Below are 115343 nucleotides of genomic sequence, written 5' to 3' on the forward strand. Positions count from 1 at the left end.
ATTTTTATAGTCAACGAAAAAAAGAAGGCGCATCGGGTATTACGACACACCTTCTTCTATATTATCAAACCTTTTTTCCGATTATTAAAGAGCGCCGACTTCTTTCAACGCTTCGTTTGTTTTGTGAACGGCTGCTGCACTCTTGGCGAAGAGTTCTTTTTCTTCAGCTGTCAATTCCAGTTCAACGATCTTTTCGATACCGTTCTTACCCAGGATAACAGGAACGCCGATGCAAAGATCAGATTCTCCGTATTCACCTTCCAGGTAAACGGAACAAGGAATCATCTTCTTCTGGTTGTGGATGATAGACTCGACAACATAAGCTCCTGCTGCACCCGGTGCATACCATGCGGAAGTACCTAACAGCTTAGTCAGTGTAGCACCGCCGACCATAGTGGAAGCGACAACTTCCTGCAGTTTTTCAGCGCTCAACAACTTACTTACGGGAATACCTTTGTAAGTAGCCAGACGAGCCAACGGGATCATAGTCGTGTCACCGTGACCGCCGATTACCATACCTTCGACTTCGTTAGCATTGCAACCTAAAGCCTGAGACAAGAAATATTTGAAACGGGAGCTATCCAGAGCACCGCCCATACCGATGATACGGTTTTTCGGCAGACCCAGAGACTTCAATGACAGGTAAGTCATTGTATCCATCGGGTTGGAGATCACTACCAGGATTGCGTTCGGAGAATATTTCAGGATGTTCTGAGCAACACTCTTAACGATACCAGCGTTAACACCGATCAGTTCTTCGCGAGTCATACCTGGTTTACGAGGAATACCTGAAGTGATGACAACAACGTCTGAGTTAGCTGTTTTTTCGTAGTCGTTTGTGCAACCTGTAACTGTAGTATCGAAACCCAGCAGTTGAGCAGTCTGCATCATATCCATTGCTTTACCTTCGGAAACACCTTCCTTAACGTCAAGCATTACAACTTCGTCTGCCACTTCATTGAAGGCAAGAACATTTGCGCAAGTAGCACCTACATTACCGGCGCCAACAACTGTTACTTTAGACATAATAATAAGTTTTTATGTTTTACTTATATAATAATACTTCTATCTCTCTTAAAAGCGAGACAAAGGTACAACCTATTACGAAATAAAGAAATATTTCCGTATATATTTTACGCCTTCCTCAGTTAAATTTATGAATTATGATTTATCATTTATCATCGATGCATAAGTCATAAATCATAATTCATACCTCTTCTCACTCTACATAAAGTACCAGCCCTTTCAGATATTCCCCTTCCGGATGGTAAATGTTGACCGGATGGTCGGCGGGTTGTGTCAGTTGGTGCAGGATGCGGACACTGCGCCCGGACTGGGCGGCAGCACTGAATACGGCCAGACGGAAGTTTTCCTTGCTTACCACCTGCGAGCAGGAGAAGGTGAACAGGATACCTCCTGGCTTGATCTTTTCGAAAGCGATGGCGTTCAGTTTGCGGTAACCTTGCAAGGCATTGCGCAATACGTTTTTATGTTTGGCGAAAGCTGGTGGATCCAGGATGATGAGATCGTAGTTGCTTCCCATCTTTTCGAGATATTTGAAAGCGTCTTCCGCATAAGCTTCGTGGCGCGGATCGCCTGGAAAGTTCAATTCCACGTTCCTGTTGGTCAGCGAGATCGCTTTGGCAGAGCTGTCGACCGAGTGAACGACCTTGGCTCCTCCCCGCATGGCGTAGAACGAGAAGCCGCCAGTGTAGCAGAACATGTTCAGTACGGAGCGTCCTTTGGCATAGCGTTCCAGCAACGACCGGTTTTCGCGCTGATCGACAAAGAAACCTGTCTTTTGCCCCTTTTGCCAGTCGACACAGAATTTCAGGCCGTTCTCAAGAGCGATGTCCTCCACTTCACCACCGTACAGGTAGCCGTCTTCGCTGCCTAAGTTGGCCTTGTAAGGCAAAGTCGCTTCCGATTTGTAATATATGTTCTGTAAAGAATCTCCCAACACGGCTTTCAGGGCTTCGGCAATCTGATGGCGTGCATAGTGCATGCCGACAGAATGCGCCTGCATGACGGCGGTGTGGGCATACATGTCGATGACTAGTCCCGGAAGATTATCTCCTTCTCCATGCACCAATCGATATGTATTGTTGTTCTCCACTCCGGCAAGTTCCAGTGTCTGGCGCAGTGTGTAAGCGATACGGATGCGTTCTTCCCAGAAAGCGGCATCTATCGTGACTGGCTTGAAAGATAAGATGCGTACGGCGATACTGCCTATCTGATAATGTCCGATACCTAAAAAGCGTCCGTTCGTACCATAAACTTCTACCAAGTCGCCTTCTTCCGGTTCACCTTCGATTGTTTGGATAGCACCGGAGAATACCCACGGGTGGAAACGTAGCAACGATTCCTCTTTTTTCGGTTTGAGAAATACTTTACACTCCTTCATTTATATCTGTTTCAATTGATTGTATATTTTCAGGCAGGCCCATGCGTCAAGGGCTGCATATTTTTTCTGTGCGTCGCTGAGGACGTCGGCTTCCCAGTTGCTCAGACGCTGTCCTTTCGAGATCTTCTTGTTGAAGAGGATGGCGTATATCTTTTGCAGGCTGGCGTCTTCGATGCCGAACTGCCCGACATAATTCTGCAAGTCCAGGAAGTTGGCGGGTTGTATGTCCGTGCGTTTCCGCATCGCCCCGAAATCGTCGCGCAGTGAAAGGCCTATCTTCAGCACCTTTTCATTCGCCAGAAATTCTTCCAATGCTTCCGGAATACCGATCCGGTTCAGGCGGAACAGAAAACAGGCTTCGTCGGTCGATATTTGCATAAGCGATATTTTGTAACGTTGTCCTTTCTTGAAGCTCGGACGGGTTTCCGTGTCGAACCCGACGGACTGGAATTCGGAGAGGTAGCCGACTGCTTTCTCAACATCCCTCAATGTGTCGATCACAATGATCCTTCCGGTAAATTCTTCTAAGGGAAGCTCGGATATTGCCTCTTTTGTTATCGAATGTGTGTATTGTTGTGTCATTCTTCTTTGTCGGTTTCTAAAAGTTCTTCATCGCTGTATCGCACGGCGTGGAGTGCTTTTAATGCGTTTAATAATTGTTGTCCCCAGAATTCGCAGAAGTTTTTACGACACAATACGATTGCCTCGAGCATAACTTCTTCATTGCCTTGACGGAACAGAGAGATGAAATTACCCGTATCTTGGTAAACATCGGCCAGATTCTCCGAGATAAAGGCGGCGATCGGCGTGTCGCTGTATTGCATATCCGGATGGAACGTTTCGAGATAGGAGTCTTTTTCTCCGAGCAGTCCGGCGATCCGGTTGCGGACCGATTCGTACATGTCTTCCGTGACGGTCAATTCCGGTTCTGCATCTTCGTCTTCTTCCGCTTCGGGTAGAAGGGTGGCTTTCAGATACAGCAAGGGCAAGATCTTGACTGCCTTATCCAGAAAGTCGAAAAGACCGGTATTGCCGGCGTTCTCGACAAACGTACAAAATTCCAGTGCAACTGTTACGAATTCCAGCGTATTGCGTTCGTATATCGGGTTGTTCTCTTTTTCCATGCTAATTATCTTAGTAGATACCTTGCGTTTATAATCTGCAAAAGTAGCAATTTTTTCTTTGTAAAGCTAATATAGGATACCGCACCCAAATGTTTTGCCGGAATTTTGAGATTGGAGCCTAAGGGAAATGCGAATGTCGTAGGGAACTTGAAATTTTCTATGTACATTTGCGTGTTGTAAATTTAATTGTGTAATGGCTAAAAAGACGACTGCAAAACAAAATACGAATAACGGGGAAAGTAAATTTAAAGGGATTCGGAACTTTTTTACCAGCGAGCGGACCCGTTTTATTACCGGATTGGTTATTTCCATTGTTACCATATATGTAGGTCTGGCATTGATTTCGTTTTTCTTTACGGGAGGGGCGGATCAGAGCAAGATCGAGAATATCCCGTTGTCGGACCTGGTGATCAATCGTGGATCAGTAGAGAACTGGACGGGGGTGCGCGGGGCTTTTCTTGCCGATTTGCTGATGAACCGGTGGTTTGGGATTTCTTCTTTCCTGATCCTGTTTTTCCTCGGTTCAGTCGGAGCGAAGCTAATGAACCTGAGCCGGGTATCGTTGTTGAAACGTTTCCTGTTTAGTGCGGCCATGCTGATATGGGGATCGTTGTTCTTTGCTTTTATCTTTATCCGCGGATATGAAGATACGTTTATTTATTTGGGGGGACAGCACGGATATTATTTGTCGGAGGTGATGATGAATAATATCGGGATACCGGGAACGGTCCTGCTGCTGGTCGGCTTGTTCCTGATTGTTGCGATCTTCACCAGTAAACGGACGATCCCGTTCCTGCAAAATGTCTTCTCTTTCGGATGGCTAAAGAACCGTTTGAAACGGGATAAGAGTGAAACGACGGAAGTGCCGGAAGAGGAAGAAGATGTGGAAGGGGAAGCAGAGGTTTATGCCCCTGTTGAAAAAACAGTGGCTGCACCTCAGCCTGTTGCATATCGTGAGACAGTAGAAGAAAACATCGGGCCGGACGAGTATGTTTTCGATACGGAAACCGAGATGCGGAAAGCCGAAGTGGAAACGGAAGTCCCGCAAAAGGATGATTTTGAATTTGAAGTAGCCCGTGGGGATGATCCGGTTGTCGAGGCCGGCAATGGCAATAACACGATTTTCGAAGTGGAAGTGCCCGAAGAAGAGGAGGAATTCGATCAGTCTCAATTGGGTAAATATGATCCACGCCTGGACTTGTCCCGTTATATGTTCCCGACGCTCGACCTGTTGAAATTTTATGATTCGGGCAATGTCGAGGTAAACCGCGAAGAATTGGAAGAGAACCAGCAGATGATCAAGCGGACGTTGGAGGACTTCGGTATCAATATCGCTTCTATCAAGGCGACAGTCGGACCGACGGTTACGCTCTATGAGATCATCCCGGAAGCAGGTGTGCGTATTTCCAAGATTAAGAATCTGGAAGATGACATTGCTTTGAGCCTTTCAGCCTTGCAGATCCGTATTATCGCACCGATGCCGGGTAAAGGAACGATCGGAATCGAGGTTCCGAACAATAAGCCGCAGACTGTTTCGATGCAGTCGGTGGTCGCTTCGCGTAAATTCCAGGAATGTACGTATGATTTGCCGGTGGCGATCGGAAGGACGATTGTCAACGAAGTGTTTATGTTCGACTTGTGCAAGACTCCCCACCTGTTGGTGGCTGGTGCGACCGGACAAGGTAAATCGGTCGGCTTGAATGCGATTATCACCTCTTTGCTGTATAAGAAGCATCCGGCCGAATTGAAGTTCGTGATGGTCGATCCCAAGCAGGTGGAATTTAGCATTTATTCGAAGATCGAACGCCATTATCTGGCGAAATTGCCGAATGCCGACAAACCGATCGTGACGGAGCCGGGGGATGCGGTGGCGACTTTGAACTCTTTGGTGATCGAGATGGAAAATCGTTATAAATTATTGGTGGAGGCTTCGGCGCGTAATATAAAGGAATATAATGAAAAATTCATTTCCCGCCGTCTGAATCCGGAGAAAGGACATCGGTTTCTGCCTTATATCGTTGCAATCGTTGATGAGTTTGCCGACTTGATTGCGACTTCTGGCAAAGAGATCGAGTTGCCGATCTCGCGTATTGCGGCTAAGGCTCGTGCGGTTGGTATCCATATGATCCTGGCAACCCAGCGCCCGGATACGAAAGTGATTACAGGGACGATCAAGAGTAACTTCCCGAGCCGTATTGCGTTTAAGGTGATGTCTCAGATTGACTCCCGTACGATTTTGGATACCCCGGGGGCTAACCGTTTGATCGGTAAGGGAGATATGCTGGTTCTGATTACCGGAAGCAGCGAGCCGACGCGTGTTCAGTGTGCGTTTGTCGATACGCCGGAAGTGGAAGATATCGTGAATTATGTCGGTGCGCAGATGGCTTATCCGACTGCTTATTTGTTGCCTGAATATATAGGTGAAGGCGGTGAATCTTCTTCGGCCGGGACGGTGGATCTGTCGGATCGAGACCCGTTGTTCGATGAAGCAGCCCGTCTGATTGTGATCCAGCAGCAGGGTTCGACTTCGCTTATCCAGCGAAAGTTTGCAATCGGTTACAACCGTGCAGGTCGCTTGATGGATCAATTGGAAGCGGCGGGTATTGTCGGTCCTTTCGAGGGTAGTAAAGCCCGTCAGGTCTTGATTCAGGACGAATACAGCCTGGAGCAGTTGTTGAATTCGTTGAAATGATTTATGAGTTATGGGGATGGGCTGTTGGTTTATCTATATTGACATGTTTTGAGTGCTATAAGCCCTTTTTGAGATCTGCTAATGATTGGGAGTTTAAATCATAAATAAAAAACGACATGAAAAGAGATAATAAAATAAAAGTTTGCCGCATTTTGGCTGTTGTTTTCCTGTGTTTTTGGACTATATCCGGTGTGAGGGTATTGGCACAGAACGCTACGTCCATTTTGGATAAGGCTGCTTCTGCTTATGAAGATTCTAACGGCTTGACTGCTTACTTTACGATGCAGACACGTTCGGATGTGCAGAAAGTGTCGGAAAGCTTTGATGGTACGGTCGATATTAAAGGTGATAAATTCGTACTGAAGACTCCTGATATGATCACTTGGTTTGATGGAACGACACAATGGTCGTTTGTCGAGCGTAATGAGGAAGTCAATGTTTCCACCCCGACCGGCGAGGAGTTGCAGGCTACGAATCCGACCCTGTTGCTCCGTTCCTATGAAAAAGGATTTACCGCTAAATATAAGGGCGAGAGCACGTCTCCGAGCGGCAAAGCTGCTCATGATATCGAGCTGGTTCCTAAAAAGAAAAGCGATATCGTACGGGTGGAGCTCCAGATAGAGAAGTTTTCCGGTCTTCCGGCTTCGATCGCCGTTTTTTCAAAGAATGGGATCAGCAGTACGATCCGTATCAGCAAAATGAAAACGGGAGTAAACCAACCGGATAGCTATTTTGTTTTTAACGAAAAAGACTATCCTGATGCTGAAATAATAGATTTGAGGTGATTTATGAATTATGATTTTATTATCGACGCATAAATCATAATCCATAAATTATCAATCATAACTCATAAATCATAAAACGATGAATACAACTCAGAATGAAAAAGTTCGTTGCCTGATTATCGGTTCAGGCCCTGCCGGTTATACTGCGGCTATCTATGCTTCACGTGCAAATCTGTCCCCTGTCCTCTACGAAGGCATTCAGCCGGGCGGACAGCTTACGACTACTACCGAAGTAGAGAATTTTCCCGGTTATCCCGAAGGCGTTACCGGTACGGAACTGATGGAAGACTTGCGGAAGCAGGCTGCCCGTTTCGGTGCTGATATCCGCGTTGGCATTGCGACTGAGACAGATTTGTCTGCTGCTCCCTATAAAGTGACGATTGACGGTGAAAAAGTGATTGAGACGGAAACGCTGATCATCTCGACCGGTGCGACTGCCAAATATTTAGGATTGCCGGATGAGCAGAAATATGCCGGAATGGGTGTTTCGGCTTGTGCGACTTGCGACGGTTTTTTCTATCGTAAGAAAGTGGTGGCTGTTGTAGGTGGTGGTGATACGGCTTGTGAAGAAGCACTTTATCTGTCCAGCTTGGCAAAACAAGTGTATCTGATTGTCCGCAAACCGTATTTGCGTGCATCCAAAGTCATGCAAGAACGTGTCCTGAACACTCCGAATATCACGGTCTTGTTCGAGCATAACACGATCGGTCTTTTCGGTGAAGACGGTGTCGAAGGTGCACATCTGGTAAAACGGATGGGTGAACCGGACGAAGAAAAGGTGGATATAGCAATTGACGGTTTCTTCTTGGCTATCGGTCATACTCCGAATTCCAAGATATTCAAACCCTGGGTCGAAACAGACGAGGTTGGCTATATTAAGACGGTTCCGGGTACGCCGAAGACAAGAGTGCCGGGGGTATTTGCTGCCGGAGACGTGGCTGATCCACATTATCGCCAAGCCATTACGGCTGCAGGTAGCGGTTGTGCGGCTGCAATCGAGGCGGAGCGCTATTTGTCGGAGATTGGAAAATAATTTCATTGAACTTATTCTCTCGTTATGAAACACTTGAAACTCTCTCTTCTTTTTCTTTTGTGTGTACTGATGGCGGTTCCCGTGTCGGCTAAAAGAAAGACAAAGGTGATCGCTCATCGCGGTTATTGGAAAACGGAAGGGTCCGCCCAAAACTCTATTCGTTCGTTGGAGCGGGCGAATGAGATCAAAGTATACGGTTCCGAGTTTGACGTACACCTGACAGCTGATAATGTCCCGGTTGTGTACCATGACCGTAAAATAGAAGGAAAGGATATCCAGACGGCCTCCTATGCGGAGCTGAAAGACCTGAAACTTTCGAACGGCGAAACGCTTCCGACGTTGGAACAGTATTTGGACAGGGCGAAGAAGCTGAAAAAGACCAAGCTGATTTTCGAATTGAAATCCCATGCGACTCCCCTGCGGGATCGGGAAGCGGCAAAGATTGTAGTCGACATGGTGAACGGTAAGAAATTGACGAAACGCACCGAATATATCGCTTTCAGTTTGGAAGCCGCAAAGGAGCTTCACCGTCTGTCCCCGAAGACTCCGGTCTACTACCTGAACGGCGACTTGTCTCCGAAACAGTTGAAAGAACTCGGTTTTGCCGGTCTCGACTATAATTATAAGGTGATGCAGAAACATCCGGAATGGTTTGCCGAAGCAAAAGATCTGAAACTGAAAATCAATGTCTGGACGGTCAATGATCCTCAGGTGATGGAAGAGATGATCGAGAAGCGTGTGGACTTTCTGACTACCGACTATCCCGAAGAAGCGCAAAAAGCAGTACATTTGTACCGCTGAATAAATGTGTGAAATGAGAAAATATTGCCTGTCGTTATTGCTCTTGTTACTGACATTGGTTTCGAATGCAGTCGAACCTCCCAAGCGTGAGATTCGGGGAGTGTGGCTGACAACTGTTTATGGTCTGGACTGGCCACGTAAGCCGGCAACGACGGAGACGGGGCGAAAGGCGCAACAACGCGATGTCTGTGACATTCTGGACCGTTTGCAGGATGCGAATTTCAATACTGTTTTTTTGCAGGTCCGTATGCGTGGCGATGTCATCTGGCGTTCGGCTATTGAACCGGCAAGCAAAATTTTCTCTGGAAAATATGGAATGATGCCGGGATATGATCCGCTGGCTTTCGTGGTCGACGAATGCCACAAACGGGGGATGGAATGCCATGCTTGGTTTGTAACTTTCCCGCTAGGCACGGACAAGAGTGTGATAGAACAGGGAAAGCTCTCGGTTGTCAGGCGTCAGCCGAAACTCTGCAAGCGTCATAACGGCGAATGGTATTTAGACCCCGGCGTTCCTGGAACTTCCGACTATGTGTTGTCTTTAGTGAAGGAGTTGGTGAACGGATACGATATCGACGGCATCCATTTCGATTATATCCGCTATCCGGAACAGGCAAAATCTTTCCCGGATAAAAACTTGTATAATAAATATGGTAAGAAACGCCCGCTGGCAGAATGGCGCCGGGAGAATATCAATAAGATGGTTTACCGCATTTATGACTGGGTGAAATCGGTAAAGCCTTGGATACAGGTCAGCAGTTCGCCGCTCGGCAAGTATAACCGCATCGAACGTGTTCCGAACGCCGGATGGACGGCTTATGAAAGTGTCTTCCAGGATCCGAAAATGTGGATGCAGAACGGGAAGCAGGATATGATCGTCCCGATGATGTATTACCTGCATGATAACTTTTTCCCGTTTGTTGACAATTGGGTAGATAACCGCAACGGACGCCTTGTGGTTCCCGGATTGGGCGCGTACCGGATGTTGAAAGAAGAGGCAGACTGGACCGTCAACGATATAACGGATCAGATCGACTACAGCCGTTATTACGGAGGGGCCGGCTGTACATTCTTCCGTTGTGCGAATATCCTCGACAATACGAAAGGGATATACGATGAGTTGAAGGATAAATATTATAAATATCCGGCACAACTTCCTCCTTTGTCCTGGTTGGACGATACGGTTCCTGCAGCCCCGGAAGAGATACGGGTGGAAAAGGAAGAGGATGAGTTGAAGCTCTCCTGGCAGAAACCGGATTCGGTAAAGGACGTGTTGACTTATACCGTCTATTATTCGCTGACGGATTCGATCAATCCGACATCCGCCCGGAATATCCTGATGACAGGAATCCGGGATACTTCCATCTATCTGCCTGTCGATACGACTTCGGAGCGGGGATATATATTTTCCGTTTCATCTTCCACTCGCTATCATATAGAAAGCGTGCTATCGAAAGAAACCTATTATTATCTTTCTAAATATCCTAAATAATATTAACGGTTTGGAAGGAAACCCTGGAATACTCCGGTGGACAATGGAGCTGGTTGCCCTTGCTAAAAAAGTAAGGGGCAAGTATATTTTGACATATCGCTTTATAGCATATTTAGGTATGGGTTACATAATTTGTGAAATCTGTGTCTAAAAATTGATACCGATTCCGATTATTTGCCAGAATACAGTATCTTTGTGCGTTTTCAAGAAAAATAATTTATCCGGAATGCAGCGTTTCGGATAATTTGAACATCATAATAAATGTATGGTCCTGGAAAGGGCATGAAGGCACACACTAAATGACGGAGAAACAACTGATAGAGGGTTGTAGGAATGGGGAAAGGCTGGCTCAGAAGGAGCTATACGAAACGTATTCCCGTAAAATGATGGGAGTTTGTCTGCGTTATGTTAGCGACAGGGAAACTGCCCGTGATTTGCTACAGGATGGTTTTGTGAAAGTCTTCACCAGTATGGATTCTTATTCGGGACTTGGGTCGTTTGAGGGGTGGATGCGAAAGATCTTTGTCAATTGTGCGTTGGAGTATTTGCGCAAATCGGATGTTTTGCGTGAAGCAGTCGATCTGGATAATACGGTGGAGTTGGTTCATCCAGATAGTTCTGCTATATCCGATATGTCGGCAGTCGAGTTGATGAAACTTGTGCAGGAGCTTCCTGCTGGTTTTCGTACAGTGTTTAATCTGTTTGCAATAGAAGGTTATTCACATAAGGAGATTAGCGAGATGATGAATATAACGGAGAGTACATCCCGGTCGCAGTTCACGCGTGCCAAACAATTATTGCAACGCAGGATTCATGAATTGTATTGAGTAATAAAGAAATGAAGGATAAGGAAAGAGATATATTTGACGATTTGTTCCGTTCGAAGTTACAAGACTTTGAAGCGGATACGATGCCGGGTGATTGGGAGGCAATAGCTGACCGTTTGCCGGTTAAAAAATCTGTCCCTTTCCGGCGGACTTTACGCTATTGGGGGGCTGCTGCTGTTATTTCTTTATTGGTTGTAACAGGAGGAGTCTATGTTTTTAACCGCGACCGGGAACATCTGCCTGTAGCCGAAACGATACAGAAAGAAACCGAGGCTGTTGAAAACAGGCTGACTGAACGATCCGAATCGGTGACACCAGCAGTCGTCGCTTCCAAGCCGGTTGACCGGATAGCAAAACGTGCTGTTGCGCAAGTTACGGCCGTAACTACGTCCCGGTCGGATATAACTGTAGACGAAGTTGTCCTTTCGCCAGAAGAAGATTGTGATACTGTTGTAGTGATTTCTTCTAAAATATCCGAAGCGTCCGAAGCGATAGCGGTGACCGAGACGGCAACGCTGACCGGAACACACTTTTTATTTGCGGATGCAGCGCCTGTGAAAACAGAAGAAAAGAAAGTACGGGCGAAAAGATGGAGTTTCGGAATGGGAGGTGGTAGCGTGAGTGCTGGAACATCTAATTCATTAAATGCCTATGCTTTGAAGAATACGTTGATGACGGATCAGGAACTGTTGCAATTGAATTCCCCGTATTTCAATAGTCAATCTCCGAAAACAAATATTCGCCATAAGACACCAGTTTCGATCGGATTAGGTGTCAGTTATTCTCTAAATGACCGTTTTTCCCTCCAGTCTGGTTTAAATTATACATTCCTTTCTTCCGAATGGGAGACCGGAGCTATATATCATGGTGAGACGAAACAGAAGTTACATTTTATTGGAATTCCTCTTTCTTTGTCCTATAAAATAGCAGAATGGAAGCGTATTCAATTTTATGCAGCGGCGGGGGCCATGACCGAGATTAATGTTGCTGGTAAGTTGAATGCCAAAATATTTGTGGAAAACAATGAAATCCGTCACGAGAAGAAGCATATCCGTATGAAAGAATGGATGTGGTCTGTGAATGCCCGGGCCGGTGCCAGCTATCCGTTGCTCCGTTTCTTAAGTGTTTATGCGGAGGTGGGAGCCGGTTATTATTTCGATAACGGAAGCGATATTGAGACGATCCGTTCCGAGAAACCGTTTAATGTGAATTTGCAGGCGGGTTTCCGTTTCGGTTTTTGAGTAAGAACTAATAAATAATAAACAATATAAAATTAAAGAACAGTAAAAATGAAGAAACTTAAAGTTTTAGGGTTAGCAGCAATCGCTGCGGGTATGTTTTCGTTAACCTCTTGTTTGGACGGCGGCGGTAATACACAGCAGCTTTCAAGTTATGCTATAGTCGATTATTCTTCTACGATGAGAACTCTGATTTATCCATTGGGCTATTATCCGTTGTATGTTGCTACAATTGCAAATGATCCGACTTATAGTGCTGGAGATTGTGTGTTGGCTAATTTTACGGTCGATTTTGATTCGGCGGATAATGCGAATGCCAGTACAAATGGTTTTTATGTGGCGACAGGAGCTGCTTCTTCTCCATTAGCAAAATATGATTTGAGTTATTCTCCTTTGGACTCAATGGCATTAGATAATGAATTGCTTTTGTCTGGTTCCGAAAGTGCATTGTTATTTTCTAATAATTATAAGAGAATCGTTGTTATTCCTACTTTTACATCTGTGTTGACGGATCAGAAGAACACATATATAATGTCGATGGATTCTAATCAAGAACCTGAAACTGTTGATGGAACGGACCGTGTTTATACGTTGTGCTTACGTGCTCAAAAGCGGGAAGAAGGGAAAGCACCAACCATTAGCAATGCTATGGACCCGATCGCTGTTGAAGGAGGTACATTATATTCTATGTTGAAAGGAAAAGAATCGGCAGCAGGGAAGAAGATTGTAAGTTATCGTGTGAAGTATCCTTTGACATTCAACGCAGATTCGACAAAGATAGCGACTTGGGGGTATTCTAAAATTTCTCAATTCTCGATTGAGGAAGCTACAAATTAATATTCCATATCTTGCGCTTGACGCAGGATCGCATTAAAATCGGCCGTATAAACATTAGATCGATAAGGCTAGTTTTTTGTGATCTTGAGTCAAGCATGGAAACAAGGGGATTTAATGCACCTCCATAGTTTTTGGCAATGCTTTTATCATAATAATATCCCAATATTTATTGAATGTCCCTAAGATGTGTGGCTGCCGATTCCATATATGCTAATAATGCCAACAGAAAGTTCGGTTCCAGCATATTTACATCACTGATTATCAGTGACCATTCATTTTAATCGGTACAACCACAGTTTTGACAAATGCACAGAATGTAGGGACAAATGCAAACCGCTGTATTTCATAGCTTTGCATATACGTGTTGTACCGCCTCTTTTCAGCCTTTTTGTGGAATGTCCGCTATCAGATACAAGGTGTTGAGTGATAGGGCATTTCCGTAGGTGTGTTACAGAACGCTTGTTGAATACAAAGGTAGTGGTTTTCTTGGGATTTCTGTGGTTTGCGTGGACTTTTTCTTCCAAAGAGGTTGATTTACAGTAGAAAAACGGTTATAGAGCCAGAAAACTTTTGTAGATATACACTCGATTCGCTTGAAAAAGTGTAGAGAAATGGGTTATATTCGTTTGAAAAAGTGTAATGAAGTTGAATTATTCGCTTGAAAAAATGTAATTGCTTCCGTTTGCCCACAATGGAAAATGTTTGTATGTCCCAACAGAAACACTTATATGCTTGTAACAACTATTATATCCTATCGGGTATAATTCTGCTTATTGTATCAATATTATACCCGAAATGGTATAATTAATATATTTGACAGAACTCCATAATGTCGAGCATCTAATATTGGATACATAGTTTGAACACCAACAGATTAAAGTCTCATGAATATCACCGGAAACAATTATTGTCTTAGTTTCGGGAAAAGATAGTGAGAATATGCCGTTATGGTTCATCTTATGTTCCTGTTAATAGTGTTTATAGATAGAATTAATCCTTACCATACCCCTCCTTCTCTTTCCATATCTTGATTTCTTTATCAAAATCCGAAAGAAACTCCTTGTCTTGTATAAAGCGAAATTTATCATATTCAGCGTATGCCTTTTCTTTCGCTTGTTCGGCAGAAATGGTGCCAGCCTCATTGTATTTGTCATACTCATATAGAGTCAGGAAATCATCCAATTGCTTTTTCCAATCTGCCATTGTGGAGATGATTTGCCGTTCGGCACGAAGTTCGGCCAAATCAAGGAATGCGGTTGATAGACGATTGAAAGCTGAGACTTCTTTGTCGGACAAGTAATTCTGGGCGATAATTGTATCCGACTTTTGGACTCTGCCGTCAGGAGCGTTTTTCCACGTGGTAAGTCCCATGTGGGGCTTTTGGGCATCTGCTCTTGAATAGATGATTTCGGTTGCCGTTTGATGGGAAGTAGCCCAATACATCATATCTTGCACCCTCTTGAAGAATTGTAGGGTGGTCTCAGCCTTAGGATCATAATCGGCACTACATTCGGCATAGACATCGGTGATTTTCTGATAATACCGACGTTCTGAAACTCGTATTTCTCGGATACGTTCTAATAGGTCGTCAAAATAATCTTTGCCAAAATGTTTGCCCTGTTTCAAGCGTTCATCATCCAATACAAATCCTTTTATGATCATTTCTTTTAGAACCGATGTAGCCCACATCCGGAATTGGCCCGCTTGATAACTGCCCACACGAAACCCAACAGCAATAACCGCATCCAAATTGTAGAACAATGTATCATCGTTCTTGCCATCAAGTTCAGTTGTTCGAATTTTTCGAATAACTGAACTCTCCTCCAATTCTCCGCTTTTGAATATCTCTTTCAGATGGTTATTGATCGTATTCGTTTCAACACCAAACAAATCGGCCATTCGCTTTTGCGACATCCAAAATGTTTCATTATTGAAGATGACCTCTATACGGCTTTCTCCTTGTTTCGTCTTGTATAGCAATATGTTGGAAGATAGACTGTTGTCTATTAATTCAGGAGTTGATATTTCTTGTTTGAAATATTCTTTTGCTATCTGTACTTGTGGCTTCTTACTATCGGCATTTTCAGCAATCATCAAACAAGCGATTCGTGATAGATGTATATTCTCCACCTTACGAAAGGAGCCGGAATTTAGTTTGACCATCTCAAACGTAGCATTAAAATGCTCGGTAGTGTTACAACCTTTCTTATTGGCTATGGCGATAGCTTTGTTTAGAGTACGATTGAATTTTTGGTATGTGCCATAGCCTAATGCGGTGCACAACTCACGAGAAGTCCAATACTCTAAACCTTTATTATCTTGCTTTTTAATCCGTTCAAAGTCGGGTTGAATAGAGGGTATATTGTTCTCGTCTATCATTATTTCATGTTATTGGAGTTATACACCGCCAATCCTTTAATCGTCAACATGTATTTCTGACGAGGATGACGGGGCTTGTCTGGGTAGAGCATAGAAACAAATCCCTCTTTTATGGCTGGATTGAGAGAGTATTCCATGAAATTTTCACGGTTCTTTAAACCTACGGCTGCCATCATCTCTTTGACTGATAATCTATTGTTTGCAAGTACCTCTATTAAACGGTTGATATTTTCATTATCTATCTGTAATGGATTATCTAAGCTTGTCGGGGTACTTGTCGGGGTACTTGTCGGGGTGGAGATACCCATGTCTTCGGGGGCATTAACCACCATGAAACGATTCCTCAATTCATTGTTTTCTCCTATCAATAGATTTCGGAAGAATCGTTCTAAATACACAGGCTCTCTTTTGATGCCTTTTTGTATGTTTTGATAATTGGCTCTAACCAAAGCATTACGGAAATACCAAGAATGATTGGCAAAAAGGTCGTTCTCGACATTGAATCCCATCGAGCGTAAATACTGGATGGTGAACACTGCTGTTGTTCGGGTATTGCCTTCTCCAAACGGATGAATCTGCCACAACCCGGATACGAATTGGGTAATATGAGTGACAATTTGGTCTATATATAATCCTGTATAATCAAACGCCTTTTCTTGTTCAAGATCATACTCTATGGCTCTGCGAATGTCGGGAGCAGATACATAAAATACCGTATCGCCACGAAGCACCCATTCTTTTTTGGTGATATTGTAATCTCTGATTTGTCCGGCAAACTTGAATACTCCATCAAATATACGCCGATGAATGGCGGTCAATCCGGCTACGGTAAAAGCAAATGAACGCTCATTCAATAGTTTGGTTATATTGGCAGAAACTTTATCCGCTTCTTCTGTTTCGTTATCCTTTTCAGTACGAATGTCTTTTGAATCGTAGTAACTCTTGATAAGTTGTTGTACTTCATCAATGGTTATGTCTCCCTCAATATGCTTGCGAGCAGTTTCAATAAGATAATCCGAGGGCTTCAAGCCATCTACCGCTTGAAGTCCTATTGCCGTTTGCCAAGCATAGCCTCTTTCACGCTTTTGCGGTTCGCCTTGCTGGATGTATTCATCGAAATTGACCATCGTAATATCATTTCGCATGTTTTCGTATAGCAGATACTATGCTTTCTGTATTCCAATGAACAATTTCGTCGGCTCTATCATTTACAATAGCAGAAATTCGCTCTTGTCCTCTTGGGATTACCCCAATAATTGGAACTCCTTTTTCTATAGCTTTGTCAAGCTCCCATTTCATCCAATCACTATATGAAGCATAGATTCCAGCGATACCTAAAACAATATCCGAAGCCGCTATTCTTTCTGAGATTCGCTGTCTTATGTAATATGTATTCATTGAATTTATAGAATCTGTTGGTGGAAATTCTGTAAATTCAACATTAAAGTACCCTCTTGATTCGAGAAGGTTTCTTAACGATTTTAAGTCATTTACATGTGACCAAGAATGACTAATGAAAATTTTATATGTTTTAGCCATGTTTTTATTTCTTTAAAATTGATTTTGTTTTCTCGAAACTATCTATTTGCCATTGTAAGGGTTGCTGGTCGTGAAATAGTCTCTCATACTTTTCAGCTTCAGCATGGTTGCCTAATGCAAGATAGGCATTAGATAAAGAAGCATATTTCCAAAGCAACTCTTCGGCTTCTGGGTCTTCAAGAGATTTCAGAATTATATCAATAATCTCAGCATATGTGAGTTTGGCTTCAACTATAGAATGTGTCTTTAGTTCTTCTGATATCTCATGCAATGATTTTATATACATACAAGTTGCATAGTTTTCACCTGTATAATAATCTTTATATTGATTCCATCCTTTTTTATATGAATCTATGGCTGAGTTAAGATAACTTTTATCGGATGTTATTTCCCATAATCTTTTATTTATTGCTCCTAAAATTCCAAGAGTTTCTGTATCTGTTTGGTTTCCTATTTTCGCCATTATTAGCATAGCATCGGTCAACGCTCTTTGTGTAGATGGTACTTCACTTTTGTAACGGCACAACGCTCGTTGTTGAATATAGTATTTTTCATTTTCTGTTTTAGAACACAATTTCTCCCACAATTGTTCTGCTTTAACAAAATCACCTTTTGCCATATTATCTTTCGCCATCTCAGTCAAAGCATAAATAGAATCTTCATTATTTTTCAATTCTCCAATGATACTGGAGATTTCTTCTTCTGAAATTTCCGGTTTTTTTATTTGATGAATGTAAGAATAAAGTGGGCTATCCGTTTTAGGCTCATTGATGACACTTTGAATTAAAGTTCGAAGCTGCGGAATACATTTCTTTGCTTCTGCTTCTGAAATTTCATTTCCTAAATGTTTGTAACTTATTATTCTATCGTGTCCAATATCAAACGGTATTTTCCCTTCATCTTCTTTAATGATTATTGTAGAATATGGACGTAATGCATGACGTACTCCTAATTCGTATATTGCATTAGGGTTAAAAGTTGATATGTCTGCAATAACAATGTCAGCGTAATATAAGAGTGCATACATACTTCTATCAATTATTCCAGATTCTACAATCTCGTCAGCGCGTATGCATTTGCATCCAGCGGATTCTACGGCAGGACGGATTATTTTTTTATACGTAGCATCTAAATCAATAGTACGGTTAGTATCTGGATCCTTTTTCTTGCCGAATCCCATTACTATAAAACATAAATTCCTTTCCATTATTTATAAATTCATTTAGGTCTAACAATTACTTCACTTGCTATAGGATGATTACGCTTATTGAATGCTTGTTCAATATAAGCGTTAGGATTACATTTGAAGTCATCCCATTTAACTAAGATGCAAAATCGATCATCTTCATCATATGCACATTTTCCGTGATTATTTAAGTAATAATTTTTACTAAATTCTTTAATAGTAGTCGCATCGTTAATAGCTACAGTATTATGACTTTTACCACAGATAGAGCATATATGTTGTCCTTTGTATATTGAATCATACATTGAAGGTAATACAACTCCTAAAATTCCGTTTCGAGTATTACCTTCGCTATTATACAATGACGCTTGTAGCTCTCTCTTTATAAATTTCTGTTCTTTCCACCCCAAAGTCTCTGCACTCTGTGCCCCAATCAAGAAGATTGTAACCGTTGAATCAGACAAATAATCTTCTCTGATTTTTCGCATAATATAGTCTTCGTCTTCAGAATTAATAGGGGTATTTAGCGACTTGTCTATCATGTCAACTTTTTCATTGGCACTCCATTTTTGTATTTCTCGTTTATACCAACTATCTTCTGTTTTAAAAGAAATATAACATTTATGTCCCATATGCTTATGTTTTTGCGTACAAAAATACAAAAAAGACCCGAATTATCGAATATAATTCACTACATTTGCACTATAAAATCATATTAAAGAATGAAACTGAATAGAATAAAGACTGTTTTATCCGAAAAAGGTATTTCTCAAACGTGGTTAGCTAAACAGCTCAACAAGAGTTTTAGTATGGTCAATGCCTATGCCTGTAATAGAATTCAGCCTAATTTGGAAACCTTGCAACAGATTGCGGAGATATTACAAGTTGATTTGAAAGATTTGATAACCGATAAAAAGGAAAGGTTACAATAGTATTTAATTAGGTTGGGAGGATCGGAGACCTTTTGCAGTTTATTGCAGATGTATCTATGAACTTCCGATAATATACAATATTAAGAACATGACTCCTGAAGAAAAAGCAAGAATAAAGATAGACCAGTGGTTTACTGATGCAGGTTGGGAAGTTGTCAATAGGGATGCTTATGAACCTACTTGTACGGCTGTAGCTATAAGAGAAGGTTTATTGAAAGGAAATCTTGAAGCAGATTATTTCCTTTTTATTAATGGGAAAGCAGTGGGCGTGCTTGAGGCTAAACGTGAAGAAACGGATGCTTTTGCTTCAAAAGTATGCGAGCAAGCGGCCTTATACGCAAGAAGTGTTCCGAATATCTATCAGACATACCAAAAGCCATTGCCTTTTATCTTTACCTCGAATGGCAAGGAACTATATTTCTGCGATTTTCGTGAACCGGATTCTTATTTCAAGCCGATAATGGCTATCCCTACGCCACATGAATTGGTTAAGAAACTGGGGATTGAGGATACATTTGCCGGACTTCCAACATTGAAAAAGAAAGGGCTTCGTGATTGTCAATATGAAGCGGTAACAGAACTTGAAAAGAGTTTCCGTGCTGGGCAAAATCGAGCGTTGATGGTTCTTGCCACCGGTGCGGGTAAAACATATACGGCTTGTCTTGCTGCCTACCGAATGCTTTCTTATACACCCATGCGTAGAGTGTTGTTTCTTGTTGACCGAAATAATCTTGGAAAACAAGCCGAGGGAGAATTCGGAACTTTTCGTCTGACAGAGAACGGGGATGCTTTCAATACTATCTTTACGGTCAATCGTCTTCGCTCGTCTTCTATCCCTTCTGATAGCAATGTCGTTATTTCTACAATACAACGTCTATTCTCATTCTTGAAAGGAGAAACTATTGAGGATAACGATAACGATGATGAGAACGAACCAGCAGAGGAGGTAACCTTGCCTCCTAATCCCAACTTACCGCACGATTACTTTGATATGATTATCATAGACGAGTGCCATCGCTCCATTTATGGGAACTGGCGCAAGGTGTTGGAGTATTTCGATACGGCTCGACTTGTCGGTTTGACAGCAACCCCGATTGAAGAGACAAAGAAATTCTTTAACTATAATATCATTGTCAATTATACCTTAGAAAAGAGTATCGTTGATGGTGTGAATGTGGATTGTAGGGTGTATCGAATAAAAACGCAAGTTACGGAAACTGGGGGAGCTATATTAGAGGGTGAGAGAGTAAAGGAAGAAACGAGATATACGGGTGAGGTTAAGACTGTGAGAAACAAGGAAACCAAAACCTACACCAATAAAGAACTTAATCGGAGTGTCATTAATCCGGCACAGATAAAGTTAATCCTTTCAACCTATTGGGATGTGGTTTATACAGAATTGTTTAATGACCCGCAACGTGAGCCGAATATGGACTATTTACCTAAAACCTTGATATTTGCTCTCAATGAAGCTCACGCCACAAATATCGTACAGATAGCTAAAGAGGTGTTCGGACGGACTGACGACCGCTTTGTTCAGAAAATCACTTATTCAGCAGGCGATAGTAACGAACTGATACGCCAATTCCGTAATGACAAGGATTTCCGTATTGCTGTCACCTGTACGTTGGTTGCCACCGGAACAGATGTAAAGCCACTGGAAGTGGTAATGTTCATGCGTGATGTGGAGTCATTGCCTTTGTATATTCAGATGAAAGGGCGTGGAGTGCGTACTATTGGTGATGAGCAACTTCGCAATGTTACCCCGAACGCATTCAGCAAGGATTGTTTTTATTTGGTTGATGCGGTAGGCGTGACAGAACATGCGCAAACAGTGGCACCTATAGACGACGGTCCTACAACAAAGACAATTACGTTGAAGGAGCTGTTAGAACGTATTAGTCATGGCTATATTCCTGATGAATACCTTAAACGGCTTGCGGCAACGCTTGCACGAATATACAATAAAGCGGATGATTCGCAACGGAAAGAGTTTGTCCGTCTGTCTCATGATGACATGAAGGAGCTTTCTGCCAGAATATACGATGCACTGGAGAAAGGCATTCTTCCACAGTTTGTAAGCACTGATGAGCCTAACAATGAACGTAAGGGGCTAGTCGCTCCGCTTGCCAATCATGCGGATGCCCGGAAATACCTTCTGATACTTGCAGCCGGATTCGTCAATACATTGATGCCGGGTGAAGATACGCTTATCTCCAAAGGGTTTTCCATTGAGGAAGCAAAAAATACGACAGAGGCTTTTGAAGATTTTTGTAAAAAATACTATGACGAAATAGAGGCACTGCGCATCATTTACAACAATGAGGGAGAGCCTATAACCTATTCGATGCTAAAGGATTTGGAGAACAGACTCAAAATGGCAAACAATCATTTTACATCCAAACAACTCTGGAACTCTTATGCCATAGTTAATCCTAAAGTAGTAAGGCGTTCCACTACCAAAGAAGAAAGCGATGCATTGACCAATATCATACAACTTGTACGCTTTGCTTTCCACCAAATCGAACGATTGGATAGTGTAGTTACTACCTCTAAACAGTTTTTCAATCTTTGGTTAGGACAAAACCAGCGTGAAATAACAGACAAACAGCGAGAGGTTATCAGTTGTATTGTGGATTATATTGCTTCTAATGGAGCTTGTACGGTCAGGGATATTCGTGAAGATGATGCTACCCATGCAGCCCAAATGATTAGAGCGTTTGGTAATATGCAGAAGGCAGACGAGGCACTTCATTCACTTTACACATTTGTAGTTTTAAGAAAAGCAGCATAAAGAAATGGCAACAAATAATACAACAGAGCAATCGCTCACCAAAAAAGTATGGAATCTGGCAACCACTCTTGCCGGACAAGGCATTGGATTCACTGATTATATTACCCAACTGACCTATCTTTTATTCTTGAAGATGGATGTCGAAAATGTAGAAATGTTTGGAGAAGAGTCGGCTATTCCAACTGGTTATCAGTGGGCAGATTTGATAGCACTTGATGGTCTGGATTTGGTAAAACAATATGAAGAGACCCTTAAATTGCTTAGCGAGCAGGATAATCTGATAGGTACAATTTATACGAAGGCACAAAACAAGATAGACAAACCTGTTTATCTAAAAAAAGTTATCACCATGATTGATGAGGAGCAATGGCTCATTATGGACGGTGATGTGAAAGGTGCTATCTACGAAAGTATTCTTGAAAAGAATGGGCAAGACAAGAAAAGCGGTGCAGGACAGTATTTTACTCCTCGTCCACTTATTCAGGCAATGGTAGATTGTATCAATCCGCAAATGGGTGAAACGGTTTGTGACCCGGCTTGTGGAACGGGTGGATTCTTGCTTACAGCTTACGATTATATGAAAGGTCAGTCAGCAAGTAAAGAAAAACGTGATTTCTTGCGTGACAAAGCTTTGCATGGTGTGGATAATACGCCTTTAGTGGTGACGCTCGCTTCCATGAATCTTTATTTGCATGGTATCGGTACAGACCGTAGTCCGATTGTTTGTGAGAATTCTTTGGAAAAAGAACCGTCAACTCTTGTTGATGTGATACTTGCCAATCCTCCTTTTGGAACTCGTCCGGCTGGTTCTGTGGACATCAACCGCCCGGATTTCTATGTAGAAACCAAGAATAACCAGTTAAACTTTCTCCAGCACATGATGCTTATGCTCAAAACCGGAGGACGTGCTGCTGTGGTGCTTCCCGACAATGTCCTTTTTGAGGCAGGGGCAGGTGAAACTATTCGCAAACGCTTATTGCAAGATTTCAATCTACATACTATCTTGCGCTTGCCTACAGGTATTTTCTATGCGCAAGGCGTAAAAGCCAACGTGTTGTTTTTCAGCAAAGGACACCCAACCAAAGAAATATGGTTTTACGATTACCGTACAGACATAAAGCATACGCTTGCCACCAACAAACTGGAACGGCATCATTTGGATGATTTTGTTTCTTGCTACAATAATCGAGTAGAGACCTACGATGCCGAGAATAATCCGCAAGGTCGTTGGCGTAAATACCCTGTAGATGAAATTATTGCCAGAGACAAAACAAGTCTTGACATTACTTGGATAAAACAAGGTGGTGAGGTGGACGACCGTTCATTGGCAGAACTGATGGCAGACATCAAGGATAAGAGCCAGACCATCAGTAGAGCGGTGACTGAACTTGAAAAACTGCTTGCAAATATTGAAGAAAATTGAGCTATGCGAAAAGATATTAGCACAAATGATAAAGATATAAACGATCTGTTCTTAAAGGTTGTTGACCTTGTCACGCAGGCAAGGGAACGTGTGGCAACAGCCGTCAATATTGCTGAGGTCTATACTAAGTTCCATATTGGACAATATATAGTAGAATATGAGCAAAAGGGAGAGACAAGAGCCGAATACGGAAAGGCTGTACTGAAAGAACTCTCTAAACGTCTGACTGATAGGCTGGGAGATGGATGGTCGTATTCAACGCTTAAGAATATACGGCAGTTTTATATTGTCTTTTCTAAAGGGCTAACCAGTGGTTGTCCAAAGTCGAGCCAAAAGGCTAACCAGTGGTTAGCCGATTATCCGAAGGCAGAGGAACATCTTTCTGAAACGACATTCGCTCTCTCATGGTCTCATTATCTTATACTGATGAGGGTGGAAAATCCGGATGCCCGCAGCTTCTATGAAATAGAATGTACCCAACAACAATGGTCTAAAAGGCAACTCAGCCGTCAAGTAGGAAGCTGTCTTTATGAGAGATTGGCTTTGAGTCGTAACAAAGATGAAGTAATGCGGTTGGCGAAAGAAGGACAAACTATTGGGAAACCATCGGACATCATCAAGAATCCCATCACATTAGAGTTTCTTGGTCTAAAACCCGATGCAGTTTACTCAGAGTCTAAATTGGAGAATGCCATTATCAACAAGATGCAGCAATTCCTATTAGAACTTGGCAAAGGGTTCCTCTTTGAAGCAAGGCAGAAAAGGTTCACATTTGATGAGCAACATTTCTTTGTTGACTTGGTGTTTTACAATCGTTTGTTACAATGCTATGTGCTTATAGATTTGAAAATAGACAAACTTACTCACCAAGACCTTGGACAGATGCAGATGTATGTCAACTATTACGACCGCTATGTCAAACAAGACTTTGAAAAGCCGACAATTGGCATTCTGTTGTGCCGGGAGAAGAACGATGCACTTGTGGAACTCACCTTGCCTAAAGATACTAACATCTATGCTTCTGCTTATCAACTCTATCTCCCCAACAAGGCTTTATTGCAAGCCAAGGTGAAGGAATGGATTGAAGAGTTTGAAGAAAATGAGGAATTAAAGAAACTGGAAGAAAATGAATAGTAATTGTGCAGTTTTTGGCTGCACAATTACAAACAGATATACAACAATGGATACAAAAGCGTTACGTCAAAAGATACTCGACCTTGCGATACATGGAAAACTTGTACCGCAAGACCCTAACGATGAACCTGCATCAGTTCTGCTCGAACGAATCAAGGCTGAAAAAGAACGACTGATAAAAGAAGGAAAAATCAAGCGGAGCAAGAAGTCTGCAAAGACTTCTGATACGCCCCATTATGAGAACGTGCCGTTTGAAGTGCCGAGTTCATGGGTGTGGTGCAGGTTAGATGATATTGTTAGTTTTCAAGGTGGTTATGCCTATAAAAGTAATACATATGTTAATCAATCTGATTGGCAAGTTATAAGAATTGGGAATGTCAAGAATGACAATCTGATACTTGATATACAGCCCGTGTTTGTTGAAGATGTAATCGGTAAGACAACAGAAAAATACTTGTTGAAAAAGGACGATATTCTATTCACGATGACAGGGACAAAAGGGAAACGAGATTACTTCTACACGGCAAAAGTCCCATCAATTAAAAAGAATTTACTTCTGAATCAACGTGTTGGTTGTCTTAGATGTTTTTCTTCAGAAATCAATATAGATTTCTTATGTCTTGTATTGAAAGGAGAATATGTGTTAGATGCGATATTTTCCACAGAAACAGGAAATGTTAGTCAAGGTAACATTGGTTCAGAAAGTACCTTGAATTTGAATATTGCCATACCTCCCCTTACAGAACAACATCGTATTGTAGTAGAAATAGAGAAATGGTTTGCTTTAATTGACCAAATAGAACAAGGTAAATCAGATTTGCAAAGCACTATCAAGCAAACAAAAAGCAAAATTCTTGACCTTGCCATTCACGGCAAACTCGTACCGCAAGATCCGAATGATGAACCGGCAAGCGAACTTTTGAAGCGTATAAATCCCAATTTTACACCTTGTGATAACGGGCATTATCCCGCAGGATGGCAACAAACAATTTTAGGGGAACTTTTTAATCATAATACAGGTAAAGCCCTTAATTCAGTCAACAGGGACGGTGTAATGAAAGATTATTTGACTACTTCAAATGTGTATTGGAATAAGTTTGATTTTACAGTGATAAAGCAAATGTCTTTCAAAGAGAGTGAATTAGATAAATGCACTGTAACAAAGGGGGATTTACTTGTGTGTGAAGGCGGCGATATTGGACGCTCTGCAATTTGGAACTATGATTACGATATTTGCATTCAAAATCACATTCATAGACTTCGTCCAAAGATTGATTTATGTGTACCATTTTACTACTATACATTGGCGTATTTAAAAGAGAACAATTTGATAGGAGGGAAAGGTATAGGATTACTTGGACTATCTTCTAATGCTTTGCATAAAATTGAAATACCACTACCTCCTCTTGCCGAGCAACAACGCATTGTTCAAAAGATAAAAAAACTATTCTCTGTTCTTGATAATATTCAAAAAGCCTTAGAAGTGTAAATCAATACACTTCTAAGGGCTAATGCGGCTTTACCAGTTTACGACCTTATCCACAATCTTCTGCTGTTCGCTAGCAGTTCTACGAAGATAGATTCGAGTGGTTTCTATACTCTCATGCCCCATAAGGTCGGCTAGTAGAGCAAGGTCATTAAAGCGGTCGAGGAAGTTTTTAGCAAAACGATGACGGAATGAATGAGGATAAACTACTTCCTTGTTCATTCCGTATTTTTCGGCAAAATGCTTGAGTTGGGAAGCAATTCCACGAGTAGTAATGCGCTGCCCGAAACGGTTCAGGAAGATATAGCCAGATGTCAGGCCTTGATTCTTCAACCATTTATCGGCTTCTGTTCGTAGGTTCTTTGGGATGTATAGCCGTCGAATCTTTCCACCTTTACTATACAGGTCGAGATAACCCACCTTGATATGTTCCGCTTTAATGTGGAGCAATTCACTAACACGTGCGCCTGTAGCAGCCATAAACCACACGATAAAATACCATTCATCGTAACCATCGGCTTTAAGTTGGGCTTTGAGAAATTTGTAATCGGCATCGCTGATTACATTTTCCAAAAAGTTCTTTTGCTGTACTTTTACGAACTTCACTTTTAGTTTCTCCTGTTTTATAAACTCTAGGAACTTGTTGATTCCTTGTAAGCGCAGGTTCACTGTCTGCGGTTTGAAGTTCTCCACCAAATACCCCTTGTATGCCAAAAGATTTTTCTTGTTCACTTCTCCATAATGATTGAGGAAATACTGCACCGTCCACACATAAGAGGAGACTGTGTTTTTGGCCAAATTACTCTTTGCCAATTGATTTTTGAATTTTGTTACCATACTACATTGAATTAGAATGAATATGGTAATAATATAAAGGTACGTATCGGGCATTATACGAACTTACCGAAAGGATGGGCTATATGCAAGTTATCTGATTTGTGTAGAATTGAGAATGGCTTTGCTTTCAGCAGCAATGATTATAAGTCACAAGGAATACCATTAGTTCGTATATCGAATATCACTCATAATACTATAGATATAACTGACTGTGTTTATGTTGAGGGCATTACGGACAATAAATTTAAGATTTCGAAAGGAGATTTGCTGATTGCCATGTCTGGAGCAACAACAGGAAAAATGGGAGTATATTTGTTTGATGAAATAGCATACCTAAATCAACGTGTAGGAAATATCAAAATCTTAAACAAGTCCTCATTGTTTCCCGATTATCGAAATATTTATATGCAATCGAAAGTTGATGAAATACTAAAAATTGCATATGGAGGAGCACAGCCTAATATCAGTGCTTCTGTTATTGGTAATTTTGATTTTCCCTTACCACCATATAAAGAACAGATACGAATTGTAGAGACTGTTCAAAGAATTTTTGACCAATTAGATACTATCACGGAGAGCCTATAAACTCTCCGTGATCAAATCCAGTTGTTTAAACGCAATATTTATTGCCATTACAATCCTTTGTTGTTCCTTGTAAGATGGAATAGGAACTTCTATTGCTTTGAATAATTTCTTATTCAAGTGGGGAATGGCAGAACCAACCTTGCTTTCTCGCAAGACTTTCCTATGCAAGTTGATAATTTGTAGTACATATTCTTCGTTCATATTTTCGTTGATAAGTAACTGTTTGAAAGTACTACCTTGATAACCGTCAATCGGAGTCCTAAATACCTCACCAGAGTTCTCGCCATCTACTAAAATCAAAAGTGAATTTGCAGTAACATACTTTCCAGAAGTCAAAGTCTTGGCATCACGCTCACCTCGCAAATATTTGACATCAAGATTTGTTCGTTCTATGCCATTTTGCTTATCACCATCAACCAAAGAGCATAGTACTTGCATCGGTGCAACAGTCCATCCTTCGGGCAACTGCGTATAATGCCCGTTATCACAAGGTGTAAAGCCGGGATTTATACGTTTCAAGAGTTCAATGGCTGGTTCATCATTCGGATCTTGCGATACGAGTTTTCCATGAATGGCAAGGTCAAGAATTTTGTTTTTGGTTTGCTTGATAATGTTTTGCAAATCATTTTTCCCATTCTCGATAATATCAATTAACGAGAACCATCTTTCTATTTCAGCTACAATACGCTGTTGCTCTAGAAATGGAGGTAAAGGGATATAGGTCTTTACTATTATTTCTTTTGAAATGTTCGGTTGGGCTCCGCCACCACCTTTTGCGATGAATGCTGTTCTTTGAGACAAAAGGAAATAAAACAAAAACATTGGGTCGATAGCATCGTATTCAATACAAGCACAACATGCTTGGTTTGTTGTTGCCGGGAATGTAAGAATACCCAGTTTGCCAATCGTCGCTCCATACATTGCAATTAAAACACTTCCTACAGGATTTAATTTTGCAGAAGAATTCACGACTGCTTCTTCTGTAATAAATTCAGGAATATGAGTAATATATCCATCGTTTAAGTCTCCAGTTTTAAGCCAAGGTATATTCCCACCATAATATGATTTATTTGAACGGCTAGGTGTTCCGCCTGATTGCCAAGTACCGATAACTCCCAAAGTTGTCCACATCCATCCCTCCGGCACTTCAAACGGCACGTTCTCATAATGGGGCGTATCGGAAAGAGAAAAGGAGAGGAAAAATCCCCTCCTTAACTTAAAGACCATGTATCAGATATTTAAATCTTTCAGTGCTAGTGCATAATTGGGACAAAAACCGTCCATTATACACTTTAAACCAAGTGTCTGATAGTACTTGTGGTCATCATCTTCGGTACATAGGTATTTGTAACCATAGCGTGGCATGTACTCCTTGAAGAACCGAGCCAAGTCTTTCAGGCTTTCTTCTTGGTTCTTTTTGAAATTACTGCGCACAATGATGATAGACCAGTCGGGAAAGTTGCCTCTTCCACAGCTATACTCCCAGAAGCGGATATAGCAGTCTAAATCACGTTCACGAATGTCCACACAAAAGCCGTTGGCATGGGACATCACGCTACAGCTTTCTCTGTAGCCAAATTTCTCACACAAGTAGAGATTGAAATCAAGAATTAAATCTTTTTGTACCATAAATAATTGGGTTTTAAAAATTAATAAATAGAGAATTATAAATGAAAGCCTCGCTTACGCTTAGCCTTTTTCTTTTTCATTAGGCGATTGAACTCTGCTTCTTCTGCGGCAGTGGCATCGTAGGATGAGCTACCGTTTAGCAAACCGAGACTGATGCCAAAGCTATCATCGGAATGGGAAACGCTTTGCTGTACCTCTTCTTTTTGTTGTTTGGATTCCTGTTTGGCAGACTCCAACAAAGATGCACAAGCATTCTCTTCCAGTCGGTTGTCGATATTCAAGTAGCTGAACTCTCGACCTACTTTTGAGCCGGAGAAAGAAAAGCCGTTATGTTCAAACTTGACACCTTGTATTTCCCGTGTAGTCCGGCTGACTTTGAATTTCATATCAATCTCCCGGTCGGCAAGCGCATCTTTCAAATTATCCCAACTATGAGCTGTGGGCAGTTCTTCTTTCAATGCCTTGTATATCTCGTGCTTTGCCTTATCGTATGGGCGCAAGCGTTCCTCTTTGATATGGTCTTTACCATTGGCAAAGTGCAAGCGATATTTGGCGGTCAACATTTTGCAAACTTTCTCATTCCTGCGAAAATCATTCTTGTCGCTAATCGTCTTGCCATCATTGTCCACTCGGTTGAAAACGATATGGCAATGCGGATGCTCACGGTCGATATGCCGGGCAATGATGTATTGCGTATTTTCGATGCCCATCAGTTTCATATAGTCGTGGGCGATTTGCAACATCAACGCATCATCAGACTTCAAGCATTCGCCATCTTCAGGAGAGAAGTTGAGCGAGGTGTGTCCGACAATATTCTTTACCTTGTCGTTGAGCAACGCCTGTAATTCAAATTGCTCCGCCATCTGTTCGGGTGAGCCATTCACTCCGACAGCTTCCAGCAATTTGGATTTCTCCTCTTTGAGGACATAGCGGACACAGCCACTGAACGATGTCCCTTTGGTCTGCTTACCTATCATCTTTCAGTTGCTTTATGAGTTGGTTAATACGCTGCGCCATCTCCTCGCATCTTTCGGCAACAGCAAAGAATCCGTAGGTGTTTGCCTGCTTCGCCAATTGGTTAAGATTGGTGCTTTCACCTATCAACTGACGGATGATGTGGATATGCTCTTTCGTGATTCGTTCACGTACTGTTCCGCTCTCAATGAGCGAACGGATGACTGCGCTTTGGGTCTGCTTGCTCCGTCTGCAAAGCGCACCGAGCCATGCGAATTGGTCGTATGACAGACGGAGAGTTATCGTATATTTCTTTTCCATTTGGAATTGCTTTTAGTGAATAATTTGTGACCATCGGGAGCTGCCTCCTCAGACTTTTTGAGGAGCAAGTGGTCGGGAAATGTAATACACCGACATTAACTTGCTACAGTAAAAAAGTCTCGATTCCTCTTCCGGTATTCAAAGTCTGAATCCTCGTTTCTTAGGCTGTGAAACTTTCGGCAGCGGAGTGTCTTTTTGTATGCTGATGAGCTTCAGATCGAATATATCTATCAGTGTTTTCAAGACTGGATTTCTCTTTATCATCTGTTGCAGGATAGCTTCGTCGGGCTTCACTTTGAGCAGATAATCGGCTATGTCGTACCCCTCTTTTCGCTCGTTTTCGGTGGCATTGGTTTCCATATAATCGAACATTCGTACCTCAATCCCGTAGCTTTTCATCAGACCGATTTTGCTCTGCCAATAGTCGGTCGCCCCCAAATCGGGGAATAACACAACGCTTCTTCCTACCAGAACGGATAGGCTGTTGGCATTGAAGCAACCGTTCTTTCCACCTGATGCTATCCATAGAAACTGCGGCAGATAGTAGGAAGCAATGAGTGCCGTTTTCTCGCTTTCGACCAGTGCGACAGGACGGCTTTTGTCTTCAGGAAGCAGATGCTCACCGAAGAAGCATTGCTTCAAATTGTAATCACCTTTGTGTAATACGGAGTGCACCCACGTAACATGATTGTATGGTTCTTTTATCCGCTTACCTGTTTCGGAATTGTAAAGCATTATCTTACCTGTACGGATTTTATTCTGATTGTCCGTTTGCCAGAATACGGTTGCACCGTCCCAATACTTGGAAGTACCAACCTTGTATCTTTTCATGAGTTCCAATGTCTCCGTCTCTCCGAACTGAGCCGATAGAAATTGAAACAACTTGTTTGCAGAATAGCCACGCAATGATTGGTTGACTATATCCAAATCAATGTAGGAAGTAGCTATTGGTTGTGCTTCCTTAATAGGGGCATAGTTCCTGAAACTATTCTCCTTCTCCGCAAACTTTTCTTTCTCAGACGGGTTCTGCTCAAAGTAATCACGAGGCGTGAAGTGATAACCGCATTTCTGCTCATGGTCACAACGCCCCACGTACTCAGGGAACTGGATTTGCTTCTCCGTATCAATGTACTTGGAAAAACATCTTTGGTGGTGGCAGTTCGGGCAAGTGTGTCGAGTGCTGACACCTTTGTAGGGTTCTAATATGAATCTATGTGTACTCATTGTATGTTTCTTTTTGGGTGTGTCACTTTTGTCGTTATTGTCGTTTTCGCTGGAAAAGTGTCAAAACCGACAAAAATGTCACGGGTTAATCTTTGAATATTCTCCATGCTTCTCTTTGCGGAACAATGTCCCGATGTTGTCATTGAGAAAGCGTTGAAATGTGCGCTCCTTCATTCCATTTTGCTCGGCTATCTGTATAGCTTGGGCAGTTGTAAAGGATGGAGGAAGTAGATTGACTATCGCCTGTTGTTGGCTGTTGAGCATGTTCTCATTGAGTATATTTTGAACGCTCAATGCGGATTCCTTGAAATACTCCGTCAGTTTAATGGCTCGTTCTACCGTCAACAGGTCGATATATGTTTTACCACACTCTCCGCAGGTCCATCGCGCTAATTGGATAATCAGGCAGAAACGGATGATGTATATCTCCAGCTTGCAATAGATACTCACAATGGTGTCATTTGTCTCTTGGTCGCACAATTCTGAGAAGTGGTGCTGCCATTCGTAAAGCCGTCTCTTGGCATCCTCCGTGAAAAGAAGAATCTGCGGTTCTATCTCTCCAAACTCATTGAGGGCATACTCTTGTTGTATCAGTTTGTCAATAATGGCATTCCATTCTTGTTCGATGTTCTCCGGTAGTTCCTTGTCATTCCAACGAGCCTTCTGTTGCAGATTGGGCATCACAAACAGAATGCGGTCGATGAATCCGTTACTGGAACGTTCACCTTTAGCCAACTCACTGAGAATCTTCTTTTGAATAGTACCAATAACTGAGATATACGGTCGCTTGATGAAGATGGAACTCTTGGCATTTTTGCGGTCGGATATAGTGGTCTTGGCACTGAACACCGACAGCCAGAACTGTTCTTCCGAACCGTTGTTATAACGGTTGAAGTTCTTGAACCAAGCGGATAACTCGTCAGCCCACAAGCATAAACCACGTTTGTTTTGCGCATGGATAAGGCTCAAACCTTCAGGCGTTACATCCGAAATTAAGAAGCGTTTACGAACTGGCTCCTGAGGAAATTGTTCTTCACCGCTTTCCGCTCGTTCTTTGCGGCTCATACTCATCAGTTCATCATACTTGGCAAGAGCCTTTTCAAAGACTTGATTCTGCTGATAGTCGTAATCAAGAAACGGTTTCATCGCAAAGCTGAGCGGATGACTTTTGTTTGCTCCCGGTCTTCCTATCAATGCCATATACAGGATAGGGCTTTCTATCCAGCCTTGCTTGATTTGGGCAAGATGCGTGTTACCGATGCCAACTGCAATCGCTGCAAAAATTGCAGAGGCAATGTAGTCAGTCGGGTAGTTATGGCATTCGTGAACCTCACTGATGATGCGTTGGATTTTTGTCGGGAATATGCTGACAGGAAAATCAGTGCCAGCCAATCGCATACTTAAATCAACCGCTTCGTCAATGATGGATGCCGGATTAATAGAGGATGTATCCATAGTTCTACTCATTAAAACTTCATGGATGATTTGGACTTATGACGGACACCGCCTTGCATATTTGCCAGCATCTCCTCGTAAGTCTGTTCTGCACTCTTTCTACGCCCGTTCTCAATCCAAGAAAGAAGTTCGTCTTCATAGAAATAGAGTTTCTTACCTTTCTTATAGGCAGGAAGCAGTCCTTTGCGTACCAATGTATAAATGGTAGGCTTGGCTTTTCGGATGATACGGCAAGCATCCTCTATTTCTACCAACACATGTTTGTCAGATGGCTGTGGCTGGAGTTCCGCTACCATCTTTTTCAACTCGATGACCTGTTCGGTCAGATAACCTACCGCTTCGGGCAGCTTATCAAATGTTACTGTTTCTTTTTGCATACGCCAATCGTTTTTAATTGTTCGACGGCAAAGGAAACAGGTGTTTCAATGGTGGAATCATTCACCAAAATATAACTGATGAATAACTTTTTGATGGTAATAAGTGATGATTACGAGTAATTTAAGTACCTTTGTGTCATGAAATACCAGTGGTTATTGAAGCTATAAAACAAATTTGTCGTTTATGATACCGCAATTTGAAGAAATACGGATACAGGCATTGAAAGAATTAAGTGCCGGGATAGTTATGAGAGCTAAAGATTTACGCATTCCTTTGGCTAAGCATTTTGGATTGACCGATGAGGAAATGAATGCTTGGTATCCTTCTGGTAATGGCGAAATATTCTTAGACCGTATTTCGTGGGCTTTATCGTATCTTTTTATTGCAGGTCTTGTAGAAAAGCCCCAAAGAGGTGATTATAAAATCAGCGAAAAGGGACTGTCTATGCTTTCTTCATGCACGGAGAAACAAATAAATGAGTTCATCAAAGTAACAGTGAATGCGAAAACTCCGAAGAAAAGTTCTAAAAATAAGGATGCTAACAACACTTCTTCCCATTTGGGAAATGATGATGAACGTACACCGGAAGAAGAATTAGCTGATTCTTATGATAGGATAAAGCAGAATGTGCAATCTCAAATTCTGACAACTATATTAAGTAAAAAGCCACAAGAATTTGAACGGTTAGTTGTGAAATTACTTCAAGCAATGGGGTATGGTGGCGAGGTCAAAAACTCAGGTGTTGTAACGAAACTATCTAATGATGGTGGTATAGATGGTATCATTAAAGAAGATATTTTAGGATTTAATCATATATCCATACAGGCAAAGCGATATGCTTTAGATAATAATGTTCAGCGTCATGAGGTTCAGAGCTTTGTAGGAGCTGTTGCAGGAACACCATCCAAGAAAGGTGTATTCATCACCACCTCTGATTATTCTAAAGGTGCGATGGAATATGTGGAAAGCCTTAACGGTTCACCAACTATTATCCTGATAAATGGTCAGCAATTAACAGAATATATTTATGACTATGGCTTGGGATTGCAAACAGAGAAAGTCCTTAAAGTCATGAAAATGGATATGGACTACTGGGATGCAATGGACAATGCCTAATGGTATTGCGTTATGCAATTTTTCTATCTAATTTAATCTTGCATTCTGATTCTGTATGCGACATTTTACGTTCAATAGTAGATATTTCCGAATCACGGAGGGTATGGGTAAATACCCTCTTTATAAAAGTGGCGGTCTGTAAGCGTGGCTTACTGAATGCCTTGCCGATATTCCATCCAAAGTGCATGATGTCAATGGTCTTTAACTGAGAATCGACCTTTATTGGTTCAACTTTAGGCAGAGTATCTAACAAGTAATATTCTGCCACATATCCACACAAGCGATTAAGTGCCGTTTCATCAAGATAGGAAACCAAAGTTTGTTTTGTGTATGCGATAACCTTATTGAGTTTTTCTTGTGAGGCACGTTCTTTCTCTGCCATAGCGTTTGCACGAAGAGTCTCGTATTCTGATGGCTGGTCGGATTCTTCGATAGATGTGTTGTTGGTAGAAGGCGTGGTTTCCTCCTTTGGAAGTTCTGCCACATCTTCGTTGGGTTCGTAATATGATAGAGTAGAAACTTCTTCTGTTATGTCAGATGTAGTTTCGATTTCAATTTCGGGTTCAGGTTCAGAAATGATAGGTTTTGAATTTATAGAACTTCCGGCAAGTTCCGAGTTTGCTGCTGGAGCTTCTACGACTACAGCCTTGTTGCGATAGCATTCAAATCTCATAAAGCACTTCTCTATTGTAGGTGAAAGGAGTTGTCTGAATACCATTTGCAGATTGAGATAGATAGCTCCCATGATAATGGAGCTTACCACTAAAATGAGGTAGCTGCTGAACTCATCCCAACCATAGTGTAGCACGGTCTGGCGGGCTAAAACACCAATGATTGCGATTGTACCAAAAACAATCAGATGCAATGTTATATGTTCTATCTTTTTCTGCTCCATAGTGGTATGTATTAATCGTTTGTGTGCAAATATATAGGATTAATTTTTGAAAAAATCCATAGTTTTGCCTGTTAATGGGCTTTTGACGATATATTTCATCACTTTTCACCACGTTACACTCTTAATAATAAGCGCATTGCAAATTTCTTGTTTTTGGATGAAAATAGTTGGGTAAATAGGCTTGTGTATCTTAAAAACAAAAATTATCTGCATCATTTAATGTAAACAATGCAGATAATCAATAGGGTATAGAGATATTGCTTATTAGCAATACAATGTATGGTTTGTATCCTTGTTGAAATATAACAAGAGGTTGTAATCTTGTTTACGAGCGACTTTGTTTATTAGCTATTTCCTAAATGCTGCGGAATGCCCGGTGTCTATCTGATAGGATAGGGCTATAACCATATCGAGATTATACACATCGGCATTGTTCCCATTCTCCAATTTGATGTACTTACAAACTTCGTGGCTCCTCAAAACATTAGCTTTCAGGATTCTCTTAATTGCTGCATGGATAGTCCAAGCAGTTGTATAAAACAAGTCTGCAAGCTCCCAAGCGGTCATCCATATTTCACCATCGGAAATATGGATGCTTTGTTCGTTGTTTGTTATGATTCCTCGTTTCATAGTTATATCTATTTGAGTGATATTTTATTGGCTGTTTCTCGTTTCTTGGAATTGACCAAATCGGCATAAATCTGAGTTGTGGACACATTCTTATGCGTTAGCATCTTTGATACCGTGTAAATATCTGTACCTAAGGATATTTGTATGACGGCGTAGCTGTGCCTGAAGCAATGGAAGCTTATCGGTTTCGTTATTCCTGCTTTTTTGAGCCAGCTTTTCAGCGGATAATTAATCATGCTCCGTTTCAAATCCTTGAATACTTTGCCTGTTCCGGGTGTTCCGCATAGTTCGTAGGCTTCGTAACTGATGGGGAGTGTCGCTTCCGTTTGTGTTTTCTGTGTCCTGATGCGCAAGCAATAACCTTGGTCGGGAGCGATAGTGAAATCTTCCCATTGCAGATTGAGAATGTCACTGATACGTAAGCCTGTCAGACAAGCGAATAGAGAAGCAGCTTTCAGAACAGGAATGTCGCAAGGTGTGGCAGCGAGTTGCTTCACTTCGTCCAGCGTCAGATACTCTTTCTTCACATCTTGTGGCTCTATTTTATCAAGATAGTCATTGATGTTTTCTCGAAACCATTTGTCTCGATAGGCAATCTTTAACAATCCTCTGAATGTAGAGTAGTAGCCGGATGCCGAATTGAGGGAAATGTGGCGGTTGCTGTGTTTGAGTTGCTTGGCGTTCAGCAAGTACTCACGGAACTTCTTGCATAAATCCACATTCACATCGCCAAAGGTACATTGTCCCTTGACGAAGTTGTAGAAATGCTGATAGACAAACTGCCATTTCTGGTCTTTATTCCGGCACATTTTCTTGAAGTAGGCGAGGAAGTCGGCTTTCTGTTTGGTCTTATCCAAGAAGCCAAACTCTTCATTGATGAGCGATTGTACCCGGATGCAGCGGATAGCCTCTGCCTTGTTCAACATATCGTTGTTGAACTCCCGTTCCATTTCGTTCTTCGGATGGGCATAGATGTAGATGCCGAGGTATTCCCTGCGGCTCATCTGCATCGTTTCGGGGTTACGGACTGCCGGATAATAATCCAGATACAAGGAGATGCGATTATTCCGAATCGCTCTCTGACGAACTGTTACTTTTGTACATGTGTGTGACATACTGTTTGATATTTAGAATTTTACATTTGTTTGGTGCAAAGGAATAAGGTGATTCAATGGTGGGTATATTCACCAAGAAATAACTTATTCAATCTTTGGGGCTGCAAGCAACTTATCTAATTCGGGCTTGGAGATAAACGTGTATTTGCCTTTCTTGACCTTGGGGATATTATGGTACTTCGCATAGTGATAGAGTTGGTCACGAGTGAGGTTGAACTTCTCCATCGCTTCGGCTACCGTATAATATTGCGGTTCTTCTGGTATGGCAATTCCCTTGGCTATATCTACGTGCTTCTTGGAATAGTACACCATGATGCCCTCTTTCTTCTTGGGGATGGCATTCTTGGAAACGAAACAATAGATGGCAGATAGGGTCATGCCGAACTTCTCCTGCATTTCTTGGGAGCTGTACCATTCGGTAATGTCTGGATTCGGGGCTTTCTTGGCAAAGTAAGCGTCAATATGTTTCTTGCTCCAGTAGGTCTTACCACGATTGAAAGTTCGGGGGATGTTGTTCTTCTTGGCTACCACAAATATCCATGACTCGTTTACATGATATTTCTCTTTGACTTCTGCGGTGGTGTAGAAGTCGGTGATAGGGGCTTTCTCAATGGGTACTCTCTTTTTGTATTCCGCTGCATTTTCAAACAGAAGCTCTATATCTTTTCTTCTGACTAATGTCTTACCTTTGAATTGAACTACTTTTATGATGTTATCTGCCATATAGCGATAAATACTGGCTCGACTAATCCTTAAGAGTTTTGCTGCTTCAGGTGGGGTATAGAATTCCTTGTCCTCAATAGATGGTTTTTCCGTCTTTATTGAGAACTCTTTTTGATAAGTCGCTATACGCTCTTGCCTAATCCGTTCTTTATAGGCTGCATTGTTGCACCTATGAGAACAATAGTTCGTAGTCGTTTTGCGAGCTATGAAAATTTGCCCACACCATTTGCATTTCTTCTTGATTTCGATGTTGCTGCTCATTCTTTTCTCCGTTTATTTCTCCAATTTTGTTTCAGTGCGTCTCACCACGTCTCACTGTGTCTCAAATCTCTACTACCTTGCTGGTGAGAAACAAGGCTTTAACAAGCGAGCAACAAATGCGGTACAAAAATGAGCTGAATAAGCCCTATAAACGATAACTATCGCTTATAAGGCTAAAAAGAAAGGCGCTCAAAATGAACGCCTTGATAATCGTTGATGATATATGCTAATCGTTGGTAATCACCACTTACTTGCCGACGCAAAACCTCTCAAATATATTCCCTAATACCTGGTCTGTAGTGACTTCTCCGACGATATCTGAGAGGTGGAAGATACATTCTCTTAAGTCTTGGGAGATGAAATCTCCGGAAAGATTGGCGGATAAACCTTCCTGGACACGGTGGATGGATTCGAGGGCGTGGGTTAGGGCTTCGTAATGACGGATATTAGTGACGATGACGTCGTTTGAGGACAAAGAGGGAATATGAGCAGCTTGGATCAGAAGATCCTGCAACTTGTCGATATGCTCTCTTTTCTTAGCCGAGATGAAGATCGATTGTACGTTTTCGGGAAGGTCGGTCGGTTTAAACTGGCGATCGGTGAGCAGGTCGGCTTTGTTGAAAACGAGGATCAGCTGTTTACCTTCCGAGCGAGGTAGTATCTTTTCGGATAATTGGGCGATCTGCAAAGAAGCATCGGCTGCATCTATCATCCAAAGGACAATGTCTGCTTGGTCAAGCTTCTGGAAAGTCCGTTCGATACCGATACTTTCGATCGCATCGTGCGTTTCGCGGATGCCGGCGGTGTCGATGAAACGGAAAGTGATCCCTCCGATGTTGATCGTGTCTTCGATGACGTCACGGGTTGTACCGTGGATGTCGCTGACAATCGCTTTGTCTTCATTCAGCAGGACGTTCAGTAGAGTCGATTTTCCGGCATTTGTCTCACCTATGATCGCTACAGGAATGCCATTCTTGATCGCGTTTCCTACACTGAAAGAGTTGGCCAGACGCGATATGACTGTTTCGATATGGGCCGCCAATGTGCTGAGTTCGCTACGGTCGGCGAACTCCAACTCCTCGTGGTCGCTGAAATCCAGTTCCAGTTCCATCAAAGAAGTGATATGCAAAAGTTGTTCGCGCAAGTTCTTTAATTCATGGCTGAAACCACCGCGCATCTGGTTTAATGCCAAGCGGTGTTGACCGGCTGAGGTCGAGGCGATCAAGTCAGCGACCGCCTCGGCTTGGCTCAGGTCCATCTTGCCGTTCATGAAAGCACGTTGCGTATATTCGCCGGGGAGGGCGGAGCGGCAACCTCTTTCAATCAAAAGTTGCATGATTTGTTGCTGGATGTAGACGGAACCGTGGCAGGTAATTTCTACTGTGTCTTCGCCGGTAAAAGAATGAGGTGCGCGGAAAAGGGCGATCAGCACCTCGTCTATGAGCTCTTCACCACGCCTGATACTACCGTAACGCAGTGTATAGGCTTTCTGTGACAGCAGGCCTTTTCCTGCTGTACGCGGTACGAATATCGTGTTGCAGATTGCGATTGCTTCCGGTCCGGAGATGCGGATGACGGCAATCCCCCCGGCTCCGGGGGCAGTTGATACGGCGCAGATAGTATCTTCCATTAGTCTATACAGTTATTAATTCATATTTCTGTGTTCCAAGACCAATCTTTTCAGCATGTTCCAGTCCTGCTTGCCAGTTCGTGTCGGGGTGCATGAGGTGGAATTTGTCGCAACCTTCCAGATGTTCGTGATGCGGAGCGTCTGAAAGGCGGTTACCAGTCTCCTGGATCGGGGCCTTGATCACCATATCGGCACAAGCCTTGTCTAATGCGACCGGATCAAAAGAAGCGGCGATGCCCAGATCTGGCACAATCGCTGCATCATTGTGGTTCCAACAATCACATTCAGGTGAGACATTCATGATAAAGCTGATGTGGAAATTCGGCTTGCCGGACAAGACAGCTTTGGTATATTCGGCGATCTTGTAGTTTAAACGTTCAGACGTGTCGCCTTCACCCATGACGGCTCCGTCGTATTGGCAAAGAGCTACGCACTGGCCACAACCGACACATTTTCCGTAGTCGATTTCTGCTTTATGGGAAGCGTTCAAATGAATGGCATCGTGGCGGCAATGCTTGACGCATATATTGCAACCCTTGCAACTTTCGATGTCGATTCTGGGCTGTGATGCCGAGTGAAGTTCAAGTTTTCCACCTACGCTGGCGCATCCCATGCCGAGGTTCTTCAAAGCGCCGCCGAATCCGGTCTGCTCGTGTCCTTTGAAGTGGTTCATAGAAATAATGATATCTGCATCGGCAATAGCGGAACCGATTTTGGGAGCTTTACAATATTCACCGTCGATTTCGATTTCACGGTATTCGGTCCCTTTCAGGCCGTCGGCGATAATCACGTCGCATTTGGCGGAAATGGGGTTGAAACCGTTTTCCATTGCACTTTCCAAATGGTCTACTGCATTGGCGCGACGGCCTGAGTACAAGGTGTTGCAATCTGTCAGGAAAGGCTTCGCCCCTAAGTTGCGAAGCAACGTGGCCATCCGGGCTGCATAGTTTGGCCGGATAAAGGCCAGGTTACCAGGTTCGCCGAAGTGGATCTTGATCGCTACAAACTGATTCTGGAAATCAATGTTTGCTATGCCCGCACGTTTTACGAGACGTTCCATCTTGTCCAACAAGTTACTGGACGGGGTCGTACGGAGATTGGTAAAGTAAACTTTAGACGTTTCCATTTGTTTATTGGTTTTTATAGGGACAAAGGTACGAAAAAAACTATTCTTCCTGTAAGTTGTTGGTTTTGTAGATTGGCTTTTATATATTATTTTTGTGTCAAATCAGTTATACTATGGACATGTTTTGGTTAAACCATGAGCAGTTACTTAAAGGCGTAAATCTGGGTTTCCAGCGTTACTTATCCCGACAGGTCAAGTGGGACAGGAGGCTGATCGGTATCTTTGGAGCGAAAGGGGTGGGAAAAACAACGCTTTTGTTGCAGCGTATCAAATTGGCTTATGGCGATTCTCATGAAGCCCTGTATTTGCCTCTCGATAATATATGGTTTCAGGAACGGTGCATGTTGTCCGAAACGGTCAGGCAATTTTATGAAGAGGGGGGCAGGCATCTTTTTCTAGATAATGTCCATCGATATGGTAGCTGGGTACAGGCGATAGAGTGTTTACACGACGATTATCCTGATATGAAGATAGTGTTTGCTGCACCTTTGCTGGTTGAAGGAGAGAAGACGGAGATGCCTTTTGACGGGAAAGGCGATTGGTATACGTTGCATACCATGTCGTTCCGTGAATATTTGTCCTATGAAGGTGCGCTAGATCTCAAACCGGTCCCATTGGACGAACTTTTGCTTAACCATGCGGAAGTGACGCAACAGGTGATGGATGAAGTAAACATAGTCCCCATTTTCCGGAATTATCTGGAACATGGTTGCTATCCTTTTTATTGGGAAGATCCGGATGCCTTCAACTTCCGTTTGCAGGATTTGGTGCGAGATTCGATCGATGTGGACCTTCCCGCCATTCGACAGATGAATAATGCCATGTTCCGGAAGATGAAACAATTGCTGATTCAACTTGCCCAAGAAGCTCCGGAATTTCCCCGCATGCAGGCTTTGACATCCAAATATGAGGCGGATAATACACATATACACCGGTTATTGGGTTATATAAAAGAGATAGGGGTGCTCCGCATTCTACAAGTCAGAAAAGAAGACGGCACACTGGCCCGTTCGTATCGCTCTTTCCTGGCGAACACGAATCTGATGGCAAGTCTTTTCCGGGAGATGGAGCGGGTTTACGTGGGTGAGACGTTTTTCGTCGATCAGATGTCTAATTGCGGGACTGTGGAGCTTTTGCATAATGGAGATTATCGTGTGAATGAAAAGTACACGTTCATGATCGGTGATCCGTTGATGGATTATGAGCGTATCAAGAATGTGGAAAATGCGTTTGCCGCTATACACGGACAGCCTAAAAGTGTAGGAAACAAAATACCTGTCTGGGCACTCGGTCTTTGTTATTGATTGATTTTGTCATCAACTAAATATGTAAGCTATGTTGGAAAATATGAAAAACAGACGGACGATCCGTAAATATACGACTCAGGACATTCCGGATGCTTTGTTGAATGAATTGCTGGAGGTTGCTGCCCGTGCATCCAATACGGGGAATATGCAACTGTATAGTGTGGTCATTACCCGCGATAAGGCAAATAAGGAAAAGTTGGCTCCTGCCCATTTCAATCAGCCGATGATTACGGCGGCTCCGGTCGTGCTCACCTTCTGTGCCGATGCTAACCGTTTTGTAAAATGGGCGGAGCTGCGCGATGCAGTGGCCGGTTTCGATAATTTCCAGACTTTTATCGCTTCGACTATCGATGCGATGCTGTTTGCCCAAAGTTTCTGTACGGCAGCAGAGGAAAAAGGATTGGGAATCTGCTATTTGGGAACGACGGCTTATAACGCAGATAAGATTATCGATGCCTTGTCGCTTCCACGCTTGGTTGTCCCTATCGTGACAGTCACGGTCGGCTATCCCGACGGAATGCCTGAACAGGTGGAACGCTTGCCACTCGGAGCGGTGGTTCACCAGGAGGTTTATACGGATTATACGTCAGCTTCTATCGATGCCTTATACCACGATAAGGAAGAGTTGGAAGTAAATAAACAATTTGTACGGGAGAATGATAAGAAAACATTGGCCCAGGTATTTACGGATGTACGTTATACGAAGGCCAACAATGAATATTTCTCCGACGTATTACTGAAAGTCTTGAAAGGGCAAGGCTTTTTGTAACCCTATGCGTTGTGGTTGCTAACCCTATGCTTTAACCTGCGTAACCCATAGGGTTAGCAACTATAATGCATAGCTTTCTTTTAGATCCGGTCCAATACCGTTTCGATCAGGCCGGTCATGGAACCTTTGTATTCGGTATTCATGTCTTGGGCCACCCGACCGGCAATAATGCAGCACACGGTCATGGCACGATGTCCCATCAAGGCGGACAGTCCGGCGAGAGACGAACTTTCCATTTCGAAGTTGGTAATCCGGCTATCGTTGAACTCGAAAGCTTCTATTTTACGGTTCAGTTCCGGATCGGCGAGCGGCAAGCGGAGCTTGCGGCCTTGCGGACCGTAGAAGCCGTTGGCTGCAATCGTCACTCCCCGGATAATATCGTCTTGTGTGATCTGCTTGACCAGGGATGGATCGGCGGAAACGACATAGGGCTGGATGCCGCTTAGCTTCCATTTCAATTGTCTCATCAGTTCTGATTCGAAAGCCTTGTCGCGCACTTTCTCGGAGCCGGCATAAAAATACAGAACTCCGTCGAACCCGATTGATTTTCCTGCTGCCACATAGGTCCCGACAGGAACAAACGGTTGCAATCCTCCTGAAGTGCCGACACGTACCATTGTCAGTTGCCGAAATATCGGTTTGATGGTACGAGAAGCAAAGTCGATGTTTGCCAAAGCGTCCAGTTCATTCAGGACGATGTCGATATTGTCGGTTCCGATGCCGTGTGAAAGTGTTGTGATGCGCTTCCCTTTGTAAGTGCCGGTGATGGTATGGAATTCACGGCTCGACACTTCACATTCTTTCGTATCGAAGTAGGAAGCGACGGTGTTTACGCGATCGGGGTCGCCGACCATGATGATCTTGTCGGCGAGCTGTTCCGGTTTCAGATGCAGGTGAAAGCAACTGCCATCGGGATTAATGATAAGTTCGGAAGGTGCGATCATTTGATTTCAGGTTTATGATTTTAGGTTTATGATTTCAGATTTATGATTTATGTGTTGATGATAAATCATAAATCTGAAATCATAAATCCTTGTTAGTCTTTTAATGGTTTCGAAGGTGCATTTGACGGTTTGGCGATTGCCTCACGCATGCTGGTATCTGCTTCGATATTCTTCATCTTATAATAGTCCATGATACCCAAATTGCCATTACGGAAAGCTTCAGCCATGGCCTTGGGAACTTCGGCTTCGGCTTCGATAACCTTCGCACGGGCTTCCTGTGCTTTGGCTTTCATCTCCTGTTCGACGGCAACGGCCATGGCACGGCGTTCTTCAGCTTTTGCTTGGGCGATATTCTTGTCGGCTTGAGCCTGGTCCATTTGCAGATAAGCTCCGATGTTCTTGCCTATGTCGATATCAGCGATGTCGATGGACAAGATTTCAAATGCAGTCCCTGCATCCAGACCTTTACGGAGAACCAGCTTGGAGATGGAATCCGGATTTTCCAGCACGCTTTTATGATTTTCAGACGAACCGATAGAGGATACGATGCCTTCGCCGACACGGGCCAGAATCGTTTCTTCGCCGGCACCTCCGACTAATTGCTTGATGTTGGCACGAACCGTCACACGTGCTTTGGCGATCAGCTGGATACCGTCTTTGGCAACGGCTGTAACGGGAGGTGTGTCGATGACTTTCGGGTTGACCGACATTTGCACGGCTTCAAATACATCACGTCCTGCCAGGTCGATAGCGGTTGCCATCTGGAAAGGGAGGTCAATATTCGCTTTCGATGCGGAAACGAGGGCATGGACAACCTTTTCGACATGTCCGCCTGCCAGGTAGTGTGCTTCCAATTCGTCACGGGTCAGCGTTTTCAGACCTGCTTTGTGGGCTTCGATCATGGCGCGGGTGATGACATAAGGCGGCACGTTACGGATACGCATCAGGAAGAGCTGTATCAGCGAGATGTTGACACCTGAAACTTTTGCCGAGATCCACAGAAGGAACGGCACATAATAAAAGAAAATTACCAGCAGCAATATCGCTGCTCCCAAAAGGGCGAGAGGTACAAAGGTCATTTCCATGTGAGTAGAATTATGATTTATGAATTATGATTTATTTTTCAATTTTTAATTTTCACGATTACATTGTAGCCATCGACGCGTATTACCTCGACCGGCGTGTTTTCATCAATCAGCTCGTCCATCGATTTGGCTTCTACGGTGATCCCGTTAATGCGGGCCTTCCCGATTGGGGCGAGGCGTGAAAGTGTCAACCCTTCGTCGCCCGGCACGATTCCCAAGTCGCGGCTGGATACCAGCTTGGAATCGATGTCGGTTTTCAAAGCCACCCGGTTGAAGGATTTGGAACGCAACAACCAGATGAAAGAGGCCGCGAACACAAGCGATGATACCGCCAATGTTACATTGCCGATCGGCGTACTGACCGAATAGGCATAGAACAGGCCGCCGGCAGCAAAAAGGAATCCTCCGACACCGGCAACTGTGATACCCGGTAACATAAATATTTCCAGCAGGATAAGCACAATGGCTACAACCATTAGGAAGGCGATAATAAGCATTTCGAATATCATAGAGCCTTGTTTTATCGTTTGTTTTTCAGATAATTGATTTCGGCATTACGAGCTTTCTTCTCCAACTCGCCGGGCTGTTCCAACAAGGCGTTCAGTTGCTCTTCTGCTTGCAGGATGGTTGGCTTCAGTTGCTCTTTGCGGGCCTTGTTGCCTTCGGCGTAAGAGACGCGCAGGCCGTCGAGTTTTTCATTCAGCTCTTTGATCTGTTTGTTCAAGGCAACCACCTTTTCGTAGTAGCCCTTAGCTTCGGGGCTATTGATGTCATCCAGTTTGTAATAGACAATATTATTACCGATGATAAATTCAAAATCCTTTTCGATCTTTTTCTCTCCATAAGGTATTTCTGTGTGCGACAGACGAATCAGGTCGGCATAGTCGGAACTTTCTTTCCAGGAATCTCGGATAGCAGTGATCGCTGCACGGGCGCGTTTCACTTCTATGTCTTCGCTCTCCACCCGTTTATGCTCTGGATTCGGGATGAAGAGATAGACACAGGCTTTTCCTTCCGGCTGGAAACGATCGGATACAAACCATCCCAATCCTTTCACTTCATCGAAGACCATCATATAATCATTGTAGGGCGAATTGAACGGCATGCCCAACTGCTCTGGAGCCAGATAAGTGTCGGAATTGATGTTGTAGCGGGTGACGAAGAGGTCATAACCGCCAATCGAACCGTTCCCTTTGGAAGAATAATAGATCGTGGCGCCATCGGAAAGGACGAACGGGTAGTTGTCATCGTCATTGCTGTTGATGTTCATCGGTAATTGTTTCTCGTCCCCCCATTCGTCCATAAGCATGGACTGGGTAAAAAGGCAATAACGGTCGCCGTCTGTCGAATGAGCATAGTAAATCTTGTCGCCTTTCTGGTTCTTGTAGACGGTCGAGCTCACTGGCTCGTTTGTCTGGAAAAAATCTTTGTAGGAATCAAGTGTGCCGCTTTCTTCGCTTAGGATATAGGCGGAAAGGAAATCGTCTTTGTCCACGACCAAGCTATCTATGATCTGAACATCTTCCACCTTTTCCATCATGCGTTGTGCATTGTTTGCCAAGTCGAGCTTGGTTTCGAACGATTGCGGATCCTGCTTTTTCTTTGCCAGCAGGTTGATATATTCTTCCAGCATTTCTCCGGCTTCGTCGAAACGATAGGTCTTGTAGTAGACTTCGGACATATAACGGTATGCTTCTTGTACTTTGCGTTTGACAGCTACTTTCAAATGCTTTTCCGCACCGGTCAGATCACCGGTCTCGTAGCAGCAGACACCATACCAATGATTATAGGAGGAATTGCTTGGCGCTTGTTTGACCAGCTTTTCAAAGGCAGGTTTGGCTTCCGCGTACTTACCTTCATTGTATAATTTTTTTGCTTCAGCCAGACTTTGTGCGTGCAGCCCGCCGCAGAGTAACGTGATTCCTATTGTGTAAAACAGTTTATTAGATAACCAATTCATTGATTTATGATTTATGATTTTGATTTTAGATTTATAATCCATAAATCTAAAATCATTACTTTTGTGTCCGATTACAAAAATAGGAATTAAAATCAAGAATCAAAACCCTTATTTTTTTATTCTTAATTTTTAATTCTTAATTAATAAAGTATGGCAAAGTTGACAGAAGAGGAACTCCTGTTTCGTAAAGTAGAAGAGAAAGTCAAGAAGGCGATATTCGAATATGGTCTGATTGTGGATGGTGACCGTATATTGATCGGATTGTCGGGGGGAAAAGATTCGTTGGCGTTGGTGGACTTGCTCGGACGCCGTTCCAAGATATTCCGGCCTCGGTTCGAGGTGATCGTGACGCATATCGTGATGTCAAATATCCCTTATCGTTCGGATATTGACTACCTGAAAAGCCGGGCAGATGAGCACGGCCTTTCCTTTTTCGTGCATGAGACGAGCTTCGACGCTTCGACCGATACCCGCAAGTCTCCTTGTTTCCTTTGTTCTTGGACGCGGCGGAAAGCCTTGTTCGATATTGCAAAGAGGCATGGTTGCAACAAGATTGCCCTCGGGCATCATCAGGACGATATTCTCGAAACCCTTCTGATGAACATGATCCACCAGGGAGCGATCGGAACGATGCCACCGCGCCTAAAGATGGATAAGTTCGATATGGAGATTATCCGCCCCATGTGTCTGGTGGAGGAGAAAGATTTGACCCGGATTGCTGTGTGGAGAGGATATCGGAAACAGATCAAGAATTGCCCGTACGAATCCGGCTCCAGCCGTTCGGATATGAAGGAGGTACTGTCGCGTCTAGAGGCGATCAACCCTGAGGCGCGCTATAGCCTTTGGAGCAGTATGTCGAATATTCAGGAGGACTATCTTCCTAAAATCATAAATCATAAATCATAAATCATCTCATGCAAGGATTTTATACTATTCTGTTATTGGTCGCATCCAATATCTTTATGACGTGTGCTTGGTACGGACATTTGAAGATGAAGCAGCAGTTCAGTTGGTTCGAGCATCTGCCGTTGATCGGTGTTGTCTTGTTCAGCTGGTTTTTAGCGTTTTTTGAATATTGTTTTCAAGTCCCGGCAAACCGGATGGGTTTCCGTGATAATGGCGGGCCTTTTAACCTGATCCAATTGAAGGTGATCCAGGAGGTGATTACGCTGGTTGTCTTTGTCGGTTTTAGTTCGATTGCCTTCAAAGGCGAATCGTTTAAGTGGAACCATGCGCTGGCTTTCCTGTTTCTGGTGGCGGCAGTTTATCTTGTGTTTAAGAAATAAGATTTTAGTATCACTTCAAATCAGGACGAGACAGTGATAGAGAAGTTTGGGATTAGTGATAGGGTAAAAAACGTCCTGTGTCACAAGCGGGTGTTGAGGGTGGCGTCTAAATAGCACAGTATCGCCTCCTTTTCATCCGGATGGAACCATCGGATGTCGGTATCCCGTTTGAACCAGGTCATTTGTTTGCGAGCGTAAACACGAGAGTTGCGTTTTATCTTTTCAATGGCGAAATCTAATGTCCATTCGCCATCCAGGTATTTGAACAGCTCTTTGTAGCCGACAGTGTTGAGGGAGTTCAATTTGCGGAAAGGATAAACGCGGCGTGCTTCTTCCAGCATGCCGTCGGCCATCATTTGGTCTACGCGGCGGTTGATGCGATCGTAAAGTTCTTCACGGTCGCGGGTAAGTCCTATCTGGATGATCCGGAACGGCCGTTCTTTTCGGGTGTTGGTACGGAAGGAGGAATAGGGTTTGCCGGTCATGCGGCAGATTTCAACGGCATGGATTACGCGTTTGTAGTTGTTTCTATCTACTTCATTATAATGTATAGGGTCTGTTTCCTTTAACTCGGCAAGGATAGGGGAGAGACCCTCTTCTTCAAATTGCTTGTAGATGGCGGTTCGGATTTCGGGGGTGACGGTGGGGATATCGTCGATCCCTTTTGTGACGGCATCGATATACATCATGCTACCACCTGTCATAACGACAGTCGGATGTGTCTGGTGGAGTTCCCTGAGCAGAGACATCACATCTTCCTCGAAACTGCTTGCGCTGTAATAATCGGTGAGTGACAATGTGCCGACCATATAATGGCGTACACGTGCCATCTGTTCAACCGTAGGGGCGGCTGTGCCTATCGGAAGGTCTTTGTAAAGCTGACGGGAGTCGGAAGAAATGATCGGAGAACCGAAATGCTCTGCTACACGCAGACTCAGTTCTGTCTTGCCGACTCCTGTCGGCCCCAATAATATGACAAGAGAGTTCATTAATCAAAAGCGCTCGTCGTCGTATGGGTTATCCATCGGTCCGTCGCCGAGCCCGTCGAAACCTTCTTTATCGAGTTCGTCGATATCGTATTCGGAATCGCCGTAGAAATCTTCACCTATTTCGGTGTTACCTGTTTTGGCGTCCATTTCGTCGAACGACATGATCTGAACAGGTGCTTCGCCGATAGATTTGCTGCATACGGCTTTGTCCAGATCTTTGCCTGGGATGATTTCACGGAGTTCCATGAAGAAAGCGCGTTCAGTCATATAATCGAAGACAAAAAGCAACTTCTGGTGTTCGTCTTCCAGAAGCTCTTCCAGACGTGTATCTTCCATTATATAATTGTCTACTTCGGAAGAAGTATCCATTTCAACCAATGTGATTTCCGTATTCTTGCTCCAGTCATCATCACAGATGAAGAAAGAACACATCTGGTCTTTTGTATACCCTACAGAATCCATAATGGCATTGTACAAATCCAGAAATGTTGCTTCTGAGTCGATCTTGATCTCACGTTTGAAGTCGTCAACTTCATCTGATAGAATTAAAAATCTAAATACCATAGTCGTTATTAGTTTTTTGTTGGTTCAAAAGTAGTAAAAAAAACAATGTGGCAATAAAATAATGTGCCAATATACCCCATAAAATTCATTCTTTCATTGGTACATTGGCACATTTTCAAATTGGCATATTATTTATTCATCGATCGAACCTCTGACGATACCGCGCTGGGATGATTTGATGAAGTTCAGAATCAGATCCCGTTCTTCACTAGGTTCGTATTCGGTTTCGATGGCTTTCAGGGCTTCCGTATTGTTGAGGCCGCGTGTATAAAGCGTACGGTAGATATCTTGGATCAAGAATACTTGGCTGTTGGTAAATCCGCGACGGCGTAATCCTACGATATTGATACCACAGTACACGATCGGATCACGTCCGATCAGGGTATAAGGAGGAATATCTTTGCCGATCCGGGAACCGCCTTGTATCATGACGTGCTTGGATATACGGGAGAACTGGTGAACCAGGCTACCACCGCTAACGATGGCGAAGTCGTCGATCTCTACTTCTCCGGCTATCTGTGAAGCATTGCCGATAATGATATTATCTTTCAGCAAGCAATCATGGGCAATATGGGAATAGGCCATAATCAGGCAATTGTTGCCGACAACGGTTTTGCCTTTGGAGGCTGTTCCGCGATTGACGGTCACGCATTCGCGGAGAATGGTGTTGTTTCCGATTTCGGCAGTTGTAATTTCTCCTTTAAATTTCAGGTCTTGAGGGATACCGGCAATAACGGCTCCGGGAAATACCTGGCAATTATTGCCGATCCGGGCACCGTCTAAAATAGTCGCGTGCGAATAGATACGACAGTTGTCACCGATCACGACATCTTTTTCGATTACGGCGAAAGGGTCGACTGTTGTATTCTGACCGATTTTAGCTTCGGGATGAACGACTGCTAAAGGGGATATGTTCATAATGATTTATGATTTATTATTTATGATTTCGGATGTATGGTTTATCGTATCATGTCGTTACCATAAGTCATACATCTGAAATCATAAATCATTGATTTATTTATTCTTTACGATTTGTGCCATAAATTCGGCTTCGCTAACGAGCTTATCGCCTACGAATACATATCCTTTCATGGTTGAAATACCACGACGGATGGAAGCCAGCAACTCCAAACGGAGGATCAGCGTATCGCCCGGAACGACTTTTTGGCGGAACTTAACGCCGTCGATCTTCATGAAATAAGTGGAATAGCGTTCCGGTTCGTCTACCGAATTCAGAACGAGCAATCCACCGGTCTGGGCCATCGCTTCAACTTGCAGTACACCCGGCATAACCGGTTCCTGGGGAAAATGACCTGTAAAGAAAGGTTCGTTGCTCGTGATGTTTTTCACACCCACGATATAGTTGCCGCCGATTTCGATGATCTTGTCAACCAACAGGAACGGATAACGATGCGGGAGCAGTTCGCGGATACGGTTGATATCCATAACCGGAGTGCTGTTCGGATCATAGACGGGAGCCTGAACTTCGTTCTGTTTGATGTCCTTGCGGATCATGCGTGCCAACTGGTTGTTGATCTTATGTCCCGGACGGGTAGCGATTACGCGACCCCGGATCGGTTTGCCGATCAATGCCAGGTCACCGATCACATCGATCAGCTTGTGGCGTGCCGGCTCGTTGTCGAATACCAGCGGTTTATTGTTGATGTAGCCCAGGTCTTGTACGTCCTTATGCGGGATAGACAGCTTGTCGGCAAGATTGTCGAGCACCTCCTGCGATACTTTCTGGTCATAGATGACGATCGCATTGTCGAGGTCACCACCTTTGATCAGGTTATTCTGCAACAGCATCTCTACTTCGCGAACAAACACGAATGTGCGGGAAGCAGCCAATTCTGTCGGGAATTCACTCAGGTCGTTCAGCGTGGCGAACTGGTTGGAAAGCACAGACGAATTGAAGGAAATCAAAACATTGACGCTAAACTTGTCGTCCGGCAGGATAATGAGGGAAGAACCAGTTTCTTCATCCTTGACTTCGATCTTATGCTTTACGATATAGTAATCTTTCGGTGCGTTTTGTTCCACGACACCGGCTTTCTGAATCTCTTCACTGAAAAAACGGGAACTGCCGTCGAGAATCGGAAATTCGGGTGCATTCACCTCTATCAGGCAGTTATCTATTTCGTAGGCATATAAAGCTGCCATCGCATGTTCAATGGTGCTTACTTGGATTCCGTTTTTGGAAAGTACGGTTCCTCTCTGGGTCCCGGCTACGTTTTCAGCAACGGCATCGATTACAGGTTCTCCTTCCAGGTCAACACGTTTGATTTTGTATCCATGATTTTCGGGTGCAGGGTGGAAAGTAATCTGGATATCCAAGCCTGTATGCAACCCTTTTCCTTGCATAGAGAAACTCGTGGCAAGCGTCTTCTGTTTCTGCATACGATCTATATGATTTATGATTTATAATTTATGATTTGTTCATTGGCCATTGCGCGCATTGTCAATAGCCAATTTAAGTCGTTCTATCTCACGTTGCATCTGTCCCATCTGGCGGTACATATCCGGCAGGCGGTTGAAGATTGCGCTGGAACGCATAAACGCCTTTGCGTTGATAGCCGGAGCACCTAACAGGGTTGCCGGTTCTTTTACATCGCTGATCACGCCGCATTGTGCACCGAATACCACATGGTCCGCCACATGGATATGTCCGGATAACCCGGCTTGGCCTCCGAACATGCAATGGCTGCCGATCTTTACGGAACCCGCAATGCCCACCTGGGCTGCCATGACCGTGTTTTCGCCGACTTCCACGTTGTGAGCAATTTGTACCAGATTGTCCAGTTTGACACCCCGACGGATGATGGTCGAGTCCATAACGGCACGGTCTATCGTGGTATTGGCCCCGATTTCGACATCGTCTTCCAGTACGACATTACCCAACTGGGGGATCTTCTTGTAGTTATCGCCTTCTGGAGCGAAACCGAAACCATCCGACCCGATCACGCTCCCGGCATGCAGAATGCAGTTGTTGCCGATTACGCAGCCGTTGTAGATGGTCGCGTGCGGATAGACCGTACAGTTATCGCCAATGGTCACATGGTCGCCGATATAAGCGTGCGGATAAATGCGGCTGTTCTTGCCGATCTTCACGTCTTCGCCGATGTAGGCGAAGTTGCCGACATAACATCCTTCGCCGACCGTTGCCGAACCGGCGATGAACGCCGTAGCGTCTATACCCGCTTTTTTGACATTGGCCTGTTCCGCCATATTCAACAGTATGGCGAGCGAAGCATAAGCATTGGCAACCTTGACCAATGTGGCTTTTACCGGTTCGGCGGGAGTGAAATCATTGTTTACTAAAACAATGCTTGCTTCAGTTTGGTAGATAAAATGTTCATATTTGGGGTTTGCCAGAAAGGTCAATGTTCCCGGTTTACCTTCTTCTATCTTTGAGAAGTTGTTGACTTTCACTTCAGGATCGCCTTCGACGGTTCCACCTAAAACGCTCGCTATTTGTTGGGCTGAAAACTCCATTACTTAATCTTATTATATGTATTTCAAATGCAACTGCCCGGACTTGCTTCAAGGCAGTTTGCAAAAATGGTGAAAATTATTGGGATAGCCTATGCTTTACAGGGAATAATTCCTTTATCATGCAGATATCCTGCCATTTCGCGTTGTACGGCTTGGGCTGCTTCACGCGCTGCGTTGGCAAAATTCTCCGTTTTGTCTGCATATATGATAGCACGGGAAGAGTTTACCAGTAATCCGCACTGGTCGTTCATGCCGTACTGAGCCACTTCGGCGAGGCTTCCGCCCTGTGCGCCTACGCCCGGAACCAGCAGGAAGTGGTTGGGAGCGTGTTTGCGGATATCCAGGAACATTTTTCCCTGGGTAGCGCCTACCACATACATCATCTGTTCGTCCGTAGCCCAATCCTGCGACTTTTTCAATACCTTTTCGAACAGCCGTTCGCCGTTGGCATCTTCCGTCAACTGGAAATCGTGCGAGCCTTTGTTGGAGGTCAGTGCCAGCAGGATCACCCAGGCTTCCTGATAGATCAGGAACGGTTTCACGCTGTCTTCACCCATATACGGAGCGACCGTTACGGCATCCACCTTGATATGGTCAAAGAAAGAACGTGCATACATTTCGGAAGTGTTTCCGATGTCACCGCGCTTTGCATCTGCAATGATAAACTGGTCGGGATAGTTTTCACGCAAGTAAGCGACAGTCTTTTCGAACGACAGCATCCCTTTTACGCCTAAACTTTCATAGAAGGCCAGGTTCGGTTTATAAGCCACGCAGTAATCGGCTGTCGCGTCGATAATCGCTTTGTTGAATGCGAAGATCGGATCTTCTTCTGACAATAGATGCTGCGGGATCTTCTTTATATCTGTATCGAGCCCCACGCAAAGGAAGGACTGCTTCTTCTTGATGTTTTCGAATAATTGCTGCTTGTTCATGTTGTTACGTGTAAAAAATTAGTCTAAAAATGATGTTATAGTTCAGACTCTTTCAGTCGTTCAGCGTTCTCGGCCACGATCAGTTGATCGAGGCATCCTTGTATATCCCCATCCATAAAGGCTGAAAGATTATAAATCGTGTAGTTGATGCGATGGTCGGTGATGCGTCCCTGCGGATAATTGTAGGTACGGATCTTCGCCGAGCGGTCGCCGGTGGAAACCATCGTCTTACGTTTGTTAGCAATGTCATCCAGATATTTCTGGTGTTCCTTGTCATATATAAACGAACGCAGGCGCGTGAGGGCGCGTTCCTTGTTCTTCGGCTGGTCGCGCGTTTCGGTACATTCGATCAGGATTTCTTCGCTTACGCCTGTATTCGGGTTCTTCCAGACATAGCGCAGGCGGACGCCTGACTCGACCTTGTTTACGTTCTGCCCTCCGGCTCCACCCGAACGGAACGTGTCCCATTTGATTTCGCCTTCGTTGATTTCCACGTCAAATTCGTCTGCTTCGGGGAGGACGGCAACGGTTGCTGCCGATGTATGCACGCGTCCTTGTGTTTCGGTAGCCGGCACGCGTTGTACGCGATGTACCCCCGATTCGTATTTAAGGGTCCCGTACACCTTTTCTCCGCTCACGGTAAAGATGATTTCCTTGAAACCGCCGGCCGCTCCCTCGCTACAACTGGACAAGGCCACTTTCCAACCCTTCATCTCGCAATACTTCACGTACATGCGATACAGGTCTCCGGCAAAGAGTGCGGCTTCGTCGCCACCCGTTCCGCCACGTATTTCGACAATGGCATTCTTGTCGTCCTGCGGGTCGGCGGGCACGAGGAGGAGCTTGATTTCCTCTTCCAATTCCGGAATGCGCGCTTCGCAGGCAGCCGCTTCTTCGCGGGCTATTTCTCTCATCTCCGGATCGGTTTCGGCCATCATCAGGCGGGCCTCTTCCAAGCCGTTGAGACATTGCATATATTCCTTGCAGGCTTTTATGATTTCGTTCAGCTCTTTATATTCTTTCGTGAGCTTGACGTATCTTTTCTGGTCAGCGATGACGTTCGGGTCCGTGATGAGCGTCGATACCTCTTCGAAGCGCGATACCAATCCGTCCAGTTTCTCTAATAGCGTGTTATTCTCAGCCATATATGAACTCACCGAACTCGCTTTTAATAATCAGTTCCTTCTTGTCGCTTTCTTCTACACGGCCGACAACTTGTGCGTCGATATTGAATGATTTGCTGATGGCAATCACTTCTTCCGCATGCTCAGGAGAAAGGTAGACTTCCAGGCGATGTCCCATATTGAACACTTTGTACATCTCGTCCCAGGCCGTACCGCTCTGTTCCTTGATCGTCTTGAACAGTGGGGGAACGGGGAACATATTGTCCTTGACCACACGGCAATTGTTTCCGATGAAGTGCATTACCTTGGTCTGTGCGCCGCCTGAGCAGTGTACCATACCATGGATATTTGGGCGCAAGGCATCCAATAGTTTTTTGACTACCGGCGCATAGGTCCGCGTGGGAGAAAGCACCAGCTTGCCTGCGTTCAGCGGCGATCCCTCTACAGGGTCGGTCAGCTTCAAGCCACCGCTGTAAACCAGTTCGTCGGGGACAGCCTTGTCGAAGCTTTCCGGGTATTTTTCTGCCAGGTATTTGGCAAAAACGTCGTGGCGCGCACTGGTCAGCCCGTTGCTTCCCATGCCTCCGTTATATTCTTTCTCGTAAGTGGCCTGTCCGAAAGAAGCCAGCCCGACGATCACGTCGCCCGGACGGATGTTCGCATTGTCGATCACGTCGGCACGTTTCATGCGGCAGGTAACCGTGCTGTCGACGATGATGGTACGGACCAGGTCGCCTACATCGGCCGTTTCGCCGCCTGTAGCATAGCATCCGACTCCCATTTCGCGAAGTTCTGCCAGCAGTTCGTCAGTCCCGTTGATGATGGCGGAGATCACTTCACCCGGAATCAGCAGCTTGTTGCGTCCGATGGTGGAGGAAACCAATATGTTGTCTACGGCGCCCACGCACAGCAGGTCGTCGATATTCATTATCAAAGCATCTTGCGCTATACCTTTCCATACGGACAAGTCTCCGGTTTCTTTCCAGTACATATAAGCCAAAGATGACTTGGTTCCGGCTCCGTCGGCATGCATGATGTTGCAATATTCAGGATCGCCTCCCAGAATGTCGGGAATGATCTTACAGAATGCTTGGGGAAAGATTCCCTTGTCGATGTTCTTTATTGCGTTGTGAACATCTTCTTTCGAAGCGGATACACCGCGTAGATTATAACGTTGGTCACTCATTGTTTTTGTGAATTTGTCTGCAAAGATACTATTTTTTGTCTTACTTATCTAAGTTTTAGCACATCTCCTTCTTCCGGAATGTAATCTTTGTGCTTTTTATTCATCTTATATAAGCTCTTGATCTGTATTCCGTATTTCTGTGCGATGCTGTGCATGGATTCGCCTACCTGTACGACATGGTCATAATTCGGCTTGTCTGCTTTCTTCTTTTTCTTTTCCAGGTAAACGATGTCATTTTTCTGTAACGGAAAATCTTCCGGCACCTCGTTGTATTTCTTCAGGTCTTTTACCCGGAAGCCGAGACTGGCGGCTATGTCGTCGAAGCTGTCTTTGCCGTTGGAATAGACATACAGCAGGCCGTTTGTACGGTAGACTGTATAGCGGGAGATGTGTGCCGGTTGCTTGTCTGACTTTTTACGGCCTTTTGCCGTGTCATACCGGTACAGGTCATAATCTTCGATCAGCTTGATCAGCCGGTTGGCGTAGGCTCGGTCTGTTGCGTATCCGCATTTTTGCAAACCTCTTGCCCAACCTTTATAGTCGGTTATTTTCAGTTTGAACAGAGAGGCATAACGGGGACGGTCGACCAGAAAACGGGCGTGGTCTTCGTAAGACTGTTCCGGATTCTTATATTTGCGGAAACATTCTCCGCGCAGGTCATCGTCGTGATAGACACGCCCACCCCTCCAGTCGGAATGACATTTGATGCCGAAGTGGTTGTTCGATTTGCGTGCCAGCTCGCTTCGCCCGGCTCCCGACTCCAATAACCCTTGTGCAAGCGTGATACTTGCAGGGATACGGTACTTTTTTTGATGCTGGATCGCTAAACTGCTGTATTGTTTGATATACTTTTCGTATGCCGGCACTTTCCGTTGGCTGGCTCCGAGTGCCGTTCCGGTAACGGACAGCACCAACAACAGGGAAAGGATTCGTAATGTTAATCGCATGACTGATTCGTTGTATGTAATTATATTTAACGGCAAAGATAATTAATTTGTTTTACATCATTGTCATAGTCTTGTGGCGGGGGTGGGGTGGGAGGCCGCATTATAATTGGGCAGATATGGATCATAAATGATGATTGGTCACCATGCTATTTATAAATAAGGATTATGCGGATTTCCGATTCGGCTTCACCTGTCTTTGAAATCTTTTGATTGTTATGGGGTACAAGGGTGAAGGTAAACATCCGGACTGCCTTCACCTCAGGATTTTGCCTTCACCATTATCTCGTCCTGATTTAGGTTGACCATGTCGCTCTGATTCGTTTCCACTACTATATATTTAAATGAAAGATAGGAGTTTACAGCTATTACTACCGCTCTTTAACCTTTCGCCCTTGGTCGAAAAGGCTTTTGACATTGGTCGAAAGTGTTTTTGACCAAGGGCGAAAGCCTTTTCGACTAAAGGCAAAAGGTTAATGAATGGGCTGTTTGACAATAGAAACATGGCTATTGTTTATCACGAATGTATTTGGGCTTTCTCTATATTTTCTTTATTTTTGCTTGTATCATTTAGAGTGTTATTTCATGAAAGAAATCAAGTTGGAGACAAAAATCCGGATTTATTCTCTTGCCGAACTACCGGAAGAAGAGTCGCGGTTAATGGAGGCGGCCATAAAAGCGACGGGACAATCGTATGCCCCTTATTCGAAGTTTCATGTCGGAGCGGCAGCTTTGCTGGAGGACGGCACGATCATAACCGGCAGTAATCAGGAGAATGCCGCTTACCCTTCCGGTCTGTGTGCGGAGCGGGTGGCGTTGTTTCATGCCGGCCATCAATATCCGGATATGCCTGTTGTCGCTCTTGCCATTGCAGCCGCCACGAATGGCCGGCAGGTCGAGAGCATTTCCCCTTGCGGTGCATGCCGCCAGGTTTTGTTGGAGGCGGAACAACGCTATGGCAAGCCGATGAAGGTCTTGTTGTGCGGTACGAAAGAGGTCGTGGTGGCGGAGAGTGCCGAATCACTGTTGCCGCTTTGTTTTGGGGCGAAAGATCTGAAATAAAAAAGAAGAGCGCTATCGTAAACAACGGGCGCTCTTCCTTTTTTATATTCGGTTATTGTTTGTCCGGGATCAGATTCCTAACGAAGCCTTTATCGCTTCGATCTTTTCTGCTCCTGCTTTTTCGGCAGCCGGCAGTTCGTCGAGGCTCTTTACTTTGGAATGGACTTCGCAATAGAACTTGATCTTCGGCTCCGTGCCGGAAGGACGGATAGATACTTTCGTTCCGTCTTCTGTGAAATATTGGAGGACGTTGGAGGTTGTCGGCATATCCAATGTCAGTGTTTCGTTTTCAACATAGTCTTTACCTTTCAGGGAAGCGTAGTCGTAGAATAACGTAACTTTGGAACCGGCGATTTCCTGCAACGGGTTTTCACGGAAGTGTTTCATCATCGCTTCAATCTCTTCAGCGCCGCTCTTGCCTTTCTTTACAACGGAGATTCCTTTTTCTTTAGAGAAACCATACTGAACGTAGATGTTCTGTAATAACTGGTACATCGTGATACCCTGGTCTTTCGCCCAGGCTGCGATTTCAGCCAGAATGGCACAAGCAGAAACGGCATCTTTGTCGCGAACGAAATCTTCGCATAGGAAGCCGTAGCTTTCTTCACCGCCACCGATATAGTTCTTCTTTCCTTCGTTCTTCTTCATGACATCGGCGATCCATTTGAAGCCGGTGTAAACGTCATACACTTCGACACCGTTCTTCTCGGCGATCGTACGGATCAGTTCGGTCGTAACGATTGTCTTGACAATATATTCCTTGCCGTTGATCTTACCGAGTTCTTTCCAGCGGGTGATGAGATAGTAGACGAACATCAAAGCGGTCTGGTTACCGTTCAGCAATACCCATTCGCCTTCGTTGTTCTTAACGGCTGCACCTACTCGGTCTGCATCCGGGTCGGAAGCCAATACCAGCTCGGCGTCTGTTTCCTTGGCCTTTTCAACTGCCAGAGCCAAAGCCGCCGGTTCTTCCGGGTTGGGAGAAACAACGGTAGGGAAGTCGCCGCTTACTACGTCCTGTTCGGGTACATGGATGATATTCGTGAAACCGAATGCTTTCAATGTCGGCGGGATAACCGTCACGCCTGTTCCGTGGATCGGCGTGTAGACGATCTTCATGTCATGGTGACGTGCGATGGATTCCGGTGACAAAGAAATCTTTGTCAGGTCGTTGATATATTGTTCATCGATTTCCTTGCCGATGATTTCGATCAGTTCCTTGTTGCCTTTGAACTTGATTTCGCTGGCATTACGGATTTTGTTGACTTCGGCAATCGTATTCTTGTCATGCGGAGCGATCATCTGGGCACCATCGTCCCAATACGCCTTGTACCCGTTATATTCTTTCGGGTTGTGCGAAGCGGTCAGGATAATACCGCTCTGGCATCCCAACTTGCGGATGGTATATGACATTTCAGGGGTCGGGCGAAGGTCTTCGAACAGATACACCTTGATGCCGTTTGCAGAGAAAATGTCGGCAGAGATTTCAGCAAATTTGCGGCTGTTGTTACGGCAGTCATGGCCGATGACAACTTTGATCTGGTCCAGATCGGCAAATTCCTTTTTCAGATAGTTGGATAAGCCTTGTGTGGCTGCTCCTACCGTGTAGATGTTCATACGGTTTGAACCTACTCCCATGATGCCTCTCAAACCGCCTGTGCCGAATTCCAGGTCTTTGTAGAATGATTCGATCAGTTCCGTCGGATCTTCGTTGTCTAATAGAGCCTGCACCTGTGCACGTGTTTCAGCGTCATAACTTTTAGTAAGCCAGCTTTGCGCCTTGCTTCTTACCATTTCTAACAGTTCCTTGTTTTCCATGACCTATATGTCTTGCTTTTAATTTAAAGAAATCCTGATTTTGAAATTAACAAAGGTACAAATAAATTGATAATTTCCAAGATTCAGGCTTTTTATTTACCAGACAAAAGAATACTTGTATTCCGACCGGTTTCCGGCTGCATCCGTAACGGTTAGTTTGAGGGTGTGTTTCCCTTTTTTGAGCCGTTCTTTATCGAACTTGTAGGTAATGACCGATTTGCTGTTCATTTCGAACAGGACGTACTGCCCGTCTATTTCTCCCCGGTAGGTTTGTACGCCGCTCAGGTTATCGGACAGGCGGAAAACGAATGCCTGCTTGCTGATCCATGTGTTGGCGCCCAACGGGGTGATCGTCGGTGCTTTGAGATCTTGCCCGACCGTATAATTGCCAAGTTCTTTGATCGTGCCGTCGATCCAGCCGTTCCGGTAAGTGCCGCCGATCCAGGATCGACGTCCTTTCTGAGTGCGGATGATACCATATTGCTGCTTGTTTTCCAGCGTGTCGACTCGTAAACGCAAGGACAGCCGGGCCGAGCTGTGAAGCGGAACGGGGCGGTTATGCAGGATGTGCGTGTCTGCCAATGCCGTGCTGTCTTCTTTTACCGAATAACGGAAATAAAGATCGTCGTACAGGTTTCCTTTCGGGATCGTCATCCGGATACCTTTTGCTCCGAACCGGTTGTCGGCCATCCAATGAAACAGCTCTGTACCTTCGGTCTCGATCTCCGGAATCTCCTGTTCTTTCCCTTCTATCCAAACGGAGAGGCGAGTTGTGTTGCCGAATGCATCGGCGAGCGTATACGTGAGATGATACGTTTTCTCTTCTTCTATATGGATGATTCCCCGGTTGATGCTTTCGTTAAAACGGAGGCGGTTACCTGGTTCTACAAAGCTGCGCATATAAAAGGAGCGACGCTCTTTCCATTCCTCATAATCGACATAGCTGTTCAAGTAACGGGTCTCGTCGAAAGCAAAGCGGTCTAGGTTGCTATGGTAGATGATCTGGCTGTCTTGGCGGAGGGTAATATCCTTCACTCCGTAGATATTTGTCGTATTATCCATATAATCGTAGGCTTTGACCGCCAGCCCGATTTCTCCCCAAGCTTCGATCTTACCGGTGATGGTTTGTTTGCCGTTTTTGGCCGTGACCGGTTTTAGCTCCAGTTTACGGCTGCTGCCGTTGACCACTCCTTTGCCTGGTTGCGGGCAGACCAGGATTCCCTGTATTTTCGGTGCGCGGGTGTCGGTTATCTTCTCTTTGAAATATTCGATAGGATCGAGTACCTCTTCACTTTCCGTGTCGCGTACTTCGAAGTGGAGATGCGGGCCTCCCGAACTTCCGGTGTTTCCGCTATAGGCGACAATTTCTCCTTTTTTGACCGGGAGTTGGTCCGGGTCGAGGAACAAGTTCACGTTGAAGCTTTCCTGTTCGTATTGCTGTGTCTTGATATATCGGGCGATGGAAGGGGCGAATCGTTGCAAATGACCGTAGACGGTTGTCGTTCCGTCCGGATGTGTCAGGTATAAACCGTTTCCGTATCCCCACGGACTGACGGATATACGTGATACGTATCCGTCCTGTACGGCGTGGATGGGCTTCCCTTCAACTCCTTGTGTCTTAAAATCTATTCCGGAATGGAAATGATTGTTGCGCAACTCCCCGAAGTTACCGCTCAACAAGATCGGGAAATCGAATGGCTGGCGGAGTTGTTGGGCGCTTATTGTCTGTATGAAAAAAAACAGTATGGCGATATATAGTTTGTACATATTCTATCTGTATTTAAAAAAACAAAAGTAATCATTTATTTCAATAGTAGAAAGTCGACGATCAAAGGGAGATGGTCGCTGTAGCCACCTTCGTATTTGAAGCCATAGTAGGTGCGGAAAGGGCGTTCGCCACGCCAGGTTTTATCTTTTATGAGCAGGAATGACGGTGAAAAGATGCGGGCGCTTCCTGGGATGAGCTGCATCTGGGAGGTGGTGTCGGTGAGAGAGGACGACAGGATGATTTGATCTAACTGGCTCCATTCCCCTTGATATTTATGACTTCCAGGAGGAACTGACCGGTTCTTGGCAAACAGGTTGTATAGAAGGAGAGATGGATAAGCATTCGTCCGAGGTTTCATAGGCATGGAACCTGAACCGGACAGGCATGGAACCTGAACCGGATGGGCATCCAGTATTTCCCGGATGCTCGTGTCGTCCGGCGTATCATTAAAATCTCCCATAATCAGGATGTGTGGGGCAGGACGGAGGTTGTGGATCGAGTCGCATAATGTACGCAGGGTACGTGCGGCATCCAAACGGTCCGGTTCGCTTTCTTTTTCTCCTCCGTAACGGGAGGGAAAATGGCAGACAAAGACATCGATCCGGTCTCCGGTCATTACATCTCCCCATACATGCAGGATATTACGGGTGTGTTTATGCTGCTTGCGGGTAAAACGGACTGGATGTTCCGTGTGTCCCTGATAGCGAAACTTGTCCCGCTGGTAAAGAAATGCTACATTAATCCCTCGCGTGTCTTGTCCGTGTGTCATGCAATAACGGTAATGCTGCCGACGGAGCGGAGTGTAGTTCAGAAGCCGGACAAGGACGGAATCGTTTTCGACTTCACAAAGTCCGATCAAAGCCGGAGTGCTCCATTCTCCTGCTGCTGTGATGACTTTTGCCAGTTGTTGTAGTTTATGGTAAAACCGTCCGGACGTCCAGTGGCGGTTGCCGGAGGGGAGGAAATCATTGTCCGCCGTAAGCGGATCGTCTTTCGTGTCGAACAGGTTCTCGACGTTGTAGCTCATCACGCGGAAGTCTGTTTGCCCTTGTGAAGGCAAAGAAAACAATGTCAGGATAAAAAACGTCATAGTTAAGGTTCTGGCCATATCGTTTTATTTTGTTTCATCTTCTTTCGGTACGAATTCGTAGGCTCCGATATCGGGACCGTCGTTTGTCAGGCGGTTTATGCCGTAGCGGTCCACCGGATATTGCTGCGTGACGAAGATATCGGCTTTCCCAACTCCTAAGGTCGTCAGCGAATCCGGACGGAAATCAAAACGGTATTTGTTTTTTTCGCCGCCTTTTAACCTGTAGGACGGACTGGTATTGGTGAACAATACCTCTTTGAAGTGGTCATTGTTGCTGCCATTCGTTTTGATTACGCAATGGTTGAACAGGTATTCGAATGATGCCGCACCATCGACGGATAGATTGAGTTCTCCTTTATATGCTTCTTTGCCAGCATCGAAACTGCCGTCGATGATGCAGTTGTCGAATGTCGCTTTGAGCGGATAAGCCTCTTCATTCGCATTGTTTGCCATCGTGAGGCAAGGCGTGGTCCGTTTTTCCAATGTCATGAAATTGGCAAGCGTACAATGGACGAAACAGTAGTTCCCGCCAATCAGAACCACGACACCTCCTCCGGCATTGGTCAATTCCGTGTTGGTCACTTCAATCTTGCAATTGCGTGCAGAGAATAGGTGCTCTCCCATATTCGTGATTTGGGAATTGCTTAGTTTCAGTTTGGATTCGTCCGGTGACGACTTTTCGAATGTCAGTCCTGTTTTTCCGTTTCGCACGATGACATTGTCCATAATGTTATGGTAGCTTTCCGGACGGAAGAAAATCCCTCCCCATTGTGATGGTGTCCGGTCGTAGGGCAGGATGTCGTTCAGTATGAAATCCAGACGGTCTCCGCGGAAGACAATCGGATTTTCGCGTGTCCCTTTGGCCAGCAATGTCCCGTATGTGATGACTTTCGCTGTGTCGTGCATATAGAACGTTGCGCCCGGATCGATGTTGAGCGTGATGTTGGGAGAAATAACCAGACTGTCATATATAAGGTAGGGCCGTTCGGCTGTAAAATGCGTGTCTTGTGTCAGGATAAGCCCGTTTTTATACAGGTTTACATTTTGCCCGTATGCTTCGAGGCGGACAGACTGTTTGACTCCGTTTGTGGTGAAGATGATGGAATCGTCTACCAGCAGCGGCTGGTTGGATGCGTTCGGATTGACGGTCACTTCCACAAAAACATACAAGCTGTCGTCCGCCTGTATCCTTACATCCTGGAAATGGTCGCCTTTACGCCCGTCCACATTGATGCGGAAACCGGTTTCTTCACCGCTTGCCAGCATGATCTCGCTGATCAGCAAAGGTTGGTCATTGCGGTTATAGATCATGAACTCTTTGGTTGCGGAGCCTATTGTGGTGAATACCGTATCGAAAGAAAGTGTGTCGACCGAGAAGCTCAGCCGATGGTTGGGGTTATTCGAATAGTTTTCGTCCAGCCCGTCACACGACAACAGGTTGAGCACTATAAAGAATAATATGAGTAACGGAGCGGCTAATTTTTTCATTTCATTAATTATTAATAGTCCAGGTAAACTGTTATTTACCATATAATGTCAATAAGAAAACAAATTTATTATAAATAAGTTTTCGGGCATTAACATAAAAAAAGAGGAAAAACATCTGTTGAATGTTAATCCTCTTTTATAACGAGAAATGTATCGATTTATTTTGCAGGGATGTTCTTTAATAGTTCGAGTAAGTGAGACCACCACAATCCAACGGTATCAATCTGTATGCGTTCGTTGGGGGAATGGACATCCCGAAGCGTCGGTCCGAATGAGATCATATCCAGATTCGGATATTTTTCTAGGAACAAGCCGCATTCCAGTCCTGCATGGATCGCCATTATTTTTGCATCTTTGTTAAACAAACGTTTATAGGTCTCTTGTGCCACTTTCAGGATCTTTGAATCCGGGTTAGGCGCCCAACCCGGATAGCCGTCGCCGTGAGTTACCTGTGCACCGGCTAACTTGAAAACAGATGCGACCTGGTTGGCAATCATGTTCTTGCAAGACTCGATGGAGCTGCGCTGGCTTGTGCCGACAATGATTGTGCTGTCATCTCCCATCTTGACAGAAGCCAGGTTGGTGGAGGTTTCCACCAGCCCTTCGATGTCGTGGCTCATGCCGATCACGCCATGCGGGCAGGCATGTAAAGCCAGAATCAGTTTTTCGGCATCATAGTCGCTGATGTATTTGTCCGGACGGTCGGTCGATGCCATTGTTATCTGTACGTTCGGGTCTACATGTTTCAGTTCGTTTTCGATATCTGCCGTGAAATGGTTCAGCAGAATACGGGCTGCTTCCTTTTCTTCCGGATACAGGCCGATGGTCGCTTGCGCTTCGCGGGCGATAGCGTTGCGGAGGTTACCGCCGTGGATGAAGCAAAGGTTGAAATCGGCTTGATTTTTCAACAGGTACAGGTAGCGCACCAGAATCTTGTTGGCATTGCCCAACCCTTTGTGTATTTCGCCACCGGAATGTCCGCCGTTCAAGCCTTTCACTTCGATTTTGAAGTATTGCATGTTCGGATTGGTGTCACGTGGTTCGTAATAGAACACCGCTTGCGTATCTTTGCCGCCTGCGCATCCCATAAAGATTTCACCTTCGTCTTCGCTATCGAGGTTCAGCAGGATATCGCCTGTCATGAATCCTTTTTCGAGTGCTTTGGCTCCGGTCAGCCCGGTTTCTTCATCTACGGTGAAAAGGCATTCGATCGGTCCGTGCTCGATATCATCGGACGCGAGGATAGCCAGTTCGGCGGCTACACCGATGCCATTGTCTGCCCCCAGAGTCGTACCGTTGGCGCGAAGCCAGTTCCCGTCGACGATTGTTTCGATCGGATCATGGTCGAAATCATGTGCGGTTCCATTATTCTTTTCGCAGACCATGTCCATGTGGGATTGCAAAACGACTGTCGGCAGGTTTTCTTTGCCGGGAGTAGCCGGTTTAGACATCAGGATGTTGCCTACGGCATCTTTTTTGATCGCTATTTTATACTGTTTGGCGAATGATTCAAGAAACTCGATCATTTTTCCCTCCTTCTTTGAAGGACGGGGCACTTGTGTTACCTGGTGGAAGAACTTCCAGACGATTTCAGGCTTTAAATCAGTAATCTTCATAATGTTACAATGTATTATAGATGTTACTCTATAGTTAATAATACCACTGCAAACAGGGGGTTGTATGAAAAAAAGTACAATTAAATATCAAAAACATACTTTCCAATCACTTAAACTCTTATATTTGCGTCCACAAATATAGAGAAAATGCTTACAACGTTATTGATTACTGTCATAATTCTTGTTATTTGTGTTGTGTTGCTCAGTGTAAAAGTGATTTTCAAAAAGGGAGGGAAGTTTCCGAATACACACATTGAAGGTAATGCGGCACTAAGGGAGAAAGGTATATGCTGTGCTAAAACCCAGCATAAGAGAGATAGTTTGCGGAAGAATCTATATGATAAAATAAAAGAAATAGAAGAATAAAATAAAATAAAGATTTAATTTACACTTTATGAAGAACATTAACTACGTTATTAATGGTGTGCTCGCGGTAGCTGTCATAATCCTGTTTGTTATGCAGTTTTCCAGTAAAAAAGAATCCACAGTAGCTCCGGCTTTCACAACGGAGGGAGATTCTACCAATCTGCTCCCTGTAGCATATGTAAATGTAGACTCTCTTTTATCGAATTACAACTATTCGAAAGATTTGAATGAACGTATTCTCAAGATGCAGGAAGACTATCGTTTAGATATGACTCAGCGGTCAAATGCCTTACGGACAGAATTAAATGATTTTCAACGTAAATATGAAGCCAATGCTTTCCTTACTACGGAAAGAGCGCAGCAGGAAGGAAACCGTTTGCAGAAAAAGCAGGAGGAACTTCAGAACTATGCGGCTAAGAAAGAACAAGAGTTGGCTGCCAAGCAGATGGAGCTGAACGGACAGCTTCGCGATACGATCGTCGCCCAGTTGACGACTTTCAACCAGACAAAAGGTTATCAGATCATTTTCAGCAATACAATGGGTGACAATATTTTGTTATCTAATCCGGCATACGACATCACTGCCGAATTTCTCGAAGTGCTGAATAAGAACTACTCTTCCGGTAAATAAGGAATAAAACATATAGATATATACGAAAGGGCTGTCCCGCAGGGGGCAGCCCTTTTTGATTGTGGCCCTAAGGATTCCTTGGGGGGGATAATGCTATGCATTAGACCTTGTAACCCTATGCTTTAGCTATTGTAACCCTATGCTTTAGCTATTGCAAAGCTATGCTTTACGGCAAGCGAAGCATGCTTGTTCTTGTTTACCTTTGTTTGGACTTCCGGAGTTTCTTCTTGATCCAGAAATAGTAACCGGTTATGGCAAAGACAGCCCCTAAGAGCGAAACCAGACAGCTTAATATCCGGGTTGTCAATCCTCCCCATGTTCCGGCATGAACGGAATAGATCCATCCTCTTATTTTGGCGGATTTAGGGAGGTCCTTGTATAATTGAATTTCAGTGATCTTGCCGGTAGCCGGGTCAAAGGAATAACGGTCGCTTCCTCTTGTATTTCCATAGGCAGCGGTAGAAACGGTTGCTGATCTGTCTTGGATGGAGATCGATTTATATTCCGGATAACGGCTTTGTAAATCGGCCAAGACTTCGGCCCATTGTGTGTAATCGGTTTTGGGATGTTTCTTCGAACCTCTTTCGCCTGCTGTTTTTTGGGGGACGGCAGATGTCGGAGCGTGCGTCTGTTTAGATGTTGTGCTGATGCCGAACGCGGTATAGAACGCGTCACGATACCAACCGAACGACCAGGTTAGACCAGTCAATGCCAGGATAAGCAAAAGTAAAGCTGCATAGAAACCTCCGGAGACATGTAGATCGTACAGGAAGCGGAACCAGCCGGCTTTTGTTTTGATTTTGAGCCGGTTTTTCAGTGCTTTCTTGTTTCTCGGATACCAGATGACAAGACCACTTATGATAATAATGGCCAGTACCAGGGTTGAATATCCGACAATAGTTTTACCCCAAGCGAAACTTCCATCCCGTTTATATTCGTCCAACAGCCAACGGTGAAGGCGCATTATCTTCATGAAGAACCCTTTTCCATCGTCTATGCCGGTAATTTCTCCGGTGTAGGGATTGATAAAGCAAGCAGCCTTTTTTCCGGGTAAAATCAGTTGGTAGGTCCGTTTGGGGTCGGAGGAAACCCGTATCCCGTTTATTTTGATGGAGTCGGGAAGTTGCTGGCCGGCGGCGCCCATGAGCACCGCCGGCGAAAGCATTTCGCCTTTTACCTCTTTGACAAAATAACGGGAAGGATAGCAAAGCTCCAGTATCTCTGTTTCGAATACCAGGATGGCTCCTGTCAGACAGACGATCGCGATGATAATACCGAAGGGTATCGATAACCATAAATGTATTTTCGCAAAGAATTTTTTCATTGGGCTGTCAGTTTGCCGATACCGGTTATTTGGGTTGCTTTGACTGTTACACCTTTCGTAGCACTGGCGTTAACCGGGTCGATCTTGTAGATTGCTGGGTTCCCATCGGTTGTCGTTACAGCGATGTAAGCCTTGCCGTTTTCAACATGTATCGTGTTTCCGAAACCGGAAATTATATCGGTTGAAGGAAGTCCGCTTACGTAAGTCAATTTTTCGGCTCCGGCTTTGAATACGGCCAACTGATTTGCGGTATAGCCTGTTTCACTGAAAGGACGGTCATACATCAGCAACAAGAAATAATCTTCTGTTATATGCCAGCTGCGAAGGAAGGAGTTGCCGTTGCTCTGTGCCTCCAGGTTGCAGTAGTAATCGTCGAAATCTTCGCTTCCGTTCGGGATGCGCACCACACCGGCCGGCAAGTTAGTCTGTTGGCGCGGGTCGGTCATCGTTTTGGCATATGATGGTGAGAATACATAGATGTCGCCATTATCGGCGGCCCAAATCATTTGGTAATATTGCGATTTGAAACGGCCGCAAGCGTAACTGATTTTATCAGTCTTGATGATTTTCTTATTTGTAAATGTTTCATCGTCGAAGATGGCGACCCAACAAGAATTCGGATACTGTGTCCACAATAGCTCGTCTTTTTCGTAAGCGCTACTGTTCGAACCACCGGATTCGGTTTTCACCAAGTCTTCGTTACCCGGCAGAATCCATTTCCCGTTTCCGTCTTTTGTCCCATACTGGCTTAATCCCATCGGTACGGCTACGCTATAGATCTTGCTGTTATGTTCCAAGATACCTGCCAGCGTTACATATTCGCCATTGCCCAGGAAGTTTTCGGACAGGTAGGCTTTGTTCTTTGTGTCGTTGTCCGTTTTTGTCTCGGCTGCGACATCTAAAAGAGAGACCAGGAATGACTGGGGGACGTAGCCGTTCTCATCCACCCATTCCGTCGGACCGTCACCCGAAGAAAGAGTCATGATATACTTGTCATAAATGCCGTAAGTCGTAAATCGTTTGACCTTATAGCTTTGTGAGCGGGTTTCAAGTTCTCCGTCCGCATTCAGGATATACGAGCGTGTGTCCCCGGCATTTCCCTGATTGTAAGTCAGGCCGTACAAATACTGGTCTTTATAGAAAACCCATTGTGTGGCTCCGTCATTCACGAGGCCGTTGTTCAATGTCGTGATGGTCCCTTCGTCCACACTCTCGGCTGTAAGCAGTACGTTGGTCGTATTTCCGGATGCCGTTGTAGAAGCAGGGATTACGAATGTGTTTTTTGTTTCGCCTTTTCCTCCTTCGTCCGGTGCCGGGATCTCGTTGTCACTACAGGAAGTAAACAGTCCACCCGTCAGCATAACTGCGGCAATACCGGTTAATAAATGATTCTTTTTCATCTTGCAATAAATGTATTTATATTTAGTAACTGTGATAATTGAATTAATTTCCGAAATAAACTCTTACTTTACCGTAGAAAGCGCGTCCGGCTTTCTGCAAACTAAAATTATCGTACAAGTTTTCGTTTGTAAAGTTGCGGCACTCCAACGACACGTTGTACCGTCCGTTCTGAAGGCTGTAGGAAAGAGTTAGATTATGGGAGAACTGATTCGGTACGACATAGTCGTTGTTTTTCGATCCGATAGCAGACGAATAGTAAGTAAAGCTATGCAGGTATTGATTGTCGTAAGTAACAGTCAGCACATTACCTTTTTTCCAAAGGTTACGCCAATAGAACGATATGTCGGAATCCGCAAACCGGTAGGGAAGGTTAGGCATCCGTTCTCCATAGGCTAGGTTTTCGGCACTGCTGGTAATGGAGGTTTTCATTTTGTCGCGTACGTCCATTTGGGTAAAGTTACCGCCTACGCTCACCCAGTTTGCGAAGTTGTAGCGGATGGACAGATTAAATCCCTTTGTCTCGACTTTGCCGTAGTTGATATAGGTTGCCGCTTGCTTGCCGCCACTCAAATCTGTGATGTTACGTTGTATGTAATCTTTCGTATTGCGGTAGACCACTCCACCTTCCACATACAAGGTATGTTTCCCGAATGTCTTGTTGTAGCTCAGGTTGAGGTTGATATTGTCGCTATTTTCCGGTCGGATGCTCAGTTCGCCCATTTCCAGGTCTTCGTCACCGAACATCTCTTCGATGGTCGGCAGGCGATAAGCTTTTTCGTAAGACAGCTTGGCTTGCAGGCCTGTCAAGATGAAGTAGGTTCCGGCCGCCCCGTATCCGAATGAGTTGACAGAACGTGTTTTGCGTACGTATTCGTCCTGCGTGCTTGATGTTGCCATCGGGCCTGCTACAAATTGGTTGTAGTATTTTCCGAAAGCGGAAAAGTTCCAGTGTTCGGACGGCATCAACCGGTAGGAAAGGCCTGAAATGTTTTTACGGGTTTCTTTGGCAATGGCGCTTTTCATCTCTTCGGCTGCAAGCAGGGAGGTATTGGAGCGATGGAAAGTGTTCAGCACATGATTGAAGGTAAATGTATGCATTTTACCGACCCGGTAATTGAGTGTCAATGTGCCGTTCCAGTTATTGTTGTCTGCCCGTGAATGCTGTCTTGACTGTTCTCCGGCGGAGTTCATCAGGTGCTTTTCTCCACGCCAGTTGTATTCATAAGAAGAGGTGTCTACGTTGGTTGTCTGGTTTTTATTGTAGTTGGCTGTCAACACGATGTCCAGCCCTTTTGTGAACAGATCGCGTTTGCCATATTCCAGTGAGGGCATCAGAGAGTGTCCTTTGCGGTGTTTTTGCCCGTAAACGATTTCCTGGCGTACACCGGTCTGTATGTCCTGATACATATTCGAATAGGTGAAACCCAGCAACAGGCGGTCCGCCCATTTCTTGTCTACGATCCCCAGTTTGCCGATGACGGCTTCATTGTGGTAGGTATCGTTGAAACGTTTCACCCGTTCCTTCTTGCTTCTGTCGATGCTTCCGGTCTCGAAGTTTTCTACCGGAGCGTTCACGTAGTAATCATTATCCGAATAGTTTTGGAAGGCATTGATTTCGTAAGTGAATCCGTTTTTGAACGTCTGTCCGAAATTCACGTAAGACTTGTGCGTATTGAAAGAGCCATAGGAATAGGAGGCATCTAAAAACCATCTGTCCCGCTTCTTTTTAGTGATGATGTTGATCACGCCTCCGATTGCATCCGTACCGAAGCCTACTGGGACCACGCCTTTGTAGATTTCGATGCGTTCGGCAAAGTTAACCGGGATGTTGTTCAGCCCGAACGAACTTCCCACACCTTCCTGCGGCACACCGTCGATAAATATTTTCACGTGCTTGCCACTGAAACCGTCCAGCGTAAGTTGCATGTCCGAACCGACACCCCCGGATTCACGAACCTTCATTCCCGGAGCTTTCGCCAGTGCCTCGCTCAGGCTTTTGTTGGAATTTTGCAGTTCTTTCGTATCAAGTGCTACGGCATTGAATGCCGAACGTTTCAAACGGCTTATTCCGTTTGAGACAACGACCACTTCGTCCAGCTCCGTCGATTGCGGAGTAATGGTGATATTCTGTCTGGTCCTTTCTCCACCGGTAAGTTTCACCGGTTTCTCAACAGTCTTGTAACCGATGGCAGATACGACTAACGTGTAGTCGCCAGCCGGAGCTTTCAGATGGTAAATACCTTGTTCGTTGGTTGTTCCGCCGTATGTGGTACCTTTTAGGTAGACCGTTGCGAAATCAACGGTTTCTTTTTCCGTAGATATGATTTTACCTGAGATCATCGCCCTGTCCTGAGCAGAGGCGGATATTACAGCCAAGAGGAATATGAATAAGCCGGAAATTTTTAGAATAGTCGCTTTCAATTTATAAAGAGTTTTGTATCGTTAATAAAACGCTGCAAAGTTCCTTATAAATAGAAAGCGCATCAATCGCGGATTTTAGGTAATTTTATTGTCCCTGTAATTGTAATTTAGACAATACGTCTAACTATATGTAGGTATTTTTCGTTTTTAGTTTTCTTTTTTAGGGGTGACAAATGCCGTGTATAACTGAAGCAGGGCTGAAATGGTCAGGCAAATCATCCATTCTTTCCGTCCGCTGAACATCAGGGCGGAGGCGAATATACACAGCAACCCGGCAAATATGTTGTAGCGGTGCAATCTGCGCCTGCGAAAATCCATATCTTGGGTAGGCATTGTCAGGTAACTGACCGCTATACCGGCAGCCCCGACGGCGAACAGGTAAGGAGCTGCAACCGGCAATGCCAGATATAATCCCGCACCGGCGAGCAACAGCAGGGCGGAGATATTGAAAACGATCGTTCTTGCTTTTTCGTTCATTTATTTGTTCTTAATAATATATACATCCTCGTTCGGCTTTTTCATGAAATATTCTTCACGGGCGAAGCGTTCGAGTCCTTCCTTATCCGTATGCAGATCGTTCAGCTTTTTGCTGTTGATTTCGATCTCCTTCTGGTAATGCTTGATTTCCTTTTCCAGGCTACGAATCTTTTCATCGTATGTATAACGCTTGTACAGACTGCTATCGCCCATTACGAATGTCAGGGCGAAGAACACGATGGTTACCAGCCAGTAGGCATTGATCCTGGATAGATACTTGTTGTAAAAGTCTTTTATGCGTGACATAGGAACTTCGTTTTTGCAAAGGTAAATGAATTATTTTGTTTATCTTTGTCTTGTTAATAAAAAAGCAGAGAATGGATAATTATATTGTATCGGCAAGGAAATACCGTCCTTCTACTTTTCGTAGTGTGGTAGGACAGAAGTCCTTGACAACTACACTTAAGAATGCAATACAGAGTAACAAGCTGGCTCATGCCTACCTCTTTTGCGGTCCCCGTGGAGTGGGCAAGACTTCTTGTGCCCGTATCTTTGCCAAGACGATCAATTGTCTGAATCCGACTGCCGACGGGGAAGCCTGTAACGAATGCGAATCCTGCAAGGCCTTCAACGAGCAGCGTTCTTATAATATCCATGAACTCGATGCCGCCTCCAACAACTCGGTCGATGACATCCGTGCCCTGATCGACCAGGTGCGCATTCCGCCTCCTATCGGAAAATACAAGGTCTTTATTATCGATGAGGTGCATATGTTGAGTTCGGCGGCTTTCAATGCATTTCTGAAAACATTGGAGGAACCGCCCCATCATGCTTTGTTCATTCTGGCTACGACGGAGAAGCATAAGGTGTTGCCGACCATCCTGTCCCGTTGCCAGATATATGACTTTTCGCGTATCTCGATTGCCGATATGGTGGAGCATCTGGAATACGTATCTTCCTGCGAAGGAGTGACGGCTGAACCGGAAGCCCTGAATGTGATTGCCCAGAAAGCGGATGGCGGTATGCGCGACGCGTTGTCCATCTTCGACCAGGTAGTCAGTTTTACAAATGGGAATATTACCTATCAGGCTGTTATCGATAACCTGAACGTCCTGGATTACGAATATTATTTCCGGTTGACGGATGCGATGCTTTCCGGAAATGTCCGGTCTGCCATCCTGATCTTGAACGATATATTGAGCAAAGGATTTGACGGGCAGAATATCATAACTGGCCTGGCATCGCATTTCCGTGATTTGCTGGTCTGCAAGGATGAGGCTACTTTGATCCTGTTCGAGGTCGGCGCTTCTATCCGTGAACGTTATAAGGAGATGGCGAAGCGCTGTTCCGACGGGCTGTTGTTCAAGGCGATCGAGCTGACAAATACATGTGACCTGAATTACCGGGCCAGCCGGAATAAACGCCTGTTGTTGGAACTTACGCTTATCCAGCTTTGTCAGTTAAGCAGTGCCGGACAACCGGCCGATGATAAAAAAAAAGGGCTGATTGAGCCGATAGCATCCAACGGGCCGGGCCAGGCCCCTGCTCAAGCAGGCCAGGCTGTGGCGGCTCAGCAGACATATACCGTACAATCTGCCCCTCCTTTGCAACGTCCGGTACAATCTCCGCAGGAAATGACCGGAGCGACTCCCCGCCAGCAGGTCGTTTCCACTCATGTGCCGCCTTCTCCGACTCTTATTCCGCAGGCCCCTCCGGCATCGGCTCCCAAGAGAGTGGCGCGTCCGCCCCAGTTCGGTACATCCATTAAGGAGATTGGCGTAGAGCATCCGAAAGCGCAGGCTGCGACACAGACTGCTACCGTGGTACAGGAAATGCAAAGTCCTTTCAGCCAGGAAGCATTGGTTCATTATTGGGATGCGTATGCTTCCGCTATCGACAAGAAGGTATATCTGAAAAATACGATGATCAATTGCAAGCCGGCCTTGCAGGATAATTATTATTTTGAAGTCTGTGTGCATAACCCCGGCCAACAGGATGAGTTGACGAATAATTGTATCGATATATTGAGTTATCTGCGGATGCAGTTGAAGAATACCCGTATTCAGATGCGTGTCCGTATAGATGAAACGAACCAGAAGCATTTGGCCTATACGTCGGCAGAGAAGTATGAACACCTACTGAACATAAATCCGGTTTTGGCAAAGTTGAAGGATGAGTTTAATCTGACACTCGACTAAATAGTTGAAAGGTGAAAGTTGAAAGTTAAAAGTTAAAAGTTTGATTTATATTTCTTTTTAACTTTCACCTTTCACCTTTCACCTGAATTTACATTTCCCTGATCCAAATATTACGGAAGCTGATCGGTTCGCTGGGGTCGCCATGAGACTGCAAACGGATCGGGCCTGCTCCGTGTTTTACGACTTTCGGGAAACCGATATATTCCGTAGTGCCCAGGATAGTCGTGTTATTCTGCAATACGATGCCGTTCTGGATGACCGTGACGCGCGGCGGAACACGATAAGTGCCGTCTTCCTTGAAGATAGGAGCGGAATAGATAATATCGTAAACATTCCATTCTCCCGGTTTGCGCATGGCATTTGCCAAAGGAGGCGTTTGTTTGTAGACGCTGCCGGTCTGTCCGTTCACGTATGTCTCGTTGTTATAGCAATCCAGCACCTGGATTTCATACATGTCTTGCAGGAAGATGCCGCTGTTGCCGCGTCCTTGGCTTGTGCCGGTGATGTTTTCCGGTACGCACCATTCGATATGCAACTGGAAGTTCTCGAATTTCTGTTTTGTCAGGATGTCGCCTTTCTTCTTGTCTACAGTGAAAACGCCGTCTTTTACGATCCATTCGGCGGGGCCGCCCTTAGCGTTTTGCCAAGCGGAAAGGTCTTTTCCGTCAAACAGGACGATGGCATCGGAAGGGGCGCTGTTTGTCTTGATGTCACCCGGAGTGACTACTTTCGGTTGCGGAGTCCAGTATTCAGACATTCCCGGTTTCATTTTTTCCTGTTCGGGGTACTGTTTTTGCGCGCTTGCACTGACACAAGCTGTACAAGCCAATGCTGCCAAAGCTGTCTTCATTGTAATGCTTTTGTTCATGGTCTAAATTGTTTTATATATAGGTTTAGAATTTATTGCTTGCAAAGGTAATGGATTAATTAAGACTATAAAATCGAAAACAGGAAATTAAGAAATAAAAAATAGATGTAAGTGTATTCGGTTCCCGGCGTTGTCGAGGATAAAATACGCTTACATCTAATTGGCTGGTTAATGGAAAAGCTGTGCGTGCTTTTTTATTTCGCATGATGGTTGAAAAGCCGTTGTTCTGCCAGCTTCTCATATTTAGTGCCCGGCCGGCCGTAATTGCAATACGGGTAAATGCTGATTCCGCCGCGCGGAGTGAAGATACCGGTCACTTCGATGTATTTGGGGTTCATCAGGCGGATAAGGTCTTTCATGATGATATTGACACAATCCTCATGGAAAGCCCCGTGGTTGCGGAAACTGAACAGATATAATTTCAAGCTCTTACTTTCCACCATTTTTATATCGGGAATATAATCGATGTAGATGGTTGCAAAGTCCGGCTGGCCGGTGATCGGACAGAGGCTTGTAAATTCCGGGCAGTTGAAGTGTACCCAGTAATCATTGTCCGGATGCTTGTTTGTAAACGCTTCCAGTACTTCCGGAGCATAGTCCTGTTTATATACGGTTGAACCGCCTAACAGATGTAGTTCGTTTTCATCTTTTCTTGTATCCATGATGTCTTTTTGTTATTCTTGTAAACGATGGTTTATCGGCGTCTTTTTAAATATTTCTCCAAACCTTCGCGACGTAGTTTGCAGGCGGGGCAATGCCCGCAGCCTTCTGCCATGATGCCGTTGTAGCAGGTGAGGGTCTGGGTCCGTACAAGGTCGAAGACTCCTAATTCGTCCGCAAGTTCCCACACTTCGCTTTTGTCCCGGTCCATCAGGGGCGTGTGGATCACGAACCGTTCGTCCATCGCCAGGTTCAGGGTGACGTTGAGGGAGCGGACGAATGTATCGCGGCAATCGGGATAACCGCTGAAATCGGCTTCCGACACTCCGGTTACCAAGTTGAAGATTCCTTTGCTGCGTGCCAGGATTGCTGCGAAGGTCAGGAATACCATGTTACGTCCCGGAACGAAGGTGTTCGGGTAGCTGTCTGCCGGTTTTTCCTGATCCATTGAAATGCCGGTGTTTGTCAGCGAACAGTTCGGATCGAGCTGGCTGATCAACGACACGTCCAACAGTTGGAAGGGGACGTCAGCATCGGCTGCAATTTTTCGTGCAACCTCTATTTCCAGGGAATGTTTTTGCCCGTATGTAAAACATACGGCTTCTACGCGAGAAAAGTGCTTCTTGGCCCAGAACAGGCAGGTCGTGGAGTCTTGTCCACCGGAGAAGCATACCAAAGCGGCTTCTTTTTTATGTTTCATATCTTTCTTGTTTTTAGTACGTGGTTTAGCAAGCACACGGAAAAGGAGACATTCCTTTTCGGGTGCAAAGATACCTTTTTTGTTGACAATTGACAATTGATTGTTGACAATTGGGAAGAATATATATTGCACAATATGTGTGATTTTGTGCGGCACATTTTCATTAAAAGTGTGCAATGTTTGAAAAAAGTATTTATCTTTGCCGCCGTTTTGTAATTAAGAAAAGTAAAACATGAAGAAAAAAGTAGTAGTAGGTGCGGCATTGATGATGATGCCTTTGGTTTCTTTCGCTGGTGGATATTTGACGAATACGAATCAGCATGCAGCCTTTTTAAGGTCACTTTCGCGAGGTGCTGCAATTGATATAGATGGTGCTTTGTCTAACCCGGCGGGTCTTTCTTTCTTGCCGACAGACGGTTTCCGTGTCGGTGTGAGTATCCAAAGTGCTTTCCAGACTAGGGATATAGATGCCTCTTTTGGTACATATAATGGTTTCGACCCGGTAAATAAAGTGCCGACAGTAAGCGATGTCCCCTATAAAAAATATTACAAAGGAAAGGCGGCCGCTCCTGTGATTCCGAGTGTTTTTGCGGCTTACAAAAAAGGTGATTGGACCATCTCCGGTTTCTTTGCCATTACGGGTGGGGGCGGTAAGGCATCGTTTGACGATGGCCTGCCGATGTTCGAATCGGCAGCTATGGCTGGTATATTCCAGGAAAGTCTGGGGAAGTATATAAAGACGGGCGGTAAAAGTCCCATCGTTACGCCGGATATGTATACTATTAACAGTGCGATGGACGGAAAACAGTATATTTATTCTCTGCAACTTGGCTTGTCATATAAGATCACGGATTGGCTTTCTGCCTTTGCCGGAGGCCGGATGAACTATTTTTCAGGAAACTATGACGGGTATCTGGATGCGAAGCTGAAAAAGGATTTTGGTGGAACAGACTTGATGAATTTGGCTTTGGATTGCGATCAGACAGGTTGGGGGCTGACACCGGTTTTGGGGGTTGATGTTAAATACGGTAAATTCAATTTCGGGGCTAAATATGAGTTTAAGACGAACTTGAACATCGAAAACAATACCAAGAAGTTGGATTATCCTGATAGTGCGGAAGACTTGATCGGCCCTTACAAGCACGGTGTGAATACGCCGAACGATATTCCTTCCATGCTTTCGGTGGCAGCCTCTTATCAGTTTTTACCCATGTTGAAGGCTTCTGTAGAGTATCATTTCTTTGATGACAAGAAAGCGGGCATGGCCGGTGGAAAACAGAAAGAATTGGAAAGAGGTACGAATGAGTATCTATTTGGTATTGAATGGGACGTGATCAAGAGATTGACCATTAGTGGTGGCGCTCAAATTACGGATTATGGTTTGTCTGATAATTTCCAAAGCGATGTTAGTTTCTCCTGTGACTCTTATTCGTTGGGCTTTGGTGCTAAGGTGATGCTGAGCGAAAAGATGGCATTGAATGTGGGGTATATGTGGACAAATTATCATGATTATACAAAGAAATCGGAGAATTATTGCGGTACAAATCTCCCCGGTACGAATGTCTATAGCCGTACCAATAAAGTGTTTGGCTTAAGTTTGGATTACGCTTTCTAAACCTAAAAAAATCTATATCAGCTTGAAAAGGGAAGTTGCCTGTCGTGCGACTTCCCTTTTTTGATTTTCTGTCTTTCAAGCGGACAGTATGGGGCCCTATTGGTCGGTGTCCGTAACCCTATTGGTTAGTGCTCGTAACTCATAGGGTTAGCCACTGTAAAGCATAGCTTTAGTATCTGCATAAAAAAAGAGGATGTGTCATGCACACCCTCTTTCTTAATTATTGTTTTGCTTGTCTTGATTACAACTGGATCCAGCGGACGAAAGCGAAGTCCATGCGATGAGGCAATTCTTTGTTCACAGGGTAAACGCGGAAGCCCATCTTGTGAAGGCCTGCTTCGCTTGAAGCTGTTTTCAGTTCGAAGAACAGTTTGGAACCTTCTTCTTTTATCAGCTTGAATTGTTCTGTTGCCAGTAATTCCAACTGATGGTTATCCGGATTTTCTTTCGTGACAACCATTTCTACTCCCAACATACCTTTCAGTTCATGGCGGTCGATAACCAGATTGAAGTTATATTCTTTGCCGACAACCGGACCGTCGATAGCCAAGTCCTGGCTGCATGTAAACGATTCTACCTGGAAGCTATCCCAATGTTCTGCCACTTCTTCTTTCCAGGCAGCGATTGCTTTGGCTTCGGCAAAACCGTTTTCGTGCAAGTGAGCGGAACGGGTTGCCAACTTGTTGTAGAAGCGGTCGATATAGTCGTCCAACATACGTTTCATCGTATAGTCGGGAGCGATTTCGGACATCGAATTCTTGATGTACTGGATCCATTCGGGAGAGTAGCCCTTGCTGTTTCTTGCATAGTAAGTCGGGATAATCTCTGTTTCCAGTATGTGGTAGATAGTAGCGGCATCCAGCTGATCCTGATACTGCTGGTTTTCGTAAGTACGCTTGTCGGTCAATGCCCAACCTGCACCCTGTTTGTAACCTTCATACCACCATCCGTCCAATACGGAGAAGTTCAGGACACCGTTCATCTCTGCTTTTTCGCCGGATGTACCGGATGCTTCCAGAGGACGGGTCGGAGTGTTCAACCAAACATCGACACCTGCGATCAGGTGACGAGCCAGACGCATATCGTAGTTTTCCAGGAAGATGATCTTTCCTAAGAATTCCGGACGGCGGGAAATCTCGACAATATGTTTGATCAAGCCCTGTCCGCCACCATCGGCCGGGTGGGCTTTACCGGTGAATACGAACTGGATCGGATATTGTTCGTTGTTTACGATCTTGGCCAGACGGTCCAGATCTGTGAACAGCAAGTGGGCACGTTTGTAAGTTGCGAAACGGCGGCCGAAACCGATCAGCAGGGCGTTCGGGTTGATTTTGTCCAGGATAGAGACAACCTTTGCAGGATCTCCTTGGTTTTTCAGCCAGTTTGTCTTGTATTGATTCTTGATATATGTAATCAGTTTGTTCTTCAATGTCTTGCGGATAGACCAAATTTCTTCGTCGGCAACATTCTGGATCGCTTCCCAGTATTTCTTGTTGGACTGGTCTTTGAAGAACTTCTTGTCGAAATGTTCTGCAAAGAAACGTTTCCATTCGGTAGAAGCCCAAGTCGGCATATGTACGCCGTTGGTCACATATCCTACGTGCAGCTCATCGGGGAAGTAGCCTTTCCATACCGGAGCGAACATGCGCTGGGATACTTTTCCATGCAACCAGCTTACGCCGTTTGCTTCTTGGCAAGTGTTCAAAGCGAATACACTCATGGAGAACTTCTCGTTGGAACCTGGATTTTCACGTCCCATGTCGATAAATTCCTGCCAGCTGATACCTAACTTGCCGGGGAATTCACCCATATAACGGCCGAACAGGCCTTCATCGAAGTAGTCGTGACCAGCCGGAACCGGTGTGTGGACGGTGTATAGGGCGGAAGCGCGTACGACTTCCAATGCTTGGTTGAATGACAGACCGTCGTTCTGGATGAAGTCTACCAGACGCTGCGCGTTGATCAGTGCGGCGTGTCCTTCGTTGCAGTGATAAATCTGTTTCTTGATTCCTAATTTGTTCAGCATCAAGATACCACCGATACCCAGCAGATATTCCTGTTTCATACGGTTTTCCCAATCGCCGCCATACAGCTGGTGAGTGATGGAGCGATCCCATTCGCTGTTCTGGGGAATATCTGTATCCATCAAATATAGAGGAACGCGTCCGACGCTTACTTTCCAGATGTGCGCATAAACGGTGCGGCCGGGGTAAGGAACCTCCAATACCATCGGTTCGCCGTTAGCCTGCATCACCTGAGTAAGGGGCAGTGCGTTGAAGTTTTGCGGTTCGTAATTGGCAATCTGTTGTCCGTCCATAGACAGAGACTGGGTAAAGTAACCGTAGCGATACAAGAAACCTACTGCTGTCAGGTCGATGTTGCTGTCGCTGGCTTCTTTCAAATAGTCACCAGCCAGTACACCCAGGCCGCCGGAATAGATTTTCAACACGTTGGTCAAACCATATTCCATGCTGAAATAGGCAACAGATGGTTTTGTCTGATCCGGCTTAACATTTACATAATCCTTGAATATTGAGTAAACAGCTTTGATTTCGGCCATCAGGACATCATCTGCCAGGATTTCCTCAATACGTTTGTAGGATAAACTTTGAAGTAAAAGTACTGGGTTACCTTCAGTTGATGCCCAAAGTTCAGAATCGATCTTACCGAATAATTTGGCTCCTTCATGGTTCCATACCCACCATAGGTTTGTAGCCATTTCGTATAACGGCTGTAATTGTTCGGGAAGCATAGAATGAGAATAAACATCTTTCCAAATCGGGCTGTTTGCGTTATTCGCTTTGATTTTCATTATTGTGAAGTTTAAAATGTTTCAATTTATATTTTAATATTGTATCATCTCTTTTTTGCCTAAAACGTTGCAAAGATAGAGATTATCTGTTTAATTATGAGCGTATTTTAATTATTTCTTTTGCTTGCATGCTCCAAAGCGATTCTGAAAGCCTCTTCATAGTAGACAATGAATTTGCTCCATTCTGCTTTTGCAGCCAGGCAGAAACTGCGTTTCCGGATCTCTGCCGTTTCCTTTTTGTCCTTTCCTGCAAGTGCCAGGATCGAAGACGTGATGGCATCTGCTACTTCGAAATAATTAAAATCGTCACGGTTCACGACGGCTACGCCTTCACTTATGTTGTTGCCTGTCACATGCTTCTTAGCCCATAGACCGAAACCTGCAAGATCGGTGGTAATGGTCGGAATCCCGAATGCGATACTTTCCAGCGGAGTGTATCCCCAGGGTTCGTAGTAGGAGGGATAGACGGTCGCATCCATACCGATCAGCAGATCGTAGTAGGGTTTGTTGAGGATACCGTCGCGTCCGTCCAGGTAGCAAGGAACAAAAATGATCTTCAGCTTGTCGGTCGCTGAATTGGTGAAGCCGGCATGGGAGATATAGTTCAGCACCTTGTCCTGTTCCATCTGATTCAGCCAATGCGTGACGAAGGGCATTTGCATGGGGGAGGTGGTGCGTATGTTCTTGTCGATGACTTCTTTCAGGTCTGCACGTGCATCGCGTACCCAAGCCGGAACCATGATGAAGGCGACGACTTCGCGCTGGAGCCTGCCGGAAGTGCGTACCCGGTTCATTGCTTCGATAAAGACGTCGATACCTTTATTGCGGTATTCGTAGCGACCGCTGGTTGAAACCAGGAAAGCATCCGGTGAGATGGGGCATCCGAGCAGTTTCTCTGCGACGTTGAGCAGGTCGCGGCGGGCTGCCATACGCTTCTTGTCGTATTCTTTGTCGGACGGGACGAAGTTGGGCTCGAAGCCGTTCGGCGTGACGATGTCCGGTGCTTTGTCCAGCAATTGTTTACACTCGCGGGCAGTGATGTCGCTCACGGTAGTAAAGCAGTCCACATGCAAGGCTGTCTGTTTTTCCAACGAATGTTTCGCCTCCATATTCAGCTCCCCGGCCATCTGGTCGCCGTTGTAGCCATCCATATAAGCATACAGGGCTTTGTTGTTTCCGGCGATGGAACGGCCGATAGATGTGGCGTGTGTCGTGAAGAGCGTTGCGACGGCGGGGAGTTGTTTTTTGATGTAGAGCGCACCCATTCCCAGCATCCATTCATTGAACAGAGCGGCAACCTTTTTGTTTTCCAGCTTGTAAAAATGATAAAAACTTTCGATGACCTTACCTACCGCGTAAGCGAAGATACAAGACTCGTCGTAGTCACCGTACGCATGGATCGAATCCACTCGGAAACTTTCCCACATCGAGAAGAAAAAGGAATCTTTTTCTTTGAAGAAAGGTTTGAAATCCACTAAGATTACGGGAGGTGTCCCCGGAACATTCCATCGGCCTACTTTCACTTTCAGATTTTCTGTGGTCTTCGTATAAGTTTTCCAGTCAGCAAACAGAACATCATCTTCAATAAAGTCGGGAGCGTTTGTATCGGTCCACACATCGGGCCCTATAAAGATCAGTTTATCTTTAAACGATTGTTGCAACGTATGCGCTTTTGTTGAAAGGACGGTATAGATACCGCCAACTTTATTACATACTTCCCAACTGCTCTCGAAAAGATATTCTGGCGTTGTTGTTGTATTATCCATAAACGATTTTGTTTATAATCAGATATTTTAGGGTGACAAAGATACGAATTTTTGTCTTTTTTTCAACTATAGGGTTTGTTTAATGAATGAATTATGTAGATTTGTAGATATTTTAATGTAAACAACTATGGCTAAAAGAAGAATTTTAAAGAGAGACATCAGCTATGTGGCTGGCGATTTGTTTTCGGAAGCTTTGTTTTGTAAGCTGTATCTTCCGGGTGTCAATTCGGAGAAAGCCGACGTGGTTATGGCGAGAGTACTTGATATGCAAGATGAATTTATTCGCCGTGCCAACCGTCCGGACGGAAAAGAAAACAAGAAACGGGTGAAAGAATATTATTGTAAATTGCGGGCGGACCTGCAAACGGAAATAAATGCAATAGCAACTGAAATCGGAGAGTTGAGCAAATAGAAAGTAAAGAATGAAGAAAGCTATAAGTAAGGCACTTCTTCGCTTGGCCGGCTGGAAACTTGGGCCGGTAGTGGAGGATGTGCCTAAATGTGTGATATGTGTGGCTCCGCATACCAGCAATTGGGATTTTATCGTAGGAAAACTGTTTTATACCTCGATTGGCCGTAACGCCAGTTTCCTGATTAAAAAGGAATGGTTCTTTTTTCCGTTCAACCTGTTGTTTGACTGGTTGGGCGGAGTGCCTGTTGACCGCAGTAAGCGGACTTCGGTGACGGATCAGATGGTTGGCCAGTTCAATCGGCGGAAAGAATTCCAGCTGGCCGTAACTCCTGAAGGTACACGCAAACGGGTGAATGACTGGAAGAAGGGATTTTACTATATCGCACAGAAAGCCAACGTGCCTATCCTGATGGCTTATTTCGATTACAAAAAGAAAGAGGCCGGTTTTAAAGGGGTATTCTATCCTACGGGTGATGCGGATAAAGATATCCGTGATATCCGTGAGCATTACAGAGGAGTGACAGCTTGTCACCCGGAAAACTTTGTTCAAATTTAATATCATGGCAGACAATTTGCGTATCAGTATGGTCCAGTCTCATATTATTTGGGAGGACAGAGATGAAAATCTGGGTTATTATGGAGAACTGCTCCGGCGGGTCAGCGGTAAGACGGACATAGCCGTTTTGCCGGAAACGTTTACAACGGGTTTTTCTATGGATGTGGAAAAGCTGGCCGACACGATGGATGGGCCTACTATTCCTACTATAAAGGGGTGGGCGAAGAAATATAAGCTTGCTGTGGCAGGTAGTTTCATTGCAAAAGAAGGCGGGAAATATTTCAACCGTGCTTTTTTCGTCACGCCCGAAGGTGAAACTTATTTGTATGACAAGCGGCATTTGTTCCGGATGGCGGGCGAAGACCAGCATTTCACAGCCGGGGATAAACGGACGATCGTACGGTATAAGGACTGGAATATCTGTTTGCAAGTTTGCTATGATCTTCGTTTCCCGGTCTGGAGCCGGAACGTGGACAACGAATACGATCTGTTGATCTATGTCGCCAACTGGCCCGAGGCGCGTAAAAAAGTATGGAAGACGTTGCTCCAGGCACGTGCAATGGAAAATATGGCGTATGTCTGCGGGGTGAACCGGGTAGGGATCGACGGTAAGGGCTTTGTTTACCGGGGCGATTCCATGATCTTCTCTCCGAAAGGGAAAAAGCTGGCGGATGCCGGCAAGCGTGAGGAGGTCACTCGCACATGTACGCTTACCCGTGCAGACCTGGAAGATCTAAGGGGGAAGTTTCCTGCATGGAAGGACGCGGATGCGTTTGAGATCAAGTGATATTTCCCTGATAGGATTTCGGATTTGAACACAAAAAAGCGATTGTCGGAAATAACCGGCAATCGCTTTTTTGTGTTATGTGAAAATATATGTTTATTTCACTTCCTCAAAGTCAACATCCGTTACACCACCATCCTGCTTGTTGTTGCCGGCGTTGCCACCAGCCTGCTGACCGAAGTCAGGACCCGGTTGTGCGCCACCTTGGGCGTTCTGGGCATTGTACATTTCCTGGCTTGCTGCCTGGAATACGCTGTTCAGTTCTGCCATAGCTGCATCGATACCAGCGATATCCTGAGCCTTGTGAGCTTCTTTCAGCTTGTTCAGGGCTGTTTCGATAGGAGCCTTCTTGTCAGCCGGGAGTTTGTCGCCTAGATCCTTCAACTGTTTTTCGGTCTGGAAGATCATGCTGTCGGCCTGGTTCAGTTTGTCGATGCGTTCTTTTTCCTTCTTGTCTGCTTCGGCATTAGCCTGAGCTTCTTCTTTCATACGTTTTACTTCGTCGTCGCTCAAACCGCTGGAAGCCTCGATACGGATGCTCTGTACTTTGCCGGTTCCTTTGTCTTTAGCCGATACGTTCAAGATACCGTTTGCATCGATATCGAAAGTAACTTCGATCTGAGGAACGCCACGCTGTGCGGCTGGAATTCCGTCGAGGTGGAAACGGCCGATCGATTTGTTGTCTTTAGCCAGTGAACGTTCGCCCTGCAATACGTGGATTTCTACAGAAGGCTGGTTGTCAACGGCAGTCGTGAATGTTTCAGACTTCTTGGTAGGGATAGTCGTATTGGCTTCGATCAGCTTGGTCATTACACCACCCATTGTTTCGATACCCAGTGACAACGGAGTAACATCGAGCAACAGAACGTCTTTTACTTCACCTGTCAATACCCCCCCCTGGATAGCAGCACCTACAGCTACCACTTCGTCCGGGTTAACACCTTTTGACGGAGCCTTGCCGAAGAACTTCTCAACGATGGCCTGTACAGCCGGAATACGTGTCGAACCACCTACGAGGATGACTTCGTCAATGTCGGAAGTGCTCAAACCTGCATCTTTCAAAGACTGACGGCATGGTTCGATACAAGCCTGGATCAGACTGTCTGCAAGCTGTTCGAATTTTGCACGTGTCAGTGTCTTGACCAAGTGCTTTGGAACACCGTTTACCGGCATGATATACGGCAGGTTGATCTCCGTGCTTGTCGTGCTTGACAATTCGATCTTAGCTTTTTCGGCCGCTTCTTTCAAACGTTGCAAAGCCATCGGATCCTTACGCAGGTCGACGCCTTCTTCGCGCAGGAACTCTTCTGCCAACCAGTCGATGATCACATGGTCGAAGTCGTCACCACCCAAGTGAGTGTCACCGTTTGTGGATTTTACTTCAAACACACCGTCTCCTAATTCCAAGATAGAAATATCGAATGTACCGCCACCCAAGTCGAATACGGCGATCTTCATGTCTTTGTTCGTTTTGTCCAAACCGTAAGCCAAAGATGCGGCAGTCGGTTCGTTTACGATACGGCGAACGTTCAAGCCTGCAATTTCACCCGCTTCCTTAGTCGCTTGACGTTGTGCGTCGCTAAAGTATGCCGGAACGGTGATAACGGCTTCCGTTACTTCCTGTCCTAAATAGTCTTCAGCTGTTTTCTTCATCTTCTGAAGTACCATTGCAGAAATTTCCTGAGGAGTATAAAGGCGTCCTTCGATATCGACACGTGGTGTGTTGTTGTCACCGCGGACTACTTTATAAGGTACTCGACCAATTTCTTTCTGAACCTGATCATAGGTTTCACCCATGAAACGTTTGATAGAGAATATTGTTTTTTCCGGGTTTGTGATAGCCTGACGTTTTGCAGGATCACCAACCTTACGTTCACCACCTTCAACGAATGCAACGATTGAAGGAGTCGTTCTTTTACCTTCGCTGTTTGCAATTACAACCGGTTCGTTACCTTCCAGTACGGCAACACAAGAGTTGGTTGTTCCTAAGTCGATTCCGATAATTTTTCCCATAATTTTCTATTATTTTAATTGTTATTATTTTCCTGTACTTGCTTTTCTCTTTCGAGCTGCATTAACTGTTCTACAAATCGTATGCCAAAGTAACAAGGATAGGTTTGTAAAAGTTCAGGTGGCAGGAAGTGTGACAATACGTCAGTTTAGACATTTGCCGTCATGTGAAAGATATGACGGGTTATGCATGAAATGTTATAGGCCTTTATTATTCTATAGTTCTTAAGGAACTGTGGTATTTGTAGATAAAAAATTAACACTCACTCAAGTTTTTGTTGTTTGTGGCCGCAAACATACACACTTTATTTAGAAAATGCAAACTTAATTTTTTATTTAAACACAAAAAAAACGATTTATCACACCACAGTTCCTTAAGAACTGAAGTAAGAATTAAATGTAATATCATGATGTCTTTGTTTTTATTCTCAAATATTTCCTTTTGGTTTTCTGCAGACAGTTAATGTCTTAGTGGAATTTTTTGTTGTGATTTTTTATGTCTAATATATTACCTAAAATCAAAATGCAAAAGTGTAAATTGAATTTTTTGCTACGATTCGGTTTGATTTCAATTCTGTTAGGGCTGTTTGTTACCCAGTCTTTTGCTCAGAATGTGACGATTACCGGTGTCGTAAAAGACCAGTCGGGTGAACCTCTGATTGGCGTGAACGTGATGGAAAAGGGGACGACCAATGGTTCCATCACGGATGTGGATGGTAAGTACAGTGTTTCTGTAAAAGGGGGCAAAACCATCCTAGTGTTCTCTTACATCGGTTATATCTCCCAAGAGATTCCGGTTGGGAATCAGAAAACGCTCAACGTGACGATGAAAGAAGACACGGAAGAGCTGGAAGAAGTGGTTGTGATCGGTTACGGCACGGCCAAGAAGAAGGACTTGACGGGGGCGATCTCGCGTGTGAAAGCGGAGAAGATGGAGGTTGAAGCGCCTCGTTCAGTTCAAGATTTGTTACGTGCTAGTGCTGCCGGTTTATCAATTTCAATGTCGACTGATGCTGCTGGCACAGCTGATCTGCAAGTTCGTGGTAAGAACTCTTTGAAAGCAGGTTCTTCACCTTTGCTGGTTCTTGACGGTGTGATCTATGATGGTTCGTTGCAGGACATCAACCCGATGGATATTGAAAGTATCGATGTTTTGAAAGATGCCAGTTCGGTTGCTGTTTATGGTGCCAAGGCTGCTAATGGTGTAGTAGCCATTACAACTAAAAAAGGTAAAACGGGTAAGCCGGTTATTTCATTTAATGCTAATGTTGGTATGGTAAGCAATGCTCGTTTACCTAAAACAGTAGATGGTGCCGGTTTTATCAAATTCAGACAGGAATATGGTGAAAGTTTGATGACTGAAGCCGAAATGGTTGCACAGCCGGGAAAGTTTGCTGATCCGAGAAATTTAGCAGCAGCAGGCATAGATCCGTTGGCTTGGTATAATTATGACCAACAGACACCTGTTTCTGCATTGCCTGATGAAAAAACTATGATTAATAAATGGTTGACCCGTTTGAATTTTAAAACGATTGAAATCGAAAACTATTTGAATGGAGTGGAGACTGATTGGGATGATATTGTTTATCAGACTGGTCTACAACAGGATTATACGGTCAGCCTTTCCAATCGTAAAGAAGATTTCAGTTATTATTGGTCAATGGGATATGCTGATAGAGAAGGTGTAAAAGTGGGAGATCGTTATCGTAATTTGCGTACCCGTTTGAACTTGGAATCCAAAGTGACTTCTTTCTTGACAGTGGGTTTGAACGCTCAGTTCGCGACTCGCTTAGGTGGTTATTTGGCTGCTGATGTGGAGCAGCGCGAACATAACTCACCATTTACCACAAATGATATTGATATTCTTGACAGTCCTTATCGTATGTATCCGTCTGGAGATAATAATACAAAGAATCCGTTCTTCGATAACTTGTATCGTGACAGACGTGACATTCACCATGATTTGAATGCCAATCTGTATGCAATCGTAAAACTTCCGTTTGGATTCGAATATCAGATGAACTTTACGCCTCGTTATCACTGGTATGAATATATGAATCATGAGTCAGCAGAACATCCGGAATGGGCTGGAGATGGAGGTCGTTCAGAGCGTAAAAATGAAAAAACATTTAATTGGCAGGTTGATAATATTCTTCGTTGGAAGAAAGAATTCGGTGAAGATCATCGAGTTGAAGCCACTTTTTTGCAGAATGCCGAAAAAGGTCAATGGTGGAAAACCGTAGCCCAGAATAAACTTTATTCTCCGAGTGACATATTAGGCTTTCATAATATTGGTGCCGGTACTGCTCCTTCCGTTTCTAGCGAAGATACATATAAAACCGGAGATGCTTTGATGGGACGTCTGTTTTACTCATTCAAGGACAAGTATATGCTGACTGCTTCTGTGCGTCGTGACGGTTATTCTGCATTCGGGAGTATGAATCCGCATGCTGTATTTCCGGCTGTTGCTTTGGGTTGGGTATTCACGTCCGAAAAATTCATGGAAAAAACTTCTGATTGGTTGAATTATGGTAAACTGCGTTTTTCTTGGGGACAGAACGGTAACCGTGATATTGGCCAATATGAAGCATTGGCACAATTGAATTCCGGTGCTTATACTTATGTTGATCCAAACGGAAATGTATATCTGACATCTCAGGTATATATCAATCGTATGCCGAACAGTTCGTTAAAATGGGAGCGTACGGCTTCTTACAATATAGGTTTGGACTTCTCTTTGTTTGGTGATAAATTGAGTGGTAGTATGGAAACTTATATGGCTGAATCAAACGATTTGCTGGTTAACCGTTCACTACCTTCCATCTTGGGATATGCAAGTGTAATGGCCAATTTAGGAGCTTTGACAAATCGAGGTTTTGAGCTTTCGTTAAACGCCAATTTGATCAATCGTGACAATTTTTCATGGAATTCGACCGGAACGTTCTCTTTTAATCGTCGTAAGATCAAGCATCTTTACGGTGATGTCGAGGAAGTGAAGGATGAAGCGGGTAACGTAATCGGATATAAAGAAGCCGATGATTATGAAAACCAGTGGTTTATAGGCCATGATACAGAGCAGATTTGGGATTACGAACGTGATGGTGTTTGGCAGTTAGGAGAAGAGGAGGAAGCTTCCAAGTACGGAAACAAACCTGGAGACTTTAAATATGTCGACCAAAATGGAGACGGAGTTTTGGATACGAAAGATAAAACTTTTCAAGGTTATAAAACTCCCCGCTATGTGTGGTCTTGGCGTAATGAATTTGTATTCTTCAAGAATTTGAGCCTTTCATTTATGATGTATTCGCATATAGGGCAATATGGTACGTTCAACCGGGCTGCTAATACAGGGGGGATGTATGACCGTTACACGATTGTCGATATTCCACGTTGGACCAAAGACAACCCGACGGATGACTATGCACGTATTGGTTCTACCAATAAAGGAAACAATTATGTGAAGAAAACATTTGTCCGTATGGAGAATATTACGCTTTCATATAGTGTGCCTAATAATCTGCTGAAAAAGTTTTCTGTGCAAAATATGCGTTTCTCTTTGGCCGTCCGCAATCCGTTTGTGATTACCGGTTGGGATTTTGGTGATCCGGAAGGTGGTGATACAACTTTGCGCACTGTGAATTTTGGTGTGAACTTTACTTTGTAATTAAATTGATAAACGTAGAAGAATATGAATAAGAAAAAGTGTATGATTTTGGCGCTGGCAGTCCTTCCAATGTTAAATTCATGTAGTGATTGGTTGGATCCGAAGCCCCTTTCTTTCTATTCACCTGAAAATACATATGTGGATGCTGCTGGACTTTATGCAGCTTTGACAGCCTGTGAACGTAATATGCGCCATGAGTTTTTTGGTGATGGTGCTCCGATTTTGACGGAAATGTATTTGACCGATATCGCAGTCCATGGAAAAACAGATGAAAGTGGTTCTTTGGTTGATTTGGATAACGAAATGTTACCTTCCCGTACGAAAAACGACATGAAAGGTAAAAACAAATGGTATTGGGAAGAGGGATTCAAAGGAATCAAATATGCTAATATAGCCATTAGTCGTTTGGATGGTGCCGAGTATAAAGATGAAGCAGAGAGGAATGCTGTGTTGGGAGCCGCCTATTTTCAGAGAGCTTATCGCTACTATAAGTTGACGCATCAATTTGGCGATGTCCCTTATTTGGACAAAGAAATCACCGAGCCGAAGTTGGACTTCTATAGCTACGATCGGTGGAGCATCTTGGAGCAATGTAAGAAAGATTTGGAGTTCGCCTATCAATGGGTTCCAGAGGTTCAACCTCGCGGACGAGCTAATAAGGATGCTTGTGGCGTTTTGCTAATGAAGATATGCATGGCTGTTGGTGATTTTGATAGAGCCATAGCGGTTGGGAAAGAAGTAGTCGGGCGTCATCCGTTGATGACAGGGCGTTTCACGGGCAACCAGACGAAGCCGAACACCAATTTAATGCATGACTTGCACAGTGTGGAGGCAAAAATTGATATGAGTAACACCGAGGGTATCATGTATGTGGTCGCTCATCCTACAACAACACCGCTGGATAAGGATAACCGTATCTATACAATGCGTAATGCATTGCCATATTGGGCGAAGGGGGGAGCGATTAAGACACCGGACGGAAAGACGGGTACAGCTATTGCACCAGATGAAGCTGATAAAAATACAGAAATTGATAATGATACGAAATATGGACGTGGTATCGGTACGTGCCGTCCGACGAACTATTATCAGTATGAAATCTGGGGGGAAAAAGAGAAAAACGATTTGCGCGGTCCTTTCAACCACGATAGCTGGAGACGGATGGAAGATTTGCGTTACAACGACCCTGGATTGAAAAAAACAAACAATCCCTATTACGGTCAAAATTTGATTCGTCCTGTCGATTTGTCTGTTGCCGATTCGATCCGTTGCTGGTATATGTGGCCGCATTACAAAGTGTTTGTTCCGGATCCTACGAAGACGCAGGATCTTCAGGGAGGTGAAACACCGTGGTATGTCTATCGTTCTGCCGAAGTCTATCTGATGATGGCGGAATGTTATTATTGGAAAGGTGATGCGACTAACGAAGCTGCTATGTTAAACGTGGTTCGTGCACGTGCGGGCGCTGAACCGCTGAGTGGAAATATCGGTATTGCCGAAGTGTTGGCCGAACGTGCCCGTGAATTGTATTACGAAGAGAACCGTCATGTTGAACTTGTTCGTATTTCCTACTTGTATGCTAAAACCGGAAAACCCTGTGAAGCATTGGGTGGACGTGTCTATAAGTTGGATAATTTCTCAGGACCGGGTGGTGTCGGAACGAACTGCAAAGATGCCGGCGTAAACTTCTATTTCGACTGGGTGATGGTTCATAACAACTTCTTCAACAAAGGAGTTAAAATTCCGAACGGCGAATATCGCATGAGTGTGCATCACGTCTTGTGGCCGGTTCCCGAAACAGCTATTACCAGCAATACTGGTGGCGTGATCAATCAGAATATAGGTTATCCGGGGGCAGAAGATAATCTGGAACCGCTGAAAGTCGAGCCTGTTGATCCGGCTATTTAAGAATAACGGAAAACGCGCACAATAACAACACCGCGTAAACGAGACGCATTCCCGCGGAGGCCTCAGGGCCTCCCACGGGGTGCGTCTTTTTTGTATTCTTTCGCTGCGTCGAACGAAGGACAGGCCTTTTGGGGGTTCAAGTCGCGGTGTCCTACGGTGAGAGCTGCCGGGAAGTGGCGGCCCAGCTCTTGCAACAACTGCGTGAGGGCAGCCTTCTGGGCAGGCGTGCGAGTGTCTGCGGGGAGGCCTTTGCCGTCCAGTCCCCCTTCGTAGCAGATGCCGATGCTGTGGCGGTTGTGACCGAAGCAGTGCGCCCCCTCCAGAGAGAGCGGCCGGCCGGGATGTATCCGGCCGTCGCGTGTGATGTAGTAATGGTAGCCGATGTCGCGGAAGTGCCGGCCGTCGATATGGTCCCGGCGGCAATCCTCGAACGAGTAAGGCTGCCCGCAGCGCGTGGCGCTGCAATGGATGATGAATAGCGTGATGCGTCTCATGTGCGGCTCTCCCTGTCCTTTATATGCAGGCCGTAACGCCGAAGGCACTACCGATGGCCGTAGCCACGACGATGATTACTTTGAGGATGATCCCCCAGACGGATTTCTTTTCGTTTTTTTCTTCCATGAAATTGTGGATTATGAGATTTATGAATTATGATTTATGAGAAGTTTTTGACACATGACTTTGTTTGTGTCTCTCTTGGCTTCTCTTGTCGATTGCTTAAAGTTCTCCCGGCCGTTCCTCCTCGCCGCCACCGCCGGTATTGCCACCTTCGATGTCGTAAGGTGAAAGCTCCTTGAGCTGCGCTTCGAGTTTCAGCTGGTTGATGGCGAGGGTTCCGGTGGCGCGGCATTTGAGGCGCAGCCCGACCACGTTGGTAGTGACCGACCAGTCTTTCGACGTGTCGGCAGGTTTCCCGCGGATCCCCACGCCGAAGATGGCGAGGTCGTCCAGCTTCACGTTCTTGCCGTCGAGCAGCAACTCCTTGATGCAGGAGGTCATGTCCTTGAGGACCCCGTGGATCGCGCCTTGCGAATACGGCGTGTTGTGCTTGGCCATGTGTTCGGCCAAAGCGCGCGTGTCGAGTGTCTCGTCTGCCACCGCCCTTGCCAGCCACTTGCCGCTGAGCGGGGTGGACTTGGTCTGGTTCTGATACTTCTTGTAACGAATCATGTCTGTTTGATTTTAAAGTTGATAATTAGGATGAAAAACCGATACCGTTCCGGTGAAGCTGCCCTGCCTTTCTTCCCTTTCCGGTACAACAAAGATAACACCCTCATCTTGTGCCGTTGCGCGTAAGGGGGAGTTGCGGGGAGTTCTGCCGGAAAGATGCGTGTTATAGGGGGAAAACGGGGTGTGGAAGGTGCGCATTGTAGGGTAAAATGAGAGGTGAAAAGTTGCGTGTTATATTTTTTAAGACTAATTTATTCTGGCTTATATGGTGTTCTATTATAGAAAAACTATATTTTTTATCACCTGAAACAGCTTGAAATTCATTGTTTTTTCGTATATTCGTAGAAATAAATCAAACAAGGAAGACATGGAAAAACAGACTGATTTCCGCATCCGCAGCTACGGTCGTACGGAGCTGGCACAACTCTACAACCCCTGCCTGACCCCCAAGGCCGCCTACCGGAAGCTGGTCGGGTGGATCGACCATTATCCCGGCCTCGCCGTCCGTCTTGCCGAGCTTGGCAAGCTGCCCGGTTCGCGTTCCTACACCCCTGCCCAGGTGCGGGAGATCGTCGAGGCGCTCGGCGAACCGTAACTCATAGCTTTAGGGGGGCTAAGGCTATGGGTTAGGGGGGCTAAAGCATAGCTTTTCTGTTACTTTCGGCTTGATCCGAAAGTAACCAAAGGATCAAGGCCGAACCTGCTTCGCTACTCCGTTCCCTTCGTTCGCTGTCTGAGCGCAAGCGAGTTTCGCAGGCGACAGCGTAGTCTTTGCCCGGAGTAGCCCAGCCGGTTAAGCCTTGAACTTTTGGTTACTTTTCTTTCAAGAGAAAAGTAACAGATAAAACTTTATTGCATGAAATAAATAAAAAGAGGGTGTCGAAAAAATGCCATTCTTGATTATCAGTCTTTTATGGTGATAGGTGATAGGTTGAACCCCGTTTCTGTAAAAGTTTAGGAAAAATGAATTAAAAAACGCCGCCTTTAAGGTGACGTTTTTTAATTCAAACTCGGAAAAGTTTTACAAAAAGGGCATTTAACCTATCACCTATCACCCGAGGAAGGAGGAAAATCTGTGTCGTCCGCTTCAGGGAGGATGCTTTTCATCTCGTCTGTCGTGCGTTCGACAACCAGCCAGATATTGCCATGTCTTGTCCGTGTGCAGGTATACCCCAGTTCTTTCAGTGCTATGCCGACCTGCACCGCGTTCAGCCGGATACTACCGCCGAAGCGGGTGACGATCTGGCTGGCGGTGACGTAAGTCCCCTTTTCGTAATCGACGGGGTGGCGGTAGTACATCAGGATCAGTTCGCGTGCGGGGTTGGGCGTTTCGAAACGGCGGTTCGCGAGGTTCAGCTCCTCGATCTCGTGGTCCCTGTACCAGTAGCGGAAATCGTTGTCGAGCAGGTGTTTCGCCTGTGCGTACAGCCCTTCGTAGTCAATATGGGCGGTCCAGGGGTTGTCGATCGCCGTGACCTCGAACGGCAGCCAGCGACGGTTGCCGGTGTCGTCGGTGAGGAACTGGAGGTTGTTGCCCGTCGCGCAGAACGAGGCTACGTGGGGCAGGTGTACTTTGTTGCGCCCGTAGGCGGGACGTTCGTTGACGTAGAGCGTGGTGGTCATGGCCTTGAGCTGGTTCAGTTCACTGCGCTGCATGGAGTCGATCTCCTCGAAATTGACGAGCAAGTTCTCCGTCATGGTGAAGAGGTCGTCCTTCGTGAGCCGTTGTGAGTTGGTCTTGGAGGCATAGTAGCGTCTGAGGACGGGTGGCAGGAGGTTCTGGAAGAATGACGTCTTGAAGCATCCCTGCCGCCCGATCAGGACGAGGATGACGTGGTTCACCACCTTCGGATCGAGCGCGGCGGTGACCATCCCGACGAACCAGCGGCGGAAACAGAGGTCGAAACGATCGGTGTCGCCGTCGGCGGGGTGCACCATTGCAGCCAGGTTGCCGATATGGTCCGTCACGCCATCCCACGGTCCCGCCTTTTCGAGAAACTCCTCCAACGGGTGGTAGCGGGGCGCGAAGTCGGAGAGCAGGAGCGTGCGCAGGTGGAAGAGGTCGGCCTCCAACCCGTCGCGGCGCATGGAGCACCAAAGGGAGTTCTCGACCGTGTCGGTCATGGGAGCCCAGCCGTCGGGTGCGGGGATGCCTTCGGTGACGGGGCGGTGTTCGAGCTGGTGTGTCAGTTGGTTCATCCGCAGTTGCATGGAGCCGCCGATGAAGCGCTCCATCTCTTCGACGGTGGCCTTGCGCTGCCGCCCGTTTCCATTGCGGGGGGAGACATCGGAGAGCTTCATTGTGGCGTGCTCGGCAGTCAGGGCGTAGCAGCTCTTGGCTGTGGAGCGGACGGAGGCCGTGTCATAGTCGGCGAACAGTTCGACGGCCCACGCCTCGGCTTCGGCCTCCGGCACGCCGAAACGGTTCATCAGGTAGAGGCATCGGCTGATGTAGTCGTTGTGGCTGCCGGCTGCGTAGTGTACGCCCTCTTCTTCCACAAGCCGGCGTACGGTGTTCTCGGCGCGTGCGGCCGATGTTTTCCGCCCTCTGTGTTTCTTTCCTGCGGCGATGTCCTGTTTTTGTCCGGCCTTGGCGTCGGGTAGGGAGGCGAACTTCATCCGTTCGGCGTCGGGACGGTAGAGCGCGTCGGGGTCGTGGCAGATCACGGACATGCGCGTGGCGTTCTTGCACTGTCGGTCGATGGCGATGCCGGTGAGCCGGGCGTAGTAGGCGTTTACCGTCTGCCAGGCTGCGGGGAAGTTCTCTTCCGTCACTTCGCCTTCCATCCATGCGATGACACGTATGCCGCGTCCGGACAAGGTCTTGTAGGCAAGGAACGAGTGCGGGTCGGCCCTTACCCGTTCGAGGGTCTCGTCGAAGATCTCTTCGGGGATGCCGTCGATGTCCACCATAATGGAGCCCGGATAGCCTTTGATGTGCTTCGAGGAACGTCCTCCCTCCAAGTGGACGGAAGGGACGAAGGCGGGTTGGTTCTGCTTGATCTGGCTTTGCTGCCGTTTCGACGTTTCGGCGTCTTGCCCTTCGCCGGCTGCAAGCGCGCGGAACAGGGTGGTGGTGGCGGCATGGCGCTCGCCGGTCAGTTCTTGCATGATTTCTTCCCATGTGCAGGGAGAGGGGGTGGTTGCGCGGAGCGAGAGGAAGCGCGAGGGGCGGAATGTGTTTTCCATGTAAAATGTTTTATTAAATTTGTTCAATGTTCAGATGTGCCGTTCGGGGGACGAAGCGTCCGAAGCATCCTCTGAAACTTTTGACAAGTTTACGCATTTATCCATTCATGTTGTCCCCGCCATGCCGGGCTCATTATGAATGAATATTAATATTTATATTAATAATTAAATATTTATAACATGAAAACGACATTTATGTTCCCTCTGTTGGGGCTTTTCGTCGAAAAGCAGATGAGACGTTTCCGGATAACCGTACGTCTTTACAAAAGCGAACTCTCTGCCGGCAGCCGCAGCTACGGTGCGATTAAAAAAGGGGCGACCTCCGTCTGAGCTATTACGCCCGCCTCGTCGCCCTCCTTTACGACCTTGCCGGCGAAGAAGAGTTCCGCCGCCTGGCACATGAGGCGGTGGAGCTGTACATACGGGAGAGGGAAAAGGGGGAAAAAGCTTGATGATAAGATATAGGGCAAACATTCGGGCAGCCAGGAGAAATTTCGGTGGAGGAGCTTGGCTGTCATGTGGACGAAAGTAATCCGGTAGCTGTGATTGTCGAATAAAATCTTCTTGTTTTATAGCGAAGTCATAGAGATGATTTTGTTTTTATATTATCTTTGTGGTCGCAAACAGTCTAATGTAAATGCTTATCAATAATTTAATTATAATAGTATGAAAAACTATCTTGTATTTTCTATGGCAGCCTTGTTGGTCGGAGCTTCTTGCAACACAAAGCAGGAGAAGGCGGCCGAAGGCTTTACCGGCGCACCGGGAGAAGTGAAGTTGATCACGCTCGATCCCGGACATTTCCATGCCGCATTAGTGCAGAAAGTGTCTTATCCGCAAGTTTCTAAAGATGTTTATGTGTACGCACCCACCGGTTTCGACGTGGACGAGCACTTGAAACGTATACAGGGATTCAACACACGTGCGGAGAATCCGACGGCTTGGAATGAAATCGTTTATACGGGAGATGATTACCTGGAAAAAATGTTGACCGAGAAGAAGGGGAACGTGATGATCCAGGCAGGAAACAACGGCAAGAAGACCGAATACATAAAGAAGACGCTTGAGGCCGGCATCAATGTGCTTTCCGACAAACCGATGGCGATCAACAGCCAGAGCTTTAAATTGCTGGAGGAATGTTTCGCTATCGCCAAACAGAAAAACATCATGCTGTATGACATCATGACCGAACGGAATGAGATCACTACGATGTTGCAGCGCGAGCTTTCTACTATCCCGGCTGTTTATGGCGAGCAGTTGAAGGGTTCTCCCGAAGAACCGGCTATCGTGAAAGAGAGTGTGCACCATCTGTTTAAGCTGGTCGACAACAAGCCGTTGACGCGTCCGGTATGGTATCTGGATGTAAACCAGCAGGGCGAAGGTATTGTGGATGTGACGACTCACCTGGTCGACCTGGTGCAGTGGGAAGCCTTCCCGGATCAGATCATCGACTATAAGAAAGATATCGAACTGATAGATGCCAACCGCTGGACTACCTCTATCAGCCCGGAAGAGTTCAAACAGGTGACAGGGACGGATGCTTATCCCGATTTCTTGAAGAAAGATGTCGAAAACGATACATTGAAAGTCTATTGCAACGGTGATATCGTTTATAAGATCAAAGGTGTGACAGCCAAGGTTTCGGTGATCTGGAATTATACCTTCCCCAAAGGTGGCGGTGATACCCACTTCTCCGTCATGAAGGGTAGCAAGGCCGACCTGGTCATCCGCCAGGGCAAGGAACAGAACTATCAGCCTGAACTGTTTGTCGAAGCAGTGAAAGGTGTGGATCTGGCCGCTTACGAAAAGGACCTGACCGCTTCTATGGAAAAGGTTTCAGCCGAATATCCTGGTGTGGCATTGAATAAGGTGGGCGATGGCGTATGGCAAGTCGAAATCCCCGCAAAATACCGTGTAGGCCATGAAGCTCATTTCGGCCAAGTGACGGAACATTTCCTTGACTATCTGAAGGAAGGCAAACTGCCGGATTGGGAAGTACCTAATATGCTGGCTAAGTATTACACGACGACCTCGGCGCTGGATATGGCGAAAGCGAAGAAATGATATCGGTTTTGAGCCGGAAAAAGAAGGCGGTATGTCAAAGACTGTCTTGTTCCTGTGCTTGATGCGGGGGATAAGTACATTTTGACATACCGCCTTTTTATGGCAGAGAGTTTGTTTCTGTTCCGCCTCTTAAAAGCTGAACTTGATCAACACTCCTTTGTGGTCCGTCGGCCAAATGTCTGCCGGAGTTGAGAAAGTATCTTGGCTGTCCTCTTCGACACGTTGGCTGCGGATAATGGAGGACTTGGGACCGACGATGACGGCGTCTTCCACTTCCCAACCGGTTGCCGGTATATAATAGATAAAATCGATGCGGTCGCGTTCATCCGCTTCCGGCGCCCAGGTCAACCGTTCGACTGGCATCGCCGGATTGTCCGAAGGGAAGGTAAAGCCGGGATGGGTGATCGGATTCGGATATTTGACGCGATAGGCATCGCGGAAGCCGGCTTCGTATAATAATTTGGAGCAGACCCAATCGACTACCGCCCCGTTGTGATCCCAAAGCCCTTTCGTCTCTTCCGTCCAATCCAAGTGCGAAGGTTCGTTGAAGTCACCGCCCAAGATTACGAAATCGGCATCTGACTTTGTGGCGTCTTCTATCAAGAGCCGAATGGATTCGTCACGCAAAGATTCGTTATTGGCTTTTTCGATTTCAGCCTTGTCCGTTACCGGAGTTTCCAGTTTTTTCCATGTCACACCGCTGTATCCACGTGGCAGGTAACAGGCGTAATGCGTATAATCCAAATGCCCTGTATAGGCTACTACCTGCTTGCCGTTCACATCCAAACGGGTCCTTAATACCCGGTCTTTATGCGGAATGTTTTCCGTTTGTTCCAGTATGGGGTATTTGGATAGCAGTGCGACATCCAGCGAACTGCCTTGTCCATAATAGATTTTCCCTCTTTCGCGCAAAGCGTCCAGCATGCGGGGAACGAACAACGCGCCTTCCTTGTTGCTGGCTTCGCTGAACATCACGATATCCGGATCTATCCGGGCCACTTCATCCGCAACGGCCTCGAAGCCGTTTTTGACGACTGTTCCTTCCATCCAGATGTTCAAGTGCAATACACTCAACTCTTGTTTCTCTTTCGTGCAGCTGCCGCAGACCAGCATGAGCAGCCATAGCCAAATATAAAAACGTCTCATTGATATTTTCTTTCATTAAAAAAAGTCCCCGAACTTTTATGAGATCCGGGGACTTTTATGTTATTTGATTTCTTTCTCTTCCATCATGTCCAGTTCGTTCTTGTCGGAGTCGATGAATTTATACTCCAAGAAGCCCAGACTTTGATTCGGAATCACTTTAATACCCATCGAGTATTTCAGTTTCCATTTCCAACTGAGCGGGAATTTTCCGCTCTTGATAAATGCTGCAACATAAGGATGTACGTGCAGGGCGAATTTCTTCACGTTGTGTTTGTTGACCAAGCAGTCGATCTTTCCTTCCAGGCTGTCGGTAAACAGGATAGAGGGTTTGATGGTGCCTGTGCCGAAACAGGTCGGACAGGCTTCGGATGTATCGACATCCATTGCCGGACGGACACGCTGGCGGGTGATCTGCATCAGGCCGAATTTGCTCAGTGGCAGAATATTATGTTTTGCCCGGTCATTAGCCATCGCTTTCGTCATATGTTCGAACAGTTTCTGCCGGTTGGCAGCTTCGGCCATATCGATAAAGTCGACTACGATAATACCACCCATATCGCGCAAGCGTAATTGACGGGCAATTTCGTCTGCTGCTGCCGTGTTCACGTCGATAGCCGTTTTTTCCTGGGCATCGCTGCCTTTGGAGCGGTTCCCGCTGTTTACGTCGATAACGTGCATGGCTTCCGTGTGTTCGATAATCAAATAGGCTCCACTTTTGTACGTGACGGTGCGTCCGAATAGGGACTTGATCTGTTTGGTGATTGCAAAGTTGTCGAAGATGGGGAGTTCGCCGGTATACCGTTGCACGATCTCTTCCCGTCCGGGAGCAATCAGGCTGACATAATCGCGGATGTTGTGATAGATGTCCGCATCGTTCACATAAATGTTCTGAAAAGAGGGGTTGAAAATGTCGCGCAACAAAGCCACTGCTCTTGCCGTCTCTTCATAGATGAGTGCAGGAGCTTTTACTTTGGTGATCTTAGGAATGTTCTCTTCCCAACGTTTCAGTAATGTCTTCAATTCATGATCGAGTTCGGCAACGCGCTTCCCTTCCGAAGAGGTGCGTACGATTACGCTGAAGTTCTTCGGCTTGATACTTTGGATGAGTTGGCGTAGACGGGCACGCTCTTCGCTCGATTTGATTTTTGTGGAAACCGATACTTTATCGGCAAACGGTATCAGCACGATGTATCTTCCGGCAAAAGAAAGCTCGGAAGTCAGCCTGGGACCTTTTGTTGAAATCGGCTCTTTGGCGATCTGCACCAGCACTTCCTGTCCGACTTTGAGCACGTTGCTGATGCTTCCGTCTTTTTCGATTTCGGGAAGCAACTGCATTTTAGAGATAGTGGGGATTTTTTTATCTCCTTTTTGTTCTCCTAATGCTTGTTTGAGGAATTTCTGCTGGGTGTTGAAATTAGGACCTAAGTCCAGATAGTGAAGAAATGCATCCTTTTTATAACCTACATCAATGAAAGCAGCGTTCAAACCCGGCATCAGTTTCTTAACCTTGCCCAGATATATATCGCCGACGGCAAAAGAGACGTTGCGGGCTTCCTTTTGGAGCTCGACAAGGTTCTTATCCTCCAGTACGGCTATAGATACCTCTTTGGGTTGTACATCAACTACTAATTCACTAATCACTATAAAAAGAGGTGTTTAAAATGTGAGACCTTATTAAATACGCAAAGAACAAACTTAAAAGGTCTCTTATTAAGTTTGTTCTTCAGAGTTACTCAAATAGACTTATTTCTTCTTATGTCTATTCTTCTTTAGTCTCTTTTTGCGCTTGTGCGTAGACATCTTATGTCTTTTTCTTTTCTTTCCGCTAGGCATTGTTTTAAAATTTTAAATTAAACTATAATAACTAAATTACTTTACTTCGTTCAAGAAAGTCTTAGCCGGCTTGAATGACGGAATGTTATGTTCCGGGATGATGATCGTAGTATTTTTTGAAATATTACGAGCAGTCTTCTGGGCTCTCTTTTTAATCACGAAACTTCCAAAACCTCTCAGGTATACGTTTTCGCCCTGAGACAATGAACTTTTTACGATATCCATAAAAGATTCTACGCTGTTCAACACTGTCTGTTTGTCAATGCCAGTGCTTTTTGAAATTTCGCTAACAATATCTGCTTTAGTCATGTCTATAAATTAATTAAATAATTGATTTGGACCTATTAATTTTTTGGAATGCAAATATATAGCTTTTTATTTAAGTGGAAAAAGAATTGTCAGCCAAATTTTAAGAAAAAAGTTTCCTTACAATTCGTTAGAACTGTGTATGTTTGCAGTAATCAATTAGTTGCAAGTTTTGAAGAGGCAAAAAAGAACCGTATGTCGCAGATAGAAAACGAATTAGAAACCAGCCGTTTGTTGCGTGACTGGTATCGGATACATAAAAGGGAGCTGCCCTGGAGGGAGTCTTCCGACCCTTATATCATCTGGATATCCGAGATAATCCTTCAACAAACACGGGTGGCGCAAGGGATGGACTATTTTCTCCGTTTTACCGAACGGTTCCCGGATGTGGCTTCGCTGGCTTCGGCGGAGGAAGACGAGGTGTTGAAATATTGGCAGGGGCTTGGTTATTATAGTCGCGCCCGTAACCTGCATGCCGCGGCAAAAGATATTATGGAACGTTTCGGTGGGATATTTCCTGAACGCTATGAGGATGTGATCTCTTTGAAAGGGATAGGAGAATATACGGCGGCGGCCATCGTTTCCTTTGTATGGAACCAGCCGTATCCAGTCGTGGACGGGAATGTCTTCCGAGTGCTTTCGCGCCTGTTTGCGGTAGATACTCCGATCGATACGCCCAAAGGGAAAAAAGCCTTTACGGAACTGGCCGGCTTGGTGATGGACCCGCGGTATGCCGGGCAACACAACCAGGCTATAATGGAATTGGGCGCCTTGCAATGCGTGCCGCAAAATCCGGATTGCGAAGCTTGTCCGTTGAAAGGGCACTGCGCTGCTTATGGGGCGGGCGATGTGCAGATCTATCCGGTGAAACAGAAAAAGACCAGGACGCGTGACCGGTATTTTCATTATTTATACATTATATATAAAGGAAAAACCTGGCTGTCTCGCCGGAAAGGGAAAGACATTTGGGAAGGACTCTACGAGTTTCCGCTTATCGAAACGGACAAGGCGATGGATTTTGCAGAGTTGCAGACGACGGATGCTTTTCGTCGGCTGTTTGCAGGAGCGGGCCGGCTGAATGTTTCGGCTGATTTGCAGGGGGTGAAACATGTCCTGTCCCATCAGATATTGTATACGGCTTTCTACCGGATAGAGATAGAGCGGGAGGGCGATGCCCTGAAGTCTTACCTTCCTGTGGCGACGGACGATGTGGAGAAATATGCGGTTCCTCGCCTGATACATATTTATTTGGAGAAATTAGAAGGAAACTTGTCAGAATGACTGAATTTGTGTTTCTTTGTAGACTAATAAAAGAATAGAGCTATGTCATTGAATAAAGTTATATTGATCGGTAACGTCGGACGCGATCCAGAAGTACGTTACTTCGATAGTGGCGCTGCTGTTGCCAACTTCCCGCTTGCAACTTCCGAGAGGGGTTATACGTTGGCCAATGGTACGGTTGTTCCGGAACGTACGGAATGGCACAATGTGGTCGTTCGCCGTGATTTGGTTTCCTTCGTTGAAAAATGGGTGAAGAAAGGTTCCGGACTCTATGTGGAAGGCAAGATCCGTACGCGTAGTTACGACGACCAGTCCGGCGTGAAGCGGTATGTGACGGAAATCCATGCCGACCGTGTCGAATTTTACAGCACAGGTTCCGGTACGGGAAATCGCGACAATGCTTCCGGTACAGGAATGACGGCGGCACAGCCTCAGACCTCCCAGCCGTCCACCGGATACCAGCAGGCGACGGGCTACCAGCAACCCGCATCCGGACAACCGGACACATCTTTAGATTCCAACAGTGCGGACGACCTTCCGTTCTGATATTGTTTAACTAATACTGTTCCCCTTGGACTCAGACTATTATTTATCGGGCTTATTCGACCAGGTTACTATACAGGCGCTCACAGCAGGCCCTGTAATAGCGTTAAGCCTTGCAATTCTTCTGCTGTTGGTTTCCGGCTTCGTGTCGGCTTCCGAAGTGGCATTTTTCTCGTTAACCCCGGGTGATATCAACGACATCCGGGAAGAGAATGCACCTTCAGACCCATTAATCCAGCGTTTGCTGGACCGTTCCGAGTACCTGCTCGCCGCTATCCTGATAGCCAACAACTTTGTGAATGTGGCTGTCGTCATGCTTTGTACCTACGGTATCAACGCGATCGTCGATTTCTCATCCGCCCCGATGTTGGGCTTTATTCTGGAGACGATCGTCCTGACCTTTCTCCTTTTGTTGTTCGGCGAGATCATGCCGAAGATTTACGCACAGAAAAACTCGCTGCGGTTCGTGCGCAGTTCGGCCCCTGTACTGAATGTCGTGGAGCGTGTCTGCCGGCCGCTTTCGAACATATTGGTCACGTCGACCAGCGTCATCAACAAGGCGTTAGTCAAGAAGAAGTACGATCTTTCGGTCGACGAGCTTTCCAAAGCATTGGAACTCACTTCCACCGAAATGCCGGAAGAGAAAGAGATGCTTTCGGAGATCATCAAGTTCTACAACAAGACTGCCGACGAGATCATGACGCCCCGCCTGGATATGGAGGATATCGACATCAAGACGAGTTTCCGCACCGTGGTCGATTTCATCATCCGATCCGGTTATTCCCGTATTCCGGTTTATGCCGATTCGGAGGATAACATCAAGGGAATCCTGTATATCAAAGACCTTTTGCCGTATGTGGAGAAGCCTGACACGTTCCGTTGGCAGAGTTTGATCCGTCCGGCCTATTTCGTGCCTGAGACGAAGAAGATCGACGATCTCCTGGAGGAATTCCGTACCAGCAAGATCCATATGGCGATCGTGGTGGACGAGTTTGGCGGAACTTCCGGTATTGTGACGATGGAGGATATCCTGGAAGAGATTGTCGGAGAGATTTCCGATGAATACGACGAAGATGAAAAGCAGTTCATCCGCCTGGCGGACGGCAGTCTTATTTTTGAAGCCAAGATATTGCTGACCGACTTTTTCCGTGTGATCGATGCCGATCCTACCGAATTCGGCAAACTGACGGAAGAGGTCGAAACTCTTGCCGGCCTTCTGTTGGAGATCAAAGGAGACTTCCCTCGCCGCCGCGAGATCATCGAATATGACGACTATCGTTTCCAGGTTCTGGAGATCGATAACCGCCGTATCCTGAAAGTCAAGTTCAACCGCATTTCGGACCAAGGAAAGGAGCGGCAAGAGGAGTAATGCGTATGTCGACCGGCATAGTGTGTGGGGGGCTGTTGGCCTTGTGTGTTTCCTGTACGGAATATACACCGAAGCCACGCGGCTATTTCCGTATCGAACCGCCTGCCCCTTCCTACCAGGCACTTCCGGTAGGGGATTTACCTTATACTTTCCGGCTTTCCAGATGGGCAGAGGTGGAGTTGCCTCCGGTCGGGAATCCGGCAGGGTGGATCAATCTCTCTTATCCGCAGTTGAACGTGAAGCTCTATTGCAGCTATTTCCCTATCACTCCGGCTACGCTGGGCAGGGCGGAGGAGGAGTGTCGCGCGTTGGTTGTCCGGCAATCGAAATATCCGGAACGGATCAAGATGCAGGCGTACAGCAATCCGGAGGCTTCGGTTTATGGTTCGCTTTTCATGCTGGATGGCGAATCCGCTTCGCCATTGCAATTTATGTTGACCGACAGTGTCTCGCATTTTTTCCGGGGAGCTTTGTATTATGATTGTATCCCGAATGCAGATTCGCTGGCTCCCGTCACCCGATATCTGAAACAGGATATCGTAGAACTGATCCAATCTTTTGAGTGGAAGAAATAATGCCTCTCCTGATGAAACATACCGGTCCGTTGTGGGGAATCTGGAAGATCGAGGAGTCTTCCGAAGTGCTTCTGTCCCTTTTGCGGAACAGGGAAGAATATCTTCCGCAGCTGGAGCTGATCCGTGCGGAGCAGCGTCGCCGGGAATGGCTTGCCTGCCGTGTGCTTTTGCAGGAGCTTACGGGCGGCCCGGCCTGCATAGCCTATCGTCCGAACGGTGCGCCTTACCTGTCCGGCTCGTCTTTGCATATCAGCATCTCCCATACGAAAGGTTATGCCGCCGTTCTGTTGCAGAACCGTCCTGCCGCCGGTATCGACATCGAATACCATTCCGGGAGGGTGTCGAAGATACGCAGTCGCTTTATGAATCCGGAAGAAGAGGCGGGTATCGACAAAGAGCACGAGACGGAGCACTTGTTGCTTCATTGGTGTGCAAAAGAGACGCTTTTTAAGATGATCGGGCAGGAAGAAGTCGACTTCCTTCACCATCTGCATGTCCGTCCGTTTCCCTATGCGGAAGAAGGGAGTTTCACCGTCTATGAAACCCGTACGGAAGAAGGGGCGGTTTATCGGTTGGACTACCTTGTCACCCCCGATTTCGTATTAACCCGGAGTTGAATTGTTTTTTTCAGTATCGGTATATATATCCTAACCCATAGGGTTATGCCTTCTAAAGCTATGGGTTAGGAGTCGTAAAGCTATGCTTTATTTCTGCCAGATTTCCCAAGCCGCGAATGCTTGTAGCAGGAGCATTTCAAGGCCGTTCTTGACGACGGCTCCTTTTTCTTTCCCTTTCTTCATGAAGAGGGTTTCATCCGGGTTGTACAGAAGGTCGTACAACAGATGGTCCGGGGTGAGCAGGTCGTAAGGAATGTCGGGACATGCGTTGATATTCGGGTACATGCCTAACGGGGTCGTATTGACGATGACGGTGTACTGCTGCATTGTCTTCGGAGTGATTTCTTCATAGGTGATGCAGTGCTCTTTCGGTTTACGGGAAACCAGCGTGGCGCCGACACCCAATTGTCTTAATCCTTGGAAGACTGCTTTTGACGCACCACCCGTTCCCAGGATCAAGGCTTTGCGATGTGTCTCGTTCAGGAGCGGTTCGATGGAGCGCTTGAAGCCGATGATGTCGGAGTTGTAGCCTTTCAGTTTTTTGCCGAATATGCCTTTCGTAAATTTGATGACGTTGACGGCTCCGATCAGGCGGGCGTCTTCGTCCAGATCATCCAAGTAGGGAATGACTTGTTCCTTGTAGGGGATGGTGACATTCAGACCGTTCAATTCCGGGTTATCTTTTAATACAGTCTTCAGATCTTTGATGTTCGGGATCTCGAAGTTCAGATAAGTTGCATCAATGTTCTCGGATTCGAACTTCTGGTTGAAGTAGTTCTTTGAAAAAGAGTGTCCGAGGGGATATCCTATTAAACCATATTTTTGCATGACCTGTAAATTTAAGATGATTTATACTGTTGTGGTGGTTTGCGAACCGCCCTTGCTGCCCGTGTATAGCGAACAAATGCCGAAGGTGAAAGTGCGCGAACGGGCTTCGCTGAAACCTACCCGGCTGAGCAGGTCGGTCATGACCTTCCCTTGTGGAACGACTTTGATGGAGGCCGGCAGGTAACTGTAGGCTGTATGCTCTTTTGATAGCAGGCGCCCGACGGTAGGGATCACGACTTTCGAATAGATGTTGTAGAGTTGCTTCATCGGGAAATGTACCGGTGAGGACAGTTCCAGGATCATCAGATGGCCCCCCGGCTTCAGAACCCGGTACATCTCGGTGATACCTTGTTCTATGTTTTCGAAATTCCGTACTCCGAATGCGGCGGTGACGGCGTCGAACGAGTTGTCCGGATAGGTCAGTGCCGTGCAGTCCTGGTATTCGAACGTGATGTGGTCCGACAATCCCGCTTCAGCGACTTTCTGCCGTCCGACTTCCATCATGCCCTCCGAGATGTCGGCCCCGATGATGCGGTCGGCTTTCAGGCGGCGGTGCATGGAGATGGCCAGATCCCCCGTGCCTGTGGCGATATCGAGAATTGAGGCGGGAGAAAAAGGACGCAGGAAAGCGATTCCTTTCCTGCGCCATATTTTGTCGATACCCAGCGAGAGCGTATGGTTCAGCTGATCGTATGTACCGGCGATGGAGTCAAACATGCGCCTGACTTGTGTCGTTTTGTGCTCCTCGTTGTTGTAGGGTAGAATCTGTTCTGAACCGTACTTCGCCATATCCGTTTATCTTATTTGTTGAGATATTCGGTTACGTTCTTTTCGATACGGGAAAGGAGATTGTCCGTATCGCCTTTTTCGAACTTCTCGCCTGTGATGTGTTCATACAGTTCGATATAACGTTCGCTGATACCGTCTACGATAGCCGGAGTCATTTCGGGAACTTTCTGGCCAGCCTTGCCTTGGAAATCGTTTTCCATCAGCCATTCGCGGACAAACTCTTTGGAGAGTTGCTTCTGCGGTTCGCCTTTGGCAAAACGTTCTTCGTAGCCTTCGCTGTAGAAATAGCGGGAAGAGTCCGGTGTATGGATTTCGTCCATCAGGTAGATCTTGCCGCCATGCTTGCCGAATTCGTACTTTGTGTCGACAAGGATCAAGCCGCGTTCGGCAGCAATTTCCGTACCGCGTTTGAAGAGGGCGAGCGTGTATTTTTCCAACAGTTCGTATTCTTCGGGAGTGGCCAGACCTTTAGCCAGGATTTCTTCCTTGGAGATGTCGGCATCGTGCTCGCCGATCTCGGCTTTTGTCGTCGGGGTAACGATCGGTTCGGGGAAACGTTCGTTTTCACGCATGCCTTCCGGCAGTTTTACACCGCAGATTTCACGCACGCCGCTCTTATAAGCACGCCATGCACTTCCGCAGAGGTAGCCGCGTACGATCATTTCAACAGGAAATCCCTGGCACATCACGCCTACGGTCACCATCGGATCGGGAGTAGCCAGTTTCCAGTTCGGGCAGATGTCGGTAGTTGCATCCAGGAATTTGGCTGCGATCTGGTTCAGCATCTGTCCTTTGTAAGGGATACCTTCCGGCAGGACTACGTCGAATGCCGAGATACGGTCTGTTGCAACCATCACCAATACATCGTCGTTGATGTTGTACACATCGCGTACTTTACCATGATAGACACTCTTCTGTCCTGGGAAATTGAAGTCTGTTTTTGTTAATGCCTTCTTCATATCTTTGTTTTTATGGGGCGCTTATCGGGCGTCCTGACTGTTATTAATATTGTTCTTTATCTCTTCTTGCTGTTCCTTGGAGACGGTTCTCGAACCGCCTTTGCCATGCTTGCTGTCGAATTTGTCGTAGGCTTCGACGATACGTTGGACGAGTTTATGGCGGACAATGTCCTTTTTCTCGAATTCGACCTTGCCGATTCCCTTTACGCCTTTCAGGATTTGCATGGCCTGTACGAGACCGGAGGTCGCTGTCGGCGGCAGGTCGATCTGTGTCACGTCTCCGGTAATGATCATTTTTGCATTCATTCCGAGGCGGGTGAGGAACATCTTGATCTGGTGGGTCGTCGTGTTCTGCGCTTCGTCGAGGATGATGACCGCATCGTTCAACGTCCGCCCGCGCATGAAAGCGAGTGGGGCGATCTGGATCACGTTGTTCTCCATGTATTCCTTCAGTTTGGCTCCGGGTACCATGTCTTGCAGGGCGTCATACAAGGGTTGGAGGTACGGGTCGAGTTTGTCCTTCATCTCGCCGGGGAGGAATCCTAATTTCTCACCGGCCTCTACTGCCGGACGGCTTAGGATGATCTTGCGGATTTCTTTGTTTTTAAGTGCTTTAACGGCGAGGGCTATGGCGACGAATGTCTTGCCTGTTCCGGCAGGGCCCGTGGCAAAGACGAGGTCGTTTTCTTCGAATGCTTTGACTAGGCGTTGCTGGTTTTCCGTGCGGGCGACGATCGGTTTGCCGTTCATCCCGTGAATGATCAGGTTCTCTTGTTTGGTGATCACCGGGGCTTTGCCTTTGATGATGTCCAGTATGACATCTTCGCTCAGCGAGTTGAATTCCTCACAATATTTTTCTACCTCGCGAATTTTCTTGAGAAAGAGCTCCGATTCGTCTTCGTCTCCTATCACTTTCATCACATTTCCCCTTGCCACAATGCGTAGCTTGGGGAACAATGTCTTGATCAACTGCATGTTGACATTGTTTACTCCGTAGAATATAACCGGGTCTACGCTCTCAAGAATATAAATTCGTTCAATCATTCAATTTGTTTTAGTTTTGCCTTTGTCGCGAGTTTTCTACCACTCTCGTTCAGGCAGACAAAATTAGTAATATTCTTTATGTAAAGATAAATTGTGGGGCATTTTGTTGTCTCTTCACGAAGATTATTTGAACATTTCTTGCAGGTGCCATCCTTCCTGGCGGCAATCCCAAACGGCATGGATTTCGATTAGTTCGTCGGTAACCGTGTAAATCAGCTTGTAATGTTTTTCGACGACAAGGGAACGAAATTCACAATCATATCCTTTCAGTAACGGTTCGATAGGGCCCGCTTGCGGAAAAATGCGTAAAGGTTCGGCAGAATCCAATAGTCTGTTGTATAAACGGATAGCTGCGGTCTGGCTTTTTTCACTGTAGAATCTGTAGATGTTGTCAAGTAAGGTAATGGCTTGAGGTAACCACTTTATTATTATTCGCATAGTGGGTATCGTTTACGTAATTCTTCCGTTGTCATACCTAATCCTTTTTTGGATTCTTCTCTCGATTTCTTCAACACTTCCTTTAATTCGTCCAGCGTCATCTGTGCCGGATAGCGCGTTTCTTTCTTTTCTGTTGCTATGCTGATCAAATTTTTGATCTGTGTCAACAGTTTTACATCGTCGATCGTTTTCAGTTGTTCGATAAGTGACAGTTTTAATTCCAATGCGTCCATACAATTAACTATTTTGGTTTATATTCAGAATTCACAAAAATAGTCATAAATATTTTGAAATCAGTGAATCTTGGTTACTTTTGTTTCCGCTAAAAGAAAAATGATGAAAAAGATAATATGTAGTATCGGGTTGATAGTGGCTGCTTGTTCGGTGGCAGTGATATGTTCGTCTTGTGGAAAAAAGGAAGAACGCGGAGAGTTGAAACGTATCTGGTATAACGGAAGCTATAACCGCGATTTCAAAGACCTGAACGATGTACATCTGGCCGAAGCAAAACGTATCGGCATTCAACCTGCATCGAACCGTGAAGAAGCGGAGAAAGTAAAAAAGGAGATGGAGGAGATCGAAACTAACGAATATTATGAAGTGGAAAAGCTGACGCATTCCATCCCCTATCTGATCCCCTCTGCCGCACAGTTGCTGGAAGATATCGGACATAATTTCCAGGATTCCTTACGCAATCTGAATGCTTCGGTCTACAAAATCAAAGTGACCAGTGTCACCCGTACGGTCGATGATGTCAAGAACCTGAAAAAGAGAAATACCAATTCCTCCCAAAATTCGGCCCACCGCTACGGAACGACTTTTGATGTCTCCTGGGCCCGTTATACCAAAGTAGACGAGAGCGATACTCTGAATATCGACAAAGACCGGTTGAAAATGGTATTGGCAATGGTTTTGCGCGATTTGAAACGGGAAGAGCGTTGCTATGTCAAACACGAACGCAAGCAAGGTTGTTTCCATATAACCGTCCGGGAAAAGAAATAGAAAGAGACAACAAACGGCTTACTGATCGAATGGACAAAAAACTACTGAAATACTGGAAAAACTGCCTGCTGGATGCCGAACGAAGGAGCAGGTCGCTAAAGAAAGAAGCGCGGGTTACATTGCGGATAGGTGACAAGGTTCCGGAATTTATACTTCGCAAAGACATTCCCTTGCTTTTCCCGAAAGGGAAGCAAAAGACGGATGACGAGAAACGTAAAATACAGATTGCTCCTTGTGTCTTTCTTCCTGAGTACGAAAACGGGTGGGCTTCCGGACAGAATACTCCGGAGTACCCCTTCCTGATTTCCGCGACATTGTTGCCGGACGGCACTTTTCAGGTCTGCGACAACAAGTCTGAACGTATTCCGGTTTTTGTCCGTAAGTTTTTGTCTCCGAATGCGCGCAATGACAGAACGATTGCATCCCTTTCGGCTGTGGACCGGCTCTTGAGCGAGTTCGATACCGAAGAGACGGACTGGAAGATATATTGGAGTGCCTGCGAAAAACTGTTCCAAGATGCGACCGGCTTGACTTTCCGGGAAATGAATTATGCCGACAAGCCTGAAATCATTGTCGTGAAAGCTCCCGGACGAGGAATGGCACAAAAGATCATCAATCTGTATGACAAGCTATTGGAAAGTAAATCTTCCCATCCGTTACTGGAACTTCTGATCCGTAAAAAGCTGGAAACATTGCTGCCTGTGCCGGATAGACAGCAAGTTTATTGCAATAAAGACCATTGGGCACAGATGAGCGGCGAGTTTCCGCTGTCCGTCTCCCAGCGTGAGACGCTTGCCATGTATACGGACCCGGACAGTTCCGATATCTTTGCCGTTAACGGACCTCCGGGAACAGGCAAGACGACCTTTTTACAGACGGTGATTGCTAACCGGATCGTCCATGCCGTACTGGAGCATCCTGATGATCCGGATATCATCGTAGCCAGTTCCGCCAATAACCAGGCGATTACCAATATCCTGAAAGATTTCAAGATCGAACAGCCTTCTGGCGATAAGCCTGCAAACCTGTTGACTCTCCGCTGGCTGCCCGGTTTGGATACGTTGGGATTGTATCTGTCAGGCAAAGACGAACAAAAGGATCAGTACAAAATGATGCTCAATACGAAAGGTGAAGGCTTTCCGAATGATTATGACGATCCTGCCCGGTTGGAAGAATATCGCGGGTTCTATCTGGAACATTTCAATCGTTTCTTTCAGACATCTTGCCGGGATGAAGTTGCATGCCAGCGTTTCCTTCGCAGGCAAATGAGGAAGATGCGGGATGAGATTGGAACCTGCTTGAATGTTGCCAGTCTCAAACAATATGGAAAAGAGATGGCGGATAAAGGTTTTCTGAGTAAACTGCTCCGTAAATTTCAAAAACTTCCAAGCTATGATGATGTGATATGCGGCTGGGAGCAGACGGAAGATTTTAAGGCACGCTATGACAAGTTGGTTGCCAATCCGGAATATAATGCCCTTCCTTATACGGAAGATATGGCGGTGCGGCTGGATATCAGTTACCGCTATCTTTTGTTCTGGTATGCCATCCATGACCGGGAAGCCGAGTTCATCCGCCGCTTGGCCGGATGCGATAAAGAGGGGGAGACACGTGGCCGAGAGGATTACACCGAACGGTTGAAGCGTTTGGCCTGTGTGATGCCCGTTTTTATTTCGACTTTCCATTCTTTGCCGAAATACATGGTTTGTGCGGACAATGGGGAGTGGGATGCGCCGCTCTATGATGCGATCGATTTGCTGATTGTGGATGAATCGGGGCAGGTATCTCCCGAACTGGCAATTCCGTCTTTCAGCCTTGCCAAGCAAGCTATTTTAGTGGGAGACGTGGAACAGATCGAACCGATATGGTCCATCTCGGACGAATATTCCAGTATTAATCTGAAACGTTTTGGCTTAGTATCCTCCGAGTCCGATGATCGGTATGCGTTTCTGCATGAAAACGGTTTCTTGTCTTCGTCCGGAAGCATCATGAAGATGGCGCGGAAGAGTTGCAGTTTCGAAGTCGCCGGTGAAAGAGGCGCTTTCTTGACCGAACACAGGCGTTGTCTCGATCCTATCATTGCTTATTGTAACGACTATGTGTATCACGGCCGTTTGCTGCCGAAGAAAGGAAACAAGGTGAAGTATAAAGACTTGCCGCCTAAAGGGTATGTCCATGTAAACGGAGTCAGTGAAAAAGGGGCGACGGGCAGTGTCTTGAACAGAGCGGAAGCGGCAGCAATCGTCTCTTGGCTGGAAACGGAAAAAGATAAGTTGGAAAGCGCTTACAAGGAGCCGATCCGTAAAATAGTGGCTGTAGTCACCCCATTTAAGGCGCAGGAAGAAATCATCCGTAGTCTTGCGGAACAGTCGCCGGAGGCGGAAGCGTTTGCCGGTATGACAATCGGCACTGTTCACTCTTTGCAGGGAGCGCAGTGTCCGGTCGTGATTTTTTCATCGGTCAATTCTCCCGGTGATGCTTCTTATTTTATGGAGCAAGGTGGGAAGTACAATATGCTCAACGTAGCTGTTTCGCGTGCGCAATATCATTTTCTGGTGTTCGGAAATATGAATATATTCCATCCCGAACGGAATACTCCCGTCGGTAACTTGGCAAAATGGTTGTTTGACGATCCTGCGAACGAAGTGTCCGGCAATTTCATCTATCGGCAAAAGGAACCACTTTGCCGCTACCAGCCGGCCGAACGTTTATCGACATTGGAGGAACACACCGGTTTGTTGCGGCAAGCCTTTAAAGATGCGACAAAAAGGTTGCTGATCGTATCTCCTTTTATATCGATCCAGGCGATTGAACATGATAATCTTATTCCTCTGATGCGGGAAGCGGTAGAGCGGGGTGTGGAAGTCGTGGTGTATTCGGATTTCCGCTTGGATTGTGACAAACAAACCGGTGTGTTGCGGAAGGAGGCCGTTGCCGGGCGGAAGGCTTTAACCGAAAACGGTGTTAAGTTGATTCTGTTGAAAGGCATTCATAATAAATCGCTTGCGATTGATGATTCGGTATTGGTGGAAGGTTCCTTTAACTGGCTTTCTGCACGTAGAAATGGGAGTTATTCCCGTCATGAATGTTCCGTGAAACTGATTTCTCCAGAAGCAGCGAAGCATATTTCAAACTTAAGGAAGGAGTTAGGTGCAATAGAACCGGAATCCGTTCTTTTCGAACCTATTCCTGTCTCTGTACCGAA

At 45.6% G+C, this 115343-nt stretch carries 103 protein-coding genes and 1 pseudogene (1 of these 104 running past the window's edge); 39 read left to right on the forward strand and 65 right to left on the reverse strand.

The window, feature by feature from the left end; genetic code table 11:
- Window positions 1-84: 84 nt before the first annotated feature.
- From mdh to KTG12_RS05315, 4 genes are all read right to left on the reverse strand, one after another.
- Complete coding sequence (gene mdh / locus KTG12_RS05300; protein WP_046452366.1) at window positions 85-1026, reverse strand: malate dehydrogenase; 942 nt, start codon at window positions 1024-1026, stop codon at window positions 85-87.
- Between the two features lie 193 nt (window positions 1027-1219).
- Entirely contained in the window at window positions 1220-2404 is a 1185-nt protein-coding gene (locus KTG12_RS05305; protein ID WP_005640835.1) for a class I SAM-dependent rRNA methyltransferase, read from the reverse strand.
- Entirely contained in the window at window positions 2405-2986 is a 582-nt protein-coding gene (locus tag KTG12_RS05310; protein ID WP_005640836.1) for a 3'-5' exonuclease, read from the reverse strand. It lies immediately after the preceding gene.
- Entirely contained in the window at window positions 2983-3528 is a 546-nt protein-coding gene (locus tag KTG12_RS05315) for a DUF5063 domain-containing protein (protein ID WP_005640837.1), read from the reverse strand. The genes KTG12_RS05310 and KTG12_RS05315 overlap by 4 nt, the downstream gene beginning before the upstream one ends.
- 193 nt (window positions 3529-3721) lie before the next feature.
- Here KTG12_RS05315 and KTG12_RS05320 point away from each other — a divergent pair, with 193 nt between their 5' ends.
- The 8 genes from KTG12_RS05320 (at window position 3722) to KTG12_RS05355 (ending at window position 13233) form a co-directional block, all read left to right on the forward strand.
- Window positions 3722-6220: a DNA translocase FtsK gene (locus KTG12_RS05320; protein WP_138272767.1), complete on the forward strand. Its 2499-nt coding sequence runs from the start codon at window positions 3722-3724 to the stop codon at window positions 6218-6220.
- A gap of 116 nt (window positions 6221-6336) precedes the next feature.
- The gene (locus KTG12_RS05325; protein WP_005640839.1) at window positions 6337-7005 is read left to right on the forward strand and encodes a LolA-like putative outer membrane lipoprotein chaperone; all 669 of its coding nucleotides are present in this window, start codon (window positions 6337-6339) and stop codon (window positions 7003-7005) included.
- Between the two features lie 79 nt (window positions 7006-7084).
- Window positions 7085-8038, forward strand: a complete 954-nt coding sequence (gene trxB, locus KTG12_RS05330) for a thioredoxin-disulfide reductase (RefSeq protein WP_005640840.1) — start codon at window positions 7085-7087, stop codon at window positions 8036-8038.
- Window positions 8039-8062: 24 nt separating this feature from the next.
- Window positions 8063-8839: a glycerophosphodiester phosphodiesterase family protein gene (locus KTG12_RS05335; protein ID WP_022321560.1), complete on the forward strand. Its 777-nt coding sequence runs from the start codon at window positions 8063-8065 to the stop codon at window positions 8837-8839.
- A 13-nt stretch (window positions 8840-8852) separates the two neighbouring features.
- Complete coding sequence (locus KTG12_RS05340) at window positions 8853-10331, forward strand: glycoside hydrolase family 10 protein (protein ID WP_022321559.1); 1479 nt, start codon at window positions 8853-8855, stop codon at window positions 10329-10331.
- 299 nt (window positions 10332-10630) lie between these two features.
- Window positions 10631-11158, forward strand: coding sequence for an RNA polymerase sigma factor (locus KTG12_RS05345; protein ID WP_005640846.1), 528 nt, complete (start codon window positions 10631-10633; stop codon window positions 11156-11158).
- A gap of 11 nt (window positions 11159-11169) precedes the next feature.
- A complete protein-coding gene (locus tag KTG12_RS05350) occupies window positions 11170-12399 on the forward strand; it encodes a porin family protein (protein ID WP_022321557.1) in 1230 nt (409 codons plus the stop codon).
- A gap of 48 nt (window positions 12400-12447) precedes the next feature.
- The gene (locus tag KTG12_RS05355; RefSeq protein ID WP_122115528.1) at window positions 12448-13233 is read left to right on the forward strand and encodes a hypothetical protein; all 786 of its coding nucleotides are present in this window, start codon (window positions 12448-12450) and stop codon (window positions 13231-13233) included.
- Between the two features lie 990 nt (window positions 13234-14223).
- On the opposite strand, the gene rhuM is transcribed toward KTG12_RS05355, so the two are convergent.
- Genes rhuM through KTG12_RS05380 form a run of 5 tightly spaced genes read right to left on the reverse strand, consistent with a single transcriptional unit; the run spans window position 14224 to window position 18969 of the window.
- On the reverse strand, window positions 14224-15612 hold the full coding sequence (gene rhuM, locus KTG12_RS05360; protein ID WP_087375733.1) for a RhuM family protein: 1389 nt from the start codon (window positions 15610-15612) through the stop codon (window positions 14224-14226).
- A complete protein-coding gene (locus KTG12_RS05365) occupies window positions 15612-16739 on the reverse strand; it encodes a Fic family protein (RefSeq protein WP_087375739.1) in 1128 nt (375 codons plus the stop codon). Before KTG12_RS05365 ends, rhuM begins: the two co-directional genes overlap by 1 nt.
- 7 nt (window positions 16740-16746) lie before the next feature.
- A complete protein-coding gene (locus KTG12_RS05370) occupies window positions 16747-17151 on the reverse strand; it encodes a TIR domain-containing protein (RefSeq protein ID WP_087375732.1) in 405 nt (134 codons plus the stop codon).
- 4 nt (window positions 17152-17155) lie between these two features.
- Window positions 17156-18358 carry a tetratricopeptide repeat-containing protein gene (locus tag KTG12_RS05375; RefSeq protein ID WP_087375731.1) on the reverse strand — a complete coding sequence of 401 codons (1203 nt, stop codon included), beginning with the start codon at window positions 18356-18358 and terminating at the stop codon, window positions 17156-17158.
- Window positions 18359-18369: 11 nt separating this feature from the next.
- A complete protein-coding gene (locus KTG12_RS05380; RefSeq protein WP_087375730.1) occupies window positions 18370-18969 on the reverse strand; it encodes a TIR domain-containing protein in 600 nt (199 codons plus the stop codon).
- Window positions 18970-19059: 90 nt separating this feature from the next.
- Between KTG12_RS05380 and KTG12_RS05385 the strand changes: the two genes are divergently transcribed.
- From KTG12_RS05385 to KTG12_RS05405, 5 genes are all read left to right on the forward strand, one after another.
- Window positions 19060-19269 carry a helix-turn-helix domain-containing protein gene (locus tag KTG12_RS05385; RefSeq protein WP_087375729.1) on the forward strand — a complete coding sequence of 70 codons (210 nt, stop codon included), beginning with the start codon at window positions 19060-19062 and terminating at the stop codon, window positions 19267-19269.
- A gap of 88 nt (window positions 19270-19357) precedes the next feature.
- The gene (locus tag KTG12_RS05390; protein WP_087375728.1) at window positions 19358-22063 is read left to right on the forward strand and encodes a DEAD/DEAH box helicase family protein; all 2706 of its coding nucleotides are present in this window, start codon (window positions 19358-19360) and stop codon (window positions 22061-22063) included.
- Between the two features lie 4 nt (window positions 22064-22067).
- Complete coding sequence (locus tag KTG12_RS05395) at window positions 22068-23486, forward strand: class I SAM-dependent DNA methyltransferase (RefSeq protein WP_155143497.1); 1419 nt, start codon at window positions 22068-22070, stop codon at window positions 23484-23486.
- 3 nt (window positions 23487-23489) lie between these two features.
- Window positions 23490-24620: a YhcG family protein gene (locus tag KTG12_RS05400; protein WP_087375726.1), complete on the forward strand. Its 1131-nt coding sequence runs from the start codon at window positions 23490-23492 to the stop codon at window positions 24618-24620.
- A 46-nt stretch (window positions 24621-24666) separates the two neighbouring features.
- Window positions 24667-26109, forward strand: coding sequence for a restriction endonuclease subunit S (locus KTG12_RS05405; protein ID WP_117719740.1), 1443 nt, complete (start codon window positions 24667-24669; stop codon window positions 26107-26109).
- A 30-nt stretch (window positions 26110-26139) separates the two neighbouring features.
- On the opposite strand, the gene KTG12_RS05410 is transcribed toward KTG12_RS05405, so the two are convergent.
- The gene (locus KTG12_RS05410) at window positions 26140-26943 is read right to left on the reverse strand and encodes a tyrosine-type recombinase/integrase (protein ID WP_087375798.1); all 804 of its coding nucleotides are present in this window, start codon (window positions 26941-26943) and stop codon (window positions 26140-26142) included.
- A 45-nt stretch (window positions 26944-26988) separates the two neighbouring features.
- Here KTG12_RS05410 and KTG12_RS05415 point away from each other — a divergent pair, with 45 nt between their 5' ends.
- Entirely contained in the window at window positions 26989-27528 is a 540-nt protein-coding gene (locus tag KTG12_RS05415) for a restriction endonuclease subunit S (protein WP_256134852.1), read from the forward strand.
- Here the strand turns inward: KTG12_RS05415 and KTG12_RS05420 are convergent.
- The 7 genes from KTG12_RS05420 to KTG12_RS05450 form a co-directional block, all read right to left on the reverse strand.
- Window positions 27523-28755 (reverse strand): restriction endonuclease subunit S, encoded by a 1233-nt coding sequence (locus KTG12_RS05420; protein ID WP_117719735.1) that lies wholly within the window; start codon window positions 28753-28755, stop codon window positions 27523-27525. The genes KTG12_RS05415 and KTG12_RS05420 overlap by 6 nt on opposite strands.
- Before the next feature lie 3 nt (window positions 28756-28758).
- Window positions 28759-29157, reverse strand: coding sequence for a hypothetical protein (locus tag KTG12_RS05425; RefSeq protein ID WP_087375712.1), 399 nt, complete (start codon window positions 29155-29157; stop codon window positions 28759-28761).
- Window positions 29158-29192: 35 nt separating this feature from the next.
- Window positions 29193-30134: a relaxase/mobilization nuclease domain-containing protein gene (locus tag KTG12_RS05430; RefSeq protein WP_087375711.1), complete on the reverse strand. Its 942-nt coding sequence runs from the start codon at window positions 30132-30134 to the stop codon at window positions 29193-29195.
- Window positions 30124-30432 (reverse strand): MobC family plasmid mobilization relaxosome protein, encoded by a 309-nt coding sequence (locus KTG12_RS05435; RefSeq protein WP_087375710.1) that lies wholly within the window; start codon window positions 30430-30432, stop codon window positions 30124-30126. The genes KTG12_RS05430 and KTG12_RS05435 overlap by 11 nt, the downstream gene beginning before the upstream one ends.
- A 138-nt stretch (window positions 30433-30570) precedes the next feature.
- Window positions 30571-31656, reverse strand: a complete 1086-nt coding sequence (locus KTG12_RS05440) for a DUF6371 domain-containing protein (RefSeq protein ID WP_087375709.1) — start codon at window positions 31654-31656, stop codon at window positions 30571-30573.
- Window positions 31657-31734: 78 nt separating this feature from the next.
- Complete coding sequence (locus KTG12_RS05445) at window positions 31735-33111, reverse strand: DUF3987 domain-containing protein (RefSeq protein ID WP_087375708.1); 1377 nt, start codon at window positions 33109-33111, stop codon at window positions 31735-31737.
- Between the two features lie 11 nt (window positions 33112-33122).
- Window positions 33123-33488, reverse strand: coding sequence for a helix-turn-helix domain-containing protein (locus tag KTG12_RS05450; RefSeq protein ID WP_087375707.1), 366 nt, complete (start codon window positions 33486-33488; stop codon window positions 33123-33125).
- 184 nt (window positions 33489-33672) lie between these two features.
- On the opposite strand from KTG12_RS05450, the gene KTG12_RS05455 reads away from it, so the two are divergent.
- Window positions 33673-34605: a restriction endonuclease gene (locus KTG12_RS05455; RefSeq protein ID WP_087346563.1), complete on the forward strand. Its 933-nt coding sequence runs from the start codon at window positions 33673-33675 to the stop codon at window positions 34603-34605.
- 10 nt (window positions 34606-34615) lie between these two features.
- Here KTG12_RS05455 and KTG12_RS05460 read toward each other — a convergent pair whose 3' ends face one another.
- The 6 genes and pseudogenes from KTG12_RS05460 to KTG12_RS05485 form a co-directional block, all read right to left on the reverse strand.
- Window positions 34616-35500: a mobilization protein gene (locus KTG12_RS05460; RefSeq protein WP_087375706.1), complete on the reverse strand. Its 885-nt coding sequence runs from the start codon at window positions 35498-35500 to the stop codon at window positions 34616-34618.
- Window positions 35501-35764: 264 nt separating this feature from the next.
- A pseudogene (locus tag KTG12_RS05465) lies at window positions 35765-36130 on the reverse strand (lipofamily protein).
- A gap of 8 nt (window positions 36131-36138) precedes the next feature.
- Window positions 36139-37245 (reverse strand): site-specific integrase, encoded by a 1107-nt coding sequence (locus KTG12_RS05470; protein ID WP_087375705.1) that lies wholly within the window; start codon window positions 37243-37245, stop codon window positions 36139-36141.
- Window positions 37246-37329: 84 nt separating this feature from the next.
- Window positions 37330-38229 carry a helix-turn-helix domain-containing protein gene (locus KTG12_RS05475; protein WP_087375704.1) on the reverse strand — a complete coding sequence of 300 codons (900 nt, stop codon included), beginning with the start codon at window positions 38227-38229 and terminating at the stop codon, window positions 37330-37332.
- 247 nt (window positions 38230-38476) lie between these two features.
- On the reverse strand, window positions 38477-39859 hold the full coding sequence (mnmE, locus tag KTG12_RS05480; RefSeq protein ID WP_155143519.1) for a tRNA uridine-5-carboxymethylaminomethyl(34) synthesis GTPase MnmE: 1383 nt from the start codon (window positions 39857-39859) through the stop codon (window positions 38477-38479).
- A gap of 4 nt (window positions 39860-39863) precedes the next feature.
- Window positions 39864-40985 (reverse strand): DUF362 domain-containing protein, encoded by a 1122-nt coding sequence (locus KTG12_RS05485; protein WP_122115546.1) that lies wholly within the window; start codon window positions 40983-40985, stop codon window positions 39864-39866.
- Window positions 40986-41098: 113 nt separating this feature from the next.
- Here KTG12_RS05485 and KTG12_RS05490 point away from each other — a divergent pair, with 113 nt between their 5' ends.
- Entirely contained in the window at window positions 41099-42289 is a 1191-nt protein-coding gene (locus KTG12_RS05490) for an AAA family ATPase (RefSeq protein WP_122115547.1), read from the forward strand.
- 31 nt (window positions 42290-42320) lie between these two features.
- Window positions 42321-43061, forward strand: a complete 741-nt coding sequence (locus tag KTG12_RS05495; RefSeq protein WP_005635903.1) for a nitroreductase family protein — start codon at window positions 42321-42323, stop codon at window positions 43059-43061.
- Between the two features lie 80 nt (window positions 43062-43141).
- Here the strand turns inward: KTG12_RS05495 and KTG12_RS05500 are convergent, their stop codons facing one another.
- The 4 genes from KTG12_RS05500 to KTG12_RS05515 form a co-directional block, all read right to left on the reverse strand.
- Entirely contained in the window at window positions 43142-44005 is an 864-nt protein-coding gene (locus tag KTG12_RS05500) for a nucleoside phosphorylase (RefSeq protein WP_005635904.1), read from the reverse strand.
- 92 nt (window positions 44006-44097) lie between these two features.
- Window positions 44098-45090 (reverse strand): flotillin-like protein FloA, encoded by a 993-nt coding sequence (gene floA, locus KTG12_RS05505; protein ID WP_005635906.1) that lies wholly within the window; start codon window positions 45088-45090, stop codon window positions 44098-44100.
- 38 nt (window positions 45091-45128) lie between these two features.
- Complete coding sequence (locus tag KTG12_RS05510; protein ID WP_005635908.1) at window positions 45129-45599, reverse strand: NfeD family protein; 471 nt, start codon at window positions 45597-45599, stop codon at window positions 45129-45131.
- Window positions 45600-45610: 11 nt separating this feature from the next.
- Complete coding sequence (locus tag KTG12_RS05515) at window positions 45611-47050, reverse strand: M48 family metallopeptidase (RefSeq protein WP_046452363.1); 1440 nt, start codon at window positions 47048-47050, stop codon at window positions 45611-45613.
- Window positions 47051-47200: 150 nt separating this feature from the next.
- Between KTG12_RS05515 and KTG12_RS05520 the strand changes: the two genes are divergently transcribed.
- Both KTG12_RS05520 and KTG12_RS05525 read left to right on the forward strand, forming a co-directional pair.
- The gene (locus KTG12_RS05520) at window positions 47201-47956 is read left to right on the forward strand and encodes a tRNA 2-thiocytidine biosynthesis TtcA family protein (protein ID WP_005635915.1); all 756 of its coding nucleotides are present in this window, start codon (window positions 47201-47203) and stop codon (window positions 47954-47956) included.
- A gap of 8 nt (window positions 47957-47964) precedes the next feature.
- On the forward strand, window positions 47965-48336 hold the full coding sequence (locus tag KTG12_RS05525; RefSeq protein ID WP_005635919.1) for a DMT family protein: 372 nt from the start codon (window positions 47965-47967) through the stop codon (window positions 48334-48336).
- Window positions 48337-48416: 80 nt separating this feature from the next.
- Here the strand turns inward: KTG12_RS05525 and miaA are convergent, their stop codons facing one another.
- From miaA to KTG12_RS05570, 9 genes are all read right to left on the reverse strand, one after another.
- Complete coding sequence (gene miaA, locus KTG12_RS05530; protein WP_005635920.1) at window positions 48417-49325, reverse strand: tRNA (adenosine(37)-N6)-dimethylallyltransferase MiaA; 909 nt, start codon at window positions 49323-49325, stop codon at window positions 48417-48419.
- A gap of 3 nt (window positions 49326-49328) precedes the next feature.
- The gene (locus tag KTG12_RS05535; protein WP_005635922.1) at window positions 49329-49889 is read right to left on the reverse strand and encodes a hypothetical protein; all 561 of its coding nucleotides are present in this window, start codon (window positions 49887-49889) and stop codon (window positions 49329-49331) included.
- Between the two features lie 132 nt (window positions 49890-50021).
- Window positions 50022-50807, reverse strand: a complete 786-nt coding sequence (gene lpxA, locus KTG12_RS05540; protein WP_005635926.1) for an acyl-ACP--UDP-N-acetylglucosamine O-acyltransferase — start codon at window positions 50805-50807, stop codon at window positions 50022-50024.
- 96 nt (window positions 50808-50903) lie between these two features.
- Window positions 50904-52289, reverse strand: a complete 1386-nt coding sequence (locus KTG12_RS05545) for a bifunctional UDP-3-O-[3-hydroxymyristoyl] N-acetylglucosamine deacetylase/3-hydroxyacyl-ACP dehydratase (protein ID WP_155143521.1) — start codon at window positions 52287-52289, stop codon at window positions 50904-50906.
- A gap of 39 nt (window positions 52290-52328) precedes the next feature.
- Window positions 52329-53384 carry a UDP-3-O-(3-hydroxymyristoyl)glucosamine N-acyltransferase gene (gene lpxD, locus KTG12_RS05550; protein WP_022322657.1) on the reverse strand — a complete coding sequence of 352 codons (1056 nt, stop codon included), beginning with the start codon at window positions 53382-53384 and terminating at the stop codon, window positions 52329-52331.
- Window positions 53385-53473: 89 nt separating this feature from the next.
- The gene (pyrF, locus tag KTG12_RS05555; RefSeq protein ID WP_005646303.1) at window positions 53474-54316 is read right to left on the reverse strand and encodes an orotidine-5'-phosphate decarboxylase; all 843 of its coding nucleotides are present in this window, start codon (window positions 54314-54316) and stop codon (window positions 53474-53476) included.
- A gap of 35 nt (window positions 54317-54351) precedes the next feature.
- The gene (prfA, locus tag KTG12_RS05560) at window positions 54352-55461 is read right to left on the reverse strand and encodes a peptide chain release factor 1 (RefSeq protein WP_155143523.1); all 1110 of its coding nucleotides are present in this window, start codon (window positions 55459-55461) and stop codon (window positions 54352-54354) included.
- Entirely contained in the window at window positions 55454-56626 is a 1173-nt protein-coding gene (locus KTG12_RS05565) for an AIR synthase-related protein (RefSeq protein ID WP_005635935.1), read from the reverse strand. Before KTG12_RS05565 ends, prfA begins: the two co-directional genes overlap by 8 nt.
- Window positions 56627-56670: 44 nt before the next feature.
- Complete coding sequence (locus KTG12_RS05570) at window positions 56671-57573, reverse strand: glucosaminidase domain-containing protein (protein ID WP_005646305.1); 903 nt, start codon at window positions 57571-57573, stop codon at window positions 56671-56673.
- Window positions 57574-58155: 582 nt separating this feature from the next.
- Between KTG12_RS05570 and cdd the strand changes: the two genes are divergently transcribed.
- Window positions 58156-58632 carry a cytidine deaminase gene (cdd, locus tag KTG12_RS05575; RefSeq protein WP_005635939.1) on the forward strand — a complete coding sequence of 159 codons (477 nt, stop codon included), beginning with the start codon at window positions 58156-58158 and terminating at the stop codon, window positions 58630-58632.
- Window positions 58633-58701: 69 nt separating this feature from the next.
- On the opposite strand, the gene KTG12_RS05580 is transcribed toward cdd, so the two are convergent.
- From KTG12_RS05580 to KTG12_RS05600, 5 genes are all read right to left on the reverse strand, one after another.
- Window positions 58702-60450 carry a phospho-sugar mutase gene (locus tag KTG12_RS05580; RefSeq protein WP_005635940.1) on the reverse strand — a complete coding sequence of 583 codons (1749 nt, stop codon included), beginning with the start codon at window positions 60448-60450 and terminating at the stop codon, window positions 58702-58704.
- 96 nt (window positions 60451-60546) lie between these two features.
- Complete coding sequence (locus KTG12_RS05585; RefSeq protein ID WP_005635941.1) at window positions 60547-62217, reverse strand: M23 family metallopeptidase; 1671 nt, start codon at window positions 62215-62217, stop codon at window positions 60547-60549.
- 35 nt (window positions 62218-62252) lie between these two features.
- Complete coding sequence (locus tag KTG12_RS05590) at window positions 62253-63326, reverse strand: endonuclease/exonuclease/phosphatase family protein (protein WP_122115845.1); 1074 nt, start codon at window positions 63324-63326, stop codon at window positions 62253-62255.
- Between the two features lie 6 nt (window positions 63327-63332).
- A complete protein-coding gene (locus tag KTG12_RS05595; RefSeq protein ID WP_155143525.1) occupies window positions 63333-64796 on the reverse strand; it encodes a hypothetical protein in 1464 nt (487 codons plus the stop codon).
- Window positions 64797-64954: 158 nt separating this feature from the next.
- Entirely contained in the window at window positions 64955-66412 is a 1458-nt protein-coding gene (locus KTG12_RS05600; protein WP_155143527.1) for an aminoacyl-histidine dipeptidase, read from the reverse strand.
- 147 nt (window positions 66413-66559) lie between these two features.
- Between KTG12_RS05600 and KTG12_RS05605 the strand changes: the two genes are divergently transcribed.
- Both KTG12_RS05605 and KTG12_RS05610 read left to right on the forward strand, forming a co-directional pair.
- Window positions 66560-66778 (forward strand): hypothetical protein, encoded by a 219-nt coding sequence (locus KTG12_RS05605; protein WP_046452357.1) that lies wholly within the window; start codon window positions 66560-66562, stop codon window positions 66776-66778.
- A 28-nt stretch (window positions 66779-66806) separates the two neighbouring features.
- The gene (locus KTG12_RS05610; protein WP_005635946.1) at window positions 66807-67409 is read left to right on the forward strand and encodes an OmpH family outer membrane protein; all 603 of its coding nucleotides are present in this window, start codon (window positions 66807-66809) and stop codon (window positions 67407-67409) included.
- Between the two features lie 196 nt (window positions 67410-67605).
- Here KTG12_RS05610 and KTG12_RS05615 read toward each other — a convergent pair whose 3' ends face one another.
- From KTG12_RS05615 to KTG12_RS05635, 5 genes are all read right to left on the reverse strand, one after another.
- Window positions 67606-68733 carry a PepSY domain-containing protein gene (locus tag KTG12_RS05615; protein WP_155143529.1) on the reverse strand — a complete coding sequence of 376 codons (1128 nt, stop codon included), beginning with the start codon at window positions 68731-68733 and terminating at the stop codon, window positions 67606-67608.
- Window positions 68730-70133, reverse strand: a complete 1404-nt coding sequence (locus KTG12_RS05620) for a DUF4374 domain-containing protein (RefSeq protein ID WP_155143531.1) — start codon at window positions 70131-70133, stop codon at window positions 68730-68732. The genes KTG12_RS05615 and KTG12_RS05620 overlap by 4 nt, the downstream gene beginning before the upstream one ends.
- A gap of 43 nt (window positions 70134-70176) precedes the next feature.
- Entirely contained in the window at window positions 70177-72474 is a 2298-nt protein-coding gene (locus KTG12_RS05625) for a TonB-dependent receptor (RefSeq protein ID WP_227225741.1), read from the reverse strand.
- 228 nt (window positions 72475-72702) lie between these two features.
- Entirely contained in the window at window positions 72703-73032 is a 330-nt protein-coding gene (locus tag KTG12_RS05630) for a hypothetical protein (RefSeq protein WP_119216323.1), read from the reverse strand.
- Window positions 73033-73338, reverse strand: a complete 306-nt coding sequence (locus KTG12_RS05635; RefSeq protein ID WP_005635952.1) for a septum formation initiator family protein — start codon at window positions 73336-73338, stop codon at window positions 73033-73035.
- A 71-nt stretch (window positions 73339-73409) separates the two neighbouring features.
- On the opposite strand from KTG12_RS05635, the gene KTG12_RS05640 reads away from it, so the two are divergent.
- Window positions 73410-75230 (forward strand): DNA polymerase III subunit gamma/tau, encoded by a 1821-nt coding sequence (locus KTG12_RS05640; RefSeq protein WP_155143533.1) that lies wholly within the window; start codon window positions 73410-73412, stop codon window positions 75228-75230.
- Window positions 75231-75318: 88 nt separating this feature from the next.
- Here the strand turns inward: KTG12_RS05640 and KTG12_RS05645 are convergent, their stop codons facing one another.
- The 3 genes from KTG12_RS05645 to queC all read right to left on the reverse strand — a co-directional run bounded on the left by KTG12_RS05645 (window position 75319) and on the right by queC (window position 77458).
- Window positions 75319-76098 (reverse strand): DUF1080 domain-containing protein, encoded by a 780-nt coding sequence (locus KTG12_RS05645; protein ID WP_005635954.1) that lies wholly within the window; start codon window positions 76096-76098, stop codon window positions 75319-75321.
- A 194-nt stretch (window positions 76099-76292) separates the two neighbouring features.
- Window positions 76293-76760 carry a preQ(1) synthase gene (gene queF, locus KTG12_RS05650; RefSeq protein WP_155143535.1) on the reverse strand — a complete coding sequence of 156 codons (468 nt, stop codon included), beginning with the start codon at window positions 76758-76760 and terminating at the stop codon, window positions 76293-76295.
- 32 nt (window positions 76761-76792) lie between these two features.
- Entirely contained in the window at window positions 76793-77458 is a 666-nt protein-coding gene (queC, locus tag KTG12_RS05655) for a 7-cyano-7-deazaguanine synthase QueC (RefSeq protein ID WP_119216327.1), read from the reverse strand.
- A 232-nt stretch (window positions 77459-77690) separates the two neighbouring features.
- On the opposite strand from queC, the gene KTG12_RS05660 reads away from it, so the two are divergent.
- Entirely contained in the window at window positions 77691-79073 is a 1383-nt protein-coding gene (locus KTG12_RS05660) for an OmpP1/FadL family transporter (RefSeq protein ID WP_119216325.1), read from the forward strand.
- 241 nt (window positions 79074-79314) lie between these two features.
- On the opposite strand, the gene glgP is transcribed toward KTG12_RS05660, so the two are convergent.
- Both glgP and KTG12_RS05670 read right to left on the reverse strand, forming a co-directional pair.
- Complete coding sequence (gene glgP / locus KTG12_RS05665) at window positions 79315-81885, reverse strand: alpha-glucan family phosphorylase (RefSeq protein ID WP_005635962.1); 2571 nt, start codon at window positions 81883-81885, stop codon at window positions 79315-79317.
- Between the two features lie 107 nt (window positions 81886-81992).
- Complete coding sequence (locus KTG12_RS05670) at window positions 81993-83651, reverse strand: glycosyltransferase (RefSeq protein WP_022322905.1); 1659 nt, start codon at window positions 83649-83651, stop codon at window positions 81993-81995.
- A 127-nt stretch (window positions 83652-83778) separates the two neighbouring features.
- On the opposite strand from KTG12_RS05670, the gene KTG12_RS05675 reads away from it, so the two are divergent.
- Genes KTG12_RS05675 through KTG12_RS05685 form a run of 3 tightly spaced genes read left to right on the forward strand, consistent with a single transcriptional unit; the run spans window position 83779 to window position 85406 of the window.
- Window positions 83779-84063: a hypothetical protein gene (locus KTG12_RS05675; protein WP_005635966.1), complete on the forward strand. Its 285-nt coding sequence runs from the start codon at window positions 83779-83781 to the stop codon at window positions 84061-84063.
- A gap of 10 nt (window positions 84064-84073) precedes the next feature.
- Window positions 84074-84619: a lysophospholipid acyltransferase family protein gene (locus tag KTG12_RS05680; protein ID WP_005635968.1), complete on the forward strand. Its 546-nt coding sequence runs from the start codon at window positions 84074-84076 to the stop codon at window positions 84617-84619.
- Window positions 84620-84623: 4 nt separating this feature from the next.
- A complete protein-coding gene (locus KTG12_RS05685) occupies window positions 84624-85406 on the forward strand; it encodes an amidohydrolase (protein WP_022322904.1) in 783 nt (260 codons plus the stop codon).
- Window positions 85407-85499: 93 nt separating this feature from the next.
- Here KTG12_RS05685 and dnaK read toward each other — a convergent pair whose 3' ends face one another.
- Window positions 85500-87416 carry a molecular chaperone DnaK gene (gene dnaK / locus KTG12_RS05690; RefSeq protein WP_119216636.1) on the reverse strand — a complete coding sequence of 639 codons (1917 nt, stop codon included), beginning with the start codon at window positions 87414-87416 and terminating at the stop codon, window positions 85500-85502.
- Between the two features lie 520 nt (window positions 87417-87936).
- Here dnaK and KTG12_RS05695 point away from each other — a divergent pair.
- Together KTG12_RS05695 and KTG12_RS05700 are read left to right on the forward strand one after the other, a co-directional pair.
- Window positions 87937-91077 carry a TonB-dependent receptor gene (locus KTG12_RS05695; RefSeq protein ID WP_122203762.1) on the forward strand — a complete coding sequence of 1047 codons (3141 nt, stop codon included), beginning with the start codon at window positions 87937-87939 and terminating at the stop codon, window positions 91075-91077.
- A 24-nt stretch (window positions 91078-91101) separates the two neighbouring features.
- Complete coding sequence (locus tag KTG12_RS05700) at window positions 91102-92985, forward strand: RagB/SusD family nutrient uptake outer membrane protein (protein WP_119216637.1); 1884 nt, start codon at window positions 91102-91104, stop codon at window positions 92983-92985.
- A 62-nt stretch (window positions 92986-93047) separates the two neighbouring features.
- On the opposite strand, the gene KTG12_RS05705 is transcribed toward KTG12_RS05700, so the two are convergent.
- The 3 genes from KTG12_RS05705 to KTG12_RS05715 all read right to left on the reverse strand — a co-directional run bounded on the left by KTG12_RS05705 (window position 93048) and on the right by KTG12_RS05715 (window position 94155).
- A complete protein-coding gene (locus KTG12_RS05705; RefSeq protein WP_138272755.1) occupies window positions 93048-93479 on the reverse strand; it encodes an N-acetylmuramoyl-L-alanine amidase in 432 nt (143 codons plus the stop codon).
- Between the two features lie 19 nt (window positions 93480-93498).
- Entirely contained in the window at window positions 93499-93606 is a 108-nt protein-coding gene (locus KTG12_RS22240; protein WP_005636167.1) for a smalltalk protein, read from the reverse strand.
- 96 nt (window positions 93607-93702) lie between these two features.
- Window positions 93703-94155, reverse strand: coding sequence for a hypothetical protein (locus tag KTG12_RS05715; RefSeq protein WP_005636169.1), 453 nt, complete (start codon window positions 94153-94155; stop codon window positions 93703-93705).
- 367 nt (window positions 94156-94522) lie between these two features.
- On the opposite strand from KTG12_RS05715, the gene KTG12_RS05720 reads away from it, so the two are divergent.
- Window positions 94523-94750 (forward strand): DUF4248 domain-containing protein, encoded by a 228-nt coding sequence (locus tag KTG12_RS05720; protein ID WP_005636174.1) that lies wholly within the window; start codon window positions 94523-94525, stop codon window positions 94748-94750.
- A gap of 449 nt (window positions 94751-95199) precedes the next feature.
- Here KTG12_RS05720 and KTG12_RS05725 read toward each other — a convergent pair whose 3' ends face one another.
- Window positions 95200-97344: a VapE domain-containing protein gene (locus KTG12_RS05725; RefSeq protein WP_122115851.1), complete on the reverse strand. Its 2145-nt coding sequence runs from the start codon at window positions 97342-97344 to the stop codon at window positions 95200-95202.
- A 180-nt stretch (window positions 97345-97524) separates the two neighbouring features.
- Here KTG12_RS05725 and KTG12_RS05730 point away from each other — a divergent pair, with 180 nt between their 5' ends.
- Window positions 97525-97674, forward strand: coding sequence for a hypothetical protein (locus KTG12_RS05730; RefSeq protein ID WP_005651012.1), 150 nt, complete (start codon window positions 97525-97527; stop codon window positions 97672-97674).
- A gap of 336 nt (window positions 97675-98010) precedes the next feature.
- On the forward strand, window positions 98011-99408 hold the full coding sequence (locus tag KTG12_RS05735; protein WP_138272754.1) for a putative oxidoreductase C-terminal domain-containing protein: 1398 nt from the start codon (window positions 98011-98013) through the stop codon (window positions 99406-99408).
- A gap of 129 nt (window positions 99409-99537) precedes the next feature.
- Here KTG12_RS05735 and KTG12_RS05740 read toward each other — a convergent pair whose 3' ends face one another.
- The 3 genes from KTG12_RS05740 to KTG12_RS05750 form a co-directional block, all read right to left on the reverse strand.
- Window positions 99538-100554 (reverse strand): endonuclease/exonuclease/phosphatase family protein, encoded by a 1017-nt coding sequence (locus KTG12_RS05740; RefSeq protein WP_138272753.1) that lies wholly within the window; start codon window positions 100552-100554, stop codon window positions 99538-99540.
- Window positions 100555-100614: 60 nt separating this feature from the next.
- Window positions 100615-102195, reverse strand: a complete 1581-nt coding sequence (locus KTG12_RS05745) for an Rne/Rng family ribonuclease (protein ID WP_005636200.1) — start codon at window positions 102193-102195, stop codon at window positions 100615-100617.
- Between the two features lie 228 nt (window positions 102196-102423).
- On the reverse strand, window positions 102424-102696 hold the full coding sequence (locus tag KTG12_RS05750) for an HU family DNA-binding protein (RefSeq protein WP_005636204.1): 273 nt from the start codon (window positions 102694-102696) through the stop codon (window positions 102424-102426).
- Between the two features lie 192 nt (window positions 102697-102888).
- Here KTG12_RS05750 and mutY point away from each other — a divergent pair, with 192 nt between their 5' ends.
- The 5 genes from mutY to KTG12_RS05775 are packed head-to-tail and all read left to right on the forward strand — an operon-like array spanning window position 102889 to window position 107078.
- On the forward strand, window positions 102889-103974 hold the full coding sequence (gene mutY, locus KTG12_RS05755; protein ID WP_173022503.1) for an A/G-specific adenine glycosylase: 1086 nt from the start codon (window positions 102889-102891) through the stop codon (window positions 103972-103974).
- A 42-nt stretch (window positions 103975-104016) separates the two neighbouring features.
- A complete protein-coding gene (ssb, locus tag KTG12_RS05760) occupies window positions 104017-104520 on the forward strand; it encodes a single-stranded DNA-binding protein (RefSeq protein WP_122115856.1) in 504 nt (167 codons plus the stop codon).
- A gap of 25 nt (window positions 104521-104545) precedes the next feature.
- On the forward strand, window positions 104546-105886 hold the full coding sequence (gene gldE / locus KTG12_RS05765; RefSeq protein ID WP_005636210.1) for a gliding motility-associated protein GldE: 1341 nt from the start codon (window positions 104546-104548) through the stop codon (window positions 105884-105886).
- Window positions 105886-106461, forward strand: coding sequence for a gliding motility protein GldD (locus KTG12_RS05770; RefSeq protein WP_122205791.1), 576 nt, complete (start codon window positions 105886-105888; stop codon window positions 106459-106461). The genes gldE and KTG12_RS05770 overlap by 1 nt, the downstream gene beginning before the upstream one ends.
- Complete coding sequence (locus tag KTG12_RS05775) at window positions 106461-107078, forward strand: 4'-phosphopantetheinyl transferase superfamily protein (protein ID WP_122343203.1); 618 nt, start codon at window positions 106461-106463, stop codon at window positions 107076-107078. The genes KTG12_RS05770 and KTG12_RS05775 overlap by 1 nt, the downstream gene beginning before the upstream one ends.
- Before the next feature lie 87 nt (window positions 107079-107165).
- Here the strand turns inward: KTG12_RS05775 and KTG12_RS05780 are convergent, their stop codons facing one another.
- From KTG12_RS05780 to KTG12_RS05805, 6 genes are all read right to left on the reverse strand, one after another.
- Complete coding sequence (locus tag KTG12_RS05780) at window positions 107166-107906, reverse strand: shikimate dehydrogenase (protein WP_022322720.1); 741 nt, start codon at window positions 107904-107906, stop codon at window positions 107166-107168.
- 21 nt (window positions 107907-107927) lie between these two features.
- A complete protein-coding gene (gene ubiE, locus KTG12_RS05785; protein WP_022322721.1) occupies window positions 107928-108695 on the reverse strand; it encodes a bifunctional demethylmenaquinone methyltransferase/2-methoxy-6-polyprenyl-1,4-benzoquinol methylase UbiE in 768 nt (255 codons plus the stop codon).
- An 11-nt stretch (window positions 108696-108706) separates the two neighbouring features.
- Complete coding sequence (locus KTG12_RS05790) at window positions 108707-109654, reverse strand: phosphoribosylaminoimidazolesuccinocarboxamide synthase (protein WP_005636219.1); 948 nt, start codon at window positions 109652-109654, stop codon at window positions 108707-108709.
- A gap of 21 nt (window positions 109655-109675) precedes the next feature.
- Window positions 109676-110698 (reverse strand): PhoH family protein, encoded by a 1023-nt coding sequence (locus KTG12_RS05795; protein WP_005636221.1) that lies wholly within the window; start codon window positions 110696-110698, stop codon window positions 109676-109678.
- Window positions 110699-110821: 123 nt separating this feature from the next.
- Window positions 110822-111136 carry a type II toxin-antitoxin system RelE/ParE family toxin gene (locus tag KTG12_RS05800; RefSeq protein WP_005636222.1) on the reverse strand — a complete coding sequence of 105 codons (315 nt, stop codon included), beginning with the start codon at window positions 111134-111136 and terminating at the stop codon, window positions 110822-110824.
- Window positions 111127-111369: a hypothetical protein gene (locus KTG12_RS05805; protein ID WP_005636224.1), complete on the reverse strand. Its 243-nt coding sequence runs from the start codon at window positions 111367-111369 to the stop codon at window positions 111127-111129. The genes KTG12_RS05800 and KTG12_RS05805 overlap by 10 nt, the downstream gene beginning before the upstream one ends.
- Window positions 111370-111469: 100 nt before the next feature.
- On the opposite strand from KTG12_RS05805, the gene KTG12_RS05810 reads away from it, so the two are divergent.
- Both KTG12_RS05810 and KTG12_RS05815 read left to right on the forward strand, forming a co-directional pair.
- Window positions 111470-112138, forward strand: a complete 669-nt coding sequence (locus tag KTG12_RS05810) for a DUF5715 family protein (RefSeq protein WP_005646439.1) — start codon at window positions 111470-111472, stop codon at window positions 112136-112138.
- Window positions 112139-112167: 29 nt separating this feature from the next.
- Window positions 112168-115343, forward strand: the 5' portion of a protein-coding gene (locus KTG12_RS05815; RefSeq protein ID WP_155143537.1) for an AAA domain-containing protein. 313 nt of this gene lie beyond the right edge of the window; 3176 of the gene's 3489 nt are visible here — the first part of the coding sequence; its start codon is at window positions 112168-112170; the stop codon falls past the right edge of the window.

It is taken from the genome of Parabacteroides sp. MSK.9.14 (assembly GCF_019041495.1).
In the GTDB taxonomy this organism is placed as follows: Bacteria; Bacteroidota; Bacteroidia; order Bacteroidales; family Tannerellaceae; genus Parabacteroides; species Parabacteroides merdae.

Excerpts from the sequence above, each read along its gene's own strand:
- KTG12_RS05370 (WP_087375732.1), bottom strand. The coding sequence starts at position 17,151 with ATGGCTAAAACATATAAAATTTTCATTAGTCATTCTTGGTCACATGTA.
- KTG12_RS05395 (WP_155143497.1), top strand. The coding sequence starts at position 22,068 with ATGGCAACAAATAATACAACAGAGCAATCGCTCACCAAAAAAGTATGG.
- KTG12_RS05590 (WP_122115845.1), bottom strand. The coding sequence starts at position 63,326 with ATGGCCAGAACCTTAACTATGACGTTTTTTATCCTGACATTGTTTTCT.
- ssb (WP_122115856.1), top strand. The coding sequence starts at position 104,017 with ATGTCATTGAATAAAGTTATATTGATCGGTAACGTCGGACGCGATCCA.
- KTG12_RS05490 (WP_122115547.1), top strand. The coding sequence starts at position 41,099 with ATGGACATGTTTTGGTTAAACCATGAGCAGTTACTTAAAGGCGTAAAT.
- KTG12_RS05705 (WP_138272755.1), bottom strand. The coding sequence starts at position 93,479 with ATGAGACGCATCACGCTATTCATCATCCATTGCAGCGCCACGCGCTGC.
- KTG12_RS05620 (WP_155143531.1), bottom strand. The coding sequence starts at position 70,133 with ATGAAAAAGAATCATTTATTAACCGGTATTGCCGCAGTTATGCTGACG.
- KTG12_RS05475 (WP_087375704.1), bottom strand. The coding sequence starts at position 38,229 with ATGAGCAGCAACATCGAAATCAAGAAGAAATGCAAATGGTGTGGGCAA.
- KTG12_RS05320 (WP_138272767.1), top strand. The coding sequence starts at position 3,722 with ATGGCTAAAAAGACGACTGCAAAACAAAATACGAATAACGGGGAAAGT.
- KTG12_RS05795 (WP_005636221.1), bottom strand. The coding sequence starts at position 110,698 with ATGATTGAACGAATTTATATTCTTGAGAGCGTAGACCCGGTTATATTC.
- KTG12_RS05580 (WP_005635940.1), bottom strand. The coding sequence starts at position 60,450 with ATGGAAAACAAGGAACTGTTAGAAATGGTAAGAAGCAAGGCGCAAAGC.
- KTG12_RS05780 (WP_022322720.1), bottom strand. The coding sequence starts at position 107,906 with ATGCAAAAATATGGTTTAATAGGATATCCCCTCGGACACTCTTTTTCA.
- KTG12_RS05635 (WP_005635952.1), bottom strand. The coding sequence starts at position 73,338 with ATGTCACGCATAAAAGACTTTTACAACAAGTATCTATCCAGGATCAAT.
- KTG12_RS05605 (WP_046452357.1), top strand. The coding sequence starts at position 66,560 with ATGCTTACAACGTTATTGATTACTGTCATAATTCTTGTTATTTGTGTT.
- KTG12_RS05500 (WP_005635904.1), bottom strand. The coding sequence starts at position 44,005 with ATGATCGCACCTTCCGAACTTATCATTAATCCCGATGGCAGTTGCTTT.
- KTG12_RS05335 (WP_022321560.1), top strand. The coding sequence starts at position 8,063 with ATGAAACACTTGAAACTCTCTCTTCTTTTTCTTTTGTGTGTACTGATG.
- KTG12_RS05715 (WP_005636169.1), bottom strand. The coding sequence starts at position 94,155 with ATGATTCGTTACAAGAAGTATCAGAACCAGACCAAGTCCACCCCGCTC.
- KTG12_RS05340 (WP_022321559.1), top strand. The coding sequence starts at position 8,853 with ATGAGAAAATATTGCCTGTCGTTATTGCTCTTGTTACTGACATTGGTT.
- KTG12_RS22240 (WP_005636167.1), bottom strand. The coding sequence starts at position 93,606 with ATGGAAGAAAAAAACGAAAAGAAATCCGTCTGGGGGATCATCCTCAAA.
- KTG12_RS05315 (WP_005640837.1), bottom strand. The coding sequence starts at position 3,528 with ATGGAAAAAGAGAACAACCCGATATACGAACGCAATACGCTGGAATTC.
- KTG12_RS05445 (WP_087375708.1), bottom strand. The coding sequence starts at position 33,111 with ATGGATACATCCTCTATTAATCCGGCATCCATCATTGACGAAGCGGTT.
- KTG12_RS05750 (WP_005636204.1), bottom strand. The coding sequence starts at position 102,696 with ATGACTAAAGCAGATATTGTTAGCGAAATTTCAAAAAGCACTGGCATT.
- KTG12_RS05625 (WP_227225741.1), bottom strand. The coding sequence starts at position 72,474 with ATGATCTCAGGTAAAATCATATCTACGGAAAAAGAAACCGTTGATTTC.
- glgP (WP_005635962.1), bottom strand. The coding sequence starts at position 81,885 with ATGAAAATCAAAGCGAATAACGCAAACAGCCCGATTTGGAAAGATGTT.
- KTG12_RS05640 (WP_155143533.1), top strand. The coding sequence starts at position 73,410 with ATGGATAATTATATTGTATCGGCAAGGAAATACCGTCCTTCTACTTTT.
- KTG12_RS05450 (WP_087375707.1), bottom strand. The coding sequence starts at position 33,488 with ATGCAAAAAGAAACAGTAACATTTGATAAGCTGCCCGAAGCGGTAGGT.
- KTG12_RS05570 (WP_005646305.1), bottom strand. The coding sequence starts at position 57,573 with ATGCGATTAACATTACGAATCCTTTCCCTGTTGTTGGTGCTGTCCGTT.
- KTG12_RS05410 (WP_087375798.1), bottom strand. The coding sequence starts at position 26,943 with ATGGTAACAAAATTCAAAAATCAATTGGCAAAGAGTAATTTGGCCAAA.
- lpxA (WP_005635926.1), bottom strand. The coding sequence starts at position 50,807 with ATGAACATATCCCCTTTAGCAGTCGTTCATCCCGAAGCTAAAATCGGT.
- KTG12_RS05810 (WP_005646439.1), top strand. The coding sequence starts at position 111,470 with ATGATGAAAAAGATAATATGTAGTATCGGGTTGATAGTGGCTGCTTGT.
- KTG12_RS05790 (WP_005636219.1), bottom strand. The coding sequence starts at position 109,654 with ATGAAGAAGGCATTAACAAAAACAGACTTCAATTTCCCAGGACAGAAG.
- KTG12_RS05595 (WP_155143525.1), bottom strand. The coding sequence starts at position 64,796 with ATGAAAAAATTAGCCGCTCCGTTACTCATATTATTCTTTATAGTGCTC.
- KTG12_RS05720 (WP_005636174.1), top strand. The coding sequence starts at position 94,523 with ATGGAAAAACAGACTGATTTCCGCATCCGCAGCTACGGTCGTACGGAG.
- KTG12_RS05350 (WP_022321557.1), top strand. The coding sequence starts at position 11,170 with ATGAAGGATAAGGAAAGAGATATATTTGACGATTTGTTCCGTTCGAAG.
- pyrF (WP_005646303.1), bottom strand. The coding sequence starts at position 54,316 with ATGAACAAGCAGCAATTATTCGAAAACATCAAGAAGAAGCAGTCCTTC.
- KTG12_RS05515 (WP_046452363.1), bottom strand. The coding sequence starts at position 47,050 with ATGAATTGGTTATCTAATAAACTGTTTTACACAATAGGAATCACGTTA.
- KTG12_RS05565 (WP_005635935.1), bottom strand. The coding sequence starts at position 56,626 with ATGAGTGACCAACGTTATAATCTACGCGGTGTATCCGCTTCGAAAGAA.
- KTG12_RS05545 (WP_155143521.1), bottom strand. The coding sequence starts at position 52,289 with ATGCAGAAACAGAAGACGCTTGCCACGAGTTTCTCTATGCAAGGAAAA.
- KTG12_RS05485 (WP_122115546.1), bottom strand. The coding sequence starts at position 40,985 with ATGGAAACGTCTAAAGTTTACTTTACCAATCTCCGTACGACCCCGTCC.
- KTG12_RS05585 (WP_005635941.1), bottom strand. The coding sequence starts at position 62,217 with ATGTACAAACTATATATCGCCATACTGTTTTTTTTCATACAGACAATA.
- miaA (WP_005635920.1), bottom strand. The coding sequence starts at position 49,325 with ATGAACTCTCTTGTCATATTATTGGGGCCGACAGGAGTCGGCAAGACA.
- KTG12_RS05440 (WP_087375709.1), bottom strand. The coding sequence starts at position 31,656 with ATGAGTACACATAGATTCATATTAGAACCCTACAAAGGTGTCAGCACT.
- KTG12_RS05430 (WP_087375711.1), bottom strand. The coding sequence starts at position 30,134 with ATGATAGGTAAGCAGACCAAAGGGACATCGTTCAGTGGCTGTGTCCGC.
- KTG12_RS05645 (WP_005635954.1), bottom strand. The coding sequence starts at position 76,098 with ATGAACAAAAGCATTACAATGAAGACAGCTTTGGCAGCATTGGCTTGT.
- KTG12_RS05805 (WP_005636224.1), bottom strand. The coding sequence starts at position 111,369 with ATGGACGCATTGGAATTAAAACTGTCACTTATCGAACAACTGAAAACG.
- KTG12_RS05660 (WP_119216325.1), top strand. The coding sequence starts at position 77,691 with ATGAAGAAAAAAGTAGTAGTAGGTGCGGCATTGATGATGATGCCTTTG.
- queC (WP_119216327.1), bottom strand. The coding sequence starts at position 77,458 with ATGAAACATAAAAAAGAAGCCGCTTTGGTATGCTTCTCCGGTGGACAA.
- mdh (WP_046452366.1), bottom strand. The coding sequence starts at position 1,026 with ATGTCTAAAGTAACAGTTGTTGGCGCCGGTAATGTAGGTGCTACTTGC.
- KTG12_RS05455 (WP_087346563.1), top strand. The coding sequence starts at position 33,673 with ATGATACCGCAATTTGAAGAAATACGGATACAGGCATTGAAAGAATTA.
- rhuM (WP_087375733.1), bottom strand. The coding sequence starts at position 15,612 with ATGATAGACGAGAACAATATACCCTCTATTCAACCCGACTTTGAACGG.
- KTG12_RS05685 (WP_022322904.1), top strand. The coding sequence starts at position 84,624 with ATGGCAGACAATTTGCGTATCAGTATGGTCCAGTCTCATATTATTTGG.
- KTG12_RS05520 (WP_005635915.1), top strand. The coding sequence starts at position 47,201 with ATGGCAAAGTTGACAGAAGAGGAACTCCTGTTTCGTAAAGTAGAAGAG.
- KTG12_RS05535 (WP_005635922.1), bottom strand. The coding sequence starts at position 49,889 with ATGGTATTTAGATTTTTAATTCTATCAGATGAAGTTGACGACTTCAAA.
- KTG12_RS05800 (WP_005636222.1), bottom strand. The coding sequence starts at position 111,136 with ATGCGAATAATAATAAAGTGGTTACCTCAAGCCATTACCTTACTTGAC.
- KTG12_RS05310 (WP_005640836.1), bottom strand. The coding sequence starts at position 2,986 with ATGACACAACAATACACACATTCGATAACAAAAGAGGCAATATCCGAG.
- lpxD (WP_022322657.1), bottom strand. The coding sequence starts at position 53,384 with ATGGAGTTTTCAGCCCAACAAATAGCGAGCGTTTTAGGTGGAACCGTC.
- KTG12_RS05435 (WP_087375710.1), bottom strand. The coding sequence starts at position 30,432 with ATGGAAAAGAAATATACGATAACTCTCCGTCTGTCATACGACCAATTC.
- floA (WP_005635906.1), bottom strand. The coding sequence starts at position 45,090 with ATGGAAATGACCTTTGTACCTCTCGCCCTTTTGGGAGCAGCGATATTG.
- KTG12_RS05460 (WP_087375706.1), bottom strand. The coding sequence starts at position 35,500 with ATGGAGCAGAAAAAGATAGAACATATAACATTGCATCTGATTGTTTTT.
- KTG12_RS05615 (WP_155143529.1), bottom strand. The coding sequence starts at position 68,733 with ATGAAAAAATTCTTTGCGAAAATACATTTATGGTTATCGATACCCTTC.
- KTG12_RS05700 (WP_119216637.1), top strand. The coding sequence starts at position 91,102 with ATGAATAAGAAAAAGTGTATGATTTTGGCGCTGGCAGTCCTTCCAATG.
- KTG12_RS05675 (WP_005635966.1), top strand. The coding sequence starts at position 83,779 with ATGGCTAAAAGAAGAATTTTAAAGAGAGACATCAGCTATGTGGCTGGC.
- KTG12_RS05525 (WP_005635919.1), top strand. The coding sequence starts at position 47,965 with ATGCAAGGATTTTATACTATTCTGTTATTGGTCGCATCCAATATCTTT.
- KTG12_RS05610 (WP_005635946.1), top strand. The coding sequence starts at position 66,807 with ATGAAGAACATTAACTACGTTATTAATGGTGTGCTCGCGGTAGCTGTC.
- mutY (WP_173022503.1), top strand. The coding sequence starts at position 102,889 with ATGTCGCAGATAGAAAACGAATTAGAAACCAGCCGTTTGTTGCGTGAC.
- KTG12_RS05740 (WP_138272753.1), bottom strand. The coding sequence starts at position 100,554 with ATGAGACGTTTTTATATTTGGCTATGGCTGCTCATGCTGGTCTGCGGC.
- KTG12_RS05420 (WP_117719735.1), bottom strand. The coding sequence starts at position 28,755 with ATGGTCTTTAAGTTAAGGAGGGGATTTTTCCTCTCCTTTTCTCTTTCC.
- KTG12_RS05730 (WP_005651012.1), top strand. The coding sequence starts at position 97,525 with ATGAAAACGACATTTATGTTCCCTCTGTTGGGGCTTTTCGTCGAAAAG.
- KTG12_RS05345 (WP_005640846.1), top strand. The coding sequence starts at position 10,631 with ATGACGGAGAAACAACTGATAGAGGGTTGTAGGAATGGGGAAAGGCTG.
- KTG12_RS05405 (WP_117719740.1), top strand. The coding sequence starts at position 24,667 with ATGGATACAAAAGCGTTACGTCAAAAGATACTCGACCTTGCGATACAT.
- KTG12_RS05385 (WP_087375729.1), top strand. The coding sequence starts at position 19,060 with ATGAAACTGAATAGAATAAAGACTGTTTTATCCGAAAAAGGTATTTCT.
- dnaK (WP_119216636.1), bottom strand. The coding sequence starts at position 87,416 with ATGGGAAAAATTATCGGAATCGACTTAGGAACAACCAACTCTTGTGTT.
- KTG12_RS05390 (WP_087375728.1), top strand. The coding sequence starts at position 19,358 with ATGACTCCTGAAGAAAAAGCAAGAATAAAGATAGACCAGTGGTTTACT.
- KTG12_RS05735 (WP_138272754.1), top strand. The coding sequence starts at position 98,011 with ATGAAAAACTATCTTGTATTTTCTATGGCAGCCTTGTTGGTCGGAGCT.
- KTG12_RS05510 (WP_005635908.1), bottom strand. The coding sequence starts at position 45,599 with ATGATATTCGAAATGCTTATTATCGCCTTCCTAATGGTTGTAGCCATT.
- KTG12_RS05365 (WP_087375739.1), bottom strand. The coding sequence starts at position 16,739 with ATGGTCAATTTCGATGAATACATCCAGCAAGGCGAACCGCAAAAGCGT.
- KTG12_RS05400 (WP_087375726.1), top strand. The coding sequence starts at position 23,490 with ATGCGAAAAGATATTAGCACAAATGATAAAGATATAAACGATCTGTTC.
- KTG12_RS05695 (WP_122203762.1), top strand. The coding sequence starts at position 87,937 with ATGCAAAAGTGTAAATTGAATTTTTTGCTACGATTCGGTTTGATTTCA.
- ubiE (WP_022322721.1), bottom strand. The coding sequence starts at position 108,695 with ATGGCGAAGTACGGTTCAGAACAGATTCTACCCTACAACAACGAGGAG.
- KTG12_RS05380 (WP_087375730.1), bottom strand. The coding sequence starts at position 18,969 with ATGGGACATAAATGTTATATTTCTTTTAAAACAGAAGATAGTTGGTAT.
- KTG12_RS05630 (WP_119216323.1), bottom strand. The coding sequence starts at position 73,032 with ATGAACGAAAAAGCAAGAACGATCGTTTTCAATATCTCCGCCCTGCTG.
- KTG12_RS05495 (WP_005635903.1), top strand. The coding sequence starts at position 42,321 with ATGTTGGAAAATATGAAAAACAGACGGACGATCCGTAAATATACGACT.
- KTG12_RS05355 (WP_122115528.1), top strand. The coding sequence starts at position 12,448 with ATGAAGAAACTTAAAGTTTTAGGGTTAGCAGCAATCGCTGCGGGTATG.
- cdd (WP_005635939.1), top strand. The coding sequence starts at position 58,156 with ATGAAAGAAATCAAGTTGGAGACAAAAATCCGGATTTATTCTCTTGCC.
- mnmE (WP_155143519.1), bottom strand. The coding sequence starts at position 39,859 with ATGGAAGATACTATCTGCGCCGTATCAACTGCCCCCGGAGCCGGGGGG.
- queF (WP_155143535.1), bottom strand. The coding sequence starts at position 76,760 with ATGGATACAAGAAAAGATGAAAACGAACTACATCTGTTAGGCGGTTCA.
- KTG12_RS05425 (WP_087375712.1), bottom strand. The coding sequence starts at position 29,157 with ATGGTACAAAAAGATTTAATTCTTGATTTCAATCTCTACTTGTGTGAG.
- KTG12_RS05375 (WP_087375731.1), bottom strand. The coding sequence starts at position 18,358 with ATGGAAAGGAATTTATGTTTTATAGTAATGGGATTCGGCAAGAAAAAG.
- KTG12_RS05600 (WP_155143527.1), bottom strand. The coding sequence starts at position 66,412 with ATGAAGATTACTGATTTAAAGCCTGAAATCGTCTGGAAGTTCTTCCAC.
- KTG12_RS05325 (WP_005640839.1), top strand. The coding sequence starts at position 6,337 with ATGAAAAGAGATAATAAAATAAAAGTTTGCCGCATTTTGGCTGTTGTT.
- KTG12_RS05305 (WP_005640835.1), bottom strand. The coding sequence starts at position 2,404 with ATGAAGGAGTGTAAAGTATTTCTCAAACCGAAAAAAGAGGAATCGTTG.
- trxB (WP_005640840.1), top strand. The coding sequence starts at position 7,085 with ATGAATACAACTCAGAATGAAAAAGTTCGTTGCCTGATTATCGGTTCA.
- KTG12_RS05670 (WP_022322905.1), bottom strand. The coding sequence starts at position 83,651 with ATGGATAATACAACAACAACGCCAGAATATCTTTTCGAGAGCAGTTGG.
- KTG12_RS05770 (WP_122205791.1), top strand. The coding sequence starts at position 105,886 with ATGCGTATGTCGACCGGCATAGTGTGTGGGGGGCTGTTGGCCTTGTGT.
- KTG12_RS05725 (WP_122115851.1), bottom strand. The coding sequence starts at position 97,344 with ATGGAAAACACATTCCGCCCCTCGCGCTTCCTCTCGCTCCGCGCAACC.
- KTG12_RS05680 (WP_005635968.1), top strand. The coding sequence starts at position 84,074 with ATGAAGAAAGCTATAAGTAAGGCACTTCTTCGCTTGGCCGGCTGGAAA.
- KTG12_RS05470 (WP_087375705.1), bottom strand. The coding sequence starts at position 37,245 with ATGTCACACACATGTACAAAAGTAACAGTTCGTCAGAGAGCGATTCGG.
- KTG12_RS05775 (WP_122343203.1), top strand. The coding sequence starts at position 106,461 with ATGCCTCTCCTGATGAAACATACCGGTCCGTTGTGGGGAATCTGGAAG.
- prfA (WP_155143523.1), bottom strand. The coding sequence starts at position 55,461 with ATGGCTGAGAATAACACGCTATTAGAGAAACTGGACGGATTGGTATCG.